The 115,343-nt window shown below is 61.8% G+C and carries 103 protein-coding genes and 3 tRNA genes (2 of these 106 cut by a window edge); 46 read left to right on the forward strand and 60 right to left on the reverse strand.

Annotated features, from left to right (window positions below):
• The 6 genes from pilB to DNK06_RS08115 form a co-directional block, all read left to right on the forward strand.
• Positions 1-1,462 carry the 3' portion of a type IV-A pilus assembly ATPase PilB gene (gene pilB / locus DNK06_RS08090; RefSeq protein ID WP_131179522.1) on the forward strand. It extends 245 nt beyond the left edge of the window, so only the last 1,462 of its 1,707 coding nucleotides appear in the window; the start codon falls outside the window, past its left edge; the stop codon is at positions 1,460-1,462.
• 2 nt (positions 1,463-1,464) lie between these two features.
• The gene (locus tag DNK06_RS08095; RefSeq protein ID WP_131179523.1) at positions 1,465-2,685 is read left to right on the forward strand and encodes a type II secretion system F family protein; all 1,221 of its coding nucleotides are present in this window, start codon (positions 1,465-1,467) and stop codon (positions 2,683-2,685) included.
• Between the two features lie 2 nt (positions 2,686-2,687).
• The gene (locus DNK06_RS08100) at positions 2,688-3,560 is read left to right on the forward strand and encodes a prepilin peptidase (RefSeq protein WP_131179524.1); all 873 of its coding nucleotides are present in this window, start codon (positions 2,688-2,690) and stop codon (positions 3,558-3,560) included.
• Between the two features lie 329 nt (positions 3,561-3,889).
• The gene (gene coaE / locus DNK06_RS08105; protein ID WP_131179525.1) at positions 3,890-4,498 is read left to right on the forward strand and encodes a dephospho-CoA kinase; all 609 of its coding nucleotides are present in this window, start codon (positions 3,890-3,892) and stop codon (positions 4,496-4,498) included.
• A complete protein-coding gene (yacG, locus tag DNK06_RS08110) occupies positions 4,495-4,695 on the forward strand; it encodes a DNA gyrase inhibitor YacG (protein WP_131179526.1) in 201 nt (66 codons plus the stop codon). Before coaE ends, yacG begins: the two co-directional genes overlap by 4 nt.
• Positions 4,696-5,586: 891 nt before the next feature.
• On the forward strand, positions 5,587-6,885 hold the full coding sequence (locus tag DNK06_RS08115) for an NAD(P)/FAD-dependent oxidoreductase (RefSeq protein ID WP_131179527.1): 1,299 nt from the start codon (positions 5,587-5,589) through the stop codon (positions 6,883-6,885).
• A gap of 647 nt (positions 6,886-7,532) precedes the next feature.
• Here DNK06_RS08115 and DNK06_RS08120 read toward each other — a convergent pair.
• The 3 genes from DNK06_RS08120 to DNK06_RS08130 form a co-directional block, all read right to left on the reverse strand.
• A tRNA-Lys gene (locus DNK06_RS08120) sits at positions 7,533-7,608 on the reverse strand.
• Between the two features lie 5 nt (positions 7,609-7,613).
• Positions 7,614-7,690: transfer RNA gene (locus tag DNK06_RS08125), tRNA-Pro, on the reverse strand.
• Positions 7,691-7,699: 9 nt separating this feature from the next.
• Positions 7,700-7,775 (reverse strand) — tRNA-Asn (locus tag DNK06_RS08130).
• A gap of 209 nt (positions 7,776-7,984) precedes the next feature.
• Between DNK06_RS08130 and DNK06_RS08135 the strand changes: the two genes are divergently transcribed.
• From DNK06_RS08135 to DNK06_RS08160, 6 genes are all read left to right on the forward strand, one after another.
• The gene (locus DNK06_RS08135) at positions 7,985-10,282 is read left to right on the forward strand and encodes a DUF1631 domain-containing protein (RefSeq protein ID WP_131179528.1); all 2,298 of its coding nucleotides are present in this window, start codon (positions 7,985-7,987) and stop codon (positions 10,280-10,282) included.
• Between the two features lie 9 nt (positions 10,283-10,291).
• Positions 10,292-10,636 carry a PilZ domain-containing protein gene (locus DNK06_RS08140; protein ID WP_131179529.1) on the forward strand — a complete coding sequence of 115 codons (345 nt, stop codon included), beginning with the start codon at positions 10,292-10,294 and terminating at the stop codon, positions 10,634-10,636.
• Between the two features lie 150 nt (positions 10,637-10,786).
• The gene (gene fdhD, locus DNK06_RS08145; RefSeq protein WP_131179530.1) at positions 10,787-11,632 is read left to right on the forward strand and encodes a formate dehydrogenase accessory sulfurtransferase FdhD; all 846 of its coding nucleotides are present in this window, start codon (positions 10,787-10,789) and stop codon (positions 11,630-11,632) included.
• A 2-nt stretch (positions 11,633-11,634) separates the two neighbouring features.
• Positions 11,635-13,965 (forward strand): FdhF/YdeP family oxidoreductase, encoded by a 2,331-nt coding sequence (locus DNK06_RS08150; protein WP_131179531.1) that lies wholly within the window; start codon positions 11,635-11,637, stop codon positions 13,963-13,965.
• Between the two features lie 617 nt (positions 13,966-14,582).
• On the forward strand, positions 14,583-15,302 hold the full coding sequence (locus tag DNK06_RS08155; RefSeq protein WP_131179532.1) for a TorF family putative porin: 720 nt from the start codon (positions 14,583-14,585) through the stop codon (positions 15,300-15,302).
• A 206-nt stretch (positions 15,303-15,508) separates the two neighbouring features.
• A complete protein-coding gene (locus DNK06_RS08160; RefSeq protein WP_131179533.1) occupies positions 15,509-15,943 on the forward strand; it encodes a glycine zipper domain-containing protein in 435 nt (144 codons plus the stop codon).
• 40 nt (positions 15,944-15,983) lie between these two features.
• Here DNK06_RS08160 and DNK06_RS08165 read toward each other — a convergent pair whose 3' ends face one another.
• The 4 genes from DNK06_RS08165 to DNK06_RS08180 form a co-directional block, all read right to left on the reverse strand.
• Positions 15,984-16,418 (reverse strand): acyl-CoA thioesterase, encoded by a 435-nt coding sequence (locus DNK06_RS08165; RefSeq protein WP_131179534.1) that lies wholly within the window; start codon positions 16,416-16,418, stop codon positions 15,984-15,986.
• Between the two features lie 90 nt (positions 16,419-16,508).
• Entirely contained in the window at positions 16,509-17,672 is a 1,164-nt protein-coding gene (locus DNK06_RS08170; protein WP_131179535.1) for an iron-containing alcohol dehydrogenase, read from the reverse strand.
• Between the two features lie 479 nt (positions 17,673-18,151).
• Complete coding sequence (locus tag DNK06_RS08175) at positions 18,152-18,574, reverse strand: HPF/RaiA family ribosome-associated protein (protein WP_131179536.1); 423 nt, start codon at positions 18,572-18,574, stop codon at positions 18,152-18,154.
• A gap of 471 nt (positions 18,575-19,045) precedes the next feature.
• A complete protein-coding gene (locus DNK06_RS08180; RefSeq protein WP_131179537.1) occupies positions 19,046-19,648 on the reverse strand; it encodes a nitroreductase family protein in 603 nt (200 codons plus the stop codon).
• Positions 19,649-19,919: 271 nt separating this feature from the next.
• On the opposite strand from DNK06_RS08180, the gene DNK06_RS08185 reads away from it, so the two are divergent.
• From DNK06_RS08185 to DNK06_RS08200, 4 genes are read left to right on the forward strand one after another with little or no spacing between them, the layout of a single operon-like run.
• Positions 19,920-21,050, forward strand: a complete 1,131-nt coding sequence (locus DNK06_RS08185) for an MlaE family ABC transporter permease (protein ID WP_131179538.1) — start codon at positions 19,920-19,922, stop codon at positions 21,048-21,050.
• Positions 21,047-21,826, forward strand: a complete 780-nt coding sequence (locus tag DNK06_RS08190; protein ID WP_131179539.1) for an ABC transporter ATP-binding protein — start codon at positions 21,047-21,049, stop codon at positions 21,824-21,826. The genes DNK06_RS08185 and DNK06_RS08190 overlap by 4 nt, the downstream gene beginning before the upstream one ends.
• On the forward strand, positions 21,827-22,744 hold the full coding sequence (locus tag DNK06_RS08195; RefSeq protein WP_131179540.1) for an MlaD family protein: 918 nt from the start codon (positions 21,827-21,829) through the stop codon (positions 22,742-22,744).
• Positions 22,741-23,370: an ABC-type transport auxiliary lipoprotein family protein gene (locus tag DNK06_RS08200; RefSeq protein WP_131179541.1), complete on the forward strand. Its 630-nt coding sequence runs from the start codon at positions 22,741-22,743 to the stop codon at positions 23,368-23,370. The genes DNK06_RS08195 and DNK06_RS08200 overlap by 4 nt, the downstream gene beginning before the upstream one ends.
• Before the next feature lie 331 nt (positions 23,371-23,701).
• Here DNK06_RS08200 and clpB read toward each other — a convergent pair whose 3' ends face one another.
• From clpB to rluD, 3 genes are all read right to left on the reverse strand, one after another.
• Complete coding sequence (clpB, locus tag DNK06_RS08205; RefSeq protein WP_131179542.1) at positions 23,702-26,266, reverse strand: ATP-dependent chaperone ClpB; 2,565 nt, start codon at positions 26,264-26,266, stop codon at positions 23,702-23,704.
• 491 nt (positions 26,267-26,757) lie between these two features.
• Positions 26,758-27,498, reverse strand: coding sequence for a peptidoglycan editing factor PgeF (gene pgeF / locus DNK06_RS08210; RefSeq protein WP_131179543.1), 741 nt, complete (start codon positions 27,496-27,498; stop codon positions 26,758-26,760).
• Positions 27,495-28,469, reverse strand: coding sequence for a 23S rRNA pseudouridine(1911/1915/1917) synthase RluD (gene rluD, locus DNK06_RS08215; RefSeq protein WP_131179544.1), 975 nt, complete (start codon positions 28,467-28,469; stop codon positions 27,495-27,497). Before rluD ends, pgeF begins: the two co-directional genes overlap by 4 nt.
• Positions 28,470-28,616: 147 nt before the next feature.
• Between rluD and DNK06_RS08225 the strand changes: the two genes are divergently transcribed.
• The 6 genes from DNK06_RS08225 to DNK06_RS08250 all read left to right on the forward strand — a co-directional run bounded on the left by DNK06_RS08225 (position 28,617) and on the right by DNK06_RS08250 (position 33,699).
• Positions 28,617-29,618 (forward strand): outer membrane protein assembly factor BamD, encoded by a 1,002-nt coding sequence (locus tag DNK06_RS08225; RefSeq protein ID WP_131179546.1) that lies wholly within the window; start codon positions 28,617-28,619, stop codon positions 29,616-29,618.
• Positions 29,619-29,761: 143 nt separating this feature from the next.
• The gene (locus tag DNK06_RS08230) at positions 29,762-30,004 is read left to right on the forward strand and encodes a PP0621 family protein (RefSeq protein WP_131179547.1); all 243 of its coding nucleotides are present in this window, start codon (positions 29,762-29,764) and stop codon (positions 30,002-30,004) included.
• Positions 29,994-31,586, forward strand: a complete 1,593-nt coding sequence (locus DNK06_RS08235) for a sensor histidine kinase (protein ID WP_131179548.1) — start codon at positions 29,994-29,996, stop codon at positions 31,584-31,586. The genes DNK06_RS08230 and DNK06_RS08235 overlap by 11 nt, the downstream gene beginning before the upstream one ends.
• Before the next feature lie 7 nt (positions 31,587-31,593).
• Positions 31,594-32,931: a sigma-54-dependent transcriptional regulator gene (locus tag DNK06_RS08240; RefSeq protein WP_131179549.1), complete on the forward strand. Its 1,338-nt coding sequence runs from the start codon at positions 31,594-31,596 to the stop codon at positions 32,929-32,931.
• 109 nt (positions 32,932-33,040) lie between these two features.
• Positions 33,041-33,331: a nucleotidyltransferase family protein gene (locus DNK06_RS08245; protein ID WP_131179550.1), complete on the forward strand. Its 291-nt coding sequence runs from the start codon at positions 33,041-33,043 to the stop codon at positions 33,329-33,331.
• Positions 33,328-33,699 (forward strand): HepT-like ribonuclease domain-containing protein, encoded by a 372-nt coding sequence (locus tag DNK06_RS08250; protein WP_131179551.1) that lies wholly within the window; start codon positions 33,328-33,330, stop codon positions 33,697-33,699. Before DNK06_RS08245 ends, DNK06_RS08250 begins: the two co-directional genes overlap by 4 nt.
• Before the next feature lie 244 nt (positions 33,700-33,943).
• Here the strand turns inward: DNK06_RS08250 and thiO are convergent, their stop codons facing one another.
• Entirely contained in the window at positions 33,944-35,038 is a 1,095-nt protein-coding gene (gene thiO, locus DNK06_RS08255) for a glycine oxidase ThiO (RefSeq protein WP_131179552.1), read from the reverse strand.
• Positions 35,039-35,147: 109 nt separating this feature from the next.
• On the opposite strand from thiO, the gene DNK06_RS08260 reads away from it, so the two are divergent.
• The 7 genes from DNK06_RS08260 to DNK06_RS08290 all read left to right on the forward strand — a co-directional run bounded on the left by DNK06_RS08260 (position 35,148) and on the right by DNK06_RS08290 (position 42,512).
• A complete protein-coding gene (locus DNK06_RS08260) occupies positions 35,148-35,639 on the forward strand; it encodes a GspH/FimT family pseudopilin (protein WP_131179698.1) in 492 nt (163 codons plus the stop codon).
• 162 nt (positions 35,640-35,801) lie between these two features.
• Positions 35,802-36,266, forward strand: a complete 465-nt coding sequence (locus tag DNK06_RS08265) for a GspH/FimT family pseudopilin (protein ID WP_165493697.1) — start codon at positions 35,802-35,804, stop codon at positions 36,264-36,266.
• 10 nt (positions 36,267-36,276) lie between these two features.
• Entirely contained in the window at positions 36,277-36,849 is a 573-nt protein-coding gene (gene pilV, locus DNK06_RS08270) for a type IV pilus modification protein PilV (protein ID WP_242674766.1), read from the forward strand.
• Positions 36,846-37,691 carry a PilW family protein gene (locus DNK06_RS08275; RefSeq protein ID WP_131179553.1) on the forward strand — a complete coding sequence of 282 codons (846 nt, stop codon included), beginning with the start codon at positions 36,846-36,848 and terminating at the stop codon, positions 37,689-37,691. The genes pilV and DNK06_RS08275 overlap by 4 nt, the downstream gene beginning before the upstream one ends.
• The gene (locus DNK06_RS08280) at positions 37,688-38,332 is read left to right on the forward strand and encodes a PilX N-terminal domain-containing pilus assembly protein (protein ID WP_131179554.1); all 645 of its coding nucleotides are present in this window, start codon (positions 37,688-37,690) and stop codon (positions 38,330-38,332) included. The genes DNK06_RS08275 and DNK06_RS08280 overlap by 4 nt, the downstream gene beginning before the upstream one ends.
• 149 nt (positions 38,333-38,481) lie before the next feature.
• The gene (locus DNK06_RS08285; protein ID WP_242674765.1) at positions 38,482-42,051 is read left to right on the forward strand and encodes a pilus assembly protein; all 3,570 of its coding nucleotides are present in this window, start codon (positions 38,482-38,484) and stop codon (positions 42,049-42,051) included.
• Positions 42,048-42,512 (forward strand): type IV pilin protein, encoded by a 465-nt coding sequence (locus DNK06_RS08290; RefSeq protein WP_131179556.1) that lies wholly within the window; start codon positions 42,048-42,050, stop codon positions 42,510-42,512. Before DNK06_RS08285 ends, DNK06_RS08290 begins: the two co-directional genes overlap by 4 nt.
• 293 nt (positions 42,513-42,805) lie before the next feature.
• Here DNK06_RS08290 and DNK06_RS08295 read toward each other — a convergent pair whose 3' ends face one another.
• On the reverse strand, positions 42,806-42,964 hold the full coding sequence (locus tag DNK06_RS08295) for a YqaE/Pmp3 family membrane protein (protein ID WP_131179557.1): 159 nt from the start codon (positions 42,962-42,964) through the stop codon (positions 42,806-42,808).
• A gap of 210 nt (positions 42,965-43,174) precedes the next feature.
• On the opposite strand from DNK06_RS08295, the gene DNK06_RS08300 reads away from it, so the two are divergent.
• Positions 43,175-43,735 (forward strand): NADPH-dependent FMN reductase, encoded by a 561-nt coding sequence (locus DNK06_RS08300; RefSeq protein WP_131179558.1) that lies wholly within the window; start codon positions 43,175-43,177, stop codon positions 43,733-43,735.
• Between the two features lie 151 nt (positions 43,736-43,886).
• On the opposite strand, the gene DNK06_RS08305 is transcribed toward DNK06_RS08300, so the two are convergent.
• The 4 genes from DNK06_RS08305 to DNK06_RS08320 are packed head-to-tail and all read right to left on the reverse strand — an operon-like array spanning position 43,887 to position 46,720.
• The gene (locus tag DNK06_RS08305; RefSeq protein WP_131179559.1) at positions 43,887-44,594 is read right to left on the reverse strand and encodes a type 1 glutamine amidotransferase; all 708 of its coding nucleotides are present in this window, start codon (positions 44,592-44,594) and stop codon (positions 43,887-43,889) included.
• Position 44,595: 1 nt separating this feature from the next.
• Positions 44,596-45,792, reverse strand: a complete 1,197-nt coding sequence (locus DNK06_RS08310; protein ID WP_131179560.1) for an aminotransferase class III-fold pyridoxal phosphate-dependent enzyme — start codon at positions 45,790-45,792, stop codon at positions 44,596-44,598.
• A complete protein-coding gene (locus DNK06_RS08315) occupies positions 45,792-46,025 on the reverse strand; it encodes a hypothetical protein (RefSeq protein ID WP_131179561.1) in 234 nt (77 codons plus the stop codon). Before DNK06_RS08315 ends, DNK06_RS08310 begins: the two co-directional genes overlap by 1 nt.
• A complete protein-coding gene (locus DNK06_RS08320) occupies positions 46,022-46,720 on the reverse strand; it encodes an MOSC domain-containing protein (RefSeq protein WP_131179562.1) in 699 nt (232 codons plus the stop codon). Before DNK06_RS08320 ends, DNK06_RS08315 begins: the two co-directional genes overlap by 4 nt.
• Before the next feature lie 100 nt (positions 46,721-46,820).
• On the opposite strand from DNK06_RS08320, the gene DNK06_RS08325 reads away from it, so the two are divergent.
• Positions 46,821-47,711 (forward strand): LysR family transcriptional regulator, encoded by an 891-nt coding sequence (locus tag DNK06_RS08325; RefSeq protein ID WP_131179563.1) that lies wholly within the window; start codon positions 46,821-46,823, stop codon positions 47,709-47,711.
• A 395-nt stretch (positions 47,712-48,106) separates the two neighbouring features.
• Here DNK06_RS08325 and DNK06_RS08330 read toward each other — a convergent pair whose 3' ends face one another.
• The 10 genes from DNK06_RS08330 to bioB all read right to left on the reverse strand — a co-directional run bounded on the left by DNK06_RS08330 (position 48,107) and on the right by bioB (position 59,326).
• Positions 48,107-49,885 carry an acyl-CoA dehydrogenase C-terminal domain-containing protein gene (locus DNK06_RS08330; RefSeq protein ID WP_131179564.1) on the reverse strand — a complete coding sequence of 593 codons (1,779 nt, stop codon included), beginning with the start codon at positions 49,883-49,885 and terminating at the stop codon, positions 48,107-48,109.
• A gap of 106 nt (positions 49,886-49,991) precedes the next feature.
• On the reverse strand, positions 49,992-51,281 hold the full coding sequence (locus tag DNK06_RS08335; protein WP_131179565.1) for a GGDEF domain-containing protein: 1,290 nt from the start codon (positions 51,279-51,281) through the stop codon (positions 49,992-49,994).
• 281 nt (positions 51,282-51,562) lie between these two features.
• Positions 51,563-53,368 carry a phenylacyl-CoA dehydrogenase gene (locus DNK06_RS08340; protein ID WP_131179566.1) on the reverse strand — a complete coding sequence of 602 codons (1,806 nt, stop codon included), beginning with the start codon at positions 53,366-53,368 and terminating at the stop codon, positions 51,563-51,565.
• 161 nt (positions 53,369-53,529) lie between these two features.
• The gene (locus DNK06_RS08345; protein ID WP_242674711.1) at positions 53,530-53,871 is read right to left on the reverse strand and encodes a putative metalloprotease CJM1_0395 family protein; all 342 of its coding nucleotides are present in this window, start codon (positions 53,869-53,871) and stop codon (positions 53,530-53,532) included.
• Positions 53,872-54,141: 270 nt separating this feature from the next.
• Positions 54,142-54,405 carry a hypothetical protein gene (locus tag DNK06_RS08350; protein WP_131179567.1) on the reverse strand — a complete coding sequence of 88 codons (264 nt, stop codon included), beginning with the start codon at positions 54,403-54,405 and terminating at the stop codon, positions 54,142-54,144.
• Positions 54,406-54,828: 423 nt separating this feature from the next.
• Complete coding sequence (gene bioD, locus DNK06_RS08355; protein ID WP_131179568.1) at positions 54,829-55,512, reverse strand: dethiobiotin synthase; 684 nt, start codon at positions 55,510-55,512, stop codon at positions 54,829-54,831.
• Positions 55,509-56,300: a malonyl-ACP O-methyltransferase BioC gene (bioC, locus tag DNK06_RS08360; protein WP_131179569.1), complete on the reverse strand. Its 792-nt coding sequence runs from the start codon at positions 56,298-56,300 to the stop codon at positions 55,509-55,511. The genes bioD and bioC overlap by 4 nt, the downstream gene beginning before the upstream one ends.
• Positions 56,297-57,004: an alpha/beta fold hydrolase gene (locus DNK06_RS08365; RefSeq protein ID WP_131179570.1), complete on the reverse strand. Its 708-nt coding sequence runs from the start codon at positions 57,002-57,004 to the stop codon at positions 56,297-56,299. The genes bioC and DNK06_RS08365 overlap by 4 nt, the downstream gene beginning before the upstream one ends.
• Positions 57,004-58,176, reverse strand: a complete 1,173-nt coding sequence (gene bioF / locus DNK06_RS08370) for an 8-amino-7-oxononanoate synthase (RefSeq protein ID WP_131179571.1) — start codon at positions 58,174-58,176, stop codon at positions 57,004-57,006. The genes DNK06_RS08365 and bioF overlap by 1 nt, the downstream gene beginning before the upstream one ends.
• 91 nt (positions 58,177-58,267) lie before the next feature.
• On the reverse strand, positions 58,268-59,326 hold the full coding sequence (gene bioB / locus DNK06_RS08375; RefSeq protein WP_131179572.1) for a biotin synthase BioB: 1,059 nt from the start codon (positions 59,324-59,326) through the stop codon (positions 58,268-58,270).
• A gap of 82 nt (positions 59,327-59,408) precedes the next feature.
• Between bioB and DNK06_RS08380 the strand changes: the two genes are divergently transcribed.
• The 7 genes from DNK06_RS08380 to DNK06_RS08410 all read left to right on the forward strand — a co-directional run bounded on the left by DNK06_RS08380 (position 59,409) and on the right by DNK06_RS08410 (position 67,204).
• Positions 59,409-60,146: a ComF family protein gene (locus DNK06_RS08380; RefSeq protein WP_131179573.1), complete on the forward strand. Its 738-nt coding sequence runs from the start codon at positions 59,409-59,411 to the stop codon at positions 60,144-60,146.
• Positions 60,147-60,203: 57 nt separating this feature from the next.
• A complete protein-coding gene (locus DNK06_RS08385; protein WP_131179574.1) occupies positions 60,204-60,968 on the forward strand; it encodes a TOBE domain-containing protein in 765 nt (254 codons plus the stop codon).
• A 130-nt stretch (positions 60,969-61,098) separates the two neighbouring features.
• The gene (locus tag DNK06_RS08390) at positions 61,099-62,073 is read left to right on the forward strand and encodes a serine/threonine protein kinase (protein ID WP_131179575.1); all 975 of its coding nucleotides are present in this window, start codon (positions 61,099-61,101) and stop codon (positions 62,071-62,073) included.
• An 89-nt stretch (positions 62,074-62,162) separates the two neighbouring features.
• Positions 62,163-63,047 carry an EamA family transporter RarD gene (gene rarD, locus DNK06_RS08395; RefSeq protein ID WP_131179576.1) on the forward strand — a complete coding sequence of 295 codons (885 nt, stop codon included), beginning with the start codon at positions 62,163-62,165 and terminating at the stop codon, positions 63,045-63,047.
• Positions 63,048-63,194: 147 nt separating this feature from the next.
• Positions 63,195-63,716 carry an RNA polymerase sigma factor gene (locus tag DNK06_RS08400; RefSeq protein ID WP_131179577.1) on the forward strand — a complete coding sequence of 174 codons (522 nt, stop codon included), beginning with the start codon at positions 63,195-63,197 and terminating at the stop codon, positions 63,714-63,716.
• Positions 63,713-64,684: a FecR domain-containing protein gene (locus DNK06_RS08405; RefSeq protein ID WP_131179578.1), complete on the forward strand. Its 972-nt coding sequence runs from the start codon at positions 63,713-63,715 to the stop codon at positions 64,682-64,684. The genes DNK06_RS08400 and DNK06_RS08405 overlap by 4 nt, the downstream gene beginning before the upstream one ends.
• Positions 64,685-64,774: 90 nt before the next feature.
• Positions 64,775-67,204: a TonB-dependent siderophore receptor gene (locus DNK06_RS08410; protein ID WP_278248838.1), complete on the forward strand. Its 2,430-nt coding sequence runs from the start codon at positions 64,775-64,777 to the stop codon at positions 67,202-67,204.
• A gap of 98 nt (positions 67,205-67,302) precedes the next feature.
• Here DNK06_RS08410 and DNK06_RS08415 read toward each other — a convergent pair whose 3' ends face one another.
• Positions 67,303-67,821, reverse strand: a complete 519-nt coding sequence (locus DNK06_RS08415) for a glycine cleavage system transcriptional repressor (protein ID WP_131179579.1) — start codon at positions 67,819-67,821, stop codon at positions 67,303-67,305.
• A 23-nt stretch (positions 67,822-67,844) separates the two neighbouring features.
• On the reverse strand, positions 67,845-68,291 hold the full coding sequence (locus DNK06_RS08420; protein WP_131179580.1) for a GNAT family N-acetyltransferase: 447 nt from the start codon (positions 68,289-68,291) through the stop codon (positions 67,845-67,847).
• Between the two features lie 312 nt (positions 68,292-68,603).
• On the opposite strand from DNK06_RS08420, the gene DNK06_RS08425 reads away from it, so the two are divergent.
• Positions 68,604-70,781 carry a malate synthase G gene (locus DNK06_RS08425; RefSeq protein ID WP_131179581.1) on the forward strand — a complete coding sequence of 726 codons (2,178 nt, stop codon included), beginning with the start codon at positions 68,604-68,606 and terminating at the stop codon, positions 70,779-70,781.
• A 435-nt stretch (positions 70,782-71,216) separates the two neighbouring features.
• Here the strand turns inward: DNK06_RS08425 and DNK06_RS08430 are convergent, their stop codons facing one another.
• A complete protein-coding gene (locus DNK06_RS08430; protein WP_131179582.1) occupies positions 71,217-72,260 on the reverse strand; it encodes an acyltransferase family protein in 1,044 nt (347 codons plus the stop codon).
• Between the two features lie 84 nt (positions 72,261-72,344).
• Entirely contained in the window at positions 72,345-73,385 is a 1,041-nt protein-coding gene (locus tag DNK06_RS08435) for a glycoside hydrolase family 5 protein (protein WP_131179583.1), read from the reverse strand.
• A gap of 232 nt (positions 73,386-73,617) precedes the next feature.
• Between DNK06_RS08435 and DNK06_RS08440 the strand changes: the two genes are divergently transcribed.
• The gene (locus DNK06_RS08440) at positions 73,618-75,549 is read left to right on the forward strand and encodes a putative nucleotidyltransferase substrate binding domain-containing protein (protein WP_131179584.1); all 1,932 of its coding nucleotides are present in this window, start codon (positions 73,618-73,620) and stop codon (positions 75,547-75,549) included.
• Positions 75,546-76,253 carry a 3'-5' exonuclease gene (locus DNK06_RS08445; protein WP_131179585.1) on the forward strand — a complete coding sequence of 236 codons (708 nt, stop codon included), beginning with the start codon at positions 75,546-75,548 and terminating at the stop codon, positions 76,251-76,253. The genes DNK06_RS08440 and DNK06_RS08445 overlap by 4 nt, the downstream gene beginning before the upstream one ends.
• Before the next feature lie 127 nt (positions 76,254-76,380).
• Here DNK06_RS08445 and DNK06_RS08450 read toward each other — a convergent pair whose 3' ends face one another.
• From DNK06_RS08450 to pip, 12 genes are all read right to left on the reverse strand, one after another.
• Positions 76,381-76,683, reverse strand: a complete 303-nt coding sequence (locus DNK06_RS08450) for a hypothetical protein (protein ID WP_131179586.1) — start codon at positions 76,681-76,683, stop codon at positions 76,381-76,383.
• Positions 76,684-76,727: 44 nt separating this feature from the next.
• Entirely contained in the window at positions 76,728-78,080 is a 1,353-nt protein-coding gene (creD, locus tag DNK06_RS08455) for a cell envelope integrity protein CreD (protein ID WP_131179587.1), read from the reverse strand.
• A gap of 186 nt (positions 78,081-78,266) precedes the next feature.
• A complete protein-coding gene (locus DNK06_RS08460; RefSeq protein WP_131179588.1) occupies positions 78,267-78,704 on the reverse strand; it encodes a CBS domain-containing protein in 438 nt (145 codons plus the stop codon).
• 128 nt (positions 78,705-78,832) lie between these two features.
• Positions 78,833-80,254, reverse strand: coding sequence for a two-component system sensor histidine kinase CreC (creC, locus tag DNK06_RS08465; protein ID WP_131179589.1), 1,422 nt, complete (start codon positions 80,252-80,254; stop codon positions 78,833-78,835).
• Between the two features lie 31 nt (positions 80,255-80,285).
• A complete protein-coding gene (creB, locus tag DNK06_RS08470; RefSeq protein ID WP_131179590.1) occupies positions 80,286-80,963 on the reverse strand; it encodes a two-component system response regulator CreB in 678 nt (225 codons plus the stop codon).
• Between the two features lie 755 nt (positions 80,964-81,718).
• Positions 81,719-83,749, reverse strand: coding sequence for a methyl-accepting chemotaxis protein (locus DNK06_RS08475; protein ID WP_131179591.1), 2,031 nt, complete (start codon positions 83,747-83,749; stop codon positions 81,719-81,721).
• A 106-nt stretch (positions 83,750-83,855) separates the two neighbouring features.
• Positions 83,856-84,356 (reverse strand): retropepsin-like aspartic peptidase RloA2, encoded by a 501-nt coding sequence (gene rloA2 / locus DNK06_RS08480; protein WP_131179592.1) that lies wholly within the window; start codon positions 84,354-84,356, stop codon positions 83,856-83,858.
• A gap of 270 nt (positions 84,357-84,626) precedes the next feature.
• Entirely contained in the window at positions 84,627-85,361 is a 735-nt protein-coding gene (locus tag DNK06_RS08485) for an amino acid ABC transporter ATP-binding protein (protein ID WP_131179593.1), read from the reverse strand.
• Positions 85,354-86,316: an amino acid ABC transporter permease gene (locus DNK06_RS08490; protein WP_131179594.1), complete on the reverse strand. Its 963-nt coding sequence runs from the start codon at positions 86,314-86,316 to the stop codon at positions 85,354-85,356. Before DNK06_RS08490 ends, DNK06_RS08485 begins: the two co-directional genes overlap by 8 nt.
• A gap of 115 nt (positions 86,317-86,431) precedes the next feature.
• Complete coding sequence (locus DNK06_RS08495) at positions 86,432-87,223, reverse strand: transporter substrate-binding domain-containing protein (RefSeq protein WP_131179595.1); 792 nt, start codon at positions 87,221-87,223, stop codon at positions 86,432-86,434.
• A 203-nt stretch (positions 87,224-87,426) separates the two neighbouring features.
• Positions 87,427-87,864, reverse strand: a complete 438-nt coding sequence (gene dtd / locus DNK06_RS08500) for a D-aminoacyl-tRNA deacylase (RefSeq protein WP_131179596.1) — start codon at positions 87,862-87,864, stop codon at positions 87,427-87,429.
• The gene (gene pip, locus DNK06_RS08505) at positions 87,861-88,832 is read right to left on the reverse strand and encodes a prolyl aminopeptidase (RefSeq protein ID WP_131179597.1); all 972 of its coding nucleotides are present in this window, start codon (positions 88,830-88,832) and stop codon (positions 87,861-87,863) included. Before pip ends, dtd begins: the two co-directional genes overlap by 4 nt.
• Positions 88,833-88,934: 102 nt before the next feature.
• On the opposite strand from pip, the gene DNK06_RS08510 reads away from it, so the two are divergent.
• The gene (locus DNK06_RS08510; protein ID WP_131179598.1) at positions 88,935-89,366 is read left to right on the forward strand and encodes a hypothetical protein; all 432 of its coding nucleotides are present in this window, start codon (positions 88,935-88,937) and stop codon (positions 89,364-89,366) included.
• A gap of 227 nt (positions 89,367-89,593) precedes the next feature.
• On the opposite strand, the gene hutG is transcribed toward DNK06_RS08510, so the two are convergent.
• The 10 genes from hutG to hutC all read right to left on the reverse strand — a co-directional run bounded on the left by hutG (position 89,594) and on the right by hutC (position 101,176).
• On the reverse strand, positions 89,594-90,397 hold the full coding sequence (gene hutG / locus DNK06_RS08515) for an N-formylglutamate deformylase (protein ID WP_131179599.1): 804 nt from the start codon (positions 90,395-90,397) through the stop codon (positions 89,594-89,596).
• A 10-nt stretch (positions 90,398-90,407) separates the two neighbouring features.
• Positions 90,408-91,613: an imidazolonepropionase gene (gene hutI / locus DNK06_RS08520; RefSeq protein WP_131179600.1), complete on the reverse strand. Its 1,206-nt coding sequence runs from the start codon at positions 91,611-91,613 to the stop codon at positions 90,408-90,410.
• A 24-nt stretch (positions 91,614-91,637) separates the two neighbouring features.
• Positions 91,638-93,170: a histidine ammonia-lyase gene (gene hutH / locus DNK06_RS08525; protein ID WP_131179601.1), complete on the reverse strand. Its 1,533-nt coding sequence runs from the start codon at positions 93,168-93,170 to the stop codon at positions 91,638-91,640.
• A 110-nt stretch (positions 93,171-93,280) separates the two neighbouring features.
• Positions 93,281-94,804 carry an HAL/PAL/TAL family ammonia-lyase gene (locus tag DNK06_RS08530; protein WP_131179602.1) on the reverse strand — a complete coding sequence of 508 codons (1,524 nt, stop codon included), beginning with the start codon at positions 94,802-94,804 and terminating at the stop codon, positions 93,281-93,283.
• Between the two features lie 35 nt (positions 94,805-94,839).
• Positions 94,840-95,670 (reverse strand): quaternary amine ABC transporter ATP-binding protein, encoded by an 831-nt coding sequence (locus tag DNK06_RS08535; RefSeq protein ID WP_131179603.1) that lies wholly within the window; start codon positions 95,668-95,670, stop codon positions 94,840-94,842.
• Positions 95,667-96,518 (reverse strand): ABC transporter permease, encoded by an 852-nt coding sequence (locus DNK06_RS08540; RefSeq protein WP_131179604.1) that lies wholly within the window; start codon positions 96,516-96,518, stop codon positions 95,667-95,669. The genes DNK06_RS08535 and DNK06_RS08540 overlap by 4 nt, the downstream gene beginning before the upstream one ends.
• A gap of 70 nt (positions 96,519-96,588) precedes the next feature.
• Positions 96,589-97,557 (reverse strand): ABC transporter substrate-binding protein, encoded by a 969-nt coding sequence (locus tag DNK06_RS08545; RefSeq protein WP_131179605.1) that lies wholly within the window; start codon positions 97,555-97,557, stop codon positions 96,589-96,591.
• A gap of 185 nt (positions 97,558-97,742) precedes the next feature.
• Positions 97,743-99,446 (reverse strand): urocanate hydratase, encoded by a 1,704-nt coding sequence (gene hutU / locus DNK06_RS08550; protein WP_131179606.1) that lies wholly within the window; start codon positions 99,444-99,446, stop codon positions 97,743-97,745.
• A 400-nt stretch (positions 99,447-99,846) separates the two neighbouring features.
• Positions 99,847-100,416: a HutD/Ves family protein gene (locus tag DNK06_RS08555; protein WP_131179607.1), complete on the reverse strand. Its 570-nt coding sequence runs from the start codon at positions 100,414-100,416 to the stop codon at positions 99,847-99,849.
• Positions 100,417-100,426: 10 nt separating this feature from the next.
• On the reverse strand, positions 100,427-101,176 hold the full coding sequence (hutC, locus tag DNK06_RS08560; RefSeq protein WP_084305239.1) for a histidine utilization repressor: 750 nt from the start codon (positions 101,174-101,176) through the stop codon (positions 100,427-100,429).
• Positions 101,177-101,285: 109 nt separating this feature from the next.
• Between hutC and DNK06_RS08565 the strand changes: the two genes are divergently transcribed.
• Positions 101,286-102,650: a formimidoylglutamate deiminase gene (locus tag DNK06_RS08565; protein ID WP_131179608.1), complete on the forward strand. Its 1,365-nt coding sequence runs from the start codon at positions 101,286-101,288 to the stop codon at positions 102,648-102,650.
• An 89-nt stretch (positions 102,651-102,739) separates the two neighbouring features.
• Here the strand turns inward: DNK06_RS08565 and DNK06_RS08570 are convergent, their stop codons facing one another.
• The 5 genes from DNK06_RS08570 to DNK06_RS08590 are packed head-to-tail and all read right to left on the reverse strand — an operon-like array spanning position 102,740 to position 106,940.
• Positions 102,740-103,300, reverse strand: a complete 561-nt coding sequence (locus tag DNK06_RS08570; protein WP_131179609.1) for a lipocalin family protein — start codon at positions 103,298-103,300, stop codon at positions 102,740-102,742.
• Positions 103,300-103,554, reverse strand: a complete 255-nt coding sequence (locus DNK06_RS08575; protein ID WP_131179610.1) for a hypothetical protein — start codon at positions 103,552-103,554, stop codon at positions 103,300-103,302. Before DNK06_RS08575 ends, DNK06_RS08570 begins: the two co-directional genes overlap by 1 nt.
• A 47-nt stretch (positions 103,555-103,601) precedes the next feature.
• Entirely contained in the window at positions 103,602-104,201 is a 600-nt protein-coding gene (locus tag DNK06_RS08580) for a DUF924 family protein (RefSeq protein ID WP_131179611.1), read from the reverse strand.
• A 5-nt stretch (positions 104,202-104,206) separates the two neighbouring features.
• Positions 104,207-105,217: a class 1 fructose-bisphosphatase gene (locus DNK06_RS08585; protein WP_131179612.1), complete on the reverse strand. Its 1,011-nt coding sequence runs from the start codon at positions 105,215-105,217 to the stop codon at positions 104,207-104,209.
• 34 nt (positions 105,218-105,251) lie between these two features.
• Positions 105,252-106,940: a histidine kinase N-terminal 7TM domain-containing diguanylate cyclase gene (locus tag DNK06_RS08590; RefSeq protein ID WP_131179613.1), complete on the reverse strand. Its 1,689-nt coding sequence runs from the start codon at positions 106,938-106,940 to the stop codon at positions 105,252-105,254.
• 363 nt (positions 106,941-107,303) lie between these two features.
• On the opposite strand from DNK06_RS08590, the gene DNK06_RS08595 reads away from it, so the two are divergent.
• The 3 genes from DNK06_RS08595 (at position 107,304) to DNK06_RS08605 (ending at position 109,929) form a co-directional block, all read left to right on the forward strand.
• A complete protein-coding gene (locus tag DNK06_RS08595; protein WP_131179614.1) occupies positions 107,304-107,696 on the forward strand; it encodes a YkgJ family cysteine cluster protein in 393 nt (130 codons plus the stop codon).
• Between the two features lie 97 nt (positions 107,697-107,793).
• The gene (locus DNK06_RS08600) at positions 107,794-108,864 is read left to right on the forward strand and encodes a serine hydrolase (protein ID WP_131179615.1); all 1,071 of its coding nucleotides are present in this window, start codon (positions 107,794-107,796) and stop codon (positions 108,862-108,864) included.
• 9 nt (positions 108,865-108,873) lie between these two features.
• Entirely contained in the window at positions 108,874-109,929 is a 1,056-nt protein-coding gene (locus DNK06_RS08605) for a serine hydrolase (protein ID WP_131179616.1), read from the forward strand.
• A 65-nt stretch (positions 109,930-109,994) separates the two neighbouring features.
• Here the strand turns inward: DNK06_RS08605 and DNK06_RS08610 are convergent, their stop codons facing one another.
• The 3 genes from DNK06_RS08610 to typA all read right to left on the reverse strand — a co-directional run.
• Entirely contained in the window at positions 109,995-111,368 is a 1,374-nt protein-coding gene (locus tag DNK06_RS08610) for a DUF3999 domain-containing protein (RefSeq protein ID WP_131179617.1), read from the reverse strand.
• Complete coding sequence (locus tag DNK06_RS08615) at positions 111,365-114,619, reverse strand: DUF2339 domain-containing protein (protein ID WP_131179618.1); 3,255 nt, start codon at positions 114,617-114,619, stop codon at positions 111,365-111,367. Before DNK06_RS08615 ends, DNK06_RS08610 begins: the two co-directional genes overlap by 4 nt.
• Positions 114,620-114,950: 331 nt before the next feature.
• Positions 114,951-115,343, reverse strand: the 3' end of a protein-coding gene (gene typA / locus DNK06_RS08620) for a translational GTPase TypA (protein ID WP_131179619.1). The gene runs 1,428 nt beyond the window's last position; 393 of the gene's 1,821 nt are visible here — the last part of the coding sequence; its start codon lies beyond the right edge, outside the window; its stop codon occupies positions 114,951-114,953.

The following is a 115,343-nucleotide window of genomic DNA, read 5'->3' on the forward strand; positions in this document are numbered from 1 at the left end:
CAGCGAAAAGCTGGTGCGCCAACACCGGACGCTGCCTTTGTGGCGGCGTGGCAATAAGCTATTCGTTGGTATCTCCGACCCCTCCAATCACCAAGCGGTTACGGATATTCAGTTCAGCACCGGCCTTTCCACCGAGGCACTGCTGGTAGAAGACGACAAGCTGGGCGAGGCCATCGACAAATTCTTCGATACCGGCCATAGCGGCCTGGAGGATTTGGGCGATGTCGACCTGGATGGCCTGGAAACCGAATCCGTCGATGATGACAAGAAGATCAATGATGGCAGCGGCCAGGATGCCGACGATGCGCCGGTGGTGCGCTTCGTCAACAAGATGCTGCTCGATGCGATCAAGGGCGGCTCGTCCGACCTGCACTTCGAGCCCTATGAAAAAGCCTACCGGGTACGCTTTCGTACCGACGGCATCCTGCATGAGACGGCACGCCCGCCCATCCAACTGGCGCCGCGTATCGCTGCACGCCTGAAGGTGATGGCCGGCCTGGATATCTCCGAGCGGCGCAAGCCGCAGGATGGCCGCATCAAGATGAAAATTTCCAAGAGCAAGGCCATCGATTTCCGGGTCAATACCCTGCCGACCCTGTGGGGCGAGAAGATCGTGATGCGAATTCTCGACTCTGCCAGCGCGCAGATGGGTATCGATGCGCTGGGTTATGAGGAAAGCCAGAAGGATCTTTACCTGGCGGCGCTCAAACAACCGCAGGGAATGATCCTGGTCACCGGCCCGACAGGGTCGGGCAAAACCGTATCTCTTTATACCGGCCTGAATATTCTCAATACCGCGGATGTGAATATCTCCACTGCGGAAGACCCGGTGGAGATCAACCTGGAGGGCATCAACCAGGTCAACGTCAACCCCAAACAGGGCATGGATTTCACCCAGGCCCTGCGCGCTTTCCTGCGCCAGGATCCGGACATCATCATGGTCGGCGAGATTCGCGACCTGGACACTGCCTCCATCGCGATCAAGGCGGCGCAAACCGGGCATATGGTGATGTCCACCCTGCACACCAACAGCGCGGCAGAAACGCTGACGCGTTTGCGCAATATGGGCGTGCCCTCCTTCAATATCGCCACCTCGGTCAACCTGATCATCGCCCAGCGCCTGGCGCGCAAGCTTTGTAATAGCTGCAAGAAGGAAGTAGCGATTCCTAACGAGGCGTTGCTGGAGGAAGGTTTCCCCGAAAACAGGCTTGGCACCTTCAAGCTTTATGGCCCGGTTGGCTGCGAAAATTGCAAAGGCGGTTACAAAGGCCGTGTCGGTATTTATGAAGTGGTTAAAAACACGCCGAACCTGCAGCGGATTATCATGGAGGAAGGCAACTCCATCGATATTGCCACGCAAATGCGTAAAGACGGCTTCAACGACCTGCGTACCTCGGCCTTGCTGAAGGCCATGCAAGGCGTGACCAGCCTCGAGGAAGTCAACCGCGTGACCAAGGATTAACCATGGCAGCAGCAAAAGCAGCGAAGACCAGCACGTTCGTCTGGGAAGGCAAGGATCGAAAAGGCTCCGTGGTCAAGGGCGAGCTCAATGGGCAGAATCCTGCGCTGATCAAGGCGCATCTACGCAAGCAGGGCATCAACCCGACCAAAGTGCGCAAGAAGGGCATCTCGCTGTTTGGCGGCGGCAAGAAGATCAAGCCCATGGATATCGCCCTGTTCGCTCGGCAGATGGCGACCATGATGAAGGCCGGCGTACCGCTGCTGCAGTCCTTCGATATCATCGCTGACGGCTTGGAAAATCCGAATATGCGCAAGCTGGTCGATGACATTAAGCAGCATGTGGCGGCAGGTAATAGCTTCGCCGCGGCGCTGCGCACCAAGCCTCAATATTTTGATGACCTGTTTTGCAACCTGGTGGAAGCCGGCGAACAGTCGGGGGCTCTGGAGACGCTGCTGGATCGGGTCGCGACCTATAAGGAAAAAACCGAGGCCCTGAAGGCCAAGATCAAAAAGGCCATGAACTACCCGATTGCGGTGATTGCAGTCGCGATAATAGTTTCCTGTATTCTGCTAATAAAAGTGGTGCCACAGTTTCAGAGTGTCTTCTCGAGCTTCGGCGCAGACTTGCCTGCATTTACTCTATTCGTGGTCGGTATATCTGAAGGGCTTCAGGAATGGTGGTTTATCTTCCTGATTGCACTCGTGGCCTCAGGTTATGCATTTGTGCAGGCGCATCGGCGCTCCGAAAAATTTCGGGACGGCTTGGATCGCACCGTGCTCAAGGCGCCGATTGTTGGCAATATCGTCTACAAATCATCGGTCGCACGCTACGCCCGTACGCTGTCTACCACTTTTTCCGCCGGTGTGCCCTTGGTCGAGGCACTGGATTCGGTCGCCGGCGCGACAGGCAACGTGGTGTTCCGCAATGCCGTTAACAAGGTCAAGCAGGACGTTACCAGCGGTATGCAATTGAACTTCTCCATGCGCTCCACCAATACCTTTCCAGCAATGGCCGTACAGATGACTGCCATCGGCGAAGAATCTGGCGCACTGGATACCATGCTCGACAAGGTGGCCAGCTACTACGAGGCGGAAGTAGACAATGCCGTCGATGGCCTTACTGCTTTGATGGAGCCTTTGATCATGTCCGTGCTCGGCGTACTGGTCGGCGGCCTGATCATCGCCATGTACCTGCCAATCTTCCAGCTGGGCAACGTCGTTTAAATATGACCGTAATCGACTTTCTGGCCGGCAATACGCCGGCCTTTGTTTTCTGCGCGTTGGTACTTGGCTTGCTGGTCGGCAGCTTTCTTAACGTCGTGATCCACCGCCTGCCCAAGATGATGCACCGCGACTGGCGCACTCAAGCACGGGAAGTGCTGGAACTGCCGGCTGAACCCGAGGGCGAACCCTACAACCTCGTACTGCCCCACTCCAGTTGCCCCCACTGCAAGCACGAGATTCGCCCCTGGGAAAATATCCCGGTTATCAGCTACCTCTTTCTGCGCGGCAAATGCTCTGGCTGCAAAGCGAAGATCAGCCTGCGCTACCCGCTGGTCGAGCTGAGCTGCGGACTGCTGTCGGCCTATATCGCCTGGCATTTCGGTTTCGGCTGGCAGACTGTAAGCATGCTGGTGCTGGCCTGGGGGCTGCTGGCCATGAGCCTGATCGATGCCGACCACCAGCTATTACCGGACTCCCTGGTGCTGCCGCTTTTGTGGCTGGGCTTGATCGCCAACCACTTCGGCCTGTTCACCAACCTTGAGGATGCCTTGTGGGGCGCGGTCGCTGGCTACCTCAGCCTGTGGTCGGTGTTCTGGCTGTTCAAGCTGGTCACTGGCAAGGAAGGTATGGGTTATGGCGACTTCAAGCTGCTGGCCATGCTTGGCGCCTGGGGCGGCTGGCAGATTCTGCCGCTGACCATTCTGCTCTCTTCCCTGGTCGGCGCCGTGCTGGGTGTGATCATGCTGCGCTTGCGCGATGCGAACACCAGTACCCCGATTCCCTTCGGCCCTTACCTGGCCATCGCAGGGTTTATCGCGCTGCTCTGGGGCAAGCAGATCACTGACACATACCTGCAGTTCGCCGGGTTCAATTAAACTCGCAGGCGTAATCCGCCGTATGTCTGGTGGGCAACCTGTGCAGTTAAAATTGCCTCTGGTTTCGCGGTATACGACGGATTACGCCTTCGGCTAATCCATCCTACGGAGCTGCGGTGGTTGAAGGTTTCACGCGACTCTGTAGGAGCCGTGCCCCGCGACGATTGGCATGGACGACGCCGATATTGCGGTAAGGCTGCAATCGTTTCGCGCCAGGGGGCGGCGCTCCTACATGAGAGCGGCAGTTCACGCCCTGACCTGATTCGCCACACGCCGGGTGGCTCCTTTACAATCCGCCCCTGATTTTCCATAAGGGGCACGCGCACACCATGAAACCCTGGACGCTCGGCCTTACCGGCGGTATCGGCAGCGGCAAGAGTGCCGTTGCTGAGCACTTCGTCGAATTGGGTGTGGATCTGATCGATGCCGATCAGGCGGCTCGCTGGGTCGTGGAGCCTGGTCGTCCTGCGCTGGCGGCTATCGTCGAGCATTTTGGCGAGCAGGTTTTGCAGGCCGATGGCCAGTTGAATCGCCCGGCACTGCGTGAGCGGATCTTCGCAGATCCCACACAAAGACGCTGGCTGGAAAGCCTGCTGCACCCACTGATCGCTCAGGAGGTTGCGCAGTTCCTGGCCCGCGCACAATCGCCCTACGCGATTCTGGTATCGCCCCTGCTGATCGAGTCCGGGCAATACAAATTGACGCAACGCGTGCTGGTGGTCGATGTACCCGAGCAGTTGCAAATCGAACGCACCATGCGCCGCGACCAGTTGTCGGTTGAACAGGTGCAGGCCATTCTGGCTGTCCAGGCAACACGCACGGAACGCCTGCGCCATGCCGATGATGTGCTGACCAACGACCGCGACCTGACCTGGATGAAAAGCGAAGTCGAGCGCCTGCATGCCTTTTACCTGACCTTGAATGGAGGCCAATCATGAGCACCCCCACCCTCGTCCCCTGCCCAACCTGCAACGCCCCCGTGGAATGGGGCCCGCAAAGCCCGAGTCGCCCCTTCTGCTCCGAGCGTTGCAAGCTGATCGATCTCGGCGCCTGGGCCTCGGAAGAACACGCGATCCCGGGAAACCCGCTGGAAGACGACCTGTTTTCCGATGACCTGCCACCTCGCCAGCACTGATCGAATCGAACGATAGGCCAGGCTGCGCGCCTCGATCCGTCCTGCGTATCCGCGACACCCGTAGGGCGTATTCGCCGAAGGCGTAATCCGCCGCAAGAAGTGGCATCACCGCCCCCAGACAGCAGAACGCCCCGCCCGGGGCAAGGCGTTCAGCTATATCAGTGGATACAACAGCCTCGCGGTGAACGACGGATTACGCTTCGCTAATCCACCCTACCGATCTGTCCGGCGTATCCGCGAACCCGTAGGGCGTATTAGCCGAAGGCGTAATCCGCCGCAAAAAGCGGCATCACCGCCCCTCCAGACAGCTGCTTATCAAGAATTGATAAGCCGTCCGCCGCCTTACTGTCGTTTAGCCGATGAGACCTCGCTGATAACCACGTGACGTTTGCCACGTGACCCTCAGCGCTGAGCACATCGGGGTGACGACAGGTTGAGAACGCCCCGCACGAGGCAAGGCGTTCAGCTATATCAGTGGATACAGCAGCCTCGCGGTGAACGACGGATTACGCTTCGCTAATCCATCCTACCGATCCGTCCTGCGTATCCGCATACCCGTAGGGCGTATTAGCCGAAGGCGTAATCCGCCGCAAGAAGGCGGCATCACCGCATCCCCAAACAGCAAAACGCCCCGCCTGAGGGCGAGGCACGGATGTATGCAGTAGCTGCATGGGCTCGCGGTGAACGGCGGATTACGCTTCGCTAATCCACCCTACCTATCTAGAATGCCTACACACAGGAACCGGAGCTCGTCCGGTACGCGACTACCGCAGATCATCTGCGCTCAGGCAATAGGCCTGAACTGATTGAGTGCCCCCTGAGTCGCCTGGTGCTATGAGCCTCTGCTCGCCCGGACTCACCACAGATTTCTTAGCCTTGTGAGAAGCATCCATGACCCATCGAATCGTAATCGTCGGCGGCGGTGCCGGCGGCCTGGAACTCGCTACCCGCCTGGGAAGAACACTGGGCAAGCGCGGCAAGGCCCATATCACCCTCGCCGATGCCAACCTGACCCACATCTGGAAGCCACTGCTGCATGAAGTGGCGGCCGGCTCGCTGAACTCTACGGAGAACGAGCTGAACTACGTTGCTCAGGCGAAATGGAACCACTTTGAATTCCAGCTCGGCCGCATGAGTGGGCTGGATCGCGAACGCAAGACCATCCAGCTCGCCGCGACGCTGGATGAGGACAACCGCGAACTGGTGCCAGCACGCGAACTCGCCTACGACACCCTGGTCATCGCGGTCGGCAGTACCACCAATGACTTCGGCACCGAAGGCGCGGCCAACCACTGCATCTTCCTCGACACCCGCGAACAAGCCGAGCGTTTCCACCGCAAGATGCTCAGCCATTACCTGCGCGCCCATGCAGGTAACGGCGATAACGACCAGATCAGTGTCGCCATCGTCGGCGCGGGCGCCACAGGCGTGGAGCTGGCCGCCGAACTGCACCACGCGGCCCATCAGCTGGCGGCCTACGGACTGGATCGCATTCGCCCCGAGAACATGCGCATCACCCTGATCGAAGCAGGGCCGCGTGTACTGCCGGCATTGCCGGAACGCATCAGCGCACCGGTGCACAAAACCCTGCAGAAGCTGGGCGTGAACGTGCTGACCAACGCTGCGGTGAAGGAAGTCACTGCCGACGGTTTGCTGACCGCCAGCGGCGAACAGATCCCGGCGAGCCTCAAGGTGTGGGCGGCCGGTATCCGCGCACCAGCATTCCTCAAGGATCTGGACGGTCTGGAAAACAATCGCATCAATCAGCTGGTGGTCACACCGACCCTGCAAACGACCCGCGACGAGAACATCTTCGCTTTCGGTGACTGCGCCGCCTGCCCGCTCGGCGATGGCAGCGAGCGCAACGTGCCGCCACGCGCGCAGGCCGCTCACCAGCAAGCCTCGCTGCTGGTCAAATCGCTCGCGCTACGCCTGCAGAACCAGCCGCTGCCCACATACACCTACAAGGACTACGGCTCTCTGATCTCGCTGTCGAGCTTTAGCGCCGTTGGCAACCTGATGGGTAATCTGATGGGCAGCGTGAAACTGGAAGGCTGGCTTGCTCGCATGTTCTACATATCGCTGTATCGCATGCACCAGATGGCGCTCTATGGGAGCTTCCGCACCTTGCTGCTGATGCTCAGCGACCGCATCGGCCGCAGCACCGATCCACGGCTCAAGCTGCATTGATCCTGAGGGGGCGCCGGGCAGTATGCTCGGCGTCATGAAGGCGGGAGCGGCCTCTCGTAGATCGCAGGATAGGTCGGGCCACGCGGTGAAACCCACCGGCAATTGATGGGTTTCACCCATCCTACGGCTGCATTAATCCTGAGAGCGGCCTGTCGTAGGGTGGACGACGCTTCATCCGTCCACCGCTCCGCAATCGCAATGGTGGATGAAAAGAGCGTCAGCTACGCGCCCCGATCCACCCTACGTCCCTGCATTGATCCTGAGGGGGCGTTGGGCACCATCAAGACAAGAGCGGACGCTTACCCCGTAGGGTGGACGACGCTTCACCTGCGCGGCCCGATCCGTCCACCGCTCCGCAATCGCGATGGTGGATGAAAAGAGCGTCATCCACCCTACGTCCCTGTATTGGATGTGCCGGCCAAATGTCGGATTACGCTTCGCTAGGCTACGCGCCCCGATCCAGCCTACGGGATCCATGGCACGAATGTAGCCTGGATTAGCCGCAGGCGTAATCCGGGGCCGAAGGCCGTGATCCATGGTTCAACGCAGGTCACCGACCGCTTACGCCTTTAAAGCGTCACCCTGCCTATCCCCAGAAAGCAAAAAACCCGCTCTAGGCGGGTTTCTTACTCAAGCAGGGCTTGAAATGGTGGGTCGTGTAGGATTCGAACCTACGACCAATTGGTTAAAAGCCAACTGCTCTACCAACTGAGCTAACGACCCAAAAATGGTCGGGGTGAGGGGATTCGAACTCCTGACATCCTGCTCCCAAAGCAGGCGCGCTACCGGACTGCGCTACACCCCGAAGAAAGATTGGCTCCGCGACCTGGACTCGAACCAGGGACCCAATGATTAACAGTCATTTGCTCTACCGACTGAGCTATCGCGGAACTATGCTTCTTTCAGTCTCTGTTACTGGCTTCCGGCTCTCGCCGTTTGCCGCTGCAGAGGCGCGCCATTTTACGGTTCCGCGAGCGGCTGTCAACCCCCTAAATTGCTTTTATGACAATGCTTTGCGAACCAATGGCCATTTGCTATACCTTCATCCCATGCCTGCGCTGTTTTAGGCACTACAGTGAGGTTCACCCCAGGATCACAGATGACCACTCAGGGCACGCCGCCGACTTCCCAAAACGGTTCGCGCACACTGGCAAGCCGAGGCATTCAGCCGCGCTTCAGTGAATTGGGGCAGAGCTGCCGCAAGCTGGTACTCAATCATCTGGCGGACAACCTGGAGCGCACGTTCGCCCAGGTCGACGACACCCTCTTCCAATGCGCAGAGAAAGCAGAGAACAATCAGGTTCAGACGCTGTTCTTCGACAACATGCGCAGCATCCGCAAATTGCGCCCGCAGATCGAGCGCCACTATCACCTGAGCATCTCCCAGGGCATTGCCGATTTCCTCGACGGCAAGCTCGTTGCCCCCCTGGTATCGCCTACGGATATGAATGCCGAGGATCTGGCGCTGGTGCAGAACGAGGACTACGAAGAAATCCTCCAGGTGACCAATATGGCCAGCCGCGTTCAGGCCCGCTGTGCCCAGGCCCTGTTCGCACTGGAGCAGCGCCTTGCCTTGCTCAATAACGGCCAGCCGCTGCCGGAAGGCAGTAACCCGATCGCCCCGAAAGCCATTGCCCAGGCATTTCTCACGGCACTTGGCCCCAGTGGACTACCGCTACGCATCAAGCTGGTGCTGTACAGCCTCTTCGATCGACAACTCATGCACGAGCTGGACAAACTCTATGACGCGCTCAATCAGCGGCTGATAGATGCCGGTGTGCTGCCCAATCTCAAATACACCGCCGCACGCACACCGGAACCGCTACGCTCGCCCTCGCAAACCGAGACGATGCCGCAAAGCAGCCCGCCGAGCGAAATACAGGACGAGTCCCCGCTGCTCGATCTGGATGCAGCCCCTCCGGCCGACCTGAACCAACTGGTCGACGGCCTCAGCGCCCTGCTCGTCGAATACCGCAAGCAACAGACCGCAATCAGGCTGTTCAGCGGTACGCCAAGCATGGCCAGTTTCGCGCCCGAAGGCGCCAGACGCACCTACGATGCTGCCGACCTGCTGGCAGCCCTGAACCGCATGCAGCAAGCATCCGCCATCGAGCTGGCCCAGCGCCTGGAACAACCGCTGCAGGTCGCCGGGCTGAAGGCCGACCTGCAGCGACAGTTGGCCAGCCACAGCAAAGAGCCCCAGCAGCATCGCCTGGGCAATCGAGAAATCGATGTCATCGACCTGGTGGGCATGCTGTTCGACTTCATCCTCGATGACGACAACCTGCCGCAGCCCTACAAGATAGCCCTCTCCCACCTGCACACGCCCTATCTGAAAGTGGCACTGCAGGACAGAGCCCTGTTCACCCGCCGGCACCATCCGGCGCGCAAACTGATCAACGCCATGGCCAAGGCCGGCGTTCTCTATGGCGCGCAGGATGAAGCCCATGGCCTGCTGGCCAAGGTGCGCTGGGTCGTGAAACAAGTGATTCAGAACTTCACGGGCGACCTGCGCCTGTTCGACGAGCTGCTCAACGAATTCGACGAGTTCACCGGCACACTCAAGCAGCGGGTGGATCTCCAGGAACGTCGGGCCGTGGAAACGGCCAAAGGCCGCGACAAACTGCTCAGCGCCCGGCATATATCAGCCCAGGTGATCGCTCAAAGCCTGGCCAAGCGCTCACCACCACCACTCATTCGCCACTTCCTCGAGCGCACCTGGATCGACGTACTGGTGTTCATCCAATTGCGCCATGGTTCATCCAGCAACGAATGGCAGCGCGCCAGCGAAGCAGCCGAGCAACTGGCCTGGAGTGGAATGCGGCTCGACGCCGCGCAACGCGATCAGCTGCAGCACCTGCGCACCGAGATGCTCGAAGAGCTGCGCAAAGGCCTGATGCTGCTGGGCGGCTATCACGAGGACGACATCCGCCGCCTGCTCCAGGATCTGGTCGCCTGCCAGCACGCCGTGCAGGCGGGGCAACCCGCACTCGCCTCCGGCCTGACATTACCGCCGAGCCCCAGCCAGCTGGGCGCCATGCTGGGAGATGATGCCGCGCTGCTCGATCCGCTCCTGGCCAGCACCCCGCTTTCGCAGCATGGCCAGCGCCTGATGCGTGAACTGGAGAAGGTCGAGTTCGGCACCTGGTTCGAATTCATCAACGGTGATAAACGACAGACGCTGAAGTTGTCCTGGTACAGCCCGACGACCCACAACTACATGTTCGTAGACCCGAATGGTCAGCGTGCCGCGGTCAGGTCGATCAGCCAGCTGGCCCAGGAAATGGAGCTGGGCACAGCCCGGCTCAGCAAACCGGATCGCGCCGCGCCCCTGATCGATCGCGCGCTGACCGCCGTTTATCGTGTTCTACAGCAGCTCACCGGTCGCACTCAATGAGATCCACCTATGGATGATCGTCGCCAGCACAGCCGTTACCAGGCCACCTCGCTGCTCGAAGTGTTCGAGCAGCACAGCGGGCGCTATCTCGGGCGCGTCGCTGATATCTCCAGCGATGGTCTTATGCTCTGCAGCCCGACGCCTCAGCCTGAAGATACGTTGGTTGAATGCCGACTGGTTTGCTCGACGCCGCTCAATGGTGTCGGTGAGCTACGTTTTATCGGTGATTGCCTGTGGAGCCGCGAGGGTGAACCGGATCAGCAATGCTGGGCGGGCTATCGCATCATCGATATCGATCAGCACAATACGCAAGCGCTGCACGCACTGTTACGGCACTTCCAGGCATCGCCCTGACCTCATGAGCCCAGCCCAGAAGCCTGATTTTAGAGCCCGGGCGACCCAACCGATAGATGGCGTCGATCATCATATTGGCAACAGCGATTAGACGCCGATAGCCCAAGCGCCTAGGCTTCTCTGTGTCAATCCGTCGCAGGGGAGCTTGCCGTGCCCCGGTCAGCCGAGATATCAACCGTTCCTGATTTCAACGAGTCCGCTGCCCCGCAGCCGGAGGGCTACGCCTATGCGGAGCTTGGCAACCCGCAAGCCACTGACTCCGCCGTCCTGGCCCAGGAAAGCGCGCTGGCCATCAGCTACAACGGCATCAGCCATGCCGTGATGATGGTTTCGCCCACGGCCGTGGAAGACTTCGTCGCCGGCTTCAGCCTCAGCAGCGCGGTGGTCGACTCCATCGACGATATTTATGACATCCGTGTGCGTCACCTTGGCCCGGCAATCAATGCCGAGGTCGAGATCAGCAGCCGCGCCTTCTGGGCGATGAAACAACAGCGTCGGCAACTGGCCGGTACCAGCGGTTGTGGCCTGTGCGGTGTGGAAGCCCTCGACCAGGCACTTCCGCAATTGGCGACGCTGGCCAAGGCTGAACTGCCTGTGGCCGCGCACCTGATCGGCCTACGCGAGCGAATCGCCGCCGTGCAGGATCTGGCCCGTCGCAGTGGAGCCTTGCATGCTGCGTTGTATGTCGATGGCAACGGCGAGATACGCGCCTGCCGTGAAGACATCGGCCGGCACAACGCCCTGGACAAGCTGATCGGCGCCCTGTTGCGCGAAAACCATGATGTTCGCCAAGGCTTCGCGGTGGTGACCAGCCGCTGCAGCCTGGAACTGATTCACAAGGCGGTCAGAGCCGGTATCGGCAATCTGGTCAGCCTTTCGGCCCCGACCGCCCTTACCGTGCAATGGGCGCGCCGGCACAACCTCAACCTGATCCATTTGCCCCACCACAGCGCGCCCCGGGTCTATAGCCCCGCGCCGTCTGCAAGAGAAGAATAACCATGAGCCTGCAACCCGTTAACCCGCGTTACAAACCCTACAAAGGCGCTGCCGCTGGTTGGGGCGCGCTGATCAGCGTCACCCAGTTCTGGCTGGACAGCAAACAGCCGTTCAAGAACCTGCGCGCGCTGCTCAAGACCAACCAGAACGGTGGCTTCGACTGCCCCGGCTGTGCCTGGGGCGATTCCCCGGAAGACGGCCGCATCAAGTTCTGCGAGAACGGCGCCAAGGCGGTCAACTGGGAAGCCACCAAGCGTCGTGTCGACGCAAAATTCTTCGCCAAGTACACCGTCAGCCAACTGCGTGAGCAAAGCGACTACTGGCTCGAGTATCAGGGCCGCCTGACCGAGCCGATGCGTTACGACGCAGCCACCGACCGCTATGTGCCCACGTCCTGGGACGACGCTTTCAGCCTGATCGCCAAGCACCTGAAAAACCTCGACACCCCCAACCAGGCCGAGTTCTACACCTCGGGGCGGGCCAGCAACGAGGCAGCCTTCCTTTATCAGCTGTTCGTCCGCGCGTTCGGCACCAACAACTTTCCCGACTGCTCGAACATGTGCCACGAGGCCAGCGGCGTCGCGCTGATCCAGAGCGTCGGCATCGGCAAGGGCAGCGTGACTTTCGCCGACTTCGAGCACGCCGATGCCATTTTCGTGCTCGGCCAGAACCCGGGCACCAACCACCCGCGCATGCTCGAACCACTGCGTGAAGCAGTGAAGCGTGGCGCCCAGGTGGTGGCCTTCAACCCATTGAAGGAGCGTGGCCTGGAGCGCTTCCAGCACCCGCAACATGCTCTGGAAATGCTCACCAACGGCTCAGAACCGCTCAATACCGCCTTCTTCCGCCCTGCGCTGGGCGGCGATATGGCGGCACTGCGTGGCATCGCCAAGTTCCTGCTGCAATGGGAGCGCGAGGCGGTCGCCAAGGGCGACAAGCCGGTGTTCGACCATGCCTTCATCGCCGAACATACCGATGGCGTCGACGCCTACCTGGCAGTGCTCGATGAAACCTCATGGGACTCGCTGGTCGAGCAGTCCGGCCTATCCCTCGCGGACATCGAACAGGCGGCGCTGATGTATCGCCGCGCCGAGAAGGTGATCATGTGCTGGGCGATGGGCATCACCCAACACCTGCACTCGGTGGCGACCATCCAGGAAATCGTCAACCTGCAACTGCTGCGCGGCAACCTCGGCCGCCCCGGCGCGGGTCTGTGCCCGGTACGTGGCCACAGCAACGTGCAGGGTGACCGCACCATGGGCATCAATGATCGCCCGCCAGTGGTGCTGCTCGACAATATCGAGAAGCGCTTCCAGTTCAAGGTGCCGCGCGATAACGGTCACAACACCGTTGAAGCGATCAACGCGATGGTCGACGGTCAGGCCAAGGTATTCATCGCCCTCGGAGGCAACTTCGCCCAGGCGACGCCGGACAGCCCGCGCACCCATCTGGCGCTGCAGAAATGCGAGTTGACCGTGCAAATCAGCACCAAACTCAACCGCAGTCACCTGACCACAGGTACCGATGCGCTGATCCTGCCGTGCCTGGGTCGTACCGATATCGACCACCAGGCCACCGGCCCGCAGGCGGTGACCGTGGAAGACTCGTTCAGCATGATCCACGCCTCCAATGGCCAGTTGGAGCCGCTGTCCAGGGAAATGCGCTCGGAGCCTGCGATCGTCGCCGGCATCGCCAAGGCCACCCTGGGCAACCACCCGGTGGACTGGGATGCCATGATCGCCGACTACGACCGCATCCGTGAGCTGATCGCCGACACCATCCCCGGCTTCCAGGATTTCAACATCCGCGTGCAGCATCCGGGCGGTTTCTACCTGGGCAACTCGGCCGGTGCCCGCCAGTGGAAAACCACCACCGGCAAGGCCAACTTCAAACCCAACGCCCTGCTCGCCGATCTGATGCCCGCACAGGTGCGCAACAGCGGCCAGACGCCGGATCTGATCCTGCAGACCATGCGCTCCCACGATCAGTACAACACCACCATCTATGGCCTCGACGACCGTTACCGCGGCGTCCGTGGCCAGCGTGACGTACTCTTCGTCAACGAGGCCGACATCACTCGCCTGGGCTACAAGCCTGGGCAAAAAGTCGACATCACCTCGCTGTGGGACGACGGTATCGAGCGCAAGGTCGTAGGCTTCACGCTGCTGGCGTTCGACATTCCTGCAGGCCAGGCGGCGGCCTACTACCCGGAAGCCAACCCGCTGGTGCCGCTGGAAAGCGTGGGACTGGGCAGCCATACGCCGACGTCCAAGTTCGTGGCCATCCGCCTGCACGCCTCCCAGGAGACGGCGCGCATTCTGTCGGTGGCATAAAGGCGCACACGCACCTGTGATGGATTGGGGAGCGAAGCGTAATCCGTCGGTTACCGCGAACCTGCTGTATCCGCTGATATGCGATATGCCTGAACACCTCGTCTCGTACGGGGTGTTCTGCTGTTTGGGAACGCGATGATGCCGCTTTCTTGCGGCGGATTACGCCTTCGGCTAATACGCCCTACGGATTTACGGATCGGCAACCCGTAGCCTGGGTCGAGGAGCGCAGCGACGATACCCAGGAAATCGCGCATCTCGACCGCCCATCAGCGACGCGTAATTCACCGATGTTGCGCCCATGGTAGGTTTACGGTGCCACGCAGAGTGGATCGTTCATGCGTTCGAGGGGCGGCGCCTAGCCCCCTACGGATTGCAGTTCGTCGGAATCTGCCAGGCATGTCCGCAAAAACGCCTACTGATGTCCCTTTGCCGTCACCCGCGTCAGTTAACGTGCCGAGCCAAGTGCTCAATCGAAGCGCGTAGCCTTGCCTGCCCAAGCCACGATGTGGCCCTTCGGGCTTCTGCCAGACGAGCAACACCCTGTGAATGACCTGCCGAACCACGCAACAGAGCCGCTCTGCATATGGCGTCATTCGCCTGCAACGGGAGGGAGTTCCATGCGTTTTCCATCTACTGCTCTGCTAGGGGTAGCTCTGCTGAGTATCCATGCCCAGGCGGCGATCCTGGAGCGGGAATTGGGCGACTACGCCCTCAACCTCGGTACCACGCCAAGCCGTAGCATGGCTCAAGGGCTGGTCAAGCCGCAGAGTGGCGGCGCCTTTCACGGCGGGCTGGATCTGAGCCACCCAAGTGGCTGGTACCTCGGCCAATGGGCGCCCAACCTGGGCATCAGCCCGGGCAGCCGCATGGAATTGAACAGCTATGTCGGTTACCGCCAGCATTTCGCCGATACGCTCGGCTACGAACTCGGCACCATGCGCTACAGTCATCCCGGCTTCAGCCACCTCGACAGCCAGGATCTGTACGCCGGCCTGACCTACGACACGCGCCGCTTCGGTCTTTCCCTGAGCAACGACCCGACGCGGATCAACAGCACACTGCTGGCGGACTTCGGTCGTATCAACGCCTTGGGCATGGCGGTGACGGTGCGTTATGGCAATCACCTGCTCGACAATCCGGCGACGATTAGCGATGGCCAGCAGATCAGCTCGTTCAACGACTGGTCGCTGAGCCTGTCACGGCCCTGGAAAGGTATCGACTTCGACTTTTCCTATTCGGACTCCAACCTGAGTGGCGATGCATGCTCGGCGTATTCGGGCCATAACACCGAGTGCGAAGGCTGGTTCTCCATCAAGGCCTCCCGCTCGCTGTTCTAGATACATGTCCAGACGCGTACCGCCTGGGCGAGCCCAGCATCACACACATTCAGATACATTCATTCATGTATCTTTAATCGCACCTTCGGGAATTTCCTTGCAGATCAGGCTCTAAGCTTGTGTCGCCGGCAACTGCACGGCTGACCGCCTGAATCCGTGGCGATGCCATGGTTACGCCCGCAAGGGTATTTTTCGAGGGTTGCGCAATGCGTACATTCCTTACCGCATTGGCTTTCAGTGCACTGGTTTCTCCCCTGGCCAACGCCGATACCACCAAGACCGCGATCGGCAGTGGTGTCGGCGGCGCGCTCGGTAATATCGTCGGCCAGCATCTGGGCGGCAGCACAGGCGCCGCGATTGGTGCGGGTCTTGGTGGTGCAGCCGGCGGCGCCATCAGCTCACGCAACAAGACCGAAGCCGCGCTGGGCGGTGGCCTGGGCGCTTCTGCGGGCTCCGTGCTTGGCAACCAGTTCGGCGGCGGCACGGCTTCGACCATCGGCGCCGGCCTGGGTGGCGCTGCGGGCGGGGCACTGGCCAATGAAATGGCCGATAGCAACCGCAATGAATCCCGTTACCGTGATAACGGCCATCGCCATGGCAAGAAGCACCATAAACGCCATTACAAGCATCGTCATCGTTGATCGATACACAACCGGGGCGCTTTTTAGCGCCCTCGGTCTTTCAGGTCACCTGCAACTGCTCCATCGCCAAACGTAGCGTCTGCGGAATAGCAACCGGCCGGTTGCTGGCCCTGTCCACGAACACGTGCACGAAGCGCCCGGCGGCGCAGGCCTGCTCTTCTCCTTCCTTGAATACCGCCAGCTCATACTGCACCGAGCTATTGCCCAGGTTGCCGACTCGCATACCGATCTCGATACGCTCGGGAAAGGCGATCGACGCAAAGTAGTCGCAGCTCGAACTCACCACGAAACCAACGGCCTCACCCTGATGGATGTCCAGGCCACCCACCTCGATCAGGTAGGTATTCACCGCGCTGTCGAAATAGCTGTAGTAGGTGACGTTGTTGACGTGCCCGTACAGGTCGTTGTCATGCCAGCGCGTGGTGATCGGCTGAAAGTGGCGGTAGTGCTCGCGCAGATGCTGCGGCTGCTGCATGGGGAGACGCCTTGCAAAGAGAGAAGCCGGCATGGTGCCGGCCTCCATCAGCGCTGACAACCCATGGATAACCGGGCTCTGGCGAGCCGATCAGTAGGCGACCTGGTAAATGGCCAACGCATGGGCCTGGGTCATTTCACGAGGGTTGTTGGTCAGCAGACGTTCATGCAGCATGGCGTCCGTGGCCAGGCGAGGCAGTAGCGCCTGATCGACACCCACATCACGCAGACGCGCGGGAAGGCCGCTGCGCTCGCTGAGGTCGGCCAACTCGATGATGAACTGTTCGGTGTGATCCGTGGCGTCGCCCCCGCGAAGGCGCTCGCCCAGCAGCAGCGGTGCCAGCTCTTCATAGAGCGGCGCGGCGACGGATGCGTTGAAGCCCAGCACATGCGGCAACAGCACCGCCGTGCTCACTCCGTGCGGTACCTGACAATGCCCGCCGAGGGGATAAGCCAGGGCATGCACGGCCGCCAATGGCGCATTGGCATACGCCTGCCCGGCGAGGCAGGAGCCCAGCAGCATCGCCTGCCGTGCCTCGCGATTGCTGCCGTTGTGTACCGCTTCGTCGAGATTGGCGCCGAGCAGTCGCAGGGCTTCCCGGGCGAGCATGTCGGACAGCGGATTCTTGCGCCGAGCCCCGGTATACGCCTCGACTGCATGCCCCATGGCCAGGATGCCGCAGGCCGCGGTAACGGGTGCCGGCAACTGCAGGGTCAGCTCCGCGTCCAGCAATGCCAGATCCGGCAATAGGCGAGCCGAAACCACCGCGATACGCGTGGAATGCGCCGTGGTAACCACGGCAATGGGCGTCACCTCGGAGCCGCTGCCAGCGGTAGTCGGCACCTGGATCAACGGCAGGCGTTGCCCTACAGCCTTGTCGACACCATACAGATCGTCGAGCGACTGCCGACAATCGGGATGAGCCAACAGTGCGACCAGCTTGGCCACGTCCAGCGAACTGCCGCCACCGAAGCCTACGACCAGATTCGCCTGCACGTTTTTTGCGAACTGCGCGGCGCTGGTTATCACGTTCTCCGGCGCGCCGGCGGTCACACCGTCGAACACATGCAAGGCCACATCGCTGCCCGCAAAGGCGGCCCGCACCTCTTCGAAGAAATCGAGCCGCGCGACCCCGGCATCGGTCACCAGCACGACTGAGCGCGCCCCCCATGCCGTGCACAAGGGCACCAGCCGTTGTACGGCTCCGGGTTCGCAGATGAGATGGGCGGCTGTAGCGAAGCTGAATGGCTGCATGACGCTTTCCTCTTCTTGTGATGGCGCGCAGGTGGTCGCGCGTGGAGCCATGCCCTGTGTATCAGGCTGCCGGATCACGACAACCAGACAACGGCCTCCTGCTATTCATAGTAGGTCGGGAAACACCATCTGCCCGGAAAAACCGAAGCCCGGCGCCGTTCCTCGACTCCACGCAAGTGCCCGAAGCGCTCGCTGAGCAGCTAAGTGAATAGCGTCCGGAGCCGTGCAGAAACAGCGTGTGGGGGAATCTCGACCCGCTCGCTGTCGACGGAAACCTGGCGTAACAACAGGCGCAGCTGGAAACCACACCATCAGCAAGTCATCCCGTGCCTGGCGGTGAAGTCGGATCGAATCGGTCGTAGTCACAAAACGCATCGAGCCCTCTGTATCGTCATTATCGACGACGGCACAGAGGGCTCGGTTTGTGTGTTTTCAGATAGATCTGCGCGCCTATTCACCAGAACAGACGCGCAAGGAGATCACTCTCTGCCGAGAGCCTCCTGGCGATCCAGAAAGTCTTCCTGCAACAGGGCATCGGAGTTTTCAGGCTCGCTGGTGTCCAGCTTCTGTTCGAGATGCCCGGTGCCGACCGCCTTGATTTCCAGCTTGCCAACCAGATGTTCCAGCGCATGGCGCATCTTCTCGGCGGCGCCTTCCACAGCCTGCTCCAGCGATTCAGCTTTGTGAGTGACCGAAAGCGGCTGATGGCCCTTGGGCCTGGCTTCGATCTGGCAGCGCTTGTCGTCAGCTCCGCCCTTGCCACCATTCTCATCGCTGATATGTACTTCCACCCGCGATAGAAACTCCTCGTAACGCTCCAGTCGATCCGCCACCGATGCACCGACCCATTCCTGGAGTCGCGCACTACCTTCGATATGGTTGCTGTTCACTTGAACTTGCATGGTATTCCTCGCTTTGACGGGTCTATCACCTTGGATACGATAGGCCGGAACTAGGTTCCTGCTGTTTGCCCCTCGAGCATAAGCGCCTGTTCATGATCTTTGTGTACTTGGGAACCCGTATCCCTATGGATCGACAGCAATAAGACGGAAGCGGCCTGTCGTAGCGTGAACGACGCTTGCCTACGCGGCCCGATCCGTCCACCACTCTGCAATCGCAATGGTGGATGAAAAGAGCGTCATCCACCCTACATCTGACAATCGTGGCAGGATGGGTGCAACCCATCGGCAATTGATGGGTTTCACCAGGCTGTATTGGATGTGCCAGCCAAATGTCGGATTACGCTTCGCTAGGCTGCGCGCCCCGATCCAACCTACAGGTCGTGGCCCGAACGTAGCCTGGATTAGCCGCAGGCGTAATCCGGGGCCGAAGGCCTGATCCTTTCGTTCAACGCGGATCATCGACCGGCCGCTTCAGAAACGGTCGCGGATCACCACCTCATCGAACGGCAGCTTGCCGATACGCGGTTTGGCATCGATGGCTTTCTTGCCAACGGCGACCATCAGGCCGATCACGTGGTTTTCCGGCAGGTTGATCAGCTTGCCCACTGCGTCGAAATCAAAACCGTCCATGGGGCAGGAGTCTAGCCCTTTGCCGCGCGCCGCCAGCATCAGGGTCTGCGCCATCAGGCCACAACTGCGCATGGCTTCATCACGCTGCACCTGGGGCTTGTCGCGGTAGTAGGTGTCGATGGCGCCTGCCATGTATTGCTGCACCTCCACCGGCGCGCCGTCCCACACTCGGCTGACGTTCTTCTCCCAGCTATCGACCTGAGCGCAGATCACCACGAGCATCGAGGCATCGGTCATCTGCGCCTGCCCCCAACCGGCTTCGCGGATTTGCTGACGCAGCGCCGGATCACTGACTTCGACCAACCGTACATGCTGCAGGTTGAACGCTGACGGGGCGAGCAGCGCCAGCTGCAGCAGCTCGTTCTTCTCTTCGCTGCTGAGGGTGAACCCTGCGTCGTAACCCTTGATGGCGCGGCGGCTACGGATGGCTTCATCGATATGCATGGGATAACTCCGGAAACGGTGATGGAAAAAATGCTCTGCAATGCTAGGCAACACAGCGAGGCAAAACCATCGGGCTTTTGCGATCCGATTCATCGCCTGTAACGATTTATTCGAACCCCCGCCCAGCTTCGCCAGTCGATTACCCATAACCTGCAGCCCGTGCCTACCTTCGCGCCCTGAACCTCATCCACAACAACAGGTGTTTACAAGGTAGCCTCAAGGCTCTATTACGACTGTTCCATACGAACGTTCGAGCGTTAAGCTGTCGACCATGACCAACCCGCCCTACATCTCCCCACCCACTGCCGAAGCCGCTGCGCTGAAGGTGGGTGGAGACTGGACGCTCGCCCACTACGGCGCACTGCTCGCTCAGGTAGACGCGATCAGCCGCGAGCGGACGGATGACCTGCCTGCAGATATCAGCGAACTGAACGCGCTGGATACCGCCGGCGCCAGCCTGCTGGTGGAGTTGCTTGGCACCGAACGCCTGAGCCAGTTACTGCCAACCGCGAACCTCAGCGAAGAACGCCGCGCCTTGCTGCAGACCGTCGCCACGGCCATGCAGGAAGCGCAGCAAGCACCGGAACATCCCAGCCACTCGACCTACCGCGAGTTCTTCGGTCATATCGGTGAGGTGGTAGAAGGCGTTTGGCACAAGGCTGTCGGGTTGCTGGGTTTCGTCGGTCTTACGCTCAGCACCATGCTGCTGATTCTGCTCAACCCGCGCCGCTGGAGGCTGACGTCGTTCGCTTCGCACCTGGAACAGGTCGGCCTCAATGCGGTGCCCATCATCGCCTTGCTGACCTTTCTGGTCGGCGCCGTGGTGGCCTTCCTCGGCGCGACCATCCTTGCCGACTTCGGGGCGACCATCTATACCGTCGACCTCGTAGCGTATTCGTTCCTGCGTGAGTTCGGCGTGCTGCTCACCGCCATTCTCATGGCCGGCCGTACTGCCAGCGCCTTCACCGCACAGATCGGCTCGATGAAGGCCAACGAGGAAATCGACGCGATCCGCACCCTGGGCCTAAACCCCATGGAGCTGCTGGTGCTGCCGCGCGTGTTCGCCATGCTGATCGCCCTGCCGCTGCTGACCTTCATCGCCATGGTCTGCGGCATGGTCGGCGGTGCCATGGTATGCATGCTGACGCTGGATATCTCGCCGGCGATGTTCATTAACCTGCTGCAGGAAAATATCCCGATCAATCACTTTCTGGTGGGCATGCTCAAGGCACCGATCTTCGCCTTCCTGATCGCCGTGATCGGCTGCCTCGAAGGCTTCAAGGTCACCGGCAGCGCACAATCAGTGGGTGAGCGCACCACTTCCAGCGTGGTGCAGTCGATCTTCGTGGTGATCGTGGTGGACGCCGTGGCCGCGCTGTTCCTGATGGAGATGGGCTGGTGAGTGACGAAGCGATCATCCAGGTACGCGACCTGACCAATCAGTTCGGCCCGCAGGTCGTACACCAACACCTGGATCTGGATCTGTACCGCGGCGAAGTACTCGGTGTGGTGGGCGGTTCGGGCACCGGTAAATCCGTGCTGCTGCGCACCATCGTCGGCCTGCGCCAACCCAACGCGGGCACGGTGCGGGTGTTCGGCGAAGACCTGCTGGCGCTTTCGGCGCAACGCCGCTCCGAACTGGAACGGCGCTTCGGCGTGCTCTATCAGCGTGGCGCGCTGTTCTCCTCGCTCACCGTGCTGGAAAACATCGCCCTGCCACTGATCGAACATGCCGGGCTCAACCGCGCCAGCGCCGAGCGCCTGGCCGAATCCAAGGTGGCACTGGTCGGCCTACCCAATCATGCTGGCGACAAGTACCCGACCGAGCTGTCCGGCGGCATGATCAAGCGTGCGGCCCTGGCCCGCGCCCTGGCGCTGGAGCCGGACATCCTGTTTCTCGATGAGCCGACGGCAGGCCTCGATCCGATTGGCGCCGCGGCTTTCGATCAGTTGATCCGCACCCTGCGCGACGCCCTGGATCTCAGCGTTTTCTTGGTCACCCACGACCTGGATACGCTCTATACCCTGTGCGACCGAGTGGCGGTGCTATCGCAGAAGCGCGTGTTGGTGGCCGACAAACTCGAAGTGGTCGCCGCGACCGACGATCCCTGGATTCACGACTATTTTCACGGCCCGCGCGGACGCGCTGCCGAACAGGCTTCAGCGAGGATTAGTTGAATGGAACCACGCGCCCACCACGTATTGATAGGCATGTTCACGGTAGCGATCGTCAGCGCCATCCTGCTGTTCGCCCTGTGGCTGGGCAAGTCCAGCGCGGACAAGCAGTTCAATTATTACGAAGTGATCTTCACCGAAGCGGTCAGCGGCTTGTCTCAGGGCAGCGCCGTGCAGTACAGCGGCATCCGCGTCGGCGACGTCACCAGCCTGACCCTCGACCCGCAGGATCCGCGCAAGGTGCATGCGAACATCCGCATCACCAGCGCCACGCCGATCAAGGAAGACACCCGCGCCCGCCTGACCATCACCAACATCACCGGTGGCGCGGTGATCCAGCTGCACGGCGGCTCACCCGAAAGCCCGTTCCTGAAGGCCAGCAATGGTGGCATACCCGTGATCATCGCCGACCGCTCGCCGCTGTCACGGCTGATGGCCAACGGCGAAGATCTGATGATCAGCGTCACTCGCCTGCTCGACCGCGCCAACGCCATGTTCTCCCGCGAGAACACTCAGAATATCGCCAAGACCCTGCGCAACCTGGAGCAGATCACCGCCAGCGTCTCCGAACAACGCGACGAGCTGCGCGAAGCACTGGCCCAGATGAGCGTCGCCGGGCGTGAAGCGGCGGCCCTGATGAACAACGCCAACCAGCTATTCTCCGGCCCCGCCCGGAACACCCTGGACAGCGCCGAGCGCCTGGTGTCCTCGCTGGAACGCACCAGCAACAACATCGAACAACTGCTGCAGGACAATCGCGCCGCCCTCGATGGCGGCATGCAAGGCATAGGCGAACTGGGGCCGGCCATCAATGAACTGCGTGACACGCTCGGCTCCCTGCGCTCGTTCTCCCGGCGACTGGAAGAAGATCCCGCCGGCTACCTGCTGCGCAGCGACAGCATCAAGGAGTTCCAACCATGAAAGCATTCGCCACCCTCGGCGCCCTGCTGCTGACGAGCGTGCTCAGTGCCTGCTCGATTCTGCCCGCTGGTGAAACGTTGAACGTTTATCTGCTGCCCAGCAACTTGCCGGTACGCGCGACCGAGGCGCCTCGTGAGGACTGGTCGCTACGGGTCAACCGGCCACAGAGCAGCCAACTGCTCGACAGCCCACGCATTGCCGTACTACCGGAAGGTGATCTGATCAGCGCGTATCAAGGCGCACGCTGGAGCGACCGGGCTCCCGCGCTGTTTCGTGATCGACTGATCGGCGCCTTTCTCGATGACGGCCGCGTCGGCGCCGTCAGCAGCGATGACAGTCGCCTGCAGGCCGACCTGGAGCTGAGCAGCGACCTGCGCGCCTTCCAGAGCGAATACCGCAACGGCCGACCGGAAGTGCATATCCTGCTCGATGCTCGTCTGGTACAGGCCGGTAATCAGCGCATTCTCGCCAGCCGCCGTTTCGAGGTACGCCAGATCGCCGGAGACACCGCCGTGGAATCGGTCGTGAAGACATTCGGCGCAGCCAATGACCAACTCTCGCGCCAGTTGATCGATTGGGTGGTGGAACAAGGCCAGCGTAACGCGCCGAATACCAGCAAGCCTTGAACAGCGAAAATGTATGAAGGCTGTGATGGGTCGGGCGGCGCAGCAATTGATGGGTTTCACCCATCCTACGGGCTGCAAAGAGGCGTAAGCAGACGTAGGGTGGATCGGGGCGCGTAGCCGACGCTCTTTTCATCCACCATTGCGATCGCAGAGCGGTGGACGGGTCGGGCCGCGTAGGTGAAACGTCGTCCACCCTACGACAGGCGGCTATCGCCTTCCAACACCACATTGCTCAACACAAACTATCGATCCGCCTCACCTACATCGCAATAACGAAACGGCCGGTGTGATCGCTCACACCGGCCGGTTGTTTTGCTGCTACCGCAGGGCGTCAGGTGAAGACGATCTCCTCGCCTTCGACCTTGCCGGTCACGGTGCTGCCCGGGTTGAACTTGCCGGCCAGGATCATCTGCGCCAGCGGGTTCTCGATCCAGCGCTGGATCGCCCGCTTCAATGGACGTGCACCATACACCGGGTCGTAACCAACGGCGATCAGCTTGTCCATCGCCTCGTCGGACAGCTCCAGGCTCAGCTCGCGCTCGGCCAGGCGCTGCAGCAGGCGCGACAGCTGAATGCGGGCGATGCCGGCGATCTGCTCGCGAGCCAGAGGCTCGAACACCACCACCTCGTCGATACGGTTGACGAACTCGGGACGGAAGTGGTTGCCCACCGCATCCATCACCGCCGCGCGCTGCGCCTCACGGTCACCGACCAGTTCCTGGATCTGCGCCGAACCCAGGTTGGAGGTCATCACGATCACCGTATTCTTGAAGTCCACGGTACGGCCATGGCTGTCGGTCAGGCGGCCATCTTCGAGCACCTGCAGCAGCACGTTGAAGACATCCGGGTGAGCCTTCTCGACCTCATCCAGGAGCACCACCGAGTATGGTTTGCGGCGCACCGCCTCGGTCAGGTAACCGCCCTCCTCGTAGCCGACGTAGCCGGGCGGCGCGCCGATCAGACGAGCCACGGAGTGCTTCTCCATGAACTCGGACATGTCGATGCGCACCAGTGCGTCCTCGGTATCGAAGAGGAATTCGGCCAGCGCCTTGCACAGCTCGGTCTTGCCGACGCCGGTCGGACCGAGGAACAGGAACGAGCCGCTGGGCCGATTCGGATCCGCCAAGCCGGCGCGCGAGCGGCGCACGGCATTGGACACCGCGACCACGGCCTCGTCCTGACCGATGACGCGCTGGTGCAGCAACCCTTCCATCTTCAGCAGCTTGTCGCGCTCACCTTCGAGCATCTTCGACACCGGAATCCCCGTCCATTTGGAGACGACCTCGGCAATCTCTTCCTCGGTCACCTTGCTGCGCAGCAACTGGTTTTCGGTCTTGCCGTGCTGATCGACCATCTGCAGGCTGCGCTCCAGATCGGGAATCACACCGTACTGCAGCTCGGCCATGCGGTTCAGATCACCCTTGCGACGCGCCGCTTCCAGCTCGGTACGGGACTGCTCGATCTTCTGCTGGATCTGCGCCGAGCCCTGGACTTCGGCCTTTTCCGACTTCCAGATTTCATCGAGGTCGGAGTACTCCTTCTCGAGCTTGGCGATGTCTTCCTGCAGCTTGACGAAGCGCTTCTTGGCCGCCTCGTCCTCTTCCTTCTTCAGCGCCTGAGCCTCCACCTTGAGCTGGATCAGACGGCGATCCAGGCGGTCGAGCACCTCAGGCTTGGAGTCGATCTCCATGCGGATACGGCTGGCCGCTTCGTCGATCAGGTCGATGGCCTTGTCCGGCAATTGACGATCGGTGATGTAGCGGTGGCTGAGCTTGGCCGCGGCGATGATCGCGCCGTCGGTGATAGCCACCTTGTGGTGCACCTCGTAACGCTCCTTGAGGCCCCGCAGAATGGCGATGGTGTCTTCTTCGCTCGGTTCATCGACCAGCACTTTCTGGAAGCGACGCTCCAGGGCGGCATCCTTCTCGATGTACTGGCGGTACTCATTCAGGGTGGTGGCGCCAACGCAGTGCAGCTCACCCCGGGCCAGGGACGGCTTGAGCATGTTGCCGGCGTCCATGGCGCCCTCGGCCTTGCCGGCGCCGACCATGGTGTGCAGCTCGTCGATGAACAGGATGATGCGGCCTTCCTGCTTGGATAGCTCGTTGAGCACCGCCTTGAGGCGCTCTTCGAACTCACCGCGAAACTTGGCGCCGGCGATCAACGATCCCATATCCAGGGACAGCAGGCGCTTGTCCTTGAGTCCATCGGGCACCTCACCGTTGACGATGCGCTGGGCCAGACCTTCGGCGATGGCCGTCTTGCCCACGCCGGGTTCGCCGATCAATACCGGGTTGTTCTTGGTACGGCGTTGCAGCACCTGGATGGTACGGCGGATCTCGTCGTCACGGCCGATCACCGGATCGAGCTTGCCCTCTTCGGCACGCTTGGTCAGGTCAACGGTGTACTTGTCCAGAGCCTGGCGGGACTCCTCGATATTCGGGTCGTTCACCGCATCACCGCCACGCAGGTTGGCGACGGCGTTCTCCAGAGCCTTGCGGCTCACGCCCTGTCCCAGCAGGAGCTTGCCCAGCTTGGTGTTCTCGTCCATGGCGGCGAGCAGCACCAGTTCGCTGGAGATGAACTGGTCGCCCTTCTGCTGCGACAGGCGATCGGCCTGATTGAGCAGGCGCGCCAGATCCTGGGACAGGCTCACATCGCCGGTAGGGTTCTGGATCTTGCCCAGGTGGTCGAGCTCTTTGCTCAGGGCCTGGCGCAGGCTGTTCACATCGAAGCCCACCTGCATCAGTAGCGGGCGAATGGAGCCGCCCTGCTGGTCGAGCAGCGCCTGCATCAGGTGCAGCGGCTCGATGGCGGAATGGTCGTGGCCGACGGCCAGGGACTGGGCGTCGGAAAGGGCAAGCTGCAACTTGCTGGTCAAACGGTCGATTCGCATGGCGTCATCCTTCCTTTAAAGGCAGGCCGGCGCGGTGCATGCGCCTGAAATCAAAACCTGCCGAGATGAAGCATAGATGAGGCCGATTGTGCGGGTTTCAAGCGTGGCGGTGTTGATCACGGTCAAGCAGCGCCGAATGGCTGAGCAGACCTCAGAACCTGTTCACGATCTGTGTACTTGGCAAATAGGAACCGTACCTATGGATCGACGGTAAAAAGGCGGAAGCGGCCGTTCGTAGGGTGGACGACGCTTCACCTACGCGGCCCGACCCGTCCACCGCTCTGCAATCGCAATGGTGGATGAAAAGAGCGTCATCCACCCTACGGGGTAAGCGTCCGCTTCCGCCTTTGAGCACATGGGGTCTCATCGAAAAATCGTGAACAGCCCGTAGGATGGGTGAAACCCATAAATTGCCGATGGGTTTCACCCATCCTACGACCTGAACAGACCTCAGATCGGTAGGAGCCCGCTTGCGGGCTCCTACGAAAACCTTAGCGATCCGCCAGCCAGATCAACGAGGCGAAGCGGCCGGTCTGGGCGGCGCGCCGGTAGGAATAGAAGCGCGAATCGCTGACGGTGCAAAAGCCGCCGCCATACACCGCGTTGATACCGCGTGCGGCCAGACGGATGCGCGCCAACTGGTAGATATCCGCCATAAAGCGCCCGGCGTTGGCGCTGGGTATGAAGGCACTGGCTGCCTGATCATGCTGGCTGACGAACGCCTCGCGCACCTCGGCACCGACCTCGAACGTCTGTGGGCCGATAGCCGGGCCCAGCCAGACCAGAGTGTCCTCGGGCTCCGCGGCCAGTGCATCCAGCGTGGCCTCCAGCACGCCGTTCGCCAACCCACGCCATCCGGCATGAGCTGCCGCCACACGGGTACCCGTACGGTCGCAGAACAGCGCGGGTAGGCAGTCGGCGGTCATCACCGCACAGGCAACGCCCGGTGTGGCCGTCCAACTGGCATCGGCCTCGATGACGCTTTCCGGGTCAGCCTGAGCGACGGCAATGCCGTGCACCTGCTGCAGCCAGGCCGGGCGGCAACCCAGCTGACTCAGGAGCCGCTGACGGTTCTTGGCAACAGCCACCGGGTCATCCTCGACATGCGCGGCGAGGTTGAAGCTGTCGTAGGGCGCCGCACTCACACCACCGGCGCGAGTGGTCACGCAGGTACGCACCCACTCGGGAGCGGGCCAATGGGGTGTCAGCCAGTCATGGGCCTTGTCGCTCATCCGATGAACGCCTCGCGATCCTGACGCAGCAGCGTCAGCAACCAGACGAAATCATCGGGCAACGGCGACTGCCACTTCATACGCTCACCGGTAATCGGATGATCCAATTCGAGGAAGCGGGCGTGCAGGGCCTGACGCGGAAACTCCTTGAGGCTCTGCACCATGGTCGGGCTGGCGGCCGGCGGAATGCGGAAGCGCCCGCCATAGACCGGATCGCCGACCAGCGGATAGCCGACGTGACTCATGTGCACACGGATCTGGTGCGTGCGCCCGGTCTCCAGCTTGACCCGAGTGTGGGTGTGCGAGCGGAAACGTTCGAGCACGCGGTAATGGCTGACCGCCGGCTTGCCGCCATCGGTAACGGCCATGCGCTGACGCTGCGAGGAGCTGCGGCCGATGGGGGCATTGATCTTGCCGCCAGCGGTGATCACGCCAATCACGATGCATTCATAGATACGGCTGACCGTACGCTTCTGCAACTGATCGACCAGGCGGGTCTGCGCTTCGATGGTCTTGGCCACCACCATCAGGCCGGTAGTGTCCTTGTCCAGGCGATGCACGATGCCGGCCCGCGGCACGTTGACGATGTCCGGCACGTGGTGCAGCAGCGCATTGAGCAAGGTGCCGTCGGCGTGCCCGGCAGCCGGATGCACGACCAGGCCAGCGGGCTTGTCGATCACCAGAATCTGCTCGTCCTCGTAGACGATATTGAGCTCGATGTCCTGGGCGATCCATTCACCCTGGGCTTCCTGCTCGGCGGAAAGGGCCAGCACGGAGCCGCCGTGAACGATGTCACGGGGGCGCAGCACCTGACCATCGACGGTCAGATTGCCCTCCTTGATCCAGCCGGAAAGGCGCGAGCGCGAGTGCTCGGCGAACAGCTGGGCGGCGACTTGGTCGAGGCGTTGACCGCCCAGATCGTAGGGCACCTCGGCGGATAACTGAATGGCCTGCTTATTAATAGATGACATGCTCGGCAACGGCGGGGGCATAGCCTTTGGTTTCAGCTACACGCTTGTGGTTAAATACGGCGTCTTTGCCCCAGGGGTACCGGGGGCGCTCATCATAACAGGACGGCCCTGCCCAAGACAGCCGCCGTCCCAGGGACGCAAGCCGCCATGCAAGTGAAACACCTGCTGCTGATCGCCATCCTCGCACTCACCGCCGCCTGTTCGTCCAAGGAAGTCCTGGATGAAAACCTCAGCGAGGCCGAACTCTACCAGCAGGCTCAGACAGATCTGGACAACGGCAGCTACACCAGCGCCGTCACCAAGCTCAAGGCCCTGGAGTCCCGCTACCCGTTCGGCCGCTATGCCGAACAGTCGCAGCTCGAGCTGATCTACGCCAACTACAAGAACGCCGAGCCGGAAGCTGCGCGCTCCTCCGCCGAGCGTTTCATCCGCCTGCACCCGCAGCACCCGAACGTCGACTACGCCTACTACCTGAAGGGCCTGGCATCGTTCGATCAGGATCGCGGCATTGTTGCGCGCTTCCTGCCGCTGGACATGACCAAGCGTGACCCGGGCGCGGCCCGCGACTCCTACAACGAGTTCGCCCAGCTCACCAGCCGCTACCCGAACAGCCGCTACGCGCCGGATGCCAAGCAGCGCATGATCTACCTGCGCAACCTGCTGGCCTCCTACGAAATCCACGTTGCCCACTACTACCTGACCCGTCAGGCCTATGTCGCCGCCGCCAACCGTGGCCGCTACGTGGTGGAAAACTTCCAGGAAACGCCATCCGTCGGCGATGGCCTGGCCGTGATGGTCGAGGCTTATCAGCGCCTGACCCTGGACGACCTGGCAGCCACCAGCCTGGAAACGCTCAAGCTCAACTATCCGGATCACCCGAACCTGGTCAACGGCGAATTCGTGCCTCGCGAGGAAGACGCCGATAATCGTTCGTGGCTGGCCAGGGCCACGCTGGGTCTGATCGAAAGCGACGTACCGCCACCGCCAAGCCAGACCCAGGCGAGCCAGGACGTGATTCGTCAGTACGAAGAAGCCTCGGATCAGATCCCGGCTGAACTGAAACCGGAAAACCAGAGTGAGCAAAGCGAAGAGCCGCAAGGCAGCAAGCGCTCCTGGTTCAGTTACATGACCTTCGGCCTGTTCGACTGATCCTGGCAGCACCGCGTTAACCAAGATGCCAGTCAACCGACTGGCATCTTGCGTTTCTGCACTGCAAAAACGCTGACCAAGCGGCTGTCCGCCCACCCCTTCCTTAGCTAAACTGGTGCATTCATCTATGTGAAGAGAGCGCCATGGGCCTGTTCCGCCTGCTGTTCTGGATTGCCATCATTTTTGCAGTCATCTGGGTTTGGCGCCGCTACTTCGGTGCGGCGCGTCGACGCCAGGCGCCGCCGCCAGCGGAAACCCCAACACCGATGGTGCGCTGTGCCCATTGCGGCGTGCACACGCCACAAGAGCACGCCGTGCAACTGGCACAGCGCTGGTATTGCAGCCAGGCCCATCTCGAACAAGGCCCCAAGCCCGGTGATCGCTGAAGGTCTCGCTCTAAGCGGCCAGCAGGGTCGCCGTATTTTCAGGCTGTACCACCTTTACCGATTGCTCATCGGTGTCCTGCTGGTTCTGCTGATCTCCGCCGACCTGGATGGTGAACTGCTCGAACTGGCACACGTGCCGCTGTTCCGCGGCACCAGTTGGCTGTATCTGATCCTCAATATCTTCGTCGCGCTGATCATTCAAAACCCGCGCAGCCTGGTTCAGGTGTTCGGCGTGGCCCTGGTCGACGTGATCCTGCTGTCGACTCTGTTCTATGCCGGCGGCGGCACACCCAGCGGTATCGGCAACCTGCTGATCGTTGCGGTGGCGATCGCCAATATCCTGCTGCGCGGCAGGGTCGGCGTGCTGATCGCAGCGAGTGCGACGATCGGCCTGATCTACCTGACGTTCTACCTCAGCCTCAGTCACCCCCAGGCCAGCAGCCAGTATGTGCAGGCCGGCGCACTGGGCGCTCTTTGCTTCACTGCAGCGCTGTTCGTGCAGGGCCTGACGCGGCGCCTGCAAGCCAGTGAAATCCTCGCCGAGCAGCGAGCCGCCGATGTCGCCGACCTCGAAGCCTTGAACAACCTGATTCTGCAGCGCATGCGCACCGGCATCCTGGTGGTGGACGAACAGCATCGCGTGCTGCTGGCCAATCAGTCCGCCTTGAGCTTGCTCGGCCGAGAGAACCTGGCCGGCAAGATTCTCGACCCGCACTGCACCGAACTGGTCAAACGCCTGCAGTACTGGCTGGAAAACACCAGCCTGCGTCCGACCAACTTGCAGGCCCGCGCCGACGGCCCGACCCTGCAGCCCAGCTTCATCTCCTTGCAGCGAGGCGGCCAGCGCCACACGCTGATCCTGCTCGACGATATCTCGCAGATCGCCCAACAGGCCCAGCAGCTCAAACTGGTCGCCCTGGGCCGGCTGACCGCAGGCATCGCCCACGAGATTCGCAACCCGCTGGGCGCCATCAGCCATGCTGCACAATTGCTGCAGGAGTCCGAAGACCTGCACGGGCCAGATCAGCGCCTGGCGCAGATCATCCAGGATCACTCCCGGCGCATGAACCTGATCATCGAGAACGTCCTGCAACTGTCGAGGCGACGTCAGGCAGAGCCGCAACTGCTGGATCTCAGGTATTGGCTGCATCGCTACGCTGCCGAATTTCGCAGCACCGCCACGGCCTCGAGAATCCTGCACCTGAGTATCGAGGGCAGCAACATCCAGACCCGCATGGATCCGAACCAGCTGACCCAGGTGATCACCAACCTGGTACAGAACGGCCTGCGTTACAGTGCCCAGCTCAATCCCCGGGGTCAGGTGTGGCTGAAACTGTTTCGCGATTCGCACAGTGATCTGCCGGTGCTCGAGGTGCTCGATGACGGCCCGGGCATCACGACAGAACAACTGCATCACATCTTCGAACCTTTCTACACCACGGAAAACAAAGGCACCGGCCTGGGCCTGTATATTTCCCGCGAGCTCTGTGAAAGCAATCAGGCTCATCTTCACTACAAACCACGCGAAGGCGGCGGTGCATGTTTCCGTATTACCTTCGCTCATCCGCGAAAAATGAGCTGAACGACCGATGAACCACCAGAGAGCCCTGATTGTCGACGACGAACCCGATATCCGCGAGCTGCTGGAGATTACCCTCGGGCGCATGAAACTCGACACGCGCAGCGCGCGCAACGTCAAGGAAGCGCGCGACTGGCTGGCCAAGGAGCCATTCGACCTGTGCCTGACCGACATGCGCCTGCCCGACGGCACCGGCCTGGATATCGTGCAGCACATCCAGCAGCGCTATCCGCAAACGCCCGTGGCCATGATTACCGCCTTTGGCAGCCTGGATACCGCGATCAACGCGCTCAAGGCCGGCGCCTTCGACTTTCTCACCAAACCGGTCGATCTCGGTCGCCTGCGCGAGCTGGTCGCCACCGCCCTGCGCCTGGGCGCCGACCAGGATGAAGAAGCACCAGGCGCCAGCCGTCTGCTCGGCGAATCGCCACCCATGCGCGCCCTGCGAGCGCAGATCCAGAAGCTGGCGCGCAGCCAGGCACCGGTATATATCAGTGGCGAATCCGGTAGCGGCAAGGAGCTGGTCGCCCGACTGATTCACGAGCAGGGGCCGCGCCGAGAGCGCGCCTTCGTGCCGGTCAACTGCGGTGCGATTCCGTCGGAACTGATGGAAAGCGAGTTTTTCGGTCACAAGAAAGGCAGCTTCACCGGCGCCATCGAAGACAAGCAGGGCCTGTTCCAGGCCGCCCATGGCGGCAGCCTGTTCCTCGACGAAGTAGCCGACCTGCCGCTGACCATGCAGGTCAAACTGCTGCGGGCGATCCAGGAGAAAGCCATTCGCAGCGTCGGCGGCCAGCAGGAGGTCGTGGTGGATACCCGCATCCTCTGCGCTACCCACAAGGATCTGGCCGCCGAAGTGGCCGCAGGGCGCTTCCGTCAGGATCTGTACTACCGTCTCAATGTCATCGAACTCCGCGTGCCTCCACTGCGCGAACGCCGCGAAGACATCCCGCTGCTGGCCGACGTAATGCTCAAGCGCCTGAACGAAGGCATCGGCCTGCCGCCCGTGAAACTCGATGGGCCAGCCCTGGACAAGCTCAAGAGCTACCGCTTTCCCGGCAACGTACGCGAACTGGAGAACATGCTGGAGCGCGCCTACACCCTGTGTGAAGGCGACGTGATCTGCGCCAACGACCTGCGCCTGGTCGATGCGTCACCCGCTGGTGAAAATGGTGATGCCAGCCTGGCGCAGATCGACAACATCGAGGACTACCTGGAAGACGTCGAGCGCAAACTGATCATGCAGGCTCTCGAAGAAACCCGCTGGAACCGCACCGCCGCAGCCCAGCGCCTGGGCTTGAGCTTCCGCTCGATGCGCTACAGACTGAAGAAGCTGGGGATCGACTGACCATCGGTGAAAATGGCTGCTGCCCGTTAGCCGTTAGCCGTTAGCCGTTAGCCGTTACACGAATGATCCTGTGCTAGGATTCCCTCACTTGAGTTCATCGAGAAATAGCGTGAAACCGTCGCTAGCACTTGATCTAAAACGAGCCGCCATCCGCGAAGCGACCAGCCGCTTTCGCGCAGCCAACCCACGTGTATTCGGCTCAGTACTGCATGGTACTGACCAAGAGGGCAGTGATCTCGACCTGCTAGTGGACGCTCTCCCTGGAGCAACCCTATTCGACCTCGGTGGTTTGCAGGCTGAGCTGGAAGAGATTCTCGGCGTTCAGGTAGATCTGCTCACTCCCGGCGACTTGCCCGCCAGCTTCCGCGAACAAGTGCTGTCAGAGGCACGATCGGTTTGAAAAAGTATCGTCTGGACGACTATCTCAGCCACATGAGACAAGCCGCAAGGGATGCATGCAGCTTCGTCGAGGGTTTGGATAAAGACGATTTCGATACCGATAAACGCACGCAGCAAGCCGTCATCATGAATTTCATTATTATCGGTGAAGCTGTAACCAAGTTAATGGATGGGCATATCCAGTTCGTGAACGAGAACCCCCAAATTCCATGGCGAAACATGCGCGGTATGCGCAACCGCATTGCCCATGGCTACTTTGATATTAATCTCGACATCGTTTGGGAAACGGTACAAACGGCGCTACCGGAATTGCTCGAGCAGTTGCTCACTGTCGATAGTAGAGATGATTCAGATACCGCCAGCCAGTAGCAGGCCGTTAGAAAAATGTAGGCGAGGCAGCCAGCGCAAGGCAAAAACAGGCGAAACGTAGCGCAGCGGAGTAACAGCCGAAGGCTGGCCCGCAGGGCGAACGAAGTGAGTCAAAAGCGCAGTTTACGTGTTGTAAATGAGCATTTTGAGCCTGTTTTTAACGCCGCGATGGCAACGTAGGTAGTTTTTCAACAGCCTGGTAGGGTGAAACCCCGCCTTCTGCGTCACTGACCTCCGCCAACGCTTATAAACGTAATATCGGTGCATAAGGCGCCGGATCGATAATCGGCTCACGCCCCAGCATCAGGTCAGCCAGTAACCGGCACGATGCCGGTGCCAATACCAGGCCATTGCGGTAATGCCCGCAGTTCAGCCACAGCCCCTCATGGCCGGGCACCTCGCCAATGAAGGGAATCCCCTCAGGCGACCCGGGTCGCAACCCCGCCCAATGCCCCACGACCTCGGCATCCTTCAGCGCCGGCAGCAAGGCTTCGGCCGAGGCGCGCAGGCTGGCCAGAGCATCTTCGGTAGGCGTCTTGTCGAACCCGGCATGTTCCAGGGTGCTGCCTACCAGAATATGGCCGTCGCGACGAGGGATCGCATAGCGCCCGCGGGCCAGCACCATGCTTGGCAAGAAGTCCTCGGCACATTTGAACAGGATCATCTGCCCCTTGACCGGCTCCACCGGAAGCGCCAACCCCAGGCTCTGCAGCACCTCGCCACTCCAGGCTCCGGCCGCCACCGCCACCTGATCCGCCAACAGCTCGCCGTCGGCAGTGCGCACCCCGACGATTCGAGCCCCCTCGCGGACGAATCCCTCGACGGGGTCGTGCTCGCGCAGAGTGACCGCAGGCATGCCCTGCAGCGCCGCCCGCAGCGATTTCACCAGCCGCGGATTGCGCACGTTGGCCACACCAGACATATAAATCGCCCGTTGGAACCCTGCACCCAGCGGCGGTACCGCGGCATAAGCCGATGCAGCGGACACCTCATGCAGCGGCCGCCCTTCGCGCTGCGCCCAAGCCAGCGCCTCAGCCTGATCGTCCAGATCCAGCCAGTACAAGCCGGTGACATGCACCTCCGGATCCAGACCGGTACACGCCAGCAGTTGCTGACCGAGGCCCGGGTAATAATCCTGAGACCAATGGGCCAGCGCCGTCACTGCCTGGCTATAGCGCCAGGGATACAGCGGCGAGACGATCCCGCCCCCTGCCCAGGAAGCCTCGCCCCCGACAGATCCACGATCCACTAGCGTGACGCGCTTGCCCGCCGTCGCCAGTTGATACGCCGACAACAACCCAATGACCCCACCGCCGATAACGATCACATCCGAACGCACAACTCACCCCATCGCGTAAACGGCAAGCCTTGACAGCGACACCTCAGGGTCTAAACAGAAAAGGCAGGCCAGGAAGGCCGCCAATCATACGCGCATAGGGATTTGCACCATGAATGGAAATCAACAGAAGGCATTCAGCCTTGTGGAGTTGCTGACTGCCATAACGCTAGTGGCGATTCTCATCAGCCTGGCCATTCCGGCATTCGCCCGGTTTCAAGAAAGCAAACGCCAGGAATCTTCGCGCGATCTACTTGCCCGTCATATTCAACAAACACGTGCCAACGCCATTACGCTCGGACGCCCCCATCAGCTATGTGGCTCCAGCGACGGCGAAAACTGTGATGGCGGATGGGGCAGCTACTGGTTGATTACCACGGTCGGCAAGGAGCCAAAGATTCTTCGACAGCAAGCGGCGCCCACGAAAGATTTGTGCTGGGCGGGATTCGGCAGCAACAGCATCCGTTTCCATAGCAACGGCACGAGCTGGGTCAGCAACGGTACCTTCTCCATCTGCAACAGCAATGGGCCTCACTGGCAGCTGGTACTCAACCGTCAAGGCCGCTTGAAACTGGTTACCAGTGGCAACTCAAGATGCTGCTAGACCAGTCATCCGTGCATCAGAACCGATCATCCCCAGTAAGAAGACAGGCGCCAGCGAAGCCGTCAGGATTCGTCCGCCCTCCTGTATTTAGACTGGACAACCATGCCAAGACTCTCGGATTGCCATTATTTAGTGTGCTTGCGCACGCAACGTGGCTTCACCTTGATCGAACTGATGATCGTCGTCACGTTGCTCGGCATCTTCGCCGCCATCGCTGTACCGAGCTTTACCCAGTTCATCAACAAGAGCCGTACTCAGTCTTTCAATAACGAATTGCTTTCATTGCTGCAATACACCCGCAGCACGGCCGTCGAGCAGCGAACGTTCCTCAAAGTCTGCAAGGCAACGATAGATAGCGGTGACGCCTGGGCAGTCAAGAAGGTTTGCGATGATGACGACGAAGACCCATTACGTACGCTGGATGTACCTGAAAAGCTACAGGTAACTGCCTCTGTGGATGAGATCGCTTTTCGATACAACGGCACAGGAACAGATGCCCAGCTGATCACTTGTCAAGGCAGCGACTTCGCCAACGGTTTCACTATCGACATCAAGGCCAGCGGCAGTATCCAGAGTTGGCCGAGGGGCAAAAAGGAAACCTCCACCAATATGACTGCCTGCCAGTAAAGCCCGGGGAATGGCGATGAACAGAAATACCAAAGGTTTCAGCCTGATCGAGGTATTGGTCGCATTGCTGCTGACCACTGTCGGCGTACTTGGCATGGTCGCGTTACAGGGGCGCAGTGTGCAGTACGCTCAGGATTCGGTGCAGCGCAATGTGGCGGTAGATCTGGCCAGTGAACTGGTCGAAATCATTCGCGCGTATCCGGAAGAGACTTTTAGCAATACCGCGCCTGCTGCACCGATGAATAGCGGGCTCACCTCCAGTTCGATTTTTTACAAGACCAAGGCTCAGGACTTTTCCAGTAGTGCCGACTGCGTCGCCACTGACACCATAGTGGCGAAAACCGCCAAAGAGCAGCGTGATTGTTGGGCAAGCAGAGTCAAGGCACTGCTACCGGGCGGCTCAACCGTGTTCGTGAGCGATACCTATATCTGCCGCAGCAGTAGCGCGGGCAATTGCAACAATCAAGGCTCGATGATCGAGATACGCCTGGCCTGGCAGGTGCGTGAAGGCGCCTGCCTGGATGCCGCCGATACCAGCAATACCTCTACTGTTTGTACCTACACCGTGCGAGTGCAGCCATGAATCGAATCACACGCCAGGCGGGCCTGTCGCTGGTCGAACTGATGATTGCTCTGGCTATCAGCAGCTTTCTGATACTGGGGATTACTCAGGTCTACATCGACAACCAGCGCCATTATCTTTTCCAGCAAAGCCAGAGCGGGAATCTGGACAGTGGCCGTTTCGCTGCATTGATATTTGACCAATATCTGGGCAAAGCCGGCTACCGTCGTACACCTTCCAACCTCTTGGAAATGACCTTTCCGGAGCAAACAGCTTCTGGCGGCTGCCTAGCCTTTAGCGCTGGTGCATCGGTCACCGGGCTGGATCCTGCCGAAGGCACCGGGTTCTGCGTGCGCTACCAGCCCCAGGTTAGCGGTGAGCTGGACTGCCAGGGGGTCGCCAGCAGCACCGTCTATACCAAAGCCTTCCCCGATGTCGCCGCAAGCAGCCTGATCGTGCTTGCCCTCAAATACGAAGAGGGCGCCTCAGGTGAATTGCAGAATGGCAGGCTGCTGTGCAAAAGCCTTAACGTCGCTACCCCCCAATTTACCGAACAGCTCACCGGCATTGCCGACATGCGTCTGGACTTCGGTATTGGCAGCACTGACGTACTGTCGAAAGAAGTGACCTCTTACGTCCCCCAGAAAGACTGGACGACCAGTGCTGGTGCCATCCGCAGCGTACGCTATTCACTGCTGCTCGCCAGCCGCACGGGCCAGCGTGACAGTGATGACTCAAAAGTGCTGACCGACTGGCTGGCACTGGCTCCTGCCACCACCAAAACACGCCTGCAAAGCGGTGATAACAAGCGCATTTACCAGGTTGTTGGAAATACCCAGACTGTTAGGAACCTAATGCCATGAATTCTCTTTCTGGTCGTCGTAATCAGGGAGGTGCCGTCCTGATGATCGCCCTCGTCATGCTGCTGGTACTGACTTTACTGGCGGTTGGCAGCATGCGTGGCACTACCCTGGAAAGCCGTATTACCGCCAACCGAGCCCACGACACTCAGCAACAAAGCGCCGCCGATGCCGCCCTGCGCGAGGCCGAATTCCGCTATTACGGCCCGGCCAACCTGGCAGACAAACTTGAGGGTAACGCCGCCAACTGCGCGCTTACCAATACGCTGAAAGCCAATGGCCTTAATAAGCCTTGCCTGCTGGCCATCAACGACGATGATTTGCTTAATTTCGTTGAAAAACCCTGGCTGACAAGTGCGAGCTATCTCAAATCAGAGTCCAATAACAGCCTGCTGTGGATGCCTTACCGGGGAACGGATGCGGCCAACCAAACGGTCGCGGGCAACCGAGAAACCACCAGCAACCAAACAACTCATTGGAATAGCACGCGCGCAGTTACCTCCAGCAATGCTGCAATCAACGCGGAATACGGAATGGTTGCCGAAGGGCAAGGTACTTATTACTACCTCAACAATTCCAAGGCGGACGATCAGGTCTACCTGCAGTCGACGCACGCCAACATCTATCTGGGCCTGAACAATTGAGAGCCGGCATAATGAAACTTCTTCAGCTCACCTCTTACGCCAAAGTGCTTTCTTATACTGTTTTCGGTGTTGCACTGCTGCACGGCGCCAATAGCTACGCAGCTGTTTCACAAAGCCCACTGAGTTTGACTGTTGGCGTACCGCCTAACATGGCGCTGACTCTGGACGACTCGGGTAGTATGCGCTGGGCTTTCGCCCCCGATAACATCAATGGCGTACATGCCACTCGACGGGCCAAATCGAGCGATTTCAACCCGCTGTACTTCAACCCCAATATCTCCTACAGCGCACCGATCGTGTTCAGCACAGCCGGCACCGAGCAGCAGCTCTCCACCAGCTACAGCGCCGCCCTGCTCAACGGTTACAAGAGTACCTACGGCAGCATCGACCTGCGTAGCAACTACAAATTCACCTGGAGCTACGACCTGCTCAGTACCCAGGCCACGGCCTACGGCTACAGCAATACCAGCAACCGCTTGGGGGAAAACCCCTCCGCAGACTTCAGCGCCAGTGCGACTCGCACCACCAACGGCACCACCACGGTGACCAAGGGCAACATCAGTTTCGCCATCACCCGAAGCGGCAACAATTCCTGCACTGCCACGGCGACCCTCGCTGGGGTCACCGTCACGGCCACTTGTACCGGCTCAAACAACAACTTCACTGCCACGTTGGCACAACGCGGCGTACCGGCTTACTACTACACCTATGACGCCACCCTGGCCACCAACTGCACCACGGCCAACGAAAACTGCTACCGACTAAACTTCGTCAGCAGCGACCAGCAGCAGAACTTCGCCAACTGGTATTCCTTCTATCGCAACCGAGCCCTGGCCACTATTTCCGCCGCAGCGCTGGCCTTCTATGACCTGTCGTCCTCAGTGCGTCTGACTTGGCAAGGCCTTGGCAACTGCACCAGTTTTACCGGCAACGACACCAGCAATTGCTATAACAACTCCCTCAAGGAATACTCGGCTACGCACAAGGGACAACTCTACGCCTGGCTACAAAACATCAATTTCAACCAGAGCACCCCCCTGCCAGCAGCACTTAAACGCGCGGGCGAGTTCTACACCACCGCCGCGCCCTGGCAGAAAAATCCCAACGGTACTGGTAACACCACTCAGAACACCTACGCCTGCCGCGCCAGCTACCACATTCTGATGACCGATGGGCAGTGGAACGCCACTACCACTATGCCCAGCAACTTCCGTCACGACGCGACCACCTTCACCCTGCCGGATGGGCGCACTTACAGTGAGCGTAAACCCTTCTATGACAGCCAGGCGCAGACTCTCGCCGACCTAGCCATGCACTACTGGGCTACCGATCTCCAACCAAGCCTGGACAACAAGGTACCGGCCTATATTCCCTTCAAGAGCGGCGACACCACTACCGACTACTGGAACGCGCGCAACGACCCGGCCACCTGGCAGCATATGACCAACTTCGTGATGGGCCTGGGCCTGACTGAATCGCTCAACAACACCAATGTGCCCTGGGCTGGCAGCACCTTCACTGGCACCGGCTACAACAACCTGGTCGATGGCACTGCGACCTGGCCAGCGGCCTCCAGTGGCAGCGCCAACAATGTCTACGACCTGTGGCACGCCGCGATCAACTCGCGCGGCGAATTCTTCAGTGTGGACAGTCCTGAAGCCATGGTTCAGGCATTCGATGACATCCTTTCCCGCATCGCCGACCGTAAATCCACGGCGGCCCGCCCAGCCATCAACTCAGGCCAGGTCAGCACGGACGAAAACGATAACGGTACGCTCAAAACGGTTTCCTACCAGACCTCTTACGCCAGCGATGACAACTGGTCAGGCGACGTCAAGCGCTTTGAAAAAAGCTGGAATGCCGAGACCAGTACTCTGGAAACCAAGGAGGTCTGGAGCGCCAAGGCCAACGTGCCTGGCACCCGCAACATCAAGATCGCCGGCACAGGCAATACAGGTCTGGCAGACTTCGACGCGAATAACGCAGCGTTGACCAGCTATTCGGGCACTACGCTGCTCACTTATCTGAATCGCGACCCAGAAAACGCCAATGCCGTCGATACCAAAGGCGCGGAGCGGCTCAGCTATTTAAGGGGCAATCGCGCGGGTGAAGGCACTACTTACAGGCAGCGCAGTGGCGTGCTGGGCGACTTCTACTCATCCACTCCCGCAGTAGTGCTGAATACTCCGCGTTATCTGGAGCAATTCTCCAATAATCTGGAAGGCAATACCCGTTACACAGATTTTAAGAACTCTATCGCTTCGCGTTCGCCACGTATCTATGTCGGCGGTAATGACGGCATGCTGCACGGTTTCAATGCCTTGACGGGCGTCGAGGAGTTCGCCTTTATCCCTTCTGCGGTCTTCCCGAAACTCAACAAGCTTACGGGCACCAACTACAGCCATGAATTCTATGTAGAGGGCTCGCCTGTAGTCGCTGATGTTTATACAGGAACCGAGTGGCGTACCATTCTGGTCGGCACATTGAAAGCGGGCGGCAAGTCCATCTTTGCCCTGGATATCACCACGCCTGGGCAGGAGAAGCTGCTGTGGCAGTTCGATGAAAACTCTATTACCGATACCAATGCGGTAAAAATGGGCTACAGCTTCTCCCAACCGACTATTGCTCGCTTACATACCGGCAAATGGGCCGTAGTCTTCGGTAACGGCTACGAGAGCGCCAACAACACCAATGGCAAGGCAGCGCTGTTCATTGTCGATGCAATGGAAGGCACGCTCCTGAGAAGCCTGGAGGTACAGGGTACCAACGGCGTGGCTAACGGCCTTTCGACGCCCAAACTGGGCGACTTCAACGGTGACGGCACAGCCGATTATGCCTATGCGGGTGACCTGCAGGGCAACATGTGGCGCTTCGACCTGCTGCGCGCCACGCAAGATGCGACTGCCCCGTTCAAAGTCACGAATGACGTCCCTGCCAGCGCTTTCAAGGTAGGTTTTGGTGGCAATCCGCTGTTCAGAGCATCAGCGGATACTGCTGGTACGCAGCGCCAAGCCATTACCTCCGCGCCTAGCCTCGTGACTCACCCAAGCGGTACTGGCTATCTGATTGTCTTCGGTACTGGACGCTTCTTCGATACTGCCGACAAGGAAGGCGACAAGAGCATGGCCCAGAGCGTTTATGGCATCTGGGACAAACAGACGCTTGGAGAGACAGCGAGCAACCCCAATATCTCTCGCTCGAGCCTGCAGGCGCAGAGCATCACCACAACGACTACCGTATCGGCCGATGGCGGCACGGCCCAAGGGCGGGTTATCAGCGACAATACTGTTCGCTGGCAGGAATCCACCGATTCGTCGGGCGCCACGTTGTCGGCGCAGAATGGCTGGTACCTGAATCTGGTGCAGACCGATGGCGAGATGGTGGTAGAAAACATGTCGCAGTTGGGTCGCACCATTTTCTTTCAATCCCTGGTACCTAACGACGACCCCTGTGGCGACGGTGCGAGCAACTGGACCTACGCACTCAACCCCTATTCGGGCGGAAGAACTTCCCAGAAGGCTTTTGACTACACACCAACCACTGATGTCGGCACAAGCATAGTTTCGGCCGTTCGTCAGGACGGAGAAGGCGGTGGTACCGTATCGCAAAACCCTGACAGCAGTTACCAGTACTGCACAGGCCAATCGTGCATCAATATCTATCCAGACCCGAGCAGCATCGGCCGCCAAAGCTGGCGCCGTACGGAGGAGCAGGAATGAGTCGTTCTAAAAGCTTCGCGTTACCTGGCAATCGCAATGGCAATGCGGAGCAAGCGGGTTTTACTCTGATCGAGATGATGATCGTGGTAGTCATCATCGGCATCCTTGCGGCCATTGCTTACCCTAACTACGGCGAATACGTGAAACGTGGTAATCGCACAGAAGGGCAAGCATTGCTCAGCGATGCGTCGGCGCGTCAGGAGCGCTACTTCAGCCAGAACAATGTCTATGTCACTGATAATGCCAAAATTGGCGATCTCGGCTTATCCCTGCGACCAGGCAACAAATCTCCCACGGATAAATATGTGTTTTCGATCAGCAAGGAAAACACAGATGGTGGCTATACCCTGACTGCCACTCAACAATTCAACGACACCAAATGCGGCAACCTGACGCTTAATGCCAGAGGAGAACGTGGAATCACTGCTACAGGAGCCAGTGCCAGCGACTGCTGGCGCTGATATTCCGGCCCCAGCGGCAATCGCTGGGGCATTCCTTATCTGCTGGATAAGGCTTCGCACGCGCTCCGAAGGCCAGGACGCGTCCAAGGTTGCCCTCGCATTAATCTCTGCCCCAACTACACCTCTCCCGTTACTGTTGCTATCTGCCCTTCATTCGATGCGACCATATCGCCAGCATGTGGTCGTGAAACCACAACGGATCGATGATTCAGGACAACCCGATTTGGACGCTTCCACCGTGCAAACGGCGTAGCCGCCTGGCCGTTTGAGCGATGTCTGAAGCAGCTGGGACTTCAGCGCTTGGCGATGATGTACACCGCATGAATGATGCCGGGGATATACCCGCACAGCGTCAGCAGGATGTTCAGCCAGAAGGCACCGGCAAAGCCGACCTGCAGGAATACACCGAGCGGAGGGAGGATAATGGCGATCAGAATGCGGATCAGATCCATGATGTATGTCCTATTGAGGTTGGCCCGGCTGGGCGATACCTGACAATCGACTTCCGCCATTGGCATCCGGTTCAAGGAAAATCGGGCCGCCTGCGATGCCGCGCATGGCCCCTGCGACGCGTCTTCGGCGGGCTTTCACACGATGATCGGAGGCGTCTATAGTGTTCTGGCCTGTCTATAACCGCTCCACTCCTCCGCAAGGGAATTCCTATGAGCAAGACCTATAACGTGGCCGTACTGGTTGGCAGCCTGCGCAAGGCGTCGATCAACCGTAAACTCGCCTTGGCGCTGGCCGATCTGGCTCCGCAGAACCTTAGTCTGAAAATCGTCGAAATTGGCGAATTGCCGCTGTACAACGAAGACATCGACGTCGATCCTGCACCGGCGGCCTACACCAGTTTCCGCGCTCAAGTGAAGGCAGCGGACGCCGTGCTGTTCGTCACCCCGGAATACAACCGCTCGATCCCCGCGCCCCTGAAGAATGCCGTGGACGTGGGCTCGCGCCCTTACGGGCAGAGCGTATTCAGCGGCAAGCCGGCCGGCGTGCTCAGTGCCTCACCGGGTGCCGTCGGTGGCTTCGGTGCCAACCACCAATTGCGCCAGGCGCTGGTATTTCTCGACATGCCACTGCTGCAACAACCGGAAGCCTATCTGGGTGGCGCAGGCAACTTCTTCGATGAGAGCGGCAAGCTGGGCGACAGCATCAAGCCGTTCCTGCAGAAGTTCATCGATGCCTACGCCGCCTGGGTCGAGAAGACCGCCAAGGGCTGAGTGCGTCCAACAGGGAGCCTGACAAGGCTCCCTGCCAAGAAGCTGAATATCTTCCCGTCCTGCTGCAGGGCGCTGCTCAACCATGCGGCGCACTCACCAAGAATTGTGATAGTGCCGGAGATGTCGTCCAGGAAGCCTATCCGACGGTAGATCAGGTGAGATGGGCATGGCCGCCCGTGAGGTAGTCGAGCAGGCGAAACAGCGTGCTGTTGGCCGAGCGCCCATGGGAAATGCCATCGCGCAGCGCGGCGCGATCCTGTATCGCACCAGGGCGGGACAGTTCATCGGCACAGTGCGCCAGCAGGGCTTCGACACTTTCGGCCGTACTCTCCAGATGGCATTGCAGCGCCACGGCGCGCTCGCGCCAGACAAAACCCTGATTAGCGCAGGCTGCCGACCCATAGAGCGCAATCGCGCCTTTGGGAATGGCGAACTGCTCACCGTGCCAATGCAACGCCATCAGCCGCTGCGGCAGCATTCGCCCCAATGGCGAGCGGCTGGAATCGACGTGCTTTTCCAGCGGCCACCAGCCGATTTCCGCGCCTGTGCAGCGCGTAACCGGCGCGCCCAGGGCTTCGGCCAACAACTGGCCACCCAGGCAGATACCAAGCAGGCGTTTACCGGCCATCAGCGCCTGATGGATCAGGCGCTTTTCAGCAGACAGCCAGGGCAACGAAACCTCATCGTGCACGCTCATCGGCCCACCGAGCAGGATCAACAGGTCGAAGCACTCGACCGTAGGTAGACGACCGTCCTCATAAGGCAGGAAGACCTCGGGCCGTACGGCATAACCCGCCAGCCAGTCCAGGATCGCCGCCGGCCCCTCGAAGGGCACGTGCTGAATGATCGCGACACGCATGTCAGACCACCTCCATCGCTATGCACTTGGCGCGGGAAAAAGCCCGAGTCAGGCGCCGCAGCATTTCATCGACATTACCGGAGCTGACCGTCAGCGCCGGAGAAAAACGCAGGCAATCGGCCTGGGGCGCGTTGATCAGCAGGCCTTCCTCGAAGGCGACACGAGCCACCACGCCGGCATCGAGATCAACCAGCGGCAGAGCCAGCAGCAAGCCCTGCCCACGCACCGCGCCATGACCATGCCGCCTGGCCAGGCGCGACAGCCCATCACGTAGATGCTCGCCTACCTGCCGCACCTGTTCGAGAAACCCCGCCTCCAGCACGGTGTCGAGCACCGCCAGCCCGGCCGAGGTCATCAGGGCGTTACCATGGTAGGTTCCGCCCTGCTCGCCCGGCTCGAAACAACAGGCGTTGCCGCGGGCCAATAGCGCTGCCAGCGGCACGCCACCACCGAGCCCCTTGCCCAGCGTGATGACATCGGCGCGCACGCCGTACAGCTCCTCCGCCAACAATGCGCCGCAACGGCCAATGCCGGTCTGCACCTCGTCGAGGATGAGCAGCACGCCCCGCTCACGACACAGCCGTTCGGCGCCCTGCAGGTACTCCAGCGTAGCCGGAACAACGCCCGCCTCGCCTTGCACCGGCTCGAGCATCACCGCCGCCGTGTTGTCATCGATGCTCGCCGCCAACGCCTGCAGATCGTTGAACGGCACCTTGCTGAAGCCCGGCATCACCGGCGCGAACAAGCCTTCGAAAGCTGGCTTGCCGGAGGCCGCCATGGTCGCCAGTGTGCGGCCATGGAAAGCGTGGCGCGCGGTGACGATGCCCGAGGCGCCAGCGCGGTGAATCCGCCCCCACTTGCGCGCCAGTTTGATCGCCCCTTCGTTGGCTTCCGCGCCGCTGTTGAGGAAATACGCCTGGTCACTGCCGCTGGCCTGACAAAGGCGAGAAGCCAGTTCGAGCATGCCGCGGTTGTAGAACGCCGGCCCGGGATTGATCAGTTGTTCGGCCTGACGCTTGAGCGCCTCCACCAGCACGGTCGGGCTATGACCGAGGCTGTTGACCGCCCAACCCTGGGTGAAGTCCAGGTAGGCGCGCCCGTCGGCATCCCACAGCCAGGAGCCCTGCCCCCGCACGAAAATCTGTTCAGGACGTACCACGGTATTCATCAGACGCAGGCTCGCTAGTGGGTCGCGCATCACTGCGGTACCTCTTCATGGCGGTACTCGACACCCAGCAAGCGCAACCCCTGGGAACTCTGCTCGAGGATACGGCGCAGCTCGCGGCGCCGTTCGATGTACAGCTCGAATCCTTCGTCGCTCGGAAAGCGCAGGCGCAACTCGCGGCAGACCTCGACGTAACGGGCGCTGCTGACGCTCATCTCGGTCAGCAACAAGCCGTTGCGTGACAGCACGATACGGTAGTCACTCATGCGCTGATGCCCTCCAACGGCCGGCCGAGCAGGCGCGCCGACCAGTCTTCCAGGCGGCCAGAAGCCAGCCGCTGTGAGACCTGCTCACGCCAGCGTGCTGACAGTACCGGGCACATCTGCAACTGCTGCAACCCCTCACGCTCCAGAGGCGTGTGGAAGAAGTACGCCACCGCCTGGGCCACGCTCAGCGACGGATAGGGACGCTCGGAAAGCTCGAGAGGATTTTCCACGCTGACAAAACCCGGCTTGAGCACGCGGTAGAACCAGCCACAGCGGCCACTGTCCTGCACTTCATGCGGCAACTGCTGCAGCGACCAGCGCCGACTCAGGCGATAGCAAGGTGAGCGTGGCTGGCTGACCTGCAGCAGCGCGTCGCCCCAGCGAAACACATCGCCGATGCACACCTGCCTCTCGGTCATTCCCAGGGTGGAGAGATTCTCCCCAAAGCCCGGCGCCTGCCAGCTGACCTGCGGGTAGCGCTCGCGCCAATGGGCGTAGTGCTCGGCCGGATAGTGGTGCAGGGCCCGCTCCGGGCCGCCATGAAAGCGCGTGTCGCCCTGCTCATCGTTGCCCAACCCCTGCGGCCATAACCACAGGCGGTGACTGAGCGGACGCTTGTCGATGGCGCTACGCAGCCCGCCGCCAATATCTTCGGCTTTACCTATGAAAACCCCAGCCACGCTCAGCCTGCTCATTACCTTATCCGCCGCCCTGAAACTTAGGAGATCCTAGATTATGGGGTTAGGCCAATAGCAAGCCATTTCGATTTTCCAGCTTTATCTATAAGCTCTACTTATGGATTTCAGACAGCTTCGCTATTTCGTCGCACTCTATGAGGAAGGCCATGTTGGCCGGGCCGCCGAGCGCCTGAGCATTTCCCAGCCCGCGCTCTCGCAGCAGGTCAGTCAGCTGGAGCGACAGCAGGAGGTCGCCCTGTTCGAGCGCACCGGCAAACGCCTGCTACCGACCCTGGCCGCCCACACCTTGTACAACCACGCGCTGCCGCTGCTCGATGGCCTGGAACGCGCCCAGGAAGCCCTGCGTGGCTTCCGCGGGCAAGGGCCGCGCACACTGGCCATCGGCGTGCTGCAAACGGTCAACGCCAGCCTCGTGCCGCTGCTGCTGGAGCGCCTGCACCAGGCTCAACCGCACCTTATCGTGCGTATCTATGAATTGTCGGGGATCGATATCGAGCGACGCCTGCTGACCGGCAGCCTGGATATCGGCATCGGCTTCCTGCCGCCGCGTCAGCCGGGGTTGCACAGCCTGGAGCTCTACGAAGACGAACTGCAACTGGTGATACCCCAGAACCATTCGCTGCGCGAGTTCAAGAAGGTGTCCCTGGCCCAGGCCGCTGAGCTGCCCATGCTGCTACTCGGTGAGGAGTTTCGCATCCGCCAGATCTGGCAGGAGCAATTGGCCCTGCTCGGCCGCAGGCCACGGGTACAGGCGGAACTGAACCACATGGGCGGTATTCTCGACAGCCTGATGCATACACCGCTGGCCACCGTACTGCCCGGTCGCGCCCGGCAGATGCACGCCAACCAGGGCCTGCTATGGAAGCCATTGAGCGAGCCACGCGTACCGCTGAAAGTCGGCTTGGTATTTCGTGATGCGCAGCGCCAGCAGGCGATGCTGGAGCTGTTGCGCTCGGTGCTCGACGGGGTCATTCAGAAGCCGCAGTGAGCCTCGTAAATGCGGGGCATATTGTTGTTTGGGGACATGCGCGGTGATGCCGATTTCTTGCGGCGGATTACGCCTTCGGCTAATACGCCCTACCGGTTTACGGTGAACGCGGGGAGGTGTAATCCGTCGTTTACCTGTAGGAGATCACCAGGCGCCACGGTTTTTGTTTGCCGCACAAAGAAAACCCCGCCGAGGCGGGGTTTTGCAGATTGTATCCTGACGTCCTTGTCAGCTTGCCATCCTGGCAGCATCCCACGTATCCCTGTCTGTCCAGTGCGCTTCCTGCGCCAAGTCCCTGAACGAAGATTATGCTTCGCTTGCAGGTGCCAATAGTGGTCAAAGGCAGAACTGCATGTAAGCGATAGCCTACATGCACCACACCAGTCCTGCAGCCGTCAGAACTGCTCGGCATCGAGCAGGTAAAGGCTTTCGCTGCCGGCGCTCACCGACGCGCTCAACGAATGAATGCGCGGCAGCAGACGGGCGAAGTAGAAACGCGCGGTGCCCAGCTTACTGGCATAAAAATCATCCTGCCCTTCCTTGCCCAGTGCCGCCTTGGCCATCAGTGCCCACATATAGGCGTAGGCGGTGTAACCGAACAGATGCAGATACTCCACCGACGCCGCGCCGATCTCGTTGGGATTGCTACGCGCACGCTCGAGCAATGCAGTCGTTTGCTCTTCCAGGTTGGCGACCGCCGCCAACAACGGCCCACTGAACTCGGCAGGCGGTGCATCCGCGGCGCTGGCGAAGGCGCGAATCTCATCGGTGAAATGCCGGGAGAAAGCGCCGCCGCTGCCCACGATCTTGCGGCCGACCAGATCCAGCGCCTGGATACCATTGGTGCCTTCGTAGATCTGCGTGATGCGACAGTCGCGCACCAGCTGCTCCTGGCCCCACTCACGCACGTAACCGTGCCCACCGAAAACCTGTTGACCGTGAATGGTGGTTTCCAGCCCGAGATCGGTCAGGAACGCCTTGGCCACCGGCGTCAGCAGCGCCACCAGCTCTTCGGCGCGCTTGCGGGTGGTCGGATCGATGCTGTACTTGGCGGTGTCGAGCTGCATGGCGACGTAGCTGGAGAAGGCACGCCCGCCTTCGTTCAGCGCCTTCATGGTCAGCAACATGCGACGCACGTCCGGATGCACGATGATCGGGTCGGCCACCTTGTCCTTGGCCACCGCACCACCCGGGGCGCGGCTCTGGATGCGCTCGCGGGCGTACTCGATGGCACTCTGGTAGGAACGCTCGCCGGTCGACAGGCCCTGGATACCGACGCCCAGGCGCTCATAGTTCATCATGGTGAACATCGCCGCCAGACCACGGTTCGGCGCATCGATGATGTAACCGGTGGCAGCGTCGAAGTTCATCACGCAGGTGCTGGACGCCTTGATGCCCATCTTGTGCTCGATCGAGCCGCAGGACAGCGCATTGCGCTCGCCCAGAGAACCGTCGGCATTGACCAGGAACTTGGGCACCAGAAACAGCGAAATGCCCTTGGGCCCAACGGGTGCGTCGGGCAGTTTGGCCAGCACCAGGTGAATGATGTTCTCGGTCAGGTCGTGCTCGCCGCCAGTGATGAATATCTTGGTGCCGCTGACCTTGTAGCTGCCGTCGGTCTGCGGCTCGGCCTTGGTGCGGATGATGCCCAGATCGGTACCGGCATGCGGTTCGGTCAGGCACATGGAGCCGGCCCAGACACCGGCATACATGTTCGGCAGGTAGGCCTGCTTCAGCTCTTCGCTGGCGTGCGCGTTGATCGACAGGCAGGCCCCCGCAGTCAGCATCGGATAGAGGCCGAACGACAGGCTGGACGAGTTGACCATCTCCTCGACCTGGGCGGAAATCACCTTGGGCATGCCCATACCGCCGAACTGCGGATCGCCACCCACCCCGACCCAGCCCCCTTCGGCATACGCCTTGTAGGCCTCGATGAAACCGGCTGGCGTGGTGACCACGCCGTTGGCCCAGGAACAGCCTTCTTCATCGCTCGCCCGGTTCAGTGGCGCGATCATGCCTGCGGTGATCTTGCCCGCTTCCTCGAGGATCGCATTGGCGGTTTCCTCATCGACGACCTCGGCCAGGGCCGGCAGCTGCGCCCACAGTTTTGAGACCTGTAAAACCTCGTTGAGCACGAAGCGCATGTCACGCAGGGGAGCTTGATAATCGGCCATGGGAAGTCCTCGGTAGCACGTTCAGACCCCGAGTCTAGCCCAACAACTTTTCAGACACATAGGGTCGTGTCGTGACCGATCAGCCACTGATCGATCACGCTGTCATTCAGGCCCGATCAGCCTTCAGCTTGACTGCGCCGCGCCGCTGCACCTGGCTGCTCACGCAGTTGCGCCCGGCACTCTTGGCGCCGTACAGCGCCTTGTCGGCGGCCTTGAGCACTTCCTCCACGCTGCGCTGTTCGTCACCGCGTTGCGCCACGCCGATGCTGACCGTCACCGACACATGGGTGGCGCCAGCACCAGTGCGGCGCTGGCGGCCGAGCTGATCATCACCGGGGCGCTTTTGCCGATCACGCAGCTGAATCTGATACTGCTCCACGGCCTGGCGTATCGCCTCCAGGTGCGGCAGGCACTGCTCGATGGTCTTGCCCGGAAACACCAGGGTGAATTCCTCGCCGCCATAGCGATATACCTTGCCCCCACCGCCGACCTTGCGCAGCTGGCTGGCGACCAGACGCAGCACCTGATCACCGACATCGTGGCCGTGGGTATCGTTGAATTTCTTGAAGTGATCGACATCCGCCATGGCGAGTACGTAATTGCGCCCCAGCCGTTGCAACCGCTCGTTCAGCGCACGGCGGCCCGGCAGCCCGGTGAGCTCGTCACGGAACGCCATCTGGTAAGCCTCGTGGGCCACGCCGACGACGATCATCAACATCACCACACTGGACATCACCTGCAGCGCATGGGGATGGATAAAGGTATTGGGCAGCATCCACAACAGGGCGATCACGCCAACACACTGCACGGCGTGCACCGGGCGCGGCGTGCGCAGGTACTGCACCAGCAGCGCGACGATGACCAGCAGAAATAGCGGATAAGCCAGCTGTACCAGGCTCATCCACTCGGCATGCAGCGCGGGCCAGCGGATCACCGACAACCACTGCTCCAGTGCCTGTGGAAAACGCCGCGCAAGCGCCGCGGCCACTGCGCAAGCAGCCAGCAGCACCGCCACACGGGCAATCAGATCCTGGATCAGGTGCGTGCGCTCGTGCCACAGCGCGAACAACCCGTAGAGCGCTGGCAACAACAGGCTGCAGAGGTGAAAGACCAGCGCCGCGTCATCGCGTACCTGACCGAAATCGCGGTAATGATCGGCCTGCTCATCGAGCACGAAATAACCCAGGTAGAGCACCAATAGCAGGAACAGTTCGCGCTGCCGGCCATAGACCACGCAAAAGGTGCCGCCTAGAAGCAACAACAGGGTCGGCAGGACATTGAAGAGCGAAGTGAAGAAGTCGGTCAGACTCGGCAGAGTCGCAGCCAGCCATCCACCACCGAGCAACAACAACGCCGGCAGAAAGTGTCCCAAGCGCAGGGCGGCTAGGCGCGACAAGGCGAGCTCCGCAATGACCGAAAAGAGACTGGCATTTTGCCTGTGTTTAGTTGGCGGCGCACGGGATCAGCTCACATCGTGATCCCTCTTTTTCGCGCGCTCGCAAACCTGCACGCCGGGCAGTTGTGTTCCAGATGGTGCAGACCACGAATGACAGCCATAAAAATGGCCGGGAGCCATTTTCAACGTCGCTTGCGACGGCTCGAAGGGTTGCCGCCAGGGATGGAGGGCCATAAAAAACCGCGACCCGATGGGCCGCGGTTCTTTCAACGCCTGGGCTATCAATAACCCAGCGCGAAGTCTTCCTCGTTCATGTCCATCAGGCTGCTTGCGCCGGACAGCATGGTTGCAACGTGGGTGCGGGTACGCGGCAGGATGCGCGCATAGTAGAACTGTGCGGTCTGCAGCTTGGCCTTGTAGAAGGCCTGGTCACCCTCGCCCGTGGCGATCTTCTCCGCCGCGACACGCGCCATGTCGGCCCAGAAGTAAGCCAGGCAGGCATAACCGGAGTACATCAGGTAATCCACCGACGCGGCACCGACTTCCTCGCGATCCTTCATGGCGGCCATGCCGATCTTCATGGTCAGCTCGCCCCACTCCTTGTTCAGCTTGGCCAGCGGCTCGACGAATGCCTTGATCGATTCGTTGCCTTCGTTGGCCTGGCAGAACTTGTGGACGATCTTGGTGAAGCCCTTGAGCGCTTCGCCCTGGGTCATCAGTACCTTGCGGCCCAGCAGGTCGAGGGCCTGAACGCCGGTGGTGCCTTCGTACATCATGGAGATGCGGCAGTCGCGCAGGTTCTGCTCCATGCCCCACTCGCTGATGAAACCGTGACCGCCGTAGATCTGCATGCCGTGGGAAGCCGACTCGAAGCCCACCTCGGTCATGAACGCCTTGGCGATCGGCGTCAGGAAAGCCATCAGACCATCTGCGGCTTTCCTCTGCTCTTCATCCTGGCTGTGCTTGAGGATGTCCACCTGCTTGGCGGTGAAGTAGACCATCGCCCGGTTGCCCTCGGCGAACGCCTTCATGGTCAGCAGCATGCGACGTACATCGGGGTGCACGATGATAGGGTCGGCCGCTTTTTCCGGCGCTTTCGGGCCAGTCAGCGAGCGCATTTGCAGGCGCTCACGGGCGTACTTGATGCCGCCCTGGAAGCCGGCTTCGGCGTGGGCCAGCCCCTGCAACGCAGTACCCAGACGGGCGGTGTTCATGAAGGTGAACATGCAGTTCAGGCCCTTGTTCGGCGGGCCGATCAGGTAGCCGGTGGCTGCGTCGAAATTCATCACGCAGGTGGCGTTACCGTGGATACCCATCTTGTGCTCGAGGGAGCCGCAGGTCACTGCGTTGCGCTCACCGACGCCGCCTTCGGCATTGGGCAGGAACTTCGGCACGATGAACAGGGAAATACCCTTGGTGCCAGCCGGTGCGTCCGGCAGGCGAGCCAGCACGATATGCACGATGTTATCGGCCATGTCGTGCTCGCCAGCGGAGATGAAGATCTTGGTGCCGGAGACTTTGTAGGAACCGTCAGCCTGAGGCTCGGCCTTGGTACGCAGCATGCCGAGGTCGGTGCCACAGTGCGATTCGGTCAGGCACATGGTGCCCGTCCACTCGCCGGACACCAGCTTGGTCAGGTAGATGTGCTGCTGCTCGGGAGTGCCGTGGGCGGAGATGGTGTTCATTGCGCCATGAGACAGGCCCGGGTACATGCCCCACGACCAGTTGGCGGTGCCGACCATTTCGCTGACGGCCAGACCCAGAGACTCCGGCAGGCCTTGGCCACCGTGCTCGACATCATGCGCCAGGCTCGGCCAGCCGCCTTCGACGAACTGCTTGTAGGCTTCCTTGAAACCTGTCGGTGTCGTCACACCGGATTCGCTCCAGGTGCAGCCTTCGGTATCGCCCACGCGATTCAGCGGAGAGAGCACCTGCTCGCAGAACTTGGCGCCTTCCTCGAGGATGGCGTCAACCATGTCTGGCGTGGCGTCCTGGCAGCCGGGCAGGCTCTGGTAATGCGCTTCATAGCCGAGCAGTTCGTCACGAACGAAACGGATGTCGCGCAAGGGGGCCTTGTATTCAGGCATAGCGGGTACCTCTGCGGGTGGTCTCTTATGTTTGGGATGACCGATAGGCGGTCGTTAGCAGAATGGTCATATATGGAATCGGCTGTCAGTGCAGCCGACTCAAACACATGTTTGAAACATACGTTTACGCCCAATCACTGTCAAGGCCCGCCCTCGATCGTTCAAGCGTGCAGATCGAGTAAGCCGGAGGATGCCTGATCAGTTGCGGACATGGCGTAGAGAGCGATGCCTGCGGGCACCGGGCGGGTTTCCTGGCCGACAGAGCTGACTGACGGGTCGTCGCTTTCCTTGCCCTCTTCGTCGGCGGGAGCCTTCGACACCTCCGCTTCGCTGCGCTGCATCGCGGCGAGTTCGGCGCGCGCCACCGCCATTTGCGCCTGGGCCTGGCTGGCCACACTGCGATCCTGTGCCGAGGGCTCGGCAGGCGCCAGGGCAGCCCGTATCACGATCTGCATCTTGCTCAGCGTTGCCTGTGGATCGTTGGCTACCGCCCCGACGTCGATACTTACCTCGCCACCAGTGGCATAGCGCTTGCCGTCCGGCCCACGGGTATAGGTGTAGGGTCACACATCAATGTCGTATCCGAGCGATCGGCTGAGTGGTCACTCAAAGGGGCGAAGCAACCGTAGGATGGGTGAAACCCATCAATGCCGATGGGTTGCACCCATCCTACGACCGTCCGCCACTTATGGCTGCCATTCCACATTACGATACCCCGTTGCCGCCTCGGGCACATCGACCACCCTGGCCGGCATATGACCGTTGTCGCGACACTAGGCGGTGACGTCGATCAAGGTGCCTAACACCTTATCCGCGGTTGCCACGACACGAGCGCCGGCCTGGGCCTCGTATTGCCCGACACGCATCTCGACCATCTTGTCCGCTATATCGGAGCGGGCGGCGGACGGCTCATTGGCATGTACGCGTTCGGCAGTCACGGGGGCACTGGCGATGTCACCGGCAGCCTGCTCGACGCGACGCTGGCCGGATTGAATGGTATTGATGCCAGCATTGAAGGCACTGGGGGCAATCTGCATGGGACGTCTCCTGCTGCAGGAACTTCATGGCATGTATTTAAGCAGAAGCCGCTTAAAAAACGTACAACCAAAAATCGAGGATAAATCAGCTTCTTAGAAGCTGTTCACGATCTCGCGGGCCAGAATCAAGGGGCGCCTGACAGGGCGCTATATGGCGCAAGCGGCCGGTCGGTGACCCGCGTTGAACCATGGATCATGGCCTTCGGCCCCGGATTACGCCTGCGGCTAATCCAGGCTACGTTCTACGGTCTTAAAGGCACAAACGGCCATTCGTAGGGTGGATCGGGGCGCGCAGCTGACGCTTCACCTACGCGGCCCGATCCGTCCACCGCTCTGCGATCGCAATGGTGGATGAAAAGAGCGTCATCCACCCTACGAGGGTGAGCGTCTGCTTCCGCCTTGCAGCAGATTATGAACAGCTTCTTATCGCATCAATCTCGATAAATCGAGATGCTGCGCCACGTGCTCCGGCGAGGCCGATGGCAAATGCGGCACCTGACCGATACAGGGCGCCGGCAGTCGCTCGCTCAAGGTGTCGAGATTGTCCTGCAGCCTTGCGACATGCGGGTCGACGATATTGGCTACCCAACCCGCCAGCGGCAGGCCGTCACCCAGGATAGCCTCAGCGGTCAGCACAGCATGGTTGATGCACCCCAGACGCACGCCTACCACCAGAATCACCGGCAATTGCAGTGCCCGAGCCAGGTCGGACAAATTGGCAGTGCCGCTCAGCGGTACGCGCCAGCCACCAGCACCTTCGACCAGGGTGAAGTCCGCGCCTTTATCCAGAATTGTCCGCACCGCTGCACTCAACTCAGGTACCTCGAGCAATACACCGTCGTCACGGGCCGCCAGATGCGGCGCGATGGCCGCAGCGAACGCCTTCGGGTTCACCTCTGCATAGCACAGCGGCAGGCTGCATTGCGCGAGCAGAGCCAGGGCATCGTCATTGCGCAGCCCGTCTGCGGTGAGCTGGCAGCCGGAGGCGACCGGCTTGGCCGCAGCCGTCGACAGCCCGGCGCGGCGAGCGGCATGCAGCAGGCCGGCAGCAATGGTGGTCTTGCCGATTTCGGTATCGGTGCCCGTAACGAAATAGGCCGCGCTCATGGGCGTTGCTCCTTTTGCAGTACGCCGTAGATGACCTGATAGGTGCAGGGCAATCCCTCAGGCTGGCGCCGCTGTTCGTAGGCATCGCCGAGCGCGCGTAGTCGCGCGCGACCTGTCAGCCCGGCGGGGCGACCATCATTGAGGTTGTGTGCGCCCAATGCCTTGAGGCCGTGAGTGAGGCTGCGCAGATCCGGGTAGTGGAGGCAGTGCGCACGAACCTGCAGCCTGTTTATCTGCAAACCGCTGGCGGCGCACAGCATCTGGTAATCCTCGGCGCTGCGAAAGCGGTTGACGTGAACGAAGCCGTCCACGGCCTGCCAACTGTCGCGCAGCTCCTGCAAGGTGCCGACGCACAGACTGCTGAACGCCAGTACGCCGCCCGGTCGCAATACCCTGCGCGCCTCGCTGAGCACGGCCTGGAAATCCTCGCACCATTGCAGCGCCAGGCTAGAGAAAATCAGCTCACAACTCTGATCGCGCAGCGGCAGCTGCTCGGCGTCACCGGCGACGAATTGCCCTGCACCGCCCGCCTGACGGGCGTGATGCAGCATGCCTTCGGCGATATCCAGGGCGATGCCTTGGGTGTGGGGAAAGCGATCGGCCAGGGCACGGCTGAAATAGCCGGTGCCGCAACCGAGATCGACCCACAGCTCTGGCGACAGGCTCGCCGGCAGTTGCTCCAGCAGGTGCTGGCCGACCTCACGCTGCAAGCCCGCCACGCTGTCGTAGCTGCTGGCAGCCCTGGAAAAGGAAGCAGCCACGCGGCGTTTGTCAGGACGCTCGTTCACGTTTTCGCCTCCATGAACCGGATCAGCGTGGCAGCCACCTCTACGGCCTGTTCCAGAACGAAAGCATGGCTCGCACCTTCAATGCTGCGCACCTCGGCCGCAGGCTGCAATGCCTGCACAGCCGCCGCAGCACTAACCGGCACCAGTGCATCCGCATCGGCGAATAGATGCAATTGCGCCCCCTCGAAATGCCGCAAGGCGGATCGCGTATCGAGCGCGGCGAGCAGGTCGAGCCCGGCCATGGAATCAGCGCCGCCTGCTTGCGCCATCAACGTCCGAGACAGCCCCCGTGCATCCGCGGCGCCCTGGCTGCACAACATGGCGAAGCGTTTGAGGGTGGCGGAAGGGTTCTGTCCGTAAGCATCGCAAAACGCTGTGAAAGTGGTCGCCGGCATCGCCTCGGGCCAGGCTTCGTTCGCGATGAAAGATGCATTGCTCGCCAGCGTCAGCAGGCCAGGACAATCCTTGCCGCGCCGCACTGCCAGAAGACTGGCAAGCATGCCGCCAAGTGACCAGCCTCCCAGCCAGACACCGCGAGGCAGGCGCTCATCCAGCGCATCGAGCCAGCGTTCGACCTGCGCATGAGCGAACCCTGGTAACGGTTCTATCCGCACCTGCAGATGCGAGCCAAGCGCGTCGGCCAACGGCTCTAGCGGCGCACTGCCAAATCCCCAGCCAGGCAGCAGGATCAGTCGTTCAGCCATCACCCAGGCTCTCCCGGCAGTTGCGCCCAGCACTGGGCGAGTGCCTCCAGCAGACGATCGACCTGAGCGAGATCATGGGCGGCAGACAGGGTGACGCGCAGGCGCGCGCTGCCCGCAGGCACGGTCGGCGGACGGATCGCCGTGACCAGGATGCCGTGCTCGCGTAGCGCCTGAGACAAGGCAACGGCACGGCCACTGTCGCCAATCAGGATCGGTTGAATGGGTGTATCGCTGTCCATCAGCTCCAGGCCGATGCTGGTTGCGCCCTCCCGGAAACGCCGAATAAGCGTTGCCAGATGCTCACGGCGCCAATGCTCGCTGCGCAGCAGCTCCAGGCTCTTCAGGGTGGCGCAGGCCAACGCCGGCGGCTGGCTGGTGGTGTAGATATAGGGCCGGGCGAACTGCACCAGGGTGTCGATCAGATCGTCGCTGCCAGCGACGAAGGCACCAGCGGTACCGAATGCCTTGCCGAGGGTGCCGACCAGCACCTGCACGTCATCCACACCCAGGCCAAAATGTTCGACGACCCCACCGCCTGTGGCTCCCAGCGTGCCGAAACCATGGGCGTCATCGACCATCAGCCAGGCCTCCTTGCGCTGCGCTTCGGCGCATAGCGCCGGCAGGTCAGCCATATCGCCGTCCATGCTGAACACCCCGTCGCAGACCACCAGGGTATTGCCCTCGGCCTTGTCCAAACGCGTGGCGAGGCTGCCGCTGTCGTTGTGCAGATAGCGCGAGAAACGCGCGCCGCTGAGCAGGCCTGCGTCCAGCAACGACGCATGGTTGAGGCGATCTTCCAGCACCGTGTCACCCTTGCCGACCAGCGCCGTGACGGCACCCAGGTTGGCCATATAACCGGTGGAAAACAGCAGCGCACGGGGGCGCCCGGTGAAGTCGGCCAGGGCCTCTTCCAGTTCATGGTGCGGCGTGCTGTGGCCGATCACCAGGTGCGAGGCGCCACCACCGACGCCCCAGCGTTGCGCGCCGGCGCGCCAGGCTTCGACCACCTGCGGATGATTGGCCAACCCGAGGTAATCATTGGAACAGAAGGCCAGCAGTTGGCGTCCGTCCACCTCGACCAGCGGCCCTTGCGGGGTGCCCAACAGGGGGCGCTGGCGATAAAGATCGGCGGCACGACGCTCGGCCAGGCGAGCGGATAGATCGAAGGGCATATGGTCGGCTTTTCGTTGGAGCCAGCTTGCTGGCGAATCTGTCAGGAGCGACAAACGCTTCGCGAGCGAGCTCGCTCCTACAGGATCGGCGTCAGGCAGAGGCTGCGTCGTAGAACAGCCGCGAGTCGCGCTGCTCGACCAGCGCCTGCTCGATGGCAGCCTGGTGCACCTCGTCGGCGTGCTCTTCACGCGCTTCCGGCTGGATGCCGAGGCGGGCGAACAGTTGCATGTCCTTGTCGGCCTGGGGGTTGGCCGTGGTCAGCAGCTTCTCGCCGTAGAAGATCGAGTTGGCACCGGCGAAAAAGGCCAGGGCCTGCATCTGCTCGTTCATCGCCTCGCGCCCGGCGGACAGCCGCACATGGGATTTCGGCATCATGATCCGCGCCACGGCCAGCATGCGGATGAAATCGAAGGGATCCACGTCCTCTTCGTTGGCCAGCGGCGTACCCTCGACCTTGACCAGCATGTTGATCGGCACCGACTCCGGATGCTCCGGCAGGTTGGCCAACTGGATCAGCAGGCCCGCGCGATCATCCAGAGATTCGCCCATACCAAGGATGCCGCCGGAACAGATCTTCATGCCCGACTCGCGCACATAGGCCAGGGTCTGCAAACGCTCGCTGTAGGTGCGGGTGGTGATGATGTTGCCGTAGAACTCCGGCGAGGTGTCGAGGTTGTGGTTGTAGTAGTCGAGGCCGGCCTCGGCCAGGGCGCGGGTCTGCTCCTGATCGAGACGCCCCAGGGTCATGCAGGTTTCCAGGCCCAGAGCCTTGACCCCTTCGACCATCTTCAGCACGTAGGGCATGTCCTTGGCGGACGGATGCTTCCAGGCCGCGCCCATGCAGAACCGGGTCGAGCCGATGGCCTTGGCCTCGGCGGCCGCCTCCAGCACCTTCTGCACTTCCATCAGTTTCTGCTTGTCCAGGCCGGTGTTGTAGTGGCCGGACTGCGGGCAATATTTGCAGTCTTCGGGGCAAGCGCCGGTCTTGATCGACAACAGGGTCGAGACCTGCACACGGTTGGCATCGAAGTGCGCACGGTGCACGGTCTGGGCCTGGAACAGCAGGTCGTTGAACGGTTGCTCGAACAGCGCCCGGACTTCAGCCAGGCTCCAATCGTGACGCAGGGTGGCGGCGGTACTAGCGCTCATGGGGGCAAGTCCTTATTACAGGCGGCCTGCTACAGTCGAAAGCAGACCCAACACGGATGTGCGGCATAGTTAAGGAAGCGTCATGCACTGTCAACCACATGCTTTTATCAAGGTTTACAACTGGCTAAAAATAAGACAAACCTGTTTGCTCTGCGATGATCCTATCGACACGCGCCTGCCGCTCTGCGCGGAATGCGATACCGAGCTCCCATGGCTCGGCCCGCATTGCCAGGTCTGCGCCCTGCCCCTTGCCGTCGACGGGTTGACCTGCGGCGGCTGCCTGAAACGCCCACCGGCTTTCAGCCGTGTCGAAGCGCCATGGCGCTATGGCTTTCCCGTGGATGCGCTGATCAATCGTTTCAAACATCAGGCTCGTTGGCCCATGGGCCGACTGCTTGGCGATCTGCTCGCCCGCCACCTGGCGCATGCATTCAGCGAAGGGCTACCCAGGCCAGATCTGTTACTGCCCGTGCCGCTGTCGCCCAAACGTCAGCGGCAGCGTGGTTTCAACCAGGCGCAGATGCTGGCTCAGGTGCTCGGTCAGGCATTGCAGATACCCCAGCACAGCGACTGGTTGCGGCGCATCGGCGATACGCCGGCCCAACAGAAGCTCGATGCGGCAGCCCGCCAGCGCAATCTGCGTGGCGCCTTTACGGTACGACCCAATGCGCAGGTGCAAGCGCGGCATGTGGCACTGGTCGACGACGTACTGACCACCGGCGCCACGGCGCGGCAACTGGCACGCCTGCTCATCAGGTCTGGCGCGGCGCGCGTGGATGTCTATTGCCTGGCTCGCACACCCGCACCGGGCGATCATTGACGAGGGCAGAAGCGTCACGCACAGTGACCGACCGTCGTGACTACCACCGTTCAGCCCATGACCACCCTCTCCCTGCTCGCCCAGCACGTCACCCGCCGCCCGCAACGCATCGCCCTGCTCGAGCAGATCGCCGAGCAGGGCTCGATCACCCGTGCGGCCAAGGCGGCGGGCATGAGCTACAAGGCCGCCTGGGACGCCATCGACGAATTGAACAACCTGGCCGACCAACCGTTGGTGGCGCGTAGCGTGGGCGGCAAGGGCGGTGGCGGCGCGCGGCTGACGCCTGCTGGCGAACGCCTGCTGCAGTTGCACCAGCGCTTGCAGGCGATTCAGGCCGAAGTGCTGCAGGCCGCCGAAGATGATGCCGATCTGCAGGTGCTCGGCCGCCTGATGCTGCGCACCAGTGCGCGCAACCAGTTGAGCGGCCGGGTGCGGGCGATCCGGCCCCAGGGCTGCAATGACCTGATCGACATCGAACTGCCCGGCGGCTCGCCGATCCAGGCGCAGATCACCCGCAGCAGCACCGGGCACCTACAACTGCAACCCGGCGTGCCCTTGATGGTGCTGATCAAGGCGGGCTGGCTGCAGCTCAGCCCACCAGGCCAGAAAGCCGATGCAGATCTCAACGCACTACTGGGGCATATCGAGCAGATTCTGGTCGAGGCCGATGGCCCCAGCGAAGTGCGCATCGCCCTGCCCAACGGGCAAACGCTGTGCGCCCTGGCTTCCGCCGAGCAGCTCGCCAAGCAGGGTTTGCTGGTAGGTAGCCCGGTGCGCGCACAGTTCGCCGCCAGTCATGTGTTGCTGGGGACGCAGGTCTAGCGCAACTGGTGGACTAAAACGGATCACCGCCCGGTTCACCTGATATGTACCTATCAGGATACGAGCACGAATAGTGGCCGTGCCGAACGCCCCAGGCGTTACACTCTCCGGCCAACCGACGGAGCTGCCCATGTCTCATCCTTTCGCCGCCCTCACCCCCGATCTGGTTCTGGATGCCGTCGAGAGCCTGGGCTACCTCAGCGACGCCCGTGTGCTGGCGCTGAACAGCTATGAGAACCGCGTCTACCAGGTAGGCATCGAAGGGGAAACCCCGCTGATCGCCAAGTTCTACCGGCCCCAGCGCTGGAGCGATGCGGCGATCCGCGAGGAACATACCTTCAGCGCCGAACTGGCCGAATGCGATGTGCCCGTGGTGGCACCGCTGCAGCGCGATGGTGAAACCCTGTTCGAGCACGCCGGCTTTCGCTTTTCTCTGTTCCCGCGCCGTGGCGGACGTGCGCCGGAACCCGGCAATCTGGATCAGCTCTATCGCCTCGGCCAACTGCTCGGCCGCTTGCATGCGGTTGGCTCGCTACGCCCGTTCGTTCATCGGGAAACCCTGCAGGTGAGCAACTTCGGCCACGCTTCCCTGGCTACCTTGCTGGAAGGCAACTTCGTACCACGCAGCCTGCTGCCCGCCTACGAGTCGGTGGCCCGTGATCTGCTGGGGCGTCTGGATCAACTGTTCGCGGAGAACCCGGTGCAAGCGATCCGCCTGCACGGCGACTGCCACCCAGGCAACCTGCTGTGCCGCGACGACACCTTTCACATGGTCGACCTGGATGACTGCCGCATGGGCCCGGCTATTCAGGATCTGTGGATGATGCTCGCCGGCGAGCGTCATGAGCGACTTGGCCAGATCGCCGAGCTGATCGACGGTTATCAGGAGTTTCACGACTTCAATCCCCGCGAACTGCCGCTGATCGAAGGCCTGCGCTCCCTGCGCCTGATGCACTACAGCGCCTGGCTGGCACGTCGCTGGGACGATCCGGCCTTTCCGCCGAGCTTCCCGTGGTTCGGCAGCGAGCGCTACTGGGGCGAGCAGATCCTGATGCTGCGCGAGCAGATTTCCGCCTTGAATGAAGAACCGTTGAAGCTTTTTTAAGAGAGCCGCACCCGCAATAAAAAGCTGAACGATCGGACAAATATCGCACTAGAATGGTGCGTCTCTCCACTGCCTTGTTAAGGACTTGCATGGCCACCGCAGATCTGCGCCGCGGCTACATTCTGGGCCTCTCAGCCTATGTCATCTGGGGCCTTTTTCCGCTCTATTTCAAGGCGATCCAGACTGTTCCGTCACTGGAAATCATCGTCCATCGGGCGCTCTGGTCTGCCGTATTCGGCGCGCTGTTATTGCTGGTGTGGAAGCATCCGGGCTGGCTACGCGAGCTGCTCGACCATCCCAAGCGCTTCGCGGTGCTGGCCATTAGTGGTTCGCTGATCGCTGGCAACTGGCTGGTATACGTGTGGGCGGTGAACAACGAACGCATGCTCGAAGCCAGCCTGGGTTATTACATCAACCCGCTGGCCAACGTACTGCTCGGCATGCTGATCCTCGGTGAACGGCTGCGTCGCCTGCAATGGGTCGCCGTCGGGCTGGCGGCCGCGGGCGTTGCCCAGCAGCTTTGGCAGGTCGGCAGCCTGCCCTGGGTGTCGCTGGCGTTGGCGCTGAGCTTCGCGGCGTACGGCCTGATCCGCAAGAAGGCGCCGGTTGCCGCACTGCCGGGGCTGGTGGTGGAAACCTGGTTGCTGCTGCCGCTGGCCATCGGCTGGATTCTTCTGCACCCCACCGCCATGAGCAACCAGCTGGCATTCTGGACGACCAGCGAGGCGCTGTGGCTGATGGCGGCCGGGCCAGTCACGCTGATTCCGCTGGTGTGCTTCAACGCCGCCGCACGCCACCTGCCCTATACCACCCTGGGCTTCCTGCAGTACGTGGCGCCGACCCTGGTGCTGCTGCTGGCAGTGTTCGTTTTCGACGAGCATTTCGATCCGGGCAAGATGGTCGCTTTCCTGTTCATCTGGGCTGGCCTGGCGGTGTACAGCGTCGATGCCTGGCTGACCCTGCGCAAGAACTAACGCATCACGTCGTCGGCAAGAATCTGCTTGCGCAGACTTGCCGATAACGAACCTTCCATACAAAACCGACCACAAGCGATTGCAGGGCGTAGTTGCATCCTGCAATCATATGCGAATAATTATTGCTTTATTTTCGCGGAGCCACCTGTGTCGGTCGGGGAATCCACGCATCAGCAACTGACTGGTCAGCTCTATCGCGATCACCGCGACTGGCTGCTCGGCTGGCTGCGTAAAAGCCTGAGCTGCCCGCAACGGGCCGAAGATCTGAGCCAGGACACTTTCGTTCGCGTACTCGGTAAGCCCGACCTGCAGCAGTTGCGTGAACCTCGCGCCCTGCTCGGCACCATCGCTCGCGGCCTGCTGATCGACCACTTCCGCCGTAACGCCGTCGAACGTGCCTATTTGGAAGAGCTGAGTCATACCCCCGAAGCCGTGCACGCCAGCCCCGAAGAACAGGCGCTGGTGCTCGAAGCCCTGCGCGAGATCGACCGTTTGCTCGGCACGCTGTCGCTCAAGGCGCGCAGTGCCTTCCTCTACAACCGTCTGGACGGCCTTGGCCACGCCGAGATCGCCGAGCGCCTCGGGGTGTCCGTCTCGCGCGTGCGCCAATACCTCGCCCAGGCGGCGCGGCAGTGTTACATCGCGCGGTATGGAGAGCCGACTGCATGATTGCCGCATCTGCGCCGGTCAGCAATCGCGTGCTGGAAGCCGCCATCCACTGGCAGCTCTGTCTCGACTCAGGCATGACCAGCGAACGGGAGAAAGTGGAATTTCAACGCTGGCTGGCCACCGACCCCGAGCACGCACGCGCCTGGAAACAACTGACCGGACTGGATCAACAGCTCGGTGTCGCCGCGACTCCTGCTGCGCGCAAGGCCCTGTTGCGACGACCGGAACGCACCAGCCAACGGCGTAACGTCGGCGGCCTGCTTGGCCTGCTGCTGGTCGGGGCCCTGGGCCTCGGCCTGCTCAATCATCAGCGCCCGCTCAGTGACTGGCTGGCCGATGAAAGAACCGCCAGCGGCGAACAACTCGAACTGCAACTGGTGGATCGTAGCCGGGTGCGCCTGAACAGCCGCAGCGCCCTGGATATCGATTTCAATCCCAAAGAGCGTCGACTCTTCCTGCGCAGCGGCGAAATCCTCGTGGAAACCGCCCACGGCGACCCGCGTCCGTTTCTGGTCGAAACCAGGCACGGCACCTTGCGCCCCCTGGGCACCCGCTTTCTGGTGCGCGAGGAAGATCAGGGCACCCGCCTGATCGTGCTGCAATCGGCTGTAGCCGCGCACCCGCTGCAATCCCCGAACGAGCGCGTGATCGAACAGAACCAACAGGTACTGATGAACAGCTACAGCCTGGGTGCCAGCCAATCCGCACCACCCGCCGCCGACGCCTGGATGCACGGCATGCTGGTGGTGGAGAACGTGCGCCTGGCCGACCTGCTGGAGCGCCTCGGTGAGTATCAGAACGGCCACTTGGGTGTCGACGACAGCATCGCCGACCTGCGCATCAGCGGCAGCTTCCCGCTGCGCAATCGCGATCTGGCCTTGGCCGCCCTACCGGCCAGCTTGCCGGTACGGGTGGAGCGCTACACCGATTGGTGGATTCGGATCGTGCCGCAGGCGGAAAAGCCGTAGTAAAAATATTTTCGCGGCTGCCCTATCACTTTCTGCATCTGCTTCGGCAATAGGAGATCGAGACTCATTTCCCTATAGGAGCAGCTCGCGATGCCGATGTTCAGCCGTACCCCGTTCCGCCCGAGCATACTGGTCGCCGCCCTGGCGCTGGCCAGCCTGCCAGCACTCAGCCAGGCCCAATCGGCTGAATCCGCCGTGCGCACCTACCAGTTACCCGCCGCACCGCTGGCCAGCTCCCTCAACCAGATCGCCAGCCAGGCCGGCGTGGTGCTGAGCATCGACCCGAGCCTGACCGCCGGCAAGAGCGCACAGCCGGTACAGGGCGAATTCGACACCGCCAGCGCCCTGCGCCAGGCGCTTTCCGGTACCGGCCTGATGCTGGTACCCGGCGCTGCCGGAACCTACAGCGTGCAGCCGGTAGCGGACAACGCCGCACTGGCTTTGCCCGAGACCAACATCAGCGCCAGTAGCAACGCCGAAGGCGCCTGGGGCCCGACCACGGGTTACCTGGCGACACGCACCGCGGCCGGCAGCAAGACCGACACGTCCATCCTGGAAGCGCCACGCTCCATCTCCGTGGCGACACGCGAGCAGATGCAGGATCGCAAGGTGCAGAATCTGGATGATGCCGTGCGCTACATGCCCGGTGTGATCGCCAGCAGCTACGGCAGCGACAGCCGTGCCGACTGGATGAAGATCCGCGGCTTCGAGCCGATCCAGATGCTCGACGGCCTGCCCCTGCCCAAGGGCAGCTACACCATGGCCAAGCTGGAAACCTGGAATCTGGAGCGCGTCGCCATTCTCCGTGGCCCGGCCTCCTCGGTCTACGGCCAGACCCCGCCCGGCGGCCTGGTAGATGCCGTCAGCCTGCGCCCACAGGCAGAAAGCAGCCATCAGGTGCAGGTACAGGTCGGCAACTACAACCACAAGCAAATCAGCTTCGACAGCACCGGCAAGATCGACGATGAAGGCCGCTTCCTCTACCGTTTCAGCGGCGTGGGCCGCGACAGCGGCACGGCGGTCGAGCATATCGACGACCAGCGCTTCAACCTGGCACCGAGCCTGACTTGGAATATCGCTGACGAGACCAAGTTGACCCTGCTCGGCCAGTTCAACCGCGACGATACCGGCGGCACTAGCCAGTTCCTGCCGCTACAGGGCACCAAACTGAGCACGCCGGCCGGCAAGATCGACTACCACAAGAACCTCGGCGACCCGGACTGGGAATTCTACGACAAGACCTTCTACGCCCTGGGTTATGCCTTCGAGCATCGCCTCAACGACATCTGGCAGTTCCGCCAGAACCTGCGCTACAGCAAACTCGAGCTGGATAACCAGATCATCACCGCTGGTAACTGGGTTGGCGCTGTCGCCGATGACGGTACGATGCAACGTGGTGCCAACGTCTATGACGAGAACATCAGCCACTTCGCCGTGGACAACAACTTCCAGGCTGACTTCAGCACGGGCGCGCTGAGCCATACGCTACTGCTCGGCCTGGACTATCAGCGGGTCAATACCGACTACCGCTGGCTGTACGGCAGCGCGCCGGCCAGCAACATCATTCGCCCGGTCTACGGTCAGGACTTCAGCGGCGTCGGCTATACCGCCTATCAGGACTACAACCAGAAACGCCGTAATACCGGTGTCTATCTGCAGGATCAGATCGCCCTGGATGCCTGGCGCCTGACCCTGGGTGGTCGCTGGGATCGCCTGGATACCGACTCGGTGTTCTACAACGCCAACGACGCCCGTGACAACCGTCGCGACAGCCAGTTCAGTGGTAACGCGGCGCTGAGCTATGTTTTCGACTCTGGTTTCACACCCTACGTGTCCTATGCCGAATCCTTCCAGGCTGAGGCTGGTGGTAGTGGGGGCGAAGCCTTCAAACCCAGCACAGGCAAACAGTACGAACTGGGTATCAAATACCAACCGCCTGGCAGCGACATGCTGTTCACCGCCGCGGCCTATGACCTGAAGCGGCAGAACATCGTCACCACCAATACCGCAGGGGCCACCGAGCCAGTACGCGAAGTACAGGTACGTGGTCTCGAGCTTGAAGCGATTGGCAATGTGACCGAGAACCTCAAGCTGACGGCGTCCTACACTTACGCCAACAGCAAGATGACCAAGGTCGGAGACCCGCGCGACAAGAACCGTGCGCTGCCGCTTACACCCGAGCATCAGGCCTCGCTGTGGGCCGACTACGACTGGAGCGTTGGCCCGCTGGCTGGCTTCGGTGTCGGCTTCGGCGCGCGCTTCGTCGGTTCCACCGACAACCTTGCTGTCGGTGGCCTGGCCTATGCCACCAAGGAAAACGCCCACTCCAGCGCCTATACCGTGTATGACGCCGCCGTACGCTACGACCTCGGTCAGCTCGACGGCAGCCTGCGTGGCGCCAGTGTGGCACTGAACTTCACCAACCTGTTCGACAAGGAATACCTGTCGACCTGCGATGGTTCCTACTGCTACGCCGGCGACCCGCGTCGAGTTACCGCCAGCGTCGACTACAAGTGGTAAGCCGCTAGCCATGCAATGGACAAGGCCGCCCAAATGGGCGGCCTTGTCGCTTCCATGGTGGCTGTTCTCATATTCCGGACAAATTGGGCCTACGAGCCCTACTCTTCCATCCGCAATTTCAGCTCCACCATCAGATCGTCCGCCAAGGTTTCCAGCGATGTCTGCAGCGCACTCAGCGGCAGGCCTTCAGGTACCGCCAGAATAGCCTGTGCGTGAAACAGCGGTTCGCCGCTCATGGGCGCGGGTGTCACGTCAGTGATCAGGCTTTCCAGATTGACACCGTTATCCGCCAGCAGCCGCGTGATATCGCGCACGATACCTGGTCGATCATTGCCCAGCAGATCGAGATGGATCGACTTCCAGGTGCAATCCGGCTCGGCACCAGCCGAAGCGAGTTGCACACGAATGCCCTGGGCACTCAGCTCGTTCAGTGCCTCCATCAGCGCGCCGTGGGAAGCCGCCGGAACGTCCACCCGCAGGATGCCGGCGAATTGCCCCGCCATCCGCGACATACGGCTTTCCAGCCAGTTGCCGTCATGCTTCGCCACGCACTGGGCGACACGCTCGACCAGGCCGGGTTGATCCTGGGCGATAACGGTCAGTATCAGATGATCCATGCTCACGTCCTCGTCGTTGCTGCTCAACTCAGGTCGAGCCAGTAGGTAAGGTAAACCGCATCCCGGACATAGCCGAGGCGCTCGTATAAGGATTGTGCCGCCAGGTTGGTCTTTGCCGTTTCCAGCTGCAAGCCGCAGGCGCCAGTGCCCAGCGCATACTGCCGGGCGGCGTCCAGCAACTGCTCGCCAATGCCCTGCCGACGCGCCTGATCGGCAACGTACAAGTCGCTCAGCAACAGGCTCGGGCGCAATGCCAGCGAGGCGTACAGCGGATAGAGCTGCACGAACCCCTGCGCGCCACCTTGCTCGTCACGGGCAATGAACAGCGTTGAATCGCCTCGCTCGAGGCGCGCCGCCAGAAAGTCGCGCACCTCTGATGCGGCCTTGTCCACGGCATAGAAATCCAGGTAGGCCACGAACAGCGGCACCAGGTCGTCGAGATCGGCAGTTGCGGCGACGCGTATCGGCATGGTCGATTCCTCACGGATAGCCTGCAGTATAGGCCGTTCCCTAAACTCGCCTTGCAGGTTCAAGTACGACCAAGGTAGCGCCGACCATTTCTGGACTGTTTTTCCCGATTCGTTCATGTAGTATCTGTTAAAAACCACTACATGAATTCAATCCCAGTCCTGCTGGTTGTGGAAAACCCCGCTCACGAAGCATCTCCAGACAAGCCGCATCGACCCGGGCAGCCGTCTACAACGGCCCCGACAATGGTCTGTCTGCGCAGCACCGAGGGTTCCCTACCGATACAGTGGCTAAGCGAAGCAGAGAGGCGAGAGATGACTGAGCGTGTTCAAGTCGGTGGCCTGCAGGTCGCCAAGGTGCTGTTCGATTTCATCAATAGCGAAGCCATTCCCGGCAGCGGTGTCAGTGCCGATGCTTTCTGGGCCGGTGCCGATGCCGTATTCCGCGACCTGGCACCAAAGAACCGCGCCCTGCTCGACAAGCGCGACCAGTTGCAGGCGCAGATCGATGGCTGGCACCGCGCCCGAGCCGGCAAGCCGCACGACTCGGCGGCCTACAAAGCCTTCCTGGAAGAAATCGGTTACCTGCTGCCGCAGCCGGCCCAGGTACAGGTCAGCACTGAAAACGTCGATGACGAAATCGCCCGCCTCGCCGGCCCGCAACTGGTAGTGCCGGTGATGAATGCGCGCTTTGCCCTGAACGCCTCCAACGCACGCTGGGGTTCGTTGTACGATGCCCTGTACGGCACTGATGCGATCAGCTTCGAGGCCGGCGCCGAAAAGGGAAAGGGCTATAACAAGATCCGCGGCGACAAGGTCATCGCCTTCGCCCGCGCCTTTCTCGATGAGAGCGCGCCACTGGCGACCGGCTCCCACGCCGACGCCATCGGCTATCGCATCGAAGGCGACAAGCTGCTGATCAGCCTCGCGGGAGGCGAAATCAGTGGGCTGCATGACGCCAGCCAACTGGTCGGTTTCCAGGGCGATGCCAGCGCGCCCATCGCCATTCTGCTGCAGCACAACGGCCTGCATTTCGAAATCCAGATCGACGCCGGCAGCCCGATCGGCAGCACCGATGCCGCAGGCGTGAAAGACCTGCTGATGGAGTCGGCGCTGACCACCATCATGGACTGCGAGGACTCGGTGGCCGCTGTCGACGCCGACGACAAGACCCTGGTCTACCGTAACTGGCTGGGCCTGATGAAGGGCGACTTGAGCGAACAGGTGAGCAAGGGGGGCAGCACTTTCACCCGCACCATGAACCCGGATCGCGTCTACACCCGTCCGGATGGCGGCGAGCTGACCCTGCACGGACGCAGTCTGCTGTTCGTGCGCAACGTCGGTCACCTGATGACCAACCCGTCGGTGCTCGATGCAAATGGCAACGAGCTGCCGGAAGGCATTCTCGATGCGCTGTGCACCAGCCTGGCCGCACTGCACAACCTCAATGGCAACACCAGCCGCGCCAACACCCGCACCGGCTCGGTGTACATCGTCAAACCGAAGATGCATGGCCCGGAAGAAGTCGCCTTCACCAGTGAACTGTTCGGCCGTGTCGAAGAGGTGCTGGGCCTGCCACTCAATACGCTCAAGGTCGGCATCATGGACGAGGAGCGGCGCACCACGGTCAATCTCAAGGCCTGTATCGCCGCGGCCAGCGAGCGCGTGGTGTTCATCAACACAGGGTTCCTCGACCGCACCGGTGACGAAATCCACACCTCCATGGAAGCTGGCGCCGTGGTGCGCAAGGCGGCCATGAAAAGCGAGAAGTGGATCAGCGCCTACGAGAACAACAACGTCGACGTCGGCCTGGCCACCGGCCTGCAGGGTCGCGCCCAGATCGGCAAGGGCATGTGGGCCATGCCCGATCTGATGGCCGCGATGCTGGAACAGAAGATCGGCCACCCGCTGGCCGGCGCCAACACCGCCTGGGTACCCTCGCCGACCGCCGCCACCTTGCACGCGCTGCACTACCACAAGGTCGACGTGTTCGCGCGCCAGGCCGAACTGGCCAAGCGCACGCCGGCCTCGCTGGATGAAATCCTCAGCATTCCCCTGGCGCCAAGCACCGACTGGTCTGCCTCCGAAATCCGCAACGAGCTGGACAACAACGCCCAGGGCATTCTCGGTTACGTGGTGCGCTGGATCGACCAGGGTGTCGGCTGCTCCAAGGTGCCGGACATCAACGACGTCGGCCTGATGGAAGACCGCGCCACCCTGCGTATTTCCAGCCAGTTGCTGGCCAACTGGCTGCGCCATGGTGTGGTTAACGAGGCGCAGGTGCTGGAAAGCCTCAAGCGCATGGCTCCGGTGGTCGACCGGCAGAACGAAGGCGACCCGCTGTACCGCCCGATGGCGCCAGACTTCGACGGCAACATCGCCTTTCAGGCGGCCCTGGAGCTGGTGCTCGAAGGCAGCAAACAACCCAACGGCTATACCGAACCGGTGCTGCACCGCCGCCGCCGCGAGCTGAAAGCCAGCCTGGCGCGTTAAACGTCCGTGAAAAAAAGAAAACCGCCTTTCGGCGGTTTTCTTTTTCCAGATCAGAAGACCCTCCCGTAGGGTGGATCGGGTCGCGCAGGTGAGCGACGCAATGCCTTGCGACTTCAAACAACACCGCTCTAGAAGCGTCGCGTAACCCACCAGGCGATAGTCGGTGTTGCGCCAATGGTGGGTTACGGCGCCGCGGAAATCACCATACGCTTCCCATATAAACAGGCGCCTAACCCACCCTACGGAACCGCGCACAACCCGTAGCAGGTTAGCGACGCAATACCCATGACTTCCAAACACCAGAGTTCTCGACGCGTCGCGTACCCCACCAGGCGATAGTCGGCGTTGCGCCAATGGTGGGTTACGGCGCCACGGAAATCACCACACGCTCCCATATACAACAGGCGCCTGACCCACCCTACGAAACTGTGCGCGTCACCCTGCCGGTTGTACCGCAACGCGGCGCTGCCGCCAGCGGTAAACGGAGAAACGCTTGGGTGTCTCGTAGAGCCAATTGATGTTGAGCGCTTCGAGAATCTTCGCCGCGACGATCGGCAGCAGCACCCCGGCCAGACAGCCTGCGACGATATGCAGGGTGTCGTCGTTGATGCCCAGGAACTTGCTCAGCATCACACGCATGCCGCTGCCAGCGAGGATATGCATGAGGAAGATCGGCATTGACAGCGCACCCAGGGTCAGCACCCAATCCATCGGTCGACGCGCCAGCACCATGCACAGGCTGACACTGAGCAGAATGCCGATGAAGGCCACGACCAGCGAGGCCGCGCCACGATCCGCGTAGGTCAGGCCAAGCGGGCCGTGGAACAGATACTGCGCCACGACGAAGGCCAGGCCGCTGCCCAGCGCGAATGCCGAGGCGCGCGCCTCGATGCCGTCACGAATCTGGTTGAACCAGATGCCCAGGGCGAAGAACACGAAGTTCTGCGCCAGGAACACCAGTGCCGCGACACGTGGCGTCCACTGTTGCAGCAGGTAGAACAGCGCGCTGAGTACCAGCAACGGCAGGAAGGCCCGGGTGGAAAAACGGCGATAGAGCAGAATCGCCAGGCAGAAGGCGGCGAACAGCGCATACAGGAACCAGAACTGCGCCCGTGGCGACCACAGCAGCGCCAGCACTTCGCCCATCCCCACACCGCCGTTGGTGTAGCGCGCCAGCACCACTTCGATGCTGCCTTGCAGCAGCGACCAGAGCACGAAGGGATAGAAGATGGTATCGATCTTGTTGCAGAACAGCCCACCGCTGCCGCGGTTGTTCAGCGAATGCCAGAAGAACAGCCCGGACAGAAAAAAGAACAGCGGCATGTGAAAGGTGTAGATGATGCTGTCCACCAGCTCATGGAAGGCCACGTTCTCGGTGATGATTTCAGCGTTGAGCAGGCCACGCACCACATGGCCATAGACCACCAGCAGGATGCCGACGGCCTTGGCGTAATCCACCCACAGATTGCGGTTTGTCATGCGTGCATCCTTGAGATGAAGTCCAGCGTGGAAGGTGGCGGCGACTCGAATGCCGCCACGCCGATCAGAGCATCGAGCCGAGGCTCAGGTTCCCGGGCCGATACTGGTGCAGTTACCGCCGCCCAGGTACTTCTGTAGCACCGCCCACTGCGGGCGATCCTCGCCCTTGATCGGTTCGATCGACAGCTTGTGCTTGCCCCACGACGGCCCTGCCGCCCAGTAAGTGAAGGGAATGCAATGCTTCTGCAGGTAGGCGAGCGTGTGATCCAGCGCTACCAGGCCGCTCTCGTCCTCGGCCGGCACGCCGAACTCGCCGATATGGCCCTTCTTGTTGTGCTTGATCAGCCAGTTGACGAAGGGCTCGATGCGCTTGACGCCGATCTGCGGATCGAGGTCGGCGGCCAGGGCCTGCTGGTAACTGCCACTGCTGTCAGGATCGATGTACATATGCGCGGAATAGACGATGTTGTCTGCCGGATCCTTCAGATCCAGCAAGGCATCGTTGAGTTTGGGCCACTGGGTCGCCGAGGAGTATTGCGCCCCCTCCACGTACACGGCATTGCGCGAATCGTGCTTGCGCACCCCATCGATGCCTGCCTGAGCCACCGCTGGCCAGAACGTGTTGGCCGCACCGTAGGGCTCGTTCATCAGGTCATAGGAATACACCGCGGGATTGTCGCCCCAACGTGCGGCGATACGCTCCATCAGGTTCTGATAGGCGGAGATTGGCACGTCGTCGGTACCGATCACCTTGCCGTAGTAACGCCCGTAGTTGTGGACATCGAGCATCACCTCGATACCGCTCTGGTGAGCCTCGGCCAGGGTCTTGTCGATAAGCCTGGCATAGCTCTCGTCGAACTCACCGTTGGCCTCGGGCTGCAGGCGCTCCCACTGGATGGAGAAGCGTATCCAGCTGATGCCTTTCTGCTGCCACTGGGTGTAGTAACCGGGTGGAGGGAAGAAGAAGTTGGTACCGTGCTTGCCGGGAATGTGCGAACTGGCGAATGCCGCACCGGCCACGTTGATGCCGATAAGCTCGATGGGCTTCTGCTGCGCGCTGGCGCTGCAACTCAGGATGATGCCAAGCCCAAGGGCCAGAACCCGGCCAGGAAAGTTGCCGCTCATTGATGCTTCTCCTCTGTATCCGGAACAAAAATGAAACCATCCGGATGCTCTAAAAATACGTCCCAGACAAAACAGGACGCCAAACAACCGCAGAGGTTCACGACAGGCCGCTGCAATCTCGTGACAATCGATAAAAAGCAGGTGGCGGGAACAGACCCTAGACTTACGTCCTATGTCGATTCCTGCCCCAGGCCGCCACCATGTCGCCACAAGAACAAAAAGGAAACGAGCGATGAAACCAGCGGACGACTTCGTCCAGGCCGGCAAGACCGCGGTGCGGCAGAACATCCACGGCACCATGGAGTTTCTGCAGAAGTTTCCGCCCTTCAACCAGATGGATACCGCCCACCTCGCCTACCTGGTCGAGCATTGTCAGCTGCGCTTCTATGGTGAGGACGACACCATCGTCCACCCGGACGATGGCCCGGTGCAGCACCTCTACATCGTCAAACAAGGGCGTGTGCACGGCCAGCGCCCTCACTCGGCACGGCGCGGCACGGAAACCACCTTCGAGATCACCAGCGGCGAGTGCTTTCCCATGGCCGCGCTGATCGGCGAGCGGGCGACACGTACCGCTCACCTGGCCGCCGAAGACACCTTCTGCCTGTTGCTCGACAAGGCGGCCTTCGTCCGCCTGTTCGCGCAGTCCACGTCACTGCGGGATTTCGCCCTGCGCGGCGTCAGCAGCCTGCTCGAGCAGGTCAACCAGCAGGTGCAAATGCGCGCGGTGGAAACACTCGGCTCGCAATATTCGCTCGATACCCGCCTCGGCGAGCTGGCCATGCGCCAGCCGATTTCCTGCGCACCGAATATGCCATTGCGCGATGCTGTGCGACTGATGCACGAGCAGCAGGTCGGCAGCATCGTCATCGTCGACCCTGGCCAGCGTCCACTAGGCATCTTCACCCTGCGTGACCTGCGCCGCGCGGTGGCGGACGGCAGTTCGCTGGAGCAGCCGATCAGCAGCCTGATGACCCAGGCGCCGTTCCATCTGCCGCCGAGCGCCAGCGCCTTCGATGCCGCCATCGCCATGACCGAACGGCATATCGCCCACGTCTGCCTGGTGGAACAGGGCCAGCTGTGTGGCGTGGTCTCCGAGCGCGATCTGTTTTCCCTGCAGCGTGTCGATCTGGTGCACCTGGCGCGTACCATCCGCCACGCCGGCCGCGTGGAAACCCTCGCCGCGCTGCGTGAAGACATACGCCAACTGGTCGACCGCATGCTCGCCCACGGTGCCAGTGCCAGCCAGATCACCCATATCGTCACCCTGCTCAATGACCACACCGTATGCCGGGTGATCGAACTGACCCTCGAGGAGCTGGGCGACCCAGGCATACCCTTCACCTGGCTGTGTTTCGGCAGCGAAGGGCGCCGCGAACAGACCCTGCATACCGACCAGGACAACGGCATTCTCTTCGAAGCGGCAGACGGCGCAGAGGCGGCGGCGATTCGTGGCCGCCTGCTACCCCTGGCCATGGAAATCAATCAGCGCCTGGCACACTGCGGGTTCAGCCTGTGCAAGGGCAACATCATGGCCGGCAACCCGCAGCTGTGTCTGTCGCGCCAGGAGTGGTCGCGACGCTTCGCCGGTTTCGTGCGCGAAGCCTCGCCGGAAAACCTCCTGGCCTCGACCATCTACTTCGACCTGCGCGCGGTGTGGGGCGATGCCAGTGGCTGCGAAAAACTGCGCGATGAATTGCTCGGGCAGATTGCCGATAACAGCCTGTTCCAGCGCATGATGGCCGAAAACGCCCTGCGCCAGCGGCCACCCGTTGGGCGCTTTCGGGATTTCGTGGTGGCCCGCCGCGGCGCCGAGAAAGACACCCTGGATCTGAAATCCCAAGGACTGACCCCCTTCGTCGACGGCGCCCGCCTGCTGGCTCTGGCCCATGGCATAAAGACCTGCAATACCCAGCAGCGCCTGCGTGAGCTGATCGGCCGCGGGGTGATCGATCCGCTGGATGGCGCCGCCTATGAAGAGGCCTATCACTTCATCCAGCAGACTCGCCTGCAACAGCACCAACTGCAGGCGCGCCAGTCCCAGCCGTACTCCAACCGCCTCGACCCGGACAGCCTCAACCATCTGGATCGGCGCATCCTCCGTGAATCCTTTCGTCAGGCCCAGCGCTTGCAAAGCAGCCTGACGCTACGCTATCAGCTATGAATGCACTCACCTGGCTGACCCGCCGCCACACAACCCTGCCTCCCGAACAACAACGCCGTCGCGACGCGCTACCCGCGCCGGCAGTGCCTGACGACACACCACTGACGCGCCAGCGCCTGGTGGTACTCGACCTGGAAACCAGCGGGCTGGACATGAAGCGCGACCAGGTGCTGTCGATTGGTGCCGTGGTCATCGACAACGGCGCCATCCAGCTCGGCCAGCAATTCGAATGCACCCTGCACCGTGACGATCATCAGGTCAGCGCCAGCGTTCTGATCCACGGCCTGGCGCCCAGCGCCATCGCCGCCGGCATCGAACCGGATGAAGCGCTGCTGGCGTTCATGGAGTTTCTCGGCGACAGCCCGCTGCTGGCCTTCCACGCCGGCTTCGACAAGCGCATGCTCGGCCGCGCCCTGAAGGACACCCTGAACCTGCGCCTGCGCCATCCGTTCTTCGACGTCGCCGAACTGGCGCCCCTGCTCTGCCCCCAGGCGCAAATCCGCAACGGTGGTCTGGACGACTGGACGAAGCATTTCGGCCTGCAGGTACAACAACGTCACCACGCCAGCGCCGACGCCCTGGTGACCGCCGAGCTGGCGCTGATCCTGTTCAGCCGCGCCCGCAAACAGCAGATCGACAGCCTCAAGGCCCTGGAAAAACGCCTGGCCGGATGGCGCCGACGGCAGCAGGCGCCATCGCTTTAACAGACCGTTGAAAAACGGCCTGCGTTGCCATCGCGGCGTACCGGGCAAGGCGCGGGAAACAACAGGGCAATGCTGCGCGCCAGTTGTCGCCCCGCGCGGCGCTCTTCGCGCAGCCCGACGCACCCGCTCATCGCCGGTACCACAGGTGGAAGAAGCCCAGAGCGAACAGCAGGGCGATCTGCATCATCGCCACGCACAGTTGCAGAAACGACTGTACGGTGGCGTTCGCGGGTGCATCGGTCACCCCGGCCAGGGCGTTCCAGAATGGCGCCGGCAACGTCTGCAAACCGAGTTGGGCGAAGGGCCAGCCGCTGAGCATCAGTAGCTCGATCCAGTCGAAGCGGCCGACGAGCATCATGCCGATCAGCAGCACGCCGGCAATACAGAGCCCCAGAGCGAAACAGGCGGAAAATTGCAGTAAGCGTCGCATATCGATCTCCAAGGGGCGTGCGCTTGGCACGCCCCGGCAGGGTGTCAGGGGGTGACCACGGTTTCGCTGGCAGCCGGGCGACCCACGCCATACCAATCGAGCTTGCGGGTCAGCACCATCACACAGCCCAGTACGCCGAACACCAGCAGCGAACCCATCAGCAGGGCATAGTCTTCGGCGCCGAGCAAGCCGTAGAGCAGCCCGTACAAGGCGGCCAGCAATACGCCGAAGGCACCGCCTCGCGACCAGCTGCGCAGCACGCTGCTGACGTAGAAGATGTTCAGCGCCACGCAGCCCAGGGCGGACAATCCATAGGCGATGGCAAAACCCAGGTGCTCGGAGAGCGACAGCAACAGCAGGTAGAAGAGCGCCAGCGACAGGCCCACCAGGGCGTACTGCACCGGGTGCACGGCCAGGCGCTTGAGCACTTCGAAGAGGAAGAACACGGCGAAGGTCAGGGTGACGAACAGTAGCGCGTACTTGATCGCCCGGTCGGCCTTGAGGTACTGATCCACCGGCTCGATGAAGCTCACCCCGAACACGCGATTCTGCATTGCCGAGCAGGAGCCGCTGACGCAGGCGCTCAGCGCTTCCTGCATGTCGGTGGCGAAGAAGCTGGTCTGCCAGTTGGCAGTGAAACCCTGCTCGGTCACTTCGCGTTGGCTCGGCAGGTATTCGCCGACGAAACTCGGGTGCGGCCAGTCCGAACGCAAGGTCACCTGACTTTCGCGGCCGACCGGGGTGATGCTCAGTTGCTCGGTGCCCTGCAGTTTCAGGTCGAAGGCAAAGACCAGGGTCTGCTCGTCGCGGCCATCATGCGCCGGTAACGGTACGTGCACACCACTGCCGAAACGGTCGTCACCACTGCCCGGCTCGAAGCTCAGGCTGGCACCATTGAGCTGCAATTTGAGGTCATTGCCGATCCCGCGCACATCGCTGATGCCGACGGCAATGAAGGGATCATCGAACCGATAGGCCTCGACATCGCTGACGCCGTAATGGGCCGGCACCTTGAATTCGCCACTGACCTGGCTGTCGCTGTGATACAGACGTGCCTGGTAGATACCGCGGTAGCGCAGCTCGGTACGCACATCGCCGTCGAGGGCAAAACGCTCCGGCAGGAAGTACAGGCGCCCCAGCTCGACGCCTTTCTCCAGATAGCGCTCGCTGGAACCCGCTACGGTTTTCCACTGCTGCACCGTCTTGCTGTAGGGCACCACCAGGATCGGCCCGGTGATCTGTTGCTGGTAACTGGAACTGCGGGCGATGTCGCGCAACACGTCATTGCGCAGGCTCTGACGTTCGTTCACCAGGCCATCGATCAGCAGCAGAGGGATCATCAACAACAGAATCAGCAGGGCAATGGTGCCCAGTTTCAGGAACAGGCTTCGGTTCATGGCACAGCGCTCCGTGCAGTTGGGATGCACGCAGTCTGGCCACGCCCCGTGGAGGCAGCGTGGAGCGAAGATGGAGATTGTGTGGCAATTGTGCGAACAGCGGCTCGATCGTAGGAGGCCTAGCCCTTGCCGGCGATTCGCCGGCAAGGCAGCTACGTGATCATTGGCTGCTCGCGACAGTGAGCATTACTCACCGCGGATGTACTGCTCCAGGTGCTGGATCAGGTTTTCCTGGGCGCTAATGATGTCCTTCACCAGGTCACCGATCGACAACAGGCCGACCAGTTGGCCGTCGTCCACCACCGGCAGGTGGCGAAGGCGGCCGCTGGTCATCAGCTCCATGCAGCGCTGGCTGTCCTCCTTGGGCGATACGGTGATGACCTTGGCGGTCATGATGTCACTGACCTTGAGATCCGTCGCCGAGCGCTCCAGCACGACGATCTTGCGCACGTAATCGCGCTCGCTGACGATGCCAGCCAGACGCTCGCCTTCGAGCACCACCAGTGCACCGATACCTTTCTCGGCCATCAGCTTCACCGCGTCGAATACCGAGGTGGAGAGGGTGACGCTGTATACATCGGTGTAGGACTTGCCCTTCAGCACATCTGCCACGGTCTTTTTCATGCGCGTTCTTCCTGTACCGGTCGATTGGCGATCAGCTCAGCATAGCCAAACTCAACGCGCCCGTATCATGGGGATAAAACAGTCGTCGCGAGGTGATTGCTGCAGGTCGGAAATCGCTTGCCGGGGAATCAGCGCGGAAAACTCAAGCACACCTCGACGCCACCGTCGACATTGCCGATCAGCAGCGTACCACCATGCAGGTCAACCACTTCCTGTACGAAATTGAGCCCCAGGCCGGTGCTCTTGCGCCCGGTAGCCGGCCGCGCCAGGGAGTAGAAGCGCTCCGTCAGGCGCGGCAGTGCGTAATCTGGAATCGCCGCCCCCTGGTTGAACAGACGTACCTGCAGATGAGCATTACCGCTCTCGCTGGAAAACCGGATCAGCCCGCCCGGCGGCGTGAAATCCAGAGCGTTGTCGAGCAGGTTGGCCAGCGCCTGACGGAGCAGGAAGCGCTCGCCGGGCACCGTATGGTCGGCTGCCACCTGGTTGTCCACACGTACGCCGCCGCGTTCGATACGCGCCATCTGTGCCTGCACGAGGCTGTCGATCAGCGGTTGCAGCGCCACCGCCACTCGTTCTTCCAGGCCCTGCCGCTGTTCGACCTGAGCCAGGTGCAGCAAGCGCTCGACGAGGTTCTGCAGGCGCTCGCTCTCCTCCGCGATATTGGCCACGAAGCGCTGGCGCTGGGCCTCGGGCATATCGGTTTCCAGCAGCTCGGCCGCACCGCGAATCGCCGCCAGCGGGCTTTTCAATTCATGGGTGAGGGTGTGCACGTAGCGCTCGACGTAGGCCTTGCCCTCCAGTTCGGTGCGCATGCGTTCCACCGCCTGGGCCAGTTGCCCGAGTTCACCGCCGCGTACCAGGGGCAATTCGGCCCGCTGCCCCTCGCTGACAGCCTGTGCATAACGGGTCAGGCGACGCAGCGAGCCACTGAGCCACCAGCTGAGTAGCCCGCCGATCAGCAAACCCAGGCCGATCAGCCCGGCCCCCAACCAGCCGAGACGCCGCTGTGAGCGTTCGATATAGGGCTGCAGCGTGCGATTCGGCTTGGCCACCGACACCACGCCGAGAATGCGCCCGTCGTCGACGATGGGCGCCGCCACGTACATCACCGAGGAATCCGGATCGCTGGCATCTTCTCGGGTCGAGCGTACGCCGTAGCGACCACGCAGGGTCAGGTAGACATCGTTCCAGCGCGAGTAATCCTGGCCCACCGCCAGGCCGCTGGAGTCGAGCAGCACGATGCCCTGATCGTCGGTGACGTAGATGCGGTGATTGACCTGGTTCTTCGGCACACCCCAGATCTGCGCCTGGGGCTGACGCCGCCCATAGGCCTTGAGCAGTTCGGGCAATCGTCCCTGGGCCAGGTGACCTGATTTGACGTCTTCACGCAGGACTTCCGCCAGTAGGTGCGCGGTGTCGACCAGGGTTTCCTCGGTGGACTGGCGCACGCCGGGGCGGATTTCATCCATCACCGTGCTCAGCACGAACCAGCCGGACAAACCGACGAACAGGAAATACACCAGGAAAATACGTACCCCGAGCGGCATCAGCGAAACTCCTGGGAGGTGGGCATCTGACCTACTCCAGCTTCAGGCTATAGCCCAGGCCACGGTGCGTCTGGATCGGCTCTGCCTGCGGCGCGACCTGGCGCAGCTTGGCGCGCAGGCTTTTGATGTGGCTATCGATATTGCGTTCGTAGCCGGCATCTGCCGACACGCCCAGGGCATCGAGCAGTTGCTCGCGGCTGAACACACGCTCCGGTTGCCCCAACAAGCATTGCAGCAGTTGGAACTCCAGGCGAGTCAGGCTCAGGGTATGGCCGTGGTAATCGATACGCACCCGCTCGTTGTCGATCCGGAACGGCCCACCGACCGTCTTCGTGGCAGCCTCGCGAGGGCCGACCCGCTTGAGAATGGCTTTGACCCGTGCCGCCACTTCGCGCGGGCTGAAGGGCTTGACCACATAATCGTCGGCGCCGATTTCCAGGCCCACCACGCGGTCGATCTCATCATTGCGTGCGGTGAGAAACATCACCGGCACCTCGGAAAAGCGCCGCAGCCGTTTGCAGGCTTCGAAGCCGCTGATATCCGGCAGACCGACATCGAGAATCACCAGGTCGAAGGGCTCACGCTCCAGCAGGGTCAACGCCTCCCCAGCAAGGGTCGACCAGCGGGTAGTGAACCCCTCGGCTTGCAGGGCATACACCAGGGTATCGGCAATTGCGGCTTCATCTTCGACGATCAGGATGGTCGCCATGATTGGCATCCTTGCGGCTCGGGCTCCGGAGCCTGCGTGAAGGCCACTCTTATCGTCAAGAGCCGACACCCTTGGCCGCTATACACAAAACAGGTGGATCAATCTGTGGATAAGCTTGGCATGAACCGCTACAGCCCACTATCCATAGGTATCAAAGCCCTACGATCATTATTTGACCAATGACTTACCCTCAGTCCGAAAGCAGCCAAGCCACTGTAATAGCTGAGTTTTAGTCAATAGATAAATGCATGATTCGCATGAAGTATCCATGCACAGTTCAGGTGGGCGAAGCTGTGGATAAGCATTGTATGAGCCTCGCTATGCCACGGAACATGCAACCTGCGAAGCATCGTACATTTTATGATCACCCCCGTAAGACTCTGAAAATAGTCAAGAATCCAACCATTCATGTAAATGCCGTTCAGCACACCTGAAGCCAGGCAAACAGCTATGCACAATTGCAGTGGAACAATCTGTGGATAAGCTTGGGATGGCAGGCGGCGAGGCATGGCCGACGTGGCTTGCAGGAAGCTGTTCAATTTTCGAACAGGTCAGCTAGAAGACTTACAACCCGCTGTATTCGCTTGACTTTTCTTGCCATTGAAGAGGTCGAAACGAAGCGATACAAGACTCGACATCATACACAGTTCCCGTGGAATAACCTGTGGACAACCCTGGGAATAGTCACTGCAGGCCACAGTCTGTATGGCCTGCAGAGAAGCGGTCGTTTTCTGAGCAGCAGTGCCGCGACGGTATCAATCCACGCGGAAGCGACCGGTGTTCTGCGCCAGGGTTTCACTGCCACGGCGCAGTTGCTCGCTGGCATTACTGACCATGCGTGCGCCATCGAGCAGTGCACTGGCTGCGTGGTCGACCTGCTGGATGTTGTGGCTCACCTCATCGGCGGTGGCGGCCTGTTGCTCGGCGGCGGTAGCGATCTGCGCCAGGCGGTCGCTGACCCGCTGCACCGACTCGACGATGCCGTCGAGATCCGCACTCATCGCCAGCACGTTGCCTACATCGCCCTCGGCCTGCTGCATGGCCTGCTCCATTTCGGCGACCGACTGGCCTACCACCTTGTGCAGATCGCCCACCGTCTGAGCGATTTCCGCCGTGGAGTTCTGCGTACGCTGCGACAGCGAACGCACCTCGTCGGCGACCACGGCAAAGCCGCGGCCCTGCTCACCCGCGCGCGCCGCCTCGATGGCCGCGTTGAGCGCCAGCAGGTTGGTCTGTTCGGCGATACCCTTGATCACATCGACCACCCGGGTGATCTGCTCGGTCTGCTTGCGCAGTTGCTGCAGCGTCGTCGCGCTACCGGCCAGACGACCGCTGAGCTCACGCATGCTGGCGCTGGTGCGGGCACTGCGCTGGTTGCTCTGGTTGGCGATCTCGCGGGTTTGCTCGGCCTCCTGGGCGGCCTGCTCGCAGCTTTGTGCCACGCTCTGCGCGGTGGCCGCCATCTGCGTGGCCGCCGTGGCGATCTGGCTCATCTGCGCCTGTTGCTGCTCGACCGCTGCCAGCGAACTGCTGGCCTGGCTGCCAAGGCCCTGAACCGTCTCGTCGAGGTGCTGACCTTCGCGGCCAACGCCCTGCATCGAGTCGCGCAACTGGCCTACCGCGCTGTTCAGTGCCGTGGAGATCGCCGCCAGATCATCGGCGCCGTGCACATGCATGCGTACCCGCAGATCACCGTCGCGCAGGCCTTCGGCAGCCTGGATGATACCGGTGGTGCTACGGTGGATGGAGGCGTTGAGGCACAACAGCAGGTACAGCGCCAGCATGGTCAGCGCGGCGAAGATCAGCACAGTGTGCAGCATGTTCTGCTGGGCCTGACTCCGATAATCGCCAAGGCTCGCGTTGAACTGCTCGAACACCGCCTGGCGCAGCGCCCGCAATTGTTCCTCCAGGGTTTGCACCTGCTCCACGAACTGCGCAGGCTGCAGCACCATGGGGCTGGCCTCGAACATGTCGCGGTCGATTTCACCGAGGAAATGCTGCAGGCCCTGCTCGGCCTGCGCGAAGGGCTGCTGCAAACGCAGCATGGCAGCCGGAGAGCTGCGCTCCAAAGCGGTGCGCGCCTTGCTTATCTGCGCACCAGATTGTTCCAGAGAACGGCGCAGGTCACGCACCAGCACACGGTTTTGCAGGGTGAAGTGTTGCGCCACCAGGGAGCCATAACCCTGACTGGCAAAGCTGCCGAGATTTTCCGCCAGACGCGGCAGGGTGAACGTCAGTTGCTCCATCATCAGGTAGGTGTCGAGATACGGATCCAGTATCAGACCACTGTCGGTCGCCACCAGCTCACGCAGCACCACCAGGTGGGACAGTGTGTTCTGGTAACGCTCCAGAGCATCGAGCAGTGCCATTTTACCCAGCACATCCAGATCCAGCTCCCCCAACGATGCCTGCAAGGCCTCCAGCTGACGCTGGGTTTCGTCGCTCAGGGGCGTCAGTTTCAGTTGCTCGGAGGCCACTGCCAGCGCCTCGTCGAGGGCTTTGCTACGCTCATGCAACAGGCTTTCGGCAGCCTTGTCATTACCCTTCCAGCGGGCCAGCAGAAAGCGCTGTTCGAGCAGTTCCTGCTCCACTACACCGAGGGCATGAACGCCCTGCATGCCGTCAAACTCGTGGCCCAGCGCCTCGATTCGCTGCAGGTTGCTGCTCAGCATCACCCACAGCGCATAGCCCAGGGGGATGACAAACAGCACGAACAGCAACTGGAACTTGCGGGTAAAACTGACGCGTTCCAACACGCGTACACCCGGTTTGAGCAATCCCCACATACCCCACCTCGAAACAGGTACCACGAACACACAACGCCGTGGCAATGTGCCATTCCGAGGCAAGAATCACGCCTGAGTGAGCGAATAGGGCGCGCCGCTCAGCGGTTCAGCACTGAGGCCGCTCGGCGGTGTAGCGGTTGGCCGGATCGATGGCCGCGTCCAGCTTGCGAATGGCGCTCGCGCCGATCAGCAATGGATAGTCGAAATGGCTGCGGTCGGTGAGATTGACCTCGATGGTGCGCTTCTCTTCGCCCAGACAGATGTCCATATCGACCACCGGACGCGCGGAGTAGGAAGGCTCGCCGGCGCTGCCCTCCTCGGCGCGATTCTTGATCTCGGTGACACGTGCCAGGGGCTTTTCGAAGACCTGATCGTCGGCCTCGTCGATGGCCAGGCGAAAACGTACCCAGCCTTCACCGTCACGCTGGAATTGCTCGATATCGCGGGCCGACAGCGATGCGGTCATGGCCCCCGTGTCCATCTTGGCCTTGAGTGTCTGGCCGATCTGCGGAAGTTGAATGTATTCGTAGCGACCGTACAGGGTCGGCTGGTTGGCCATTGCCGGCAGGGTAACCACAGCAGCCAGCAGGGTTAAAACGGTTTTCACGCCTGAAAAGTCCTCATACTGAAAAGTCAGGTTAGTAGGACTTTAACGGACATGAATGGTTCTAAAAACCTGCTGGGGGCTTATTCAGATGCGCCGAATGCAGCCATTGCTTATACAACCGCGAAAAAGGCAGAAGCAGACATTCGTAGGATGGGTGTAACCCATCGGCAATTGATGGGTTTCACCCATCCTACGGGTAGGCTACGCGCCCCGATCCAGAACGTAGCCTGGATTAGCCGCAGGCGTAATCCGGGGCCGAAGGCCGTGGCGCTATAACACCTGGCGCAGAAAAGCCTGCGCTCTTGGATCCTTCGGCTGGGCGAAGAACTCGGCAGGTGGTGCGTCCTCCAGCAGCTTGCCGTGATCGAAGAACAGCACACGATCCGCCACTTCACGGGCGAAGCCCATTTCGTGGGTGACGCAGACCATGGTCATGCCTTCCAGGGCCAGTTGCTTCATCACGTCGAGCACCTCACCGACCATTTCCGGGTCGAGGGCCGAGGTCGGTTCGTCGAACAACATCACCTTGGGATCCATGCACAGGGCGCGGGCAATGGCCACACGCTGCTGCTGGCCGCCGGACAGGCGCGACGGAAACTCGCCGGCCTTCTGGCCGATGCCGACCTTGTCCAGCAACGCCCGAGCCTTGGCCTCACGCTCGGCCTTACCGCGCTTGCGCACCACTTTCTGCGCCAGGCACAGGTTCTCCAGCACGGTCATGTGCGGGAACAGGTTGAAATGCTGGAACACCATGCCGACTTCGCGGCGGTAGGCGTTGATATCGGTTTTCGGCTTGGCCAGGTCGAGGCCGTCGATGCTTACCGAACCTTCATCCAGTTCTTCCAGGCCATTGAGGCAGCGCAGGAAGGTCGACTTGCCGGAACCCGACGGGCCGATCACCACCAGCACTTCACCACGCGCCACCTGGGTAGTGACACCGTCGACAGCGCGCACCTGCTGGCCGCGGGCGTCGAACACCTTGATCAGATCACGGACTTCAATCACTTTGCGCGAGCCTCCGTTCCAGGCGGTTGGCGATCTGCGACAACGGCAGGTTGATTACCAGATAGAGCGCAGCCACGCAGAACCAGATCTCGAAGGTGGAGAACGAGGTGGTGATGGCTTCGCGGCCGCTCTTGGTCAGCTCGGTAATGGCGATCACCGAGACCAGCGAGGTGTCCTTGACCAGGCTGATGAACTGCCCGGCCAGCGGCGGCAGCACACGCTTGAACGCCTGCGGCAGAATCACGTGGCGCATCGATTGCGCAGCGCTCAAGCCCAGGGAGCGTGCCGCTTCATCCTGGCCACGGACGATGGACTGCACGCCAGCACGCACGATCTCAGCCACGTATGCGCCAGTGAACAGTGCCAGTGCCGCTACCCCGGCGAACTCGCGAGACAGATCGAGCACCGTGCCGATGAAGAAATAGAAAATGAAAATCTGCACCAGCAACGGTGTACCGCGCACCAACTCGACGTAGATCGTCGACAGGTCGCGCAGCGTCGGGTTGGCCGAGAGCCGGCAAAGGCCGGTGACCAGGCCGATCAGCAGACCGAATACGCCCGCCGCCACGGATATCCACAGGGTCGTCCAGAGGCCCCAGAGCAAGGGCCCGGCGGCCCAGTGACGATTGACGCCGATGACATCGCCTTCGGCGACATCGTCGCCCTCGCTGAACTGCAGGCTGTCGCTTGCCACGCTCAGTTGCTGTTGCTCACCGCTTTCGCCAAGCAGCGTGACCAGGGCGTCGTCACCTTGCCGGCTGACGCTCTCGACGCGGCCGTAGTCGGCCGCCCGCTGAGCCTCTTCGGCATGATAGGCGAAGTACTGGGGAATGCGGTTCCAGCGCCATTCATAGGCGATCAGCGAGGTGGAATACCAGATCAGCACGGCAGCCACGACCAGGATCAGACCGGTCAGCAGGTGCCAGGGCCAGGTTCGGCGTTGTTTTCTAGTCACGATGAATCCCGCTATACAGGCAAAAGGCAGATTGGGCCGAAGAACCCGACCTGCCGCATCCAGCTGTTGCTCTTGCTTTTACTCGAAGCTTCGAGCTTGCAGCTTACGGCTGCTTTTAGTCCATGTCCTTCAGCCAGTTAGTGTTCTTGAACCACTTGTCATGGATCCGATCGTAGGTGCCGTCTTCGCGGATCTGGTGCAACCAGTTGTTGATCCAGTTGATGCTGTCGTAGTCACCCTTCTTCAGACCGAAGGCCAGGGGTTCGAAGGTAAAGGGCTCGTCGAGAAACACCAGCTTGCCGGCGCCGGCCTTGTTCACCGCGACGACGTTGTACGGGGCGTCGTAGATGAAGGCATCGGCCTTGCCGTTGACCACGTCCATCACCGCTTCCTGCTCGTTGTCGAAGCCGCTGTACTTGGCCTGGGCGATCAGCTTCTTGGCGACCATCTCACCGGTGGTGCCGACTTTCGAGGTAATGCGGTAGTCGGCGCTGTTCAGATCCTTGTAGCTCTTGACCTTGTCTGCCAGCTCCTTGCGGATCAGCAGGGTCTGGCCGACCACGATGAAGGGCTCGGAGAAGTTGATGCGCAGGTTGCGCTCCTGGGTCAGGGTCATGCCCGAACCGATCATGTCGAACTTGTCGGTCAGCAGCGCCGGGATGATGCCGTCATAGGAGGTGGACACCAGCTCCAGCTTGACGCCCATGGCCTTGGTCATGGCCTTGAGCAGGTCGACTTCGAAGCCGATGATCTCGCCACGCTTGTTGGTCATTTCGAACGGCATGTAGGTCGGATCCATGCCCACGCGCAGGGTACCGCGCTTGACCGCGTCGTCGATGACGCCAGCCTGGGCGAGGCCGGTGAAGGCGCAGACGGATAACAGCAGTGAGGCGACAAGCTTTTTCATTCTTGCTCCTGAAGGGCAGACAGTTATAAGCGCCCGGGTCACGCACCGTGATGATGCAGGCGACAGGCCATGGGCGGAAAGGCGGCGCGGCATGCTAACCGTGATCGACGCAGATAGCGAGATATCAGCGCCTGATCAGCGACAAACAGTACATGCCAGCGGCGAACGAGAAGGCAAGAAGCAGGCCAGGCCTGGCAGAGATGTCAGGTCTCCAGCAGAAAAGTCACCGGGCCATCGTTGATCAGGTGCACCTGCATGTCCGCGCCGAAACGCCCGCTGGCGACCTGCGAATGCTGCGCCTGGGCCTGCTCGAGCAGATGGTCGAACAGCGCCTCGCCCAGGGCGGGCGGCGCGGCAGTGGAAAATCCGGGACGCAAGCCGCTGCGCGTGTCCGCGGCGAGGGTGAACTGCGAAACCAGCAGCAGACCACCGCCAACATCCTTGAGCGACAGGTTCATCTTGCCCGCTTCGTCACTGAATACCCGGTAGTTGAGCAGTTTGTGCAGCAGCTTGGCGCAACTGGCCTGGTTGTCCTGCGGCTCGACGCCGACCAGCACCAGCAGGCCCTGGTCGATGGCGCCGACGGTTTCACCGGCTACATCGACCCGAGCACTGGTAACGCGTTGCAGCAATGCCTTCATGCTTCGTCCGGCGCCAGGTCGAGCAGGCGATGGGCGATCTCGTCAGCGGCGCGCACCAGCGCATCGGCGATGCCCGGCTCGGCGGCGGCGTGGCCCGCCTCGCGGATGATCTGCAACTCGCTGTTGGGCCACGCCTGGTGCAGCGCCCAGGCGTTGTCCAACGGGCAGATCACGTCGTAGCGGCCATGCACGATGATGCCTGGCAGATGGGCAATCTTCGGCATGTCGCGCAGTAATTGATCGGGTTCGAGGAAGGCGTCGTTGACGAAGTAGTGGCACTCGATGCGAGCGATCGACAGCGCCCGCAGGCTTTCGGCGAAACGATCGACCACCTGCGGGTTGGGCCGCAGCGTGGCGGTACGCCCTTCCCAGCACGACCAGGCCTTGGCCGCATGCATCTGGGCAATCTGGTCGGCGCCGGTCAGGCGCTTGTAGAACGCCTGCATGAGATCGCCCTGCTCCTCGGCCGGAATCGGCGCCAGGTAGTCCTGCCAGTAATCGGGGAACAGACGGCTGGCGCCTTCCTGGTAGAACCAGCGAAATTCCTGCGGCCGGCACAGAAAGATGCCGCGCAGGATCAGCGCATGCACGCGATCCGGGTGAGTCTGGGCATAAGCCAGCGACAGGGTCGAACCCCAGGAGCCGCCGAACAGCACCCATTTGTCGATGCCCAGGTGCTCACGGATACGCTCCATGTCGGCGACCAGATCCCAGGTGGTGTTGTTCTCCAGGCTGGCGTGTGGCGTGGAGCGGCCACAACCACGCTGATCGAAGGTGACGATGCGATACAGGTTCGGATCGAAATAGCAGCGGCTCGCCGAGTCGCAACCGGCGCCAGGGCCGCCATGCACGAACAGCACCGGCAGACCATCCGCCGAGCCGCTCTCGTCCACATAGAGAACGTGCGGGGCGTCTACCGCCAACTCGTGACGGGCGTACGGTTTGATCTCCGGATACAGCGTCTGCATGGTGCGCTCCTGAGGAAAATTTGAGGTAGGCTCGGGCCGCCCGCATGTCGAACGGGCTGTTGCGCTCGTCCGGGCATCATAACCATGAAAAAGGAATTCGGCATGCCGATCCGGAAATTTGCCCTGCCCCTCCTGTTCGCCCTGCTACTGGCCGGTTGCGCAGCGGAGGATGACCCGCAGGCCACGCTCGAAGCGGCCGTGCAGCAACTGCAAGACAATCTGCAGGCGAAGAAGACCGCTGCAGTGCTCGAGCAGTTGCACGGCGAGTTTCTCGCCCAGCAGACCAATGATCGGGATTGGGCAAAGCGCACCATGACCCTGCTGTTCCTGCGCCACAACAACGTCAAGGTACTCGCCCTGAGCAAGGACAGTCGCATCGATACCACCTACCGCGACAAAGGCTATACCGACGCGCAGGTGGCGCTGACCGGGGCCGAAGGCTTGATCCCCGACAGCGCACGGCATGTCAACGTGAAGCTCGAATGGTGGCAGGACGACGGCGAGTGGAGACTGGTGCGGCTGGAATGGGATTGAGGCTCCGGTGACGAACGTGCTGGCGAATCGTAGGGCGGGTGGAGGCGCACTCGGTATGCCGGTCATTCTCGATGCAAGGCGCCATAACCCACCACCGGTGCACCACCCGATACCGCCTGATGGGTTACGCAGCGCCCACGACTGGATTGCCTGACCCTTCACTGCTCGGCGCTGCTCACCATCCTACGCGTCCACCCGAGCCACAGAACGATGACGGCTCAACGGATTCAGGCCGGGTAACGCTCCTCTCCCCACGCCAGTAGCGTGCGCAGCAATTGCTCGAGCACTTGCCGGGTCGGCCGTGCCAGCGCTTCGCGATAAGTGAAGGGGGCTACCTCATCCATATAGGTGCACTGCGCCAGCTCCAGCTGCACCGCATGGATGTGTTCTGCCGGATTACCGTAATGACGGGTGATATGCCCACCCTTGAAGCGCCCATTGAGCACATGGCTGTAGCCACGCGCCTCGCTGCACGCCGCCTGCAACCGCTCGGCCAACTGTGCATCGCAGCTCGCGCCATTGAAGGTACCGAGGTTGAAGTCCGGCAGTTTGCCGTCGAACAGGTGCGCGATCACCGAGCGGATCGAGTGGGCGTCGAAAAGCAATGCATAGCCGAACTGCGCCTTAAGCCGTGTCAGCTCTTGCTGCAAGGTGCGGTGATACGGCGTCCAGATCTGTTGCAGATACCTGGCGCGCTCTTCTTTCGAAGGCTCCAATCCCTCCCGGAACAAGGGAGTGCCATCGAACAGCGTCGCCGGGTACAACCCGGTGGTGGCGCCGGCGTACAAGGGCTTGTCGTCGGCTGGGCGGTTCAGGTCGATGACAAAGCGCGAGTACTCGGCGGCCAGGGTGCTGGCACCCAGTTGTTCGGCAAAGTCATACAACTGCGGGATGTGCCAGTCGGTATCCGACAGGTTGTGCGCATCAGCAACCAACCCGGCCTCGACCGCCGGGGTCAGACGCAACCCTGCGTGGGGCATGCTGATCAGCAGCGGCACGCGACCTTGTTTGAAACTCAGAACCCTATCCACAACCGCTCTCCTAAAGACGTGTTTCGATACCGTGACGCACGACGCGCTTGTCTAGCTCACCGCCCAGCCAGTAGGCCAGATCGGCCGGCCGGTCGATCTGCCAGGCGACGAAATCCGCGACCTTGCCGACCTCCAGCGAGCCGTGGGTAGCGGCCATGCCCAACGCCTGCGCCGCGTGAATGGTGACGCCGGCCAGTGCTTCTTCCGGGGTCATGCGAAAACAGGTGCAGGCCATGTTCAGCATCAGGCGTAGTGACAATCCCGGCGAGGTACCTGGATTGAGGTCGCTGGCGACAGCCATCTTCACGCCGTGCTTACGCAAGGCATCCATCGGTGGCAACTGGGTTTCGCGCAGGAAGTAGAACGCTCCCGGCAGCAGCACTGCGACGGTGTCGGATTCAGCCATGGCGATGGCGTCTTCTTCTGTCATGAATTCCAGGTGATCGGCGGACAACGCGCGATAGCGCGCTGCCAGGCTGGAACCGTGCAGCGACGACAGTTGCTCGGCGTGCAGTTTTACCGGCAGACCGAGTTTCCGCGCGGCGATGAAGACGCGCTCGACCTGCTCCGGCGAGAACGCCAGGTATTCGCAGAATGCATCCACCGCATCGACCAGGCCCTCGGCGGCCAGGGCCGGCAGCAGCTCGGCGCAGATGTGTTCGATATAAGCGTCCGCGCGCCCCACGTACTCCGGCGGCAACGCGTGGGCAGCCAGGCAGGTGCTGCGCACGCTGATCGGCAGCTCGTCACCCAGACGACGGATCACCCGCAGGATCTTGCGTTCGCTGGCCAGATCCAGGCCGTAGCCGGATTTCACCTCCAGCGTCGTCACGCCATCGCGCATCAGGCTCTGCAGCCGTTTGGCCGCACTGACGAACAGTTCATCTTCCGACGCCTCACGGGTGGCGCGCACGGTGCTGGCGATACCGCCCCCCCGAGCCGCGATTTCCGCGTAGCTGACGCCTTGCAGGCGTTGCTCGAACTCACCGCTGCGGTTACCACCGAACACGCTGTGGGTGTGGCAATCGATCAGGCCCGGCGTGACCCAGGCGCCCTGCAGATCATGGACAGCCGGATAGTCAGCGGATGGCAATTGCTGGCGTGGGCCGATCCACTCGATGTGCGTCGCGCAGGTCACGATGGCCGCGTCCTCGATGATCGAGTAGACACCGTGCGCCATGCTTGCCACATGGCAGTGTTGCCAGAGGGTTTTCATCCACAGTCCTCGTCTGGTGAGCGATTAGAGACTAGGCAGCAGCTTCGCGGTAATCAGCCCGCTCAGGCACCGCGAAGCCAGCAACTCGGTCGCCGCATGAATGTCTGGCGCAAAGAACCGGTCTTTCTCGTAGAACGGCACTTCGCTGCGAAGAAGCGCCCGCGCCTGCTCCAGTTTCGGCGACGTCTTCAGGCCGTTGCGCAGATCCAGGCCCTGGGCGGCAGCCAACCACTCGACCGCGAGAATGCCGCGGGTGTTCTCGGCCATTTCCCACAAACGCTTGCCTGCGGCCGGCGCCATGGAGACGTGGTCTTCCTGATTGGCCGACGTCGGTATGCTGTCCACCGAATGCGGATGCGCCAGCGCCTTGTTCTCGCTGGCCAGTGCCGCCGCGGTTACCTGAGCGATCATGAACCCGGAGTTGACCCCGCCGTTGGCCACCAGGAACGGCGGCAGCTGCGACATGTGCTTGTCCATCATCAGCGAGATGCGCCGCTCACTCAGGGAGCCGATTTCGGCGATGGCCAGGGCCAGGTTGTCGGCGGCCATGGCCACCGGCTCGGCGTGGAAGTTGCCACCAGAAATCACCTCGCCCTCGGCGGCGAATACCAGCGGGTTGTCGGACACCGCGTTGGCCTCGATCACCAGTACCTCGGCGGCCTGCCGCAGTTGGGTCAGACAGGCGCCCATGACTTGCGGCTGGCAACGCAGGGAGTACGGATCCTGCACCTTGTCGCAGTTCTGGTGCGACTGGGAGACTTCGCTGCGTTCGCCCAGCAGATCGCGGTAAGCGGCGGCGGCATCGATCTGGCCCTTTTGCCCGCGGGCGGCGTGGATGCGAGCGTCGAACGGCGAGCGCGAACCCAGCACGGCCTCAACCGTCATGCTGCCCAGCGCCAGGGCAGCAGCGAATAGATCCTCGCCCTCGAACAGACCGCGCAGGGCGAACGCGGTGGAGACCTGGGTGCCGTTGAGCAATGCCAGCCCCTCTTTCGCCGCGAGCGTCAGCGGCGTCAGCCCTGCAACGCTCAGCGCTTCGCCGGCCGACAGCCACTCGCCCCGGTAACGCGCCTTGCCCTCGCCCAGCAGCACCAGCGACATATGCGCCAGCGGTGCGAGGTCGCCGGAGGCGCCAACCGACCCCTTGAGTGGAATATGCGGATAGATCTCGGCATTGATCAGCGCAATCAGCGCATCGATCACCTGCCGACGAATCCCCGAGAAACCGCGGCTGAGGCTGTTGACCTTGAGCACCATCACCAGCCGCACCAACGCATCGCTGATCGGCTCGCCGATACCGGCGGCGTGGGACAGCACCAGGGAACGCTGGAGGTTTTCCAGGTCTGCGCTGGCGATGCGGGTCGAGGCCAGCAAGCCAAAACCGGTGTTGATCCCGTAGGCGGTGCGGTTGTCGGCGAGGATCTGCTCCACGCAGGCGACGCTGGCGTCGATCTGGGCCGAGGCACTGACGTCGAGGGTCAGCCTGACCGGCTGTTGGTAAACCTCACGCAGTTGAGCCAGGCTCAGTTGGCCGGGAATCAGGTTCAGCGCAGTCATGTCGTGCTCCTTTTGAGCGTTTCTTGTTAACTGACCAGCCGCTGCGGAGTTATCCGTCGCTATCGGCCTTTTGGGCTTCAAGCGTCTTGGCCCGCTGGCAGGAATGGATTTCAGTGCAAATCGGGTAACGCCTCGTGCAGCACATTCGGATCTTTCAATAGGCTCGCGACGGCCGCGATATCCGGCGCCAGCCAGCGATCCTGATCGTAGGCAGGCACCCGCTCGCGCAGCAGTCGCCACGCCGTATCGGTGCCCCGGCCAAAGCGCTGCGTCTTGAGGAATTCAAAGGCTTGAGCGGCCAGCAAATATTCGATGGCAAGGATCTGCGTGCAGTTTTCCAGCGCGCGCTGCAGCTTCAGCGCAGCATTGGTGCCCATGCTCAGGTGATCTTCCTGCAGCCCCGAGGTGACGAAGTTGTCGAGCACCGCCGGTTGCGCCAACTGGCGATTTTCCGCGCACAGGGACGCGGCGACGTATTGCACGATCATCATTCCCGAGTTCACCCCGGGGTTGGCCACCAGAAAGGCCGGCAAGCCGCTGACGTGGGGGTTGATCAGACGATCCAGACGGCGCTCGGCAATCGAGCCGAGTTCGGCCATCGCGATGGCCAGCAGATCCGCCGCCAGCGCTACCGACTGCCCGTGCGGGTTGGCTTGCGACATGACCCGAAAACTGTCTGGCGTGCCCATCAACAGCGGATTGTCGGTGCAGCCGTTGAGCTCGGTTTGCACCTGCCTGATCGCGTGCTCCAACTGATCACGCGCAGCACCATGTACCTGTGGAATCGAGCGAATACTCAGCGCGTCCTGCGTGCGAATACCTTTGCTCGAGACGATCACCTCGCTGCCCTCCAGCAAGGCTCGCAGGTTGCTACCCACCCGTTGCATGCCCGGGTGTGGCTTGAGCGCGATAATGTCGGCATCGAACGCATCGATCTGGCCACGCTGGGCTTCGAAACTCATGGCACCGATCACATCGGCCCATTGCAACAGCCGCGTGGCATCGGCAACCGCCAGACAACTGAGGCCACTCATGCAGGGCGTGCCGTTGACCAGGCAGAGACCATCCTTGGCCCCCAGTTGCACTGGTTGCAGGCCTTCTGCGGCCAGGGCCTGTTGCGCGGCAACGATCTGCCCGCGATAGCTGACAGCCCCCACGCCGAGCAACGCGATACCGATGTGAGCCATGTGGGTCAGGTAACCCACCGAGCCCTGGGAAGGCACCTGCGGGGTGATGCCACGATTGAGCAGCGCCAGCAGGGCCTCGACCACCTGACGATGAATGCCGGATCTGCCGTGGCTGTAATTGAGGATGGCCGCGCAGATGATCGCCCGCACCTGCTCATCGGCCAGTACCACGCCAACGCCACAAGCATGGCTGAGCAAGGTGTTGCGCGACAACTGGCTCAGTTGTTCGTCCTTGAGCGAGACGTTGCACAGCGCGCCCAGCCCGGTATTGACGCCATAGGCGCGCTCGCCACTGGCGACGATGCGCTGGACGATGGCCTGGGCGTTGTCGATCCGCGCCCAGGCCTCGGTCGACAGCTCGAGCGGTGCAGCATGGCGGGCGACCGCCAGCACATCCTGCCAACGCAATGGGGCGGCGGCGATGACGACTTTTTCAGCCTGGGACATCGTTGGTATCTCGAACTTGATCGTTGCACCGCTCATCACACCACCGCCGCGCGACGTTGCACGAAACGGTCGACATACTCGTCAGCCGGTGAATGCAGGATCTCTTTTGGCGTGCCGACCTGGATCAGACGGCCATCCTTGAGAATGGCGATTCGGTTGCCGATGCGCACCGCCTCGTCGAGATCGTGGGTGATGAAAACGATGGTCTTGTGCAGGGTCTTCTGCAGCTCCAGCAACTGATCCTGCATCTCGGCACGGATCAGTGGATCCAGGGCACTGAACGCTTCATCCATCAGGATGATGTCGGTGTCGGCCGCCAGCGCACGGGCCAGCCCCACGCGCTGGCGCATGCCACCGGAAAGCTGATGCGGGTACTTGCTTTCGTAACCCTGCAGGCCAACGGTGGTAATCCAGTGCATGGCGCGCTCGGTACATGCCGACTTGCTCTCGCCTCGCACCTTCAGGCCGTAGGCGACGTTGTCGAGAACGTTCCGGTGCGGCAACAGGCCGAAGCTCTGGAACACCATGCTGATCCTGTGTCGGCGAAATTCACGCAGGGCGTCCTTGTCGTATTGCAGGATGTCCACGCCGTCCACCAGGATCACCCCGCTGGAGGGATCGATCAGTCGGTTGAAGTGGCGCACCAGGGTCGATTTGCCGGAGCCCGACAGGCCCATGATCACGAAAATCTCGCCCGTGCCGATGCTCAGGGACAGGTCGTTGACCCCGACCACACAACCGGTTTCGCTCAACACCTGATCCTTGCTTTTACCCTGGCCGACCATGGCCAAGGCATCCTTGGCGCGATGACCGAAAATCTTGAAGACGTTTCTGACTTCGATCTTGTTCACGGTTGCGTCGCTCATTTGCTCACCTCGTGCCGTGGCCGACCGTATGCCTGGGTAATGCGGTCGATGACCACCGCGAGAATCACGATCGCCAGACCGGCCTCGAGCCCACGCCCCACGTTGAGGGTCTGGATTCCCACCAACACTTCTTCGCCCAAACCGCGGGCCCCGATCATCGAGGCGATCACCACCATCGAAAGCGCCATCATGGTGGTCTGGTTGATCCCGGCCATGATGCTCGGCAGGGCCAACGGCAACTGTACGCCGAACAACTGCTGCCAGCGGTTGGCACCGAAGGCGTTGATCGCCTCCATGACCTCGCCGTCGACCTGGCGAATGCCCAGGTCGGTGAGACGGATCAGCGGCGGTGCGGCGTAAATCACCGTGGCGAAAATCGCCGGCACCTTGCCCAGTCCGAATAGCATGAGCACTGGAATCAGGTACACGAAACTGGGCATGGTCTGCATGATGTCCAGCAGCGGCATCAGCACCGAACGCAGGCGGTTGCTGCGGGCTGAAAGAATCCCCAGGGGAATGCCGACCAGTACCGCGATCAGCGTGGCCACCAGCATCAGCGCCAGGGTCTGCATCAGCTTGTCCCACAGCCCGACCGCGCCGACCATGAAGAGCAGGCCGACAAGCACCGCGGTGGTCATCAGCTTGCGGGTCGAGTGCCAGGCAATGCCGCCGACGATCGCCAGCATCAGCCACCAGGGGGCCGCACGCAGCACCCCTTCAAGGTTGACGATGGCCCATAGCAAGGTATCGGAAATGTGCCGGAATACATCGCCGTAATGGGTTACCAGCGAGTCGACCCAGCCATTGACCCAGTCGGCGATGGAAAAGGTGAAGCGTTCAGGAAACATAAGCGTCTCTCGAGCAAAAGAGGTGTGGCGCAGCTACTCAAGGCCCTCATGGGCCACCGAAAAGTCCGCCCTACAAAGCCGCATCGATTTTCTTGGCGGCGTCGTCGCTCACCCATGGGTGCCAGACCTCGGGATGTTCCTTGAGAAAGACCCTCGCCAGCTCCGGCGACTCGATGCGTTCCTTGGTCATCCGGGCGAGATTCTGGTTGAGCAGGTCGATCGGCAGGTTGGCCTTTTCCAACACCGCCACCAACTCCGGGGCTTCGTCGTGGAAAGTCCTGGACAGACCGACCTTGATGCTTACGCTTTTATCCACGCCCGGCTTTTCTTCCAGCTTCACCAGATCCACCTGGCCCATCAGCGGGGTTGGCGACCAGTAGTAGAAAAGGATCGGCTCGCCACGCTTGTAGCTCGACAGTACCGCCGCATCCAGGGCGGGGCCGGTACCCGGACGGAAGTTGGTGTAACTGCTCTCCAGGCCATAGCTCTTGAGCATCTCGCTGTTGTCGAGCTCACAGGTCCAGCCGGCCGGGCAGTTGTAGAAACGCCCCTTGCTCGGTTCTTCCTGATCCTTGAACACGGCCGCATACCGAGCCAGGTCAGCGATGTTTTTCAGCTCAGGCGCCTTGGCTTCCAGCTTGCGTTCGGGATTGCCTTCGATCACGTAGCGCGGCACGTACCAGCCTTCGATGGCGCCCACCACGGGTGCGCCAACGCCCACCACCTTGCCGGCCTTTTCGGCCTTGTTCCAGACCTCGCTGCGGCCAACCCATTCTTCGGCGAAGATCTGGATGTCGTTGCTGCTCAGCGCGTTTTCCATGGTGATGGAGTTGCCCGGCAGGGTATCGGTCTGGCAGTCGTAGCCCTTCTCCAGGACGAACTGCAGCACGTCAGTGAGCAACATGCCGCTTTCCCAGTTCAACCCGGCGAACTTCACCGGTTTGCCCGACTCGCACCAACCCGCTGCCTGAGTTGCTCCGGTACTGGCCAGCAGGCCAGTGGACAGCAGTGTAGTCAGCAGGATCTTGTTCATCTTCATCGCGTGACGCTCCTAATCATGAGTTGGCTTACGGCAGTCAAGAGGCATCCAGCCCTGTGCACATCCAATCAAGACTCACACCGCTGCAGCGCGGTGGGCCCACTCAGCTCTTGTTCGCTCGGCTCCCGGCTCGATGACGCCGCACACGTCGAATCTCGCTGGGTACTGCAGACGATTCCCTTGACCTACCGACCGGTGATCATCGGCAGATCGAGGCCCTGCTGCCTGGCGCAGTCGATGGCGACCTGGTAACCCGCATCGGCATGACGCATGACGCCGGTGGCCGGATCGTTGTGCAGCACGCGGGCAATGCGCGCCGCCGCCTCGTCGGTTCCGTCGCAGACGATGACCATCCCGGAATGCTGGGAAAAGCCCATTCCGACGCCGCCGCCATGGTGCAGGGAAACCCAGGTCGCGCCGCTGGCGGTGTTGAGCAGGGCATTGAGCAGCGGCCAGTCGGACACGGCGTCGGAGCCGTCCTGCATGGACTCGGTCTCGCGATTGGGGCTGGCCACCGAACCGCTGTCGAGGTGGTCGCGACCGATCACGACGGGGGCGCTCAACTCTCCGCGGCGTACCATTTCATTGAAGGCCAGGCCGAGCTTGGCGCGCTGGCCCAGGCCGACCCAGCAGATCCGCGCCGGCAATCCCTGGAAGCTGATACGCTCGCGAGCCATGTCCAGCCAGTTGTGCAGGTGGGCATCGTCCGGGATCAGTTCCTTGACCTTGGCATCGGTCTTGTAGATGTCCTGCGGGTCGCCCGACAGAGCGGCCCAGCGGAACGGGCCGATGCCGCGACAGAACAGCGGACGGATGTAGGCCGGGACGAACCCGGGGAAGTCGAAGGCGTTGGTCACCCCCTCCTCCTTGGCCATCTGACGGATGTTGTTGCCATAGTCGAAGGTCGGCACACCCATCTTCTGGAAGTCGAGCATGGCTTGCACGTGCACGGCCATGGACTGCTTGGCGGCCTTGACCACGGCGGCGGGTTCGCTCTTGGCGCGAACGCGGTATTCGTCCCAGCTCCAGCCGGCCGGCAGATAGCCGTTGAGCGGGTCGTGGGCGCTGGTCTGGTCAGTGACCATGTCCGGCCGCACGCCGCGGCGAACCATCTCCGGAAGAATTTCAGCAGCGTTGCCGCAGAGGGCGATGGAGATCGCCTTGCCTTCGGCGGTGTACTTGGCGATACGCGCCAGCGCGTCGTCCAGGTCTTTGGCCTGCTCGTCGACGTAGCGGGTCTTGAGGCGGAAATCGATGCTGCTCTGCTGACATTCGATGTTCAGCGAACAGGCTCCGGCCAGGGTCGCAGCCAGGGGCTGCGCACCGCCCATGCCGCCCAGGCCTGCAGTCAGTACCCAGCGCCCCTTGAGGTTGGCATCGTAGTGCTGGCGACCGGCTTCGACGAAGGTTTCGTAGGTGCCCTGGACGATGCCCTGGCTGCCGATGTATATCCAGCTGCCGGCGGTCATCTGGCCATACATGGCCAGGCCCTTGGCATCGAGCTCGTTGAAATGTTCCCAACTCGCCCAGTGCGGTACCAGGTTGGAGTTGGCGATCAACACGCGCGGCGCGTTGGCGTGGGTCTTGAACACGCCAACCGGCTTGCCGGACTGCACCAGCAGGGTCTCGTCGTCGTTCAGATTGGTGAGGCTTGCAACGATTTTGTCGTAGCACTCCCAGTTGCGCGCCGCGCGCCCAATGCCGCCGTACACCACCAGTTCCCTGGGGTTCTCGGCGACTTCCGGGTCGAGGTTGTTCATCAGCATGCGCAGGGGCGCTTCGGTCAGCCAGCTCTTCGCGGTCAGCTTGTTACCGCGCGAGGCGCGGATTTCGGTGTCACGCGTTTTTGTAAAACAGGCCGTAGCAGGTTTCCGGGTCTTGTCAGTCACGCAAAATACTCCTCAGCAATCAATTCAAGCCAACCCCTGGCAGCGGGCACGCCAGCCTGTGCGCATGGTTACGCGACAAGCGAATCAGTGAGCGTTGCACAGAGATCGGAGCGATCCCGCACGCACACATATGTACTTGTACATACAAGCATATGCAAGCAAAAGACCAACTTGCTGGAGAGCGCTATAAGAAAAATCAAGAAGAGGGCTTCAGCCTTCTGTATCAAGGGTTCTAGCGGGGCCGGCAGCGTTGCCGAGGCGTTTCGAGAGAACGCGGGAAACGGCTAGACCAGGTGATTTCGCTCCACACTGGGGCGCTCGGTAACAAGTTGGTGCGCACTGAAGAGCAGGCGGGAAGTAACAGACATCGTGAGCGATGCTGAGGTGAAGGCGTTCCGTATCAGCGCGCCGTCAGTTCGATCACGCAGCAGGCAGCACTGACGGTAACTTCCACCAGGGCGGAACTACCGTCCAGTTGCAGACAATCGTGCAGGCCAAGTTGCGCGTTACTGCCGTCGATGCTCACGCCCAGCGATTCGCTGACGCTGAACACCAGCACCGTTGCGGCGCAAGTGAAGAAGCGCTGTTCGCCGGCCAGCCACTGCAACCGGGCACTGTAACGCTGAGGCGCATAGATCAGATTGAAGTCGCGGATTGCCCCGCCCAGCAAGGTGCAGGACACCTGGCTATCACCGCCGAAGGCGAATGGGTCTAGGGGTAACAGGCAGCGGGTGCCGTCACCGTCGACGCACAAGGTCATGCCATCACCCTGCAACACGGTAATCACACGCTGGTAGCCGGCAAATATCGAGAAACCGCCCGACTCGCCAATGTCGGCAATCGACAGGCGCCAACCAAAACCATCGAGTCCGGCCCCTGCATCGCGGGTGATTTCTGCGGTGCTGCCGCTGCCGTTCTTCCATGGCATGCGTGAGTAATCGCGCGTGCGCAAAACCTTCAATTCACTCATCGATGCCAGCCTACTTCTGAAAGCGCCCTTCGAGACGATGACGCGAGCCTGGATGGATCAGACGCGCTGCCGTCACCGGCAGGCGACCTGACCAGGTACGCCGGCGGATCAGCAGACATGGCTCGCCTTTTTCGATCTGCAACAACTTGCATTCGGCCGGCTCGGCCAGAATCGCTTCGACCACGTGCTCGCCTTCCGTCAGCGGTGCGATCTGGTTCAGGTAGGCGTATGGCGTCTGCAGCGTGAAATCCTGCTTGAGGTAGTCCGGCGCCACCAGCGCGTTGACGAAGCGGTCTTCGATCTGCACTGGAATACCGTTTTCGTAATGCACGATCAGTGAATGAAAAACCTTCTGCCCCTCGCGCATGTCCAGCGCCAGTGCACGCTCTGAACCCGCCGCCTGTTCGTCGAGCGTGATGACCTGGCAGGAGTGGCGATGGCCCCGCGCAGCAATCTCGTCAGCGATATTGTGCACTTCGAACAGTGCGGACTGGCTCTTCGGCTCGGCAACGAATGTACCCACACCCTGCATCCGCACCAGCAAGCCATCGGCAGTCATTTCGCGCAGCGCACGGTTGATGGTCATGCGACTGAAGCCCAGTTGACTGACCAGCTCGCTCTCGGATGGCACGCGGTAATGTGGCGGCCAGTTACCGCTATCGATCTGCTGGGTGATCATCTGTTTGACGCGGGCGTACAAAGGCGCCGGACTGTCGTCCATCTTCGCGGCCAACGGGGAGACGGGAGGCGGAGTCGGCACGGCTGATCCCTGTTCATTTGATTAAGGTGGCTAGCTTGCCGGAGTTTACCGAGCACGCAAACGTCTGTATATGTATATACAATTCAAAACGCAATAGGGTATTCGAATCATGCCTGCCTTCTTTGCCGAACGCGCGCTACTGCCTAGCGGATGGGCCAACGATGTACGCCTTGAGGTCGCTGCCGATGGCCTGCTGACCCACGTCCAGGCCGACTCCAGCGCAGATGGCGCCGAGCGCCTGGGCGGCCCGTTGCTGCCAGGCATGCCGAATCTGCACTCGCATGCGTTCCAGCGAGCAATGGCCGGGCTGGCGGAAGTGGCCGGCAATCCGAATGACAGTTTCTGGACCTGGCGTGAGCTGATGTACCGGCTTGTCGGCAAAATCAACCCCGACCAGCTCGGCGTCATCGCTCGTCAGCTGTATATCGAGATGCTCAAGGCTGGCTACACATCGGTGGCCGAATTCCATTACGTGCACCACGACGTCAGCGGCCAGCCGTACAACGACCCGACGGAACTGTCTCGGCAAATCAGCCAGGCTGCCGCCAGCAGCGGCATCGGCCTGACTCTGGCACCCGTGCTCTACAGCCACGCCGGTTTCGGTGGCCAGGCACCCAATGATGGCCAGCGACGGTTTATCAATAGCACTGAAAACTACCTGAACCTGCAGACGCGCCTGCAACCGATCCTCACGGCACAACCGGCGCAGCACCTGGCCCTGTGCTTTCACTCCCTGCGCGCGGTCACACCACAACAGATCACGGAAGTGCTGGCCGCCAGCGACAAGGCTTCCCCCGTGCATATCCACATTGCCGAACAGCAGAAGGAAGTCGACGACTGCCTGGCGTGGAGCGGCAAGCGTCCGTTGCAATGGCTGTACGACAACGTTGAGGTCGATGAGCACTGGTGTCTGGTGCACGCCACTCACGCCAATGCGCAAGAGGTGACCCTCATGGCCAGGAGCCGAGCGGTTGCCGGTTTATGCCTGACCACCGAAGCCAACCTGGGAGACGGGATTTTCCCCGCAGTGGATTTCCTCGCCCAAGGCGGGCGCATGGGCATTGGCTCCGACAGCCACGTGTCGCTGAGCGTGGTCGAGGAGCTACGCTGGCTGGAGTACGGACAGCGACTCAGGGATCAGCGGCGTAATCGCTTGTACCGCAGCGATCAACCGATGATCGGGCGCACGCTGTTCGACGCGGCACTTCAGGGCGGAGCACAGGCGCTGGGGCAACCGATCGGTGAGCTGGCGGTTGGCAAACGTGCAGACTGGCTGGTACTCGATGGCACCGATCCCTACCTGGCAACGGCCCATGCTGATGCCATTCTCAACCGCTGGCTGTTTGCCGGCGGCAGTCGCCAAGTGCGGGACGTGATGGTCAACGGCAACTGGGTCGTGCGCCAGGGCCGGCATGCCGATGAGGAAGAGAGCACCAGGGCTTTCACTACGACCCTGCGAAGCTTGCTGGGCTGAGCAGCAACCCAGCCCTGCTGGCAGCATTTTTTCATGTCCCGGCGCACGGCCGCATCGAGACGACCCAATCGCCTCTGCGCGACGTATCTTCAGGGCTTGTCTTGCCCGGAACGCCAGATCAGCTTGTCGGTGTCGTACCCCTGAGCACGAGCCACAGAGAGCAGCTCGTCGCGAACCTCACTGGAGATTTGCGGAGTACGCGAGAGCAGCCACAGGTATTTGCGGTTCGGGTGGCCGACCAGCACGCTCTGGTAGTCATCATCCAGATCGAGCACCCAGTACTCGCCCTTGCTCACGCCGGGCAGCAGGCGGCTGAACCAGTTGTCGAACGTCACCCAGAGCTTGTCGGTCTTGCCCTCGACCTGAGGTACGGCGCGTCCCTCGACCTGCTGCCATTCGCCATCGGCGTTGCGGCATCGGTTGATCACCGACACGCTGCCATCGTCCTGCAGGCCGTAGCGCGCTTCGGACTCCAGACAATTGCGCTGGAAGAACATCGGCAGACGCGCCACTTCGTACCAGGTGCCCTGATAGCGTTCGAGGTCGACCGACTCGACGGTCTTCGGCGGCACCTCGCCAGTCCCCGAATTGGCGCAACCGACCAACAGCGCAGCGCCCAGGGCCAAGATTCCAATCGCAAGCCTGTTCATCACTTCAACCCCTTGGCGGAAAACATCAACACCTTGTCACCGGCGTACTGAACGCTGATGAAGCTCACCTGGTCGCCCCAGGTGCAGCTGGACATGCCCAGGGCGCCGGAGCACTCCGTGGCGGTGCCGAGCAGGTCTTCGACCTCGGCTTTGGTCATGCCCGAATAGAGCTTGGCGTAGTTGTCCTGATTGACCTTGCTGCAGGCTGCCAGAACGACAAAGCCCGCCAGCAGCACAAGAAAGCGCAGGCGCATGAGGGGTAACTCCAGTAGTCCAGTGGTTGCCACATGCCGGTTCGACGTCAGAAGCGCGAGCCCGGTTCCAGCAGAAAGCGCAACTCCGCTTCGGTACCATTACGCCCGAGCGTTTCGTTGCGATGGGGGAAGCGCCCGAAGCGCTCGATGATGCGCAGATGCCTTTCAGCGTAATCGAGAAAGCCCGCGAACAGCTCACGCTCGGCGTCTGCTGCCGTCTCGCTCAGTTCGCCAAACAGTTGCATCGCGCGTAGCTGCAGCGGCAGGTTCTCGGCATGTTCGAACACCAGGTAGATGAACACCCGCTGTAGCGGTGACAACTGCCGATCCCAGCCCAGGGTGACGCCCTCTTCCACCAGCGGCTGAGCCAGCGCATCGCCAGCGAAGGCCAGGGGCGTTTCGCGATAAATCATGCGCGGCAACTGGTCGAGCAACAGCACCTTGGCCAGCCAGCCTTGCGGATGCTCTGACCAATCCTGCAAGCCGCCAGCGAGCGCCTGTTCGACCAGCGAGCCAAAGCGCTCACACGCCTCGACATCCTGCTCGTCACGCTTGCCGAACCACAGCGCGTTACGCGCCGCGGCGCTTTCCACAGCCGAGCTGGACGGGCCGAACCACCAGTCGAGCAACGGCTGCCAGGGCTGCACGGGCATCAGCTCCGGTGGTAGCCGGTAACGCGCTCGACTTCTTCCTTGGAGCCCAGGAAGACCGGCACACGCTGGTGCAGGGAGGTCGGCTGAATGTCGAGGATGCGCTGCACGCCGTCGGTGGAAGCGCCGCCGGCCTGCTCGATGATGAAGGACATCGGGTTGGCTTCGTACATCAGACGCAGCTTGCCTGGTTTGTCCGGTTCACGGCCATCGCGCGGGTACATGAACAGGCCACCACGGGTCAGGATGCGGTGCACGTCGGCGACCATGGAGGCAATCCAGCGCATGTTGTAGTTCTTGTTCAGCGGGCCTTCCTGGCCGGCCAGCAATTCGCCCACGTAACGCTGTACCGGGGCTTCCCAGTGACGCTGGTTGGACATGTTGATGGCGAACTCGGCGGTGGTTTCCGGGACACTGATGTTGTCGTGGGTCAGCACGAAGCTGCCCAGCTCGCGATCCAGGGTGAAACCCTTGACGCCGTTGCCCAGGGTCAGGATCAGCATGGTCTGCGGGCCGTAAATGGCGTAACCGGCGGCGACCTGCTGGGTACCCGGCTGGTGGAAGGCCTTCTCGTCGAGGCTTTCGTTCTGGCTCAGGTATTCGTTCGGACAACGCAGTACCGAGAAGATGGTGCCGACCGACACGTTGACGTCGATGTTCGACGAACCGTCCAGCGGGTCGAATACCAGCAGGTAGGCACCTTTCGGGTACTTGCCGGGAATCTGGTAGGCGTTGTCCATTTCCTCGGAGGCCATGCCGGCCAGGTGACCGCCCCACTCATTGGCTTCGAGCAGGATGTCGTTGGAGATCACGTCGAGCTTCTTCTGCACTTCACCCTGCACGTTCTCGGTGCCCATGCTGCCGAGCACGCCGCCGAGGGCGCCCTTGGATACCGCATGGCTGATTTCCTTGCACGCACGCGCCACTACTTCGATCAGGAAGCGCAGATCGGCCGGGGTATTTTGACTACGGGTCTGCTCGATGAGGTAGCGACTCAGGGTAACGCGGGACATGAAGGACTCCGGAAGGAAGGTAATCGGAAGGAGTTTAACCCTTTCCAGGAACGGGCGCCTCAGCGGCCGGCGACGCAATGCGCGGCAACAGGCTGCTGACACGGTTACGCCCGCCACGTTTGGCCTCGTACAGGGCGGCATCGGCTGCCCGTAGCAATTCGTCGAGCACCAGGCCCTGATCGGGCCACAGCGCAAGGCCGGCCGACAGGGTTACCTGCCGTACACCGCTACGGGTTTCGATCGGCTTCTGTGCCAACCCCTGGCAGATCGCGTCGAGGCGTTTACTCGCTTCGAGCGAATCGGCGCCGGGCAGAATCAGCAGGAACTCTTCGCCGCCGATACGAAAGACCGTATCGGAACTGCGCAAGTTCACCAGCAGATGCTGAGCCACACTCTTGAGCACATCGTCGCCATCCAGATGGCCGTGCTCGTCGTTGAGCTGCTTGAAGTGATCCAGGTCGATCAGGGCCAGCGACAAGGGTGCGTTGTCACGCCTGGCGCGGGCCAGTTCGCGGCCGAACAGTTCGTCCAGATAACGCCGGTTGTAAAGCCCGGTAAGCGGGTCGCACAGCGCCTGTTCACGCAATTGCTCATGCAGGCGGGTGATGGTGCGCAGGCGCTCTTCACTCAGGGCCAGCGCCTCGGCCAGTTTCAGCTTGCTGAGCTGACGCTGGGTGACATCGCGCAAATAAAGCATCTGCCCCAGTAGCAGAGAGCCGTGACGGGTCACCCGCTCGATGGCGCGCATGCGCACTTCGAAGTAGCGATCGCAACGGATCGGCATCAGCAATTGATCCTGCCACGCGCCATGTTCCAGCAACAGCGCCTGCAGATCGCCGCCAAACACAGGCCACTCCTGCAGCTTGCGGCCCTGCCAGTCGGATTCGAGCCCGCCCAGCTTGAGCGCAGCCTGGTTGGCTTCGATCACCCGCCCCTGGGTGTCCACCACCAGCACCGGGTCGAGCAGCGCTTCGAGCAACAGATGCCGCGCCACCGGAAGCAGGTCGAACAGGCGTACGCCGAGAACCAGCCAGGAGAACGCGACCAGGGTGAAGACGAAGCTGAACGGTGTGGGGTCGACACCGAACACCACCACACCGAAGCCCACGTAGGCGATATTGGCCGACCACGGCACCGCAGTGACCAGCACGAACGCCAGGTAGTGACGCCGATGCACGCCATGGCTGGTGAGCGCCGCGCGCAGCACCACGCCCAGGCTGAAACTCATGAACAGGTAGACATACACCGCCGTGGCGTAGAACAGCGGGCCATGCTGATAACGAATCGGCGCGCCCGGCTCGGCCGACACCGGCCCGGTTTCGGCACCATAGAACAGGCCATGCCAGGGGTTGCTCAGCACCACCAGCCAGATCAGTACCGGCGCAACGATCAGGCCGAGCACCGAGCGCCTGGCCAGCGGTTCGCGCACGCTATTCACGTACTGCCAGAGAAACACCGCCCAGAACGTCGGTACCGAAATGATTCCCGGCCAGGACAGGGTGGCCCAGAACAGTTTGCAGTCGGGTGCGACCGCCGCGACTTCGAGGCCAGCCATGGCCATCCACCACATGCTTGCCAGGTGCATCAGGATGAAGGTATCGCGGCCTGGAAAATACCGTTGCTGCGTGACCCACCGCGCCAGCAGCACACCGCCGATGCACACCAGGGCGGTGAGCAGGACGGCAGCGTCGAATTGCCAGGCGGAATTGAGGCAGGCGTTCACGGCTCGCCCCCACCGGCTACGCAGCAGCGATCGGCGAGTCGACACGCAAGGCTTGGGCCTGGACGGCGCGATACGGGGGCAAGCAAGGAAGAAGTATCCATTCCAACACGGCTCGGGATAGAAGCCAGGTCACTCGGCCTGGCGCCGTACAGTCCGTCCGGGCCGCAAGCCGCTGGGGGCGGCAGACCGGCACGACGGAACGTGGCCGCTAAGATACTGCAAATCACCTGCTTTTCAGGAGGTTTTTATCGCCTTGCGCGGCTGAAAATACGCACACAGCGCAACCAACCGGCGGATGCCTGTTCACAAATTCGCCAACATCGTTATTATCGCGCGCCGTCCACCACGCGAAACCTCCCCGAGATGAAAAGCAATCTGATCGCCGCTGCGGAAATAGACCGCCTCGATACCTGGGCGAGATATACCAGCGACATGTGTCACAGCTGCATTTCCAGCTGCTGTCAGTTGCCGGTCGAGGTGCGCATCGCCGACCTGATCCGCATTGGCGTGGTCGACGAGTTCGAGCGTGGTGACCCGCCGAAGAACATCGCCAAGCGTCTGCAGAAAGACGGCCTGGTCGAGCGCTTCAATCAGAAGTCCGGCATCTTCACCCTGACGCGCATGAGCAACAACGATTGCTACTACCTGGATCGCAAGAGCCGACTGTGCACCATCTACGAGCGCCGCCCGGATACCTGTCGCAACCATCCGAAGATCGGCCCGCGTCCGGGCTACTGCGCCTGGCGGCCGAAGTAATCCTGCAACTTCCGGTTACCCGCCAGCTTGAACACCGCAGCACACCCGTATCTCGAATCCTTCACACCCGGCTCGTACCGTCACCCGAAGGATTCGCATGCTTCACGGTTCCCTCATACGCCCACTATTACTCATGGTCGCCCTGCTCAGCGCCTCCGCTCAGGCAGATTCAGCGATGCCCGGCTGGCAGGAGCCGCTTCTCGAGCGCCTGCAAGCGGTAGCCGCCAAGCAGGACGGCGAGCTCGGCGTATATGTGAAAGATCTGCACAGCAACCTTGCGGTGACCTTGCACGCAGAGGAACTCTGGTACATGGCTTCCGGTATCAAGGTGCCCGTGGCCATCGCCGTGCTGCGAGGCGTGGAGCGTGGCGAGTGGAATCTGGACACCCGGCTGATCCTGGCCGCCAATGACTTCGTCGACGGGGCTGGCAGCACCAATCAACATGGGCCCGGTGCTCGCCTGAGCGTACGCTTCCTGCTCGAGCAGATGATCATCTACAGTGACAACACCGCCACCGATCGCCTGATCCGGTTGGTCGGCCTGGACGCGGTGAACCGGCTGGTCAGCGAGCTGGTATCCGAAGGCTTCGAACCCATCACATCACTGGCCGACGTGCGCCATCATATCTACCGGGAACTGCATCCCGCGGCCGAGCGGCTTGGCGGGCGTGATCTGCTTCGCCTGCGCCAAGCCAGCAAGGATGACGAACGCTTGGACAGACTGGCATCGCTGCTCGGCGTGCCACGCTCTGAACTGGCGCCCATCAGCCTGAACACCGCCTACGCGCACTACTACAGCCGCAACCTGAATGCAGCTCGTCTATCCGCTTATGGCGAGTTGCTGGAGCGCTTGGCCGAAGGCGAGGCGCTGGGCGCCGAGCAGACAACCTATCTGCTCGGCGTGATGAGTCGGGTGAAGACTGGAAGCAAACGCATCATTGCCGGGCTCCCAGCCGATGCCCACTTCGCTCACAAGACCGGCACCCAGCGCGCACGTATCTGCGATTCGGGGCTGATCGACACGCCTGCCCGTGGCTCGGCTGCTCCGGTACTGGTGGTAGCGTGCGTACAGGGCGAATCCTCACTGGCCAAAGCCGAGCGCAGCCTGCGCCAGGTTGGTGAGGCGCTGGCTCGATCAGGCGTACTGCAGCGCGATGCACTCAAATGAGGGTTTCCCATGAAGGTATTGCTGGCTGGCATCATCATTGGTTGCGCGGCGGTCTCTCTCTGGCTATGGGCCACGCCACAGCGTGATGCGCGCTTCGACGCCTTGCAGCAGCGCCTGGGCGAACTCGACGAAGCCTCTCCTGGCCAACTGGGCGTCTACCTGCTACGACCTGCCGATGGCCGTGAGCTGAGATACCACGCCGATCGCCCCTGGTACCTGGGTTCGGCAACCAAGGCGGCGATAGCCATCGCTGTGCTGCAAGAGATCGATGATGGAAAACTGCAGCTCGACCAGCAGATAGTCCTGGAAGAAAGTGACCGTGTCGACGGATCCGGCGGCCTGGTATGGGAGGACGCGGGCGCCAGCTATAGCGTGAGCGAGCTGATTCGGGAAATGCTTCAGGAGAGCGACAACACTGCTGCCGACATGCTGATCCGAGCGGCTGGCGAAGATCAAATCAATGGGCGTATCAGCAAGGCAGCTGGAAACGGTTTCGGCCAGGTGACGACGCTGCTGAAGGTGCGCCATGAATTGTATGGGCACCTGCACCCGGCTGCCCGATCACTGGAAAACAATCACATCGTCGAAATCGCCGCAGCACCGCTCGGCCCTCTGCGCGTAGAGGCAGTGGCCAACGCACTCGAGCTGAAAACCGATCAGCTCGATAACCGCGACCTCGACGAAGCCTACCGCCGCTACTACGACAGCGGGCTGAACAGCGCGACCCTGATAGCCTACGGCCAGTTACTGGGGAAGCTGGTGAGCGGCGATCTATTGTCGCGCGAAAGCCAGGAGCGGCTCTACGACATCATGGGCTTGGACAGCTACGACGCCTATCGCCTTGAAGCTGGCCTGGCGAAGGATCTGCCCTTCATTCAGAAAACCGGTACCCAGCAGCATCGCGCCTGCCACATCGGCGTCGCCAACCCGCAGGATGAAAACGCACTGGTCATCGTCGCCTGCGCCGAGGGTCTCGACGAAAACGACGAGGCCGGCAAGCTGTTCGAACAGGTAGGCGAGGCGATTCAGGAACTGCTGCTGACCAGCGCGACAACCGAAGCCTGATCATCGCTCGCAAATTCGCCAATCGCACGCAGCCAACCACGCCTCATGCGATCCTGACGCCTCTGTCAGAACCGCTCTCTGGATGCGCGCAACAGGCTGAGCGCCATCAGCACCAATACACCAACCCCGATCAGTAACACCCCCCACAGGCCGACGCGCTTCCAGTCGATCCCACCAGCCTTCGGGCCGACGGTCGCAGGCACCACCTCGACCTCCGGAATACTGCCGTCGATGGCGGCCTGGCCCATGCTCTCCAGCCGCTGCGGGGTAAAGCCGGGCACCAGCGTGGTGATCGGCAGGCTACCAGCTTGGGCATCGGCCCGGCCGAGGGCCAGTCGATAGGGTGGATTACCCCGCGCCAGAAACAGCAACTCGGTGGCCCGCAGGGCCACGCTCAGTCGCGGCTCACCCTGCCCCAGGCCACCACCGCGGTTATCGACCTGCAAGCGCAACTGGCTGACTGGCGATTGCGGCAGCTCGATCTGATCCTGCACCACTTCATGACCATCGACCGGCAGACGGTAAAGCACCGAGCGCGCCAGGGGCGCCCATGGAACACCGCTGTCCCGCCGTCCCTGCAGCAGCACCGGGGCCAGGCTGTTGGCCTGCTCGACCTCGATACGCAAACGCTCCAGGGGCAAGGCCAGAGGCAAAGACCAGGTCACGCCCTCCTCGCCCACCTGCCCGTTCAGCCTCTGCGACCAGACCAGCTCCGCCGGCTGCGCCGTGCTGCGGGTACCGCTGACCGTGGCGGCGCTCAGGTTCACCGCCTGCTCCGGCGCCAGCCACAACAGACGCAGATAACGCGCCCGGGTGGGCGGCCACTCGACTTCGCTCTTGTCGATGCGCTCGCCATTGAAGCTCAACTGGGCGATCTGCCCTTCACCAAGCGGACGCCAGTTGTCCAGATCATCGCTGGCCTCGATGCTGAAACGCTGGAAGCCCTCGCTTTCGGCACTCCACTGCAGATACAGGCGCTGCAGCGGGAAGTCGGTGGCACTGGCATCCAGCAGCCAGCCGCGCAACACATCGGTCGCGGTGGAAGGCCCGGCGGTGGCGTTCAGCTCGATGATCGAGCCATCGTCACCACGCTGCACACGCAGTGTTGGCAAGGTCTCGCGGCGCCCCGCCGGGCCACGCAGCGGAAACAAGCGCAAATCGACACTCTGCTGGCTCTCGGCGAAGCGCGCTGCACCGGGAATCAGGCTGTAGGCCAGGCGCTCGCCCTCGGCATTGAACACACGCAGGTCGCGGAAGTCGGCATGCCTGGCCGCGAGGTGAGCTTCCATCGGCAGCTGCATCCGGTACCAGGGCCCCTCCCCGCTCACGGTCAGTGGCACATTGACGACATAGTCGCCTGGTTTTTCCTGCACCTCGGCCGCCTGTACCACCAGGGCCATGCCCAATATGAGCAGCCCGGTTCCCATGCGCAGACTCATGTCGGCACCTGCGCTTCACGCTCGACCTGCCGCGGTGGCAATGGCGCGAAATAGCCGACCACCAGCAACAGCACGCCGACGCCGATGAAGGAGATGATCCGCTCCAGGCTGCCACTGTTGCCCAGATCGACGAAGAACAGCTTCACCACCACCACGCCGATCAACGCCGCACCGGCCATCCACAGATCACGACGAGCACGCAGGTGCCCGGCGATGGTCAGGCTCAGGGCGATCAACGTCCAGACGATGGAGAGCCCGGCCTGCACCAGGCGCGAATCGATCAGCGCGTCCACCTGGAACGGCACCTGGGCCCAATGGAACGCAGTACGACAGACCATCATGGTCAACAGGACGAACAGCGAGGCGCCGATCACCGCCTGGGCCGCCAATTGCATCTGCCTTGGCTCGACACCCAGCGGTGGCAAGCCATCGCGGCTCCACTGATGCACCGCGAAGAGGACGAACAGCATGCCCAACTCCAAGGGGTTGATCAGCGGCACATAGAGCAGTGGCTCGGCCGAGCCGTCACTGAACAGGTTGACCAGCCAGAACCAGCCCAACAGAAGTACAGCCAACGGCAGCGCCGCATAACTGCGGTACTCCAGCGGATAGGCCGCCACGGGCCAGGGCAGCGTACGACGCAGACTCATCAGCATCAGGAAGGCACAGGGCACCAGCACCCAGCCCAGCCAGCGCCAGGCGTTGTAGTGTTCGGCCAGGGCGAAGAACAGAAAGCGCAGCTCCAGCGCCAGCACGCCGAGGAGCAGCCAGCAACCGAGCACGTGGCTGATGCGGATCAGCAACTCCGGCGCCAGTCCCTGGACTCGGCGCAGCATCACGACATGCAGGGCGAACAGTGCCGGCCAGGCGAGCCAGCCGAGCGCTGCCAGTGGGTGATAGCTCAGGTGCCAGGTGAGCAGCACGACGCCGAACCCCAACGGCACCAGCGCCAGACTGAACACAGCCAATGCCGGCCAGCGCTGACCCAGGGCAACAACGGTGGTGACGACAAGGCTGGCCACGGCGACCAGCAGGAACACATGGCCCTGCAAATCGTCCGGCACGAAGTGCGAGATTTCGCTCAACGATGCCAGCAGCCACCAGGCTGCGCCCCAGAACAGCGCCACGTGTGACAGCTCTTGCAGATTCACGGGCAGCAGATCGGATCGTGCCACACGCCCTGCCAGATGCAGACGCCAGGCACACAGCAGGCCCGCCAGCGCCAGCAATGCCGGCGCCCAGAACCCCAGATGAGCCAGCGGCCGCAGAACCCCGGCGGTCACGCCCTGATCGAGGCTGTCGTTGAACATCAGGTAGATCAACCCACCGAGCAACTGCACGGCGAAGGCGCTGATCAGCACGCTGCGCCCCCCCAGGTACAGCCCGGCGACCAGCGTCGCCACGCCCGCCACGGCCCAAGCGGCAGCCGTGGCGTAAGGGCCGAAGCACAGCGGTGCCATCAGGTAGAGGAACGCCAGGCCGCTGCAGGCCAGTACTGGCTGCAACTGGCGCTCGCGATCCGGTACCTGGCTTTCGCCAGCACTGCGTAGCTGCAGGAAGCTGAACAGCAGTGCCACACCGAGCATCAGTGCGCCCAGCGCCGAACCGGCGAGCAGGGTCTCATCGCCGGAGCGCAGCGCCCAGAGAAATGCCAGGGCCGCCCCTGCCTGCAACAACAGGGCGAACAGACGCGCGAACAGCCGTTGCTGGCGCAGCCCCAGCCAGTACAGGCCGGCACCCTCGACCGCCCAGGCGGCGGACGTCCAGCGTGCATCCAGGCCCAGCGGAATGGCCAGAGTGCCGAAGATCACGCCCAGCGCCAGGCAGGTTTCCACCAGCAGCACGGCCCGCCCAGGCGCGCGTGCGACCAGTAGCCGTGCCAGGAACAGGTACAGCAAGCCCATGGCCAGGGCGCTGAAGGCCGGGCCGAAGGGCAGGTGCTGAACCACCGCGTACTGCAGGCCGAAGCCCACCAGCGGCGTACCGAACAACACGCTGCCATCCACGTAACCGGCCTGACGGGCCGACCACTTCAGCAATGCCTCGCGGGAACCGTTTTCCGGCTCACTCGGCGCTTCGAGCAGACGCCGCCGGGCGAACAACAGGCCGATGGCTACGTACATCAGGAAGAACAGCAGCAGGAAGGCTTGAGTGCTGAGCCACAGATCCGTGGTGTAGGAGCGCAACCCCCAGGCCAGGCCGATACCAAAGGTGCCGACGAAGCCGATCAGATTGAGCTCGCGCCAGGCCTTGAACCAGGCGATGGCGAAGATACCGGCGTTGAGCAGGAGGAAATAGCTGAACAGGGCGACGTGGCTACCGCCGCCGCTGGAGGCCAGGATCGGCGCGGCGAAACCGCCCAGTGCCGCGGCAGCGGCCAGCCCACGGGCATCCTGCAGAATGGCCAGCACGGCCGAGCAGAGGGTCACCACCACCAGCAGCACCATCGCCACCTGCGGGGTGAGCAGCGGATGCAGGCGCATGGCCGCGAATACCGTCAGGTACAGCACCGCGATACCGCCACCCTGCATCAGCAAGGCGTATGCCGGGCGCCGCTGGCGCAACCACCAGCCCAGCGCCAACAGGGCGATCGCCGCCAGAGCCACACCGGCGTAGCGCCATTCGACAGCGACCACCACGCGCTCGGAGGCATAGCGCAACAGGAAGGCCAGGCCTAGGAACAACAGCACCAGGCCCACGCGCAATACGGTATTGCCGCCCAGCAACCAGTCCCGCGCGGCGGCGACGCCGCGGTCGAACCAGGTTGGTGCAGGCGGCTCGCCGACCCGCGCAGCTGTCGGTGTGGGCGTCACTGCGGCTTGTTCCGCGACAGGCTCGGGCCGCGGTTCTGCCACAGGTTCCGTCGAAGCGGCAGCGGGAAGCACCAGATCCAGCGTCCACTCGCGCTCGACGGGTGACGCGACAGGCGCCGAAGCTACAGGCTCGGCAGAGGCCTGGACAGGCGGTGCCTCAGCCGGCTCGTGCTCGGTACGCTCCAGCGGAGCACCTTGCTCAAGACGCACGAGGCGTTCGTGCAGATCGCCAGTGCCGTGGTTGAAGCGAGCGATCAGATCCGCCAGGGATTTGCGCATCGCCTCATTTTGAAGCCGTAGCGCCTGCAGCGCGAACGCCTGCCCTGCAGCCAGCCCAAGCACAGCACCCAGCGCCGCGCCAGCCATCGCCTCTCCAGTGGTGGCGCCCAGCACCAGCGCCCCAAGCACCAGCCCTATCAGCATGAAAATCCATTGCATGCACTCGAGTCCTTGATGAATAACTGTCCATGCCGGCCCATTGGCCTGACCGAACCTGCAGTATATGAGCTCTACACGGATAGGTAATGGAGGCGCTCACAATTACAACCGACGGCCAGGCATGGCGGACGAAACGAAAAATGCCGGCAGCCATTTTCAACATCACGAGTGACAACGTACGGCGTGACTTGTCAGGACGGCGAGCAAAAAATCGGGGAGATTTTTAACGGCACTTGCGACGGCCCGAAGGGGGAGCGACCAGGGATCGCAGGCACAAAAAAGCCCCCGCAGGCTCACGCCGGCGGGGGCTTTCTAGTCAGCTAGAACCGGATCAGTTCTTGGCTTTCTTGGCAGCGCGGGTACGCTCGCCTTCGTCGAGGATCTTCTTGCGCAGACGGATCGACTTCGGCGTCACTTCGCACAGCTCGTCGTCCTGGATGAATTCCAGAGCCTGTTCCAGGGTGAAACGAACCGGCGGAACCAGAGCGATGGTTTCGTCTTTACCCGAAGCACGCATGTTGTCGAGCTTCTTGCCTTTGGTCGGGTTGACGCCCAGGTCGTTGTCGCGGCTGTTCAGACCGACGATCTGACCGTTGTAGATTTCCTGGCCGTGCTCGACGAACAGCTTGCCGCGCGCCTGCAGGGTTTCCAGGGAGTAGGTCAGCGCCTTGCCGGTATCGATCGACACCAGTACGCCGTTCTGACGGCCGGACATGTGGCCCGA

It is taken from the genome of Phytopseudomonas daroniae (assembly GCF_004327285.1).
Taxonomy (GTDB): domain Bacteria; phylum Pseudomonadota; class Gammaproteobacteria; order Pseudomonadales; family Pseudomonadaceae; genus Aquipseudomonas; species Aquipseudomonas daroniae.

Excerpts from the sequence above, each read along its gene's own strand:
- pilV (WP_242674766.1), top strand. The coding sequence starts at position 36,277 with ATGGCGATGAACAGAAATACCAAAGGTTTCAGCCTGATCGAGGTATTG.
- DNK06_RS08540 (WP_131179604.1), bottom strand. The coding sequence starts at position 96,518 with ATGTTTCCTGAACGCTTCACCTTTTCCATCGCCGACTGGGTCAATGGC.
- DNK06_RS08570 (WP_131179609.1), bottom strand. The coding sequence starts at position 103,300 with ATGAACAGGCTTGCGATTGGAATCTTGGCCCTGGGCGCTGCGCTGTTG.
- DNK06_RS08615 (WP_131179618.1), bottom strand. The coding sequence starts at position 114,619 with ATGCAATGGATTTTCATGCTGATAGGGCTGGTGCTTGGGGCGCTGGTG.
- DNK06_RS08535 (WP_131179603.1), bottom strand. The coding sequence starts at position 95,670 with ATGAGCGACGCAACCGTGAACAAGATCGAAGTCAGAAACGTCTTCAAG.
- creB (WP_131179590.1), bottom strand. The coding sequence starts at position 80,963 with ATGGCGACCATCCTGATCGTCGAAGATGAAGCCGCAATTGCCGATACC.
- DNK06_RS08305 (WP_131179559.1), bottom strand. The coding sequence starts at position 44,594 with ATGCGTGTCGCGATCATTCAGCACGTGCCCTTCGAGGGGCCGGCGGCG.
- pip (WP_131179597.1), bottom strand. The coding sequence starts at position 88,832 with ATGCAGACGCTGTATCCGGAGATCAAACCGTACGCCCGTCACGAGTTG.
- DNK06_RS08565 (WP_131179608.1), top strand. The coding sequence starts at position 101,286 with ATGCCTGCCTTCTTTGCCGAACGCGCGCTACTGCCTAGCGGATGGGCC.
- DNK06_RS08095 (WP_131179523.1), top strand. The coding sequence starts at position 1,465 with ATGGCAGCAGCAAAAGCAGCGAAGACCAGCACGTTCGTCTGGGAAGGC.
- DNK06_RS08285 (WP_242674765.1), top strand. The coding sequence starts at position 38,482 with ATGGCGCTGACTCTGGACGACTCGGGTAGTATGCGCTGGGCTTTCGCC.
- DNK06_RS08350 (WP_131179567.1), bottom strand. The coding sequence starts at position 54,405 with ATGCAGATTGCCCCCAGTGCCTTCAATGCTGGCATCAATACCATTCAA.
- DNK06_RS08240 (WP_131179549.1), top strand. The coding sequence starts at position 31,594 with ATGAACCACCAGAGAGCCCTGATTGTCGACGACGAACCCGATATCCGC.
- DNK06_RS08280 (WP_131179554.1), top strand. The coding sequence starts at position 37,688 with ATGAATTCTCTTTCTGGTCGTCGTAATCAGGGAGGTGCCGTCCTGATG.
- creC (WP_131179589.1), bottom strand. The coding sequence starts at position 80,254 with ATGCCGCTCGGGGTACGTATTTTCCTGGTGTATTTCCTGTTCGTCGGT.
- hutI (WP_131179600.1), bottom strand. The coding sequence starts at position 91,613 with ATGAAAACCCTCTGGCAACACTGCCATGTGGCAAGCATGGCGCACGGT.
- DNK06_RS08545 (WP_131179605.1), bottom strand. The coding sequence starts at position 97,557 with ATGAAGATGAACAAGATCCTGCTGACTACACTGCTGTCCACTGGCCTG.
- DNK06_RS08390 (WP_131179575.1), top strand. The coding sequence starts at position 61,099 with ATGTCTCATCCTTTCGCCGCCCTCACCCCCGATCTGGTTCTGGATGCC.
- DNK06_RS08445 (WP_131179585.1), top strand. The coding sequence starts at position 75,546 with ATGAATGCACTCACCTGGCTGACCCGCCGCCACACAACCCTGCCTCCC.
- coaE (WP_131179525.1), top strand. The coding sequence starts at position 3,890 with ATGAAACCCTGGACGCTCGGCCTTACCGGCGGTATCGGCAGCGGCAAG.
- DNK06_RS08230 (WP_131179547.1), top strand. The coding sequence starts at position 29,762 with ATGGGCCTGTTCCGCCTGCTGTTCTGGATTGCCATCATTTTTGCAGTC.
- DNK06_RS08185 (WP_131179538.1), top strand. The coding sequence starts at position 19,920 with ATGACCAACCCGCCCTACATCTCCCCACCCACTGCCGAAGCCGCTGCG.
- DNK06_RS08530 (WP_131179602.1), bottom strand. The coding sequence starts at position 94,804 with ATGTCCCAGGCTGAAAAAGTCGTCATCGCCGCCGCCCCATTGCGTTGG.
- DNK06_RS08555 (WP_131179607.1), bottom strand. The coding sequence starts at position 100,416 with ATGAGTGAATTGAAGGTTTTGCGCACGCGCGATTACTCACGCATGCCA.
- DNK06_RS08175 (WP_131179536.1), bottom strand. The coding sequence starts at position 18,574 with ATGCAAGTTCAAGTGAACAGCAACCATATCGAAGGTAGTGCGCGACTC.
- DNK06_RS08405 (WP_131179578.1), top strand. The coding sequence starts at position 63,713 with ATGATTGCCGCATCTGCGCCGGTCAGCAATCGCGTGCTGGAAGCCGCC.
- DNK06_RS08315 (WP_131179561.1), bottom strand. The coding sequence starts at position 46,025 with ATGAGTGACTACCGTATCGTGCTGTCACGCAACGGCTTGTTGCTGACC.
- yacG (WP_131179526.1), top strand. The coding sequence starts at position 4,495 with ATGAGCACCCCCACCCTCGTCCCCTGCCCAACCTGCAACGCCCCCGTG.
- DNK06_RS08165 (WP_131179534.1), bottom strand. The coding sequence starts at position 16,418 with ATGCAGCAGCCGCAGCATCTGCGCGAGCACTACCGCCACTTTCAGCCG.
- DNK06_RS08115 (WP_131179527.1), top strand. The coding sequence starts at position 5,587 with ATGACCCATCGAATCGTAATCGTCGGCGGCGGTGCCGGCGGCCTGGAA.
- DNK06_RS08575 (WP_131179610.1), bottom strand. The coding sequence starts at position 103,554 with ATGCGCCTGCGCTTTCTTGTGCTGCTGGCGGGCTTTGTCGTTCTGGCA.
- DNK06_RS08605 (WP_131179616.1), top strand. The coding sequence starts at position 108,874 with ATGAAGGTATTGCTGGCTGGCATCATCATTGGTTGCGCGGCGGTCTCT.
- DNK06_RS08100 (WP_131179524.1), top strand. The coding sequence starts at position 2,688 with ATGACCGTAATCGACTTTCTGGCCGGCAATACGCCGGCCTTTGTTTTC.
- dtd (WP_131179596.1), bottom strand. The coding sequence starts at position 87,864 with ATGAAGGCATTGCTGCAACGCGTTACCAGTGCTCGGGTCGATGTAGCC.
- pgeF (WP_131179543.1), bottom strand. The coding sequence starts at position 27,498 with ATGAGCGACAAGGCCCATGACTGGCTGACACCCCATTGGCCCGCTCCC.
- DNK06_RS08460 (WP_131179588.1), bottom strand. The coding sequence starts at position 78,704 with ATGAAAAAGACCGTGGCAGATGTGCTGAAGGGCAAGTCCTACACCGAT.
- DNK06_RS08325 (WP_131179563.1), top strand. The coding sequence starts at position 46,821 with ATGGATTTCAGACAGCTTCGCTATTTCGTCGCACTCTATGAGGAAGGC.
- bioF (WP_131179571.1), bottom strand. The coding sequence starts at position 58,176 with ATGCCCTTCGATCTATCCGCTCGCCTGGCCGAGCGTCGTGCCGCCGAT.
- DNK06_RS08295 (WP_131179557.1), bottom strand. The coding sequence starts at position 42,964 with ATGGATCTGATCCGCATTCTGATCGCCATTATCCTCCCTCCGCTCGGT.
- DNK06_RS08330 (WP_131179564.1), bottom strand. The coding sequence starts at position 49,885 with ATGGCCGATTATCAAGCTCCCCTGCGTGACATGCGCTTCGTGCTCAAC.
- DNK06_RS08450 (WP_131179586.1), bottom strand. The coding sequence starts at position 76,683 with ATGCGACGCTTACTGCAATTTTCCGCCTGTTTCGCTCTGGGGCTCTGT.
- DNK06_RS08510 (WP_131179598.1), top strand. The coding sequence starts at position 88,935 with ATGCCGATCCGGAAATTTGCCCTGCCCCTCCTGTTCGCCCTGCTACTG.
- DNK06_RS08415 (WP_131179579.1), bottom strand. The coding sequence starts at position 67,821 with ATGGATCATCTGATACTGACCGTTATCGCCCAGGATCAACCCGGCCTG.
- DNK06_RS08260 (WP_131179698.1), top strand. The coding sequence starts at position 35,148 with ATGAATGGAAATCAACAGAAGGCATTCAGCCTTGTGGAGTTGCTGACT.
- DNK06_RS08310 (WP_131179560.1), bottom strand. The coding sequence starts at position 45,792 with ATGCGCGACCCACTAGCGAGCCTGCGTCTGATGAATACCGTGGTACGT.
- hutH (WP_131179601.1), bottom strand. The coding sequence starts at position 93,170 with ATGACTGCGCTGAACCTGATTCCCGGCCAACTGAGCCTGGCTCAACTG.
- DNK06_RS08160 (WP_131179533.1), top strand. The coding sequence starts at position 15,509 with ATGCGTACATTCCTTACCGCATTGGCTTTCAGTGCACTGGTTTCTCCC.
- rarD (WP_131179576.1), top strand. The coding sequence starts at position 62,163 with ATGGCCACCGCAGATCTGCGCCGCGGCTACATTCTGGGCCTCTCAGCC.
- bioB (WP_131179572.1), bottom strand. The coding sequence starts at position 59,326 with ATGAGCGCTAGTACCGCCGCCACCCTGCGTCACGATTGGAGCCTGGCT.
- DNK06_RS08440 (WP_131179584.1), top strand. The coding sequence starts at position 73,618 with ATGAAACCAGCGGACGACTTCGTCCAGGCCGGCAAGACCGCGGTGCGG.
- DNK06_RS08150 (WP_131179531.1), top strand. The coding sequence starts at position 11,635 with ATGAGCCTGCAACCCGTTAACCCGCGTTACAAACCCTACAAAGGCGCT.
- bioD (WP_131179568.1), bottom strand. The coding sequence starts at position 55,512 with ATGAGCGCGGCCTATTTCGTTACGGGCACCGATACCGAAATCGGCAAG.
- DNK06_RS08410 (WP_278248838.1), top strand. The coding sequence starts at position 64,775 with ATGCCGATGTTCAGCCGTACCCCGTTCCGCCCGAGCATACTGGTCGCC.
- DNK06_RS08610 (WP_131179617.1), bottom strand. The coding sequence starts at position 111,368 with ATGAGTCTGCGCATGGGAACCGGGCTGCTCATATTGGGCATGGCCCTG.
- DNK06_RS08495 (WP_131179595.1), bottom strand. The coding sequence starts at position 87,223 with ATGAAAAAGCTTGTCGCCTCACTGCTGTTATCCGTCTGCGCCTTCACC.
- rluD (WP_131179544.1), bottom strand. The coding sequence starts at position 28,469 with ATGTCATCTATTAATAAGCAGGCCATTCAGTTATCCGCCGAGGTGCCC.
- DNK06_RS08140 (WP_131179529.1), top strand. The coding sequence starts at position 10,292 with ATGGATGATCGTCGCCAGCACAGCCGTTACCAGGCCACCTCGCTGCTC.
- clpB (WP_131179542.1), bottom strand. The coding sequence starts at position 26,266 with ATGCGAATCGACCGTTTGACCAGCAAGTTGCAGCTTGCCCTTTCCGAC.
- DNK06_RS08380 (WP_131179573.1), top strand. The coding sequence starts at position 59,409 with ATGCACTGTCAACCACATGCTTTTATCAAGGTTTACAACTGGCTAAAA.
- DNK06_RS08425 (WP_131179581.1), top strand. The coding sequence starts at position 68,604 with ATGACTGAGCGTGTTCAAGTCGGTGGCCTGCAGGTCGCCAAGGTGCTG.
- DNK06_RS08135 (WP_131179528.1), top strand. The coding sequence starts at position 7,985 with ATGACCACTCAGGGCACGCCGCCGACTTCCCAAAACGGTTCGCGCACA.
- DNK06_RS08290 (WP_131179556.1), top strand. The coding sequence starts at position 42,048 with ATGAGTCGTTCTAAAAGCTTCGCGTTACCTGGCAATCGCAATGGCAAT.
- DNK06_RS08300 (WP_131179558.1), top strand. The coding sequence starts at position 43,175 with ATGAGCAAGACCTATAACGTGGCCGTACTGGTTGGCAGCCTGCGCAAG.
- DNK06_RS08475 (WP_131179591.1), bottom strand. The coding sequence starts at position 83,749 with ATGTGGGGATTGCTCAAACCGGGTGTACGCGTGTTGGAACGCGTCAGT.
- DNK06_RS08340 (WP_131179566.1), bottom strand. The coding sequence starts at position 53,368 with ATGCCTGAATACAAGGCCCCCTTGCGCGACATCCGTTTCGTTCGTGAC.
- DNK06_RS08365 (WP_131179570.1), bottom strand. The coding sequence starts at position 57,004 with ATGGCTGAACGACTGATCCTGCTGCCTGGCTGGGGATTTGGCAGTGCG.
- DNK06_RS08200 (WP_131179541.1), top strand. The coding sequence starts at position 22,741 with ATGAAAGCATTCGCCACCCTCGGCGCCCTGCTGCTGACGAGCGTGCTC.
- DNK06_RS08320 (WP_131179562.1), bottom strand. The coding sequence starts at position 46,720 with ATGAGCAGGCTGAGCGTGGCTGGGGTTTTCATAGGTAAAGCCGAAGAT.
- DNK06_RS08155 (WP_131179532.1), top strand. The coding sequence starts at position 14,583 with ATGCGTTTTCCATCTACTGCTCTGCTAGGGGTAGCTCTGCTGAGTATC.
- DNK06_RS08595 (WP_131179614.1), top strand. The coding sequence starts at position 107,304 with ATGAAAAGCAATCTGATCGCCGCTGCGGAAATAGACCGCCTCGATACC.
- DNK06_RS08430 (WP_131179582.1), bottom strand. The coding sequence starts at position 72,260 with ATGACAAACCGCAATCTGTGGGTGGATTACGCCAAGGCCGTCGGCATC.
- DNK06_RS08420 (WP_131179580.1), bottom strand. The coding sequence starts at position 68,291 with ATGCCGATACGCGTCGCCGCAACTGCCGATCTCGACGACCTGGTGCCG.
- DNK06_RS08225 (WP_131179546.1), top strand. The coding sequence starts at position 28,617 with ATGCAAGTGAAACACCTGCTGCTGATCGCCATCCTCGCACTCACCGCC.
- creD (WP_131179587.1), bottom strand. The coding sequence starts at position 78,080 with ATGAACCGAAGCCTGTTCCTGAAACTGGGCACCATTGCCCTGCTGATT.
- DNK06_RS08180 (WP_131179537.1), bottom strand. The coding sequence starts at position 19,648 with ATGCATATCGATGAAGCCATCCGTAGCCGCCGCGCCATCAAGGGTTAC.
- DNK06_RS08275 (WP_131179553.1), top strand. The coding sequence starts at position 36,846 with ATGAATCGAATCACACGCCAGGCGGGCCTGTCGCTGGTCGAACTGATG.
- DNK06_RS08435 (WP_131179583.1), bottom strand. The coding sequence starts at position 73,385 with ATGAGCGGCAACTTTCCTGGCCGGGTTCTGGCCCTTGGGCTTGGCATC.
- DNK06_RS08170 (WP_131179535.1), bottom strand. The coding sequence starts at position 17,672 with ATGCAGCCATTCAGCTTCGCTACAGCCGCCCATCTCATCTGCGAACCC.
- DNK06_RS08385 (WP_131179574.1), top strand. The coding sequence starts at position 60,204 with ATGACCACCCTCTCCCTGCTCGCCCAGCACGTCACCCGCCGCCCGCAA.
- DNK06_RS08195 (WP_131179540.1), top strand. The coding sequence starts at position 21,827 with ATGGAACCACGCGCCCACCACGTATTGATAGGCATGTTCACGGTAGCG.
- DNK06_RS08585 (WP_131179612.1), bottom strand. The coding sequence starts at position 105,217 with ATGTCCCGCGTTACCCTGAGTCGCTACCTCATCGAGCAGACCCGTAGT.
- DNK06_RS08600 (WP_131179615.1), top strand. The coding sequence starts at position 107,794 with ATGCTTCACGGTTCCCTCATACGCCCACTATTACTCATGGTCGCCCTG.